The organism is Enterobacter cloacae complex sp. IR5418 (assembly GCF_049238105.1).
In the GTDB taxonomy this organism is placed as follows: Bacteria; Pseudomonadota; Gammaproteobacteria; order Enterobacterales; family Enterobacteriaceae; genus Enterobacter; species Enterobacter hormaechei.
In genome coordinates this window covers 1-97148 of record NZ_JBMKHS010000017.1, presented here as the reverse complement: position 1 = coordinate 97148, position 97148 = coordinate 1, and the positions used below count along the sequence as shown (strand labels likewise).

Below are 97148 nucleotides of genomic sequence, written 5' to 3'. Positions count from 1 at the left end.
GAAAACACAACCCGCTACGGGGGAGACTTACCCGAAATCTGATTTATTCAACAAAGCCTATTTAACAGCGAATCGTTTCAGCGAAAAAAACGTCATTTCGCGGATGCGTCATTGTCATTTCACTGTCATTGTTCGGGGGTAAAAAAGAGGGAAATGGGCAAAGCAGAGGGCATCATGAACGATCCTATGTTTGTCGAAACGCTGATTATCGCCTCGTCGTTTTTTATCATCGCGATTATTTTGATTGCTTCCGTGCTGCTGCTGGAAAACGGCTGACCGTGAGCCAGCCGCTGTATTTATTGTTTACGGAACGGCACCAGTTCAGGACGGGCGATACGCAGATAGTCCTGGGTATCCATAATCACCGACTTTTCCAGCAGGCCGGCGTTAAACGCGATCTCGTCGAAACGCTCAAACAGCAGCGGATCGGCGACCAGCGTCAGATCCGGATGAAAGCTGAAGGGAGGAATGGCGCCAAAAACGCAGCCGGTAAGGGCATCCACTTCAGCCGGGCTGGCGAGAGAGGCCTTTAGCGCACCGAAATGGCTCGCCAGCAGGCTCAGATCGGCCTGCCGATCAGCGGCGAGAATTGCCAGAACATGTTTCTTAACGCCGTTGCCTTTTATCTTGCAGACCAGCGCTTTTGCACCCTGTCGGAGATCGGTCCCGCGAATTTCACTGACCGCTTCGCATTTCCCAACGGCCTCATGCGCCACCACGCGAAAGCGCGCCCCTTGCTCGGTTAATAAGCTGATTAGCTGCTGATGGGTCGTCGTCCCGGTCACGTCATCAGACATAACGATTTCACCTGTGATTTGCCAATACGTAGCCTGCTACATTAGCACGGGACGGGGAGGGCTAAAAGAAAACAGCCAGCGGGCGCGCTGGCTGTTGGGTTATGCGTTGCTGGTGGACGACTGTTTCTGGAACAGTTCCCGGAAGACCGGATAGATGTCATCCTGGTCGCGAATGTGCTGCATCGCAAAGTTATCGAACATCGCTTGCAGATGCTCATACTCACGCCACAGCGTCTGGTGGGCGCGACGGGTAATTTCAATGTAACTGTAATAACGCACCACCGGCAGGATCTTCTTCGCCAGAATTTCATGACACAGCGGCGAGTCATCCGCCCAGTTATCGCCATCCGATGCCTGCGCGGCGTAGATATTCCACTGCGCCGGATCGTAGCGCTCCTTCACCACCTCATCCATCAGCTTGAGAGCGCTCGACACGATGGTGCCACCGGTCTCCTGCGAGTAGAAGAACTCATGTTCATCCACCTCTTTTGCCTGAGTGTGATGGCGAATGTAGACCACCTCCACGTTCTTATATGTTCTGCTCAGGAACAGATAGAGCAGAATATAAAAACGCTTAGCCATATCCTTGGTGGCCTGATCCATTGAGCCTGACACGTCCATCAGGCAGAACATCACCGCCTGGCTGGAAGGCTCCGGACGTTTTTCGTAGTTCTTGTAGCGCAGGTCGAAGGTGTCGATAAACGGCACCCGGTCGATCTTCGCCCGCAGTTCGGCAATCTCTTTACGCAGGCGCTCCTCTTCCAGCAGTTGCGCTGGTTCGGTGTTTTCCACCACTTTCAGGCTGGTTTCCAGCTCGCGCAGTTCGCGCCGCTTACCTGCCGTCATTGCCGTGCGTCGCGCCAGCGAATTTTGCAGAGAACGCACCACGCTGATGTTGGCGGGCACCCCGTTAGCGGTATAGCCCGCGCGATGGGTTTTGTATTCATTGAGCTGGCGGTGCTGATTCTTTCTCAGATTCGGCAGGGCCAGATCCTCAAACAGCAGGTCGAGATATTCGTCTTTTGAGATCTGGAAGACGAACTCATCCTGGCCTTCTCCGTCCTGGCTGGCCTGCCCCTGACCGCTGCCAGAACCGCCGCCTCCGCCTTGTGGCCGCTCGATTCTGTCATTCTGGACGAAGTGGTCATTACCTGGGTGCACGCGATGGCGAAGGCCGCCACGCCCCTGATGAAACATCGGTTCGCTGATGTCATCGTTGGGGATGGAGACGGATTCGCCGCTATCGACGTCGGTCACCGAGCGTTTGTTGATGGCCTCGGAGATCGACTGTTTAATTTGCGCTTTATAACGGCGCAAGAAGCGCTGGCGATTCACCGTGCTCTTGTTTTTGCCGTTAAGACGCCGGTCAATAAACCAGGTCATATATCCCCCGTACTGCATTTGCCAACTTGCGTTTTTGTTGGCCCGGCAGGCGCAGGCGCTACCGGGCACTTGTTTTAAGACGATTTACGCACGCGCAGATACCATTCACAGAGCAGGCGGACCTGTTTGCGGGTATAGCCCTTCTCCATCATACGGTCGACAAAATCGTCGTGCTTTTTCTGCTCGTCGGTTGAGGTTTTGGCGTTGAACGAGATGACCGGCAACAGCTCTTCGGTGTTAGAGAACATTTTCTTCTCTATAACCGTGCGCAGTTTTTCGTAGCTGGTCCAGTTCGGATTGCGGCCATTGTTATGCGCTCTGGCGCGCAGCACGAAGTTCACAATCTCGTTTCGGAAGTCTTTCGGGTTGCTGATCCCGGCTGGCTTCTCAATTTTTTCCAGCTCCGCGTTCAGGGATTCACGGTCAAACAGCTGGCCGGTATCCGGGTCGCGGTACTCCTGATCCTGGATCCAGAAGTCAGCGTAAGTGACGTACCGGTCGAAGATGTTCTGCCCGTATTCGGAATAGGATTCCAGGTAGGCGGTCTGGATCTCTTTGCCAATGAACTCGGCGTATTTCGGGATCAGATAGCCTTTCAGGAACTCCAGATAGCGTTCAGCCTGTTCCTGAGGGAACTGCTCACGTTCAATTTGCTGTTCCAGAACATAGAACAGATGCACCGGGTTGGCGGCCACCTCCGCGTGGTCGAAGTTAAAGACGCGGGAGAGGATCTTAAACGCGAAACGCGTCGACAGACCGTTCATTCCTTCGTCGACCCCGGCGTAATCGCGGTATTCCTGATACGATTTCGCTTTCGGGTCGGTATCTTTCAGGCTTTCGCCGTCATAGACGCGCATTTTCGAGTAGATGCTGGAGTTTTCCGGCTCTTTCAGGCGCGACAGGATCGAGAAGCGCGACAGTGTTTCCAGGGTTCCCGGTGCGCAAGGCGCATGCACCAGCTCACTGTGGTTGAGCAGTTTTTCGTAAATCTTGATCTCTTCGGAGATCCGCAGGCAATAAGGCACTTTGACGATATACACACGGTCAAGGAACGCCTCATTGTTTTTGTTGTTACGGAAGGTCACCCATTCGGATTCGTTCGAGTGAGCGAGGATAATCCCGTTAAACGGCAGGGCAGAAATACCTTCCGTCCCGTTGTAGTTGCCTTCCTGGGTGGCGGTGAGCAGCGGATGCAGCACTTTGATCGGTGCTTTAAACATCTCGACAAATTCCATAATCCCCTGGTTGGCGCGGCACAGCGCACCGGAATAGCCGTAGGCATCCGGATCGTTTTGCGCGTGATGTTCCAGCTTACGGATATCAACTTTACCCACCAGCGCCGAGATATCCTGGTTGTTCTCGTCACCGGGTTCAGTTTTGGCAATGGCGATCTGCTCAAGGATAGACGGCCACACTTTCACGACGCGGAATTTAGTGATATCCCCACCAAACTCATGCAGACGTTTTGCCGCCCACGGCGACATGATCGTACCGAGATAGCGATGCGGAATGCCAAACTCTTTTTCCAGAATTTGCGCATCCTCCTGCGGGTTAAACAGGCACAGCGGGTGGTCATTGACCGGGCTGCGCTCGCCGTTGGCGCTCAGCACATAGATTGGCACGCGCTGCATCAGCGCTTTCAGCCGTTCAGCAAGGGAGGATTTACCCCCACCGACAGGCCCCAACAGGTAGAGGATCTGTTTCTTCTCTTCCAGCCCTTGAGCGGCATGCTTCAGGTAGGAGACGATCTGCTCTATGGCATCTTCCATGCCATAGAACTCCTCAAACGCCGGGTAGCGGGCGACCACCCGGTTCGAAAAGAGACGGGAAAGCCGTGGCTCCAGGGCAGTATCAACCATGTTTGGCTCACCAATAGCCATCAATAGCCGTTCTGCCGCATTGGCATAGGCACTGCGATCTTGCCGACAAATGGTAAGAAACTCCTGCAGTGTGAACTCTTCGTCCTTGGCAGCTTCGTAGCGCTGGCGATAGTGATCGAATATATTCATGGCATGCCGTCCTTTCGTTTTTTAGCACAGGATAAGAGCCGTTCGTATGAGTAGTGGAGGCTCCCGGAAGAGAATTTTTCGCACCGCACTGCCAGAGCAGCAACCTGTGTGCCAGGTCGAAGGCTATGAACCGCAGGGTGTTCAGCAAAACCTCTTCTTAAAGTAAAGCGTAGATGGCAATTGCAAAACTTGCATACGGATAAAATCTACTTTCAATGACATATCAATAACTCATCCAAAAATTTCCACTGCGGTTATAAGCGAAAAGCGGGTTTTTCATTTATAGGTCACATAAATGAAAGCGGGATGTCATCTGAAAAATGAAAAATAACGGGTTAATCAAACGGATTAGCGCGCAAAAAATTTTGGGATGTACGGGAATGGCGGTTACACTTCACCCGCTGATTATTTGACTACAGGAAAGAATGGATTGTGACCAAACTCAAACTTCTGGCATTGGGCATCCTTGCCGCTACCGCAGCGAGCACCGTACAGGCTGAGAGCCAGTGGACTGTTGGCGCGGGTGCTGGCGTGATTAACAGCCCGTACAAGCAGTATGACCGCGACGTTTATCCTGTCCCCGTTGTCACCTATGAAGGCGATAACTTCTGGTTCCGTGGATTGGGCGGCGGCTACTATCTCTGGAACGACACGGCCGATAAGCTCTCCATCATGGCCTATTACGATCCTACGCACTTTAAACCAGGCGACAGCGACAGCAATGCGCTTCGTCAGCTGGACAAACGCAGAAGCTCACTGATGGCGGGGCTTTCTTACGTCCATAATACCGAGTATGGCTTCCTGCGCACGGCGCTGGCGGGCGATACCCTGGATAACAGCAACGGCTTCATCTGGGATCTGGCGTGGCTTTATCGCTATACCAACGGTGCGGTGACGCTGACGCCGGGTATCGGTGTGCAGTACAGCAGCGAGAATTACAACGACTACTACTATGGCGTGTCTAAAGCGGAGTCTCGCCGCAGTGGTCTGAAGAGCTACAGCGCGGATGATGGCTGGGATCCGTACCTGGAACTCACCGCCTCTTATAACTTCCTCGGTGACTGGAATGTATACGGTACTGGCCGTTACATTCGTCTGAGCGATGAAGTGAAAGACAGCCCGATGGTCGACAAATCCTGGTCTGGTATCTTCTCTGTGGGTGTGACCTACAAGTTCTGACCAGAACGTGATGCATTAAAACGGGGCGCTTGCGCCCCGTTTGTTTTTTCATGATGCGGCAGAAAATATTAGCGCTTCACAATCTTGATCGTCTGGCCTAAGCGGGATGGTTTTTCTTCGCTGGTTTGTTGCGGCGCAGTCACACACGCGGTTTCCACACAGACGAAGGTCTTGTAACCGTCATCCGGGATATCCGCCATGCTGACGGAAAGGGCAGGGCCAGGGTTCCAGCCCACCACGTTGCTGTGGTGATGATGAACCACTTCAATGCCACGGTTCAGCGCGCTGTCATGGATTACGCTACAGGCTTCCGGGTGCAGGTACACGCGGTCGGTACGATCCGGGAAAGTCTGCACGCCGTCGTCCAGTCTGCCTTCTTTCGCGTTATCCACTTTGTCGATAAAGGTATCGCCAAGGCCGCTCACCTTAACGGCCTGAATGTCGCCTACGTTGAAATAGGTGTGCAGGGCGGACGTGGTTTCGAATTCGCCGTGGGCTTCGAGTTCAATTTCGCAGGTTTTACCCAGCTTGAAGCGGGCATACAACGTGAACTCGTGCGGCCACAGGGCGCGCGTTTCATCATTTGCCTGAAGTTCAAAGGTCAACACCGCGCCGTTTTCATCTTCGTTGTGGGCTTTGAGCGTCCACTGCTGATTACGGGCGAAACCGTGAGAGGGTAATCCCTGCTGCGCTGACGGGCCAAACCATGGCCAGCAGATGGGTACGCCACCACGGATCGCCGCCCCTTTTTTGAACGAGGTGGCCTCGCTCAGCCACAGGCCTTCTTCTTCGCCTTCTGGTTTCCAGGAGAGCAGGTGGGCGCCATTAAGCGCGACGGAAGCTTTAACGCGCGGGTGATCAACGACGATGATATCGGCACCGTCGATCTGACGGCGGGAGAGCACAGGGGTAAGTTGTTCGACTACCGGAAGTGCAAAAATTTTATTAATCATTAAGCAATCCTCTGTCTAAAAACAATAAAAAAGGCGACCGAAGTCGCCTTTTAGGATCAAGCACTCATCTCAACTTATTTGGAGATGTGAGCGATCAGGTCCAGTACTTTGTTAGAGTAGCCAGTTTCGTTGTCGTACCAGGAAACCAGTTTCACGAAGTTGTCGTTCAGTGCGATACCTGCTTTAGCATCGAACACGGAAGTGCATACTTCGCCGTTGAAATCGGTAGATACAACGTCGTCTTCGGTGTAACCCAGAACGCCTTTCATTGGGCCTTCGGAAGCAGCTTTGATTGCTTTCTTAATTTCTTCATAAGAAGCAGCTTTTTCCAGACGAACGGTCAGGTCAACAACGGATACGTTAGGAGTTGGAACGCGGAACGCCATACCAGTCAGTTTGCCATTCAGTTCTGGCAGTACTTTACCTACTGCTTTAGCAGCACCGGTAGATGATGGGATGATGTTCTGAGCCGCGCCACGGCCGCCACGCCAGTCTTTGTGAGACGGGCCATCAACGGTTTTCTGAGTCGCAGTGGTCGCGTGAACGGTAGTCATCAGACCTTCGATGATGCCGAAGTTGTCGTTGATAACTTTAGCCAGCGGTGCCAGGCAGTTGGTGGTGCAGGATGCGTTGGAAACGATGTCCTGGCCAGCGTAAGTTTCGAAGTTTGCACCGCGAACGAACATTGGGGTGTTGTCTTTGGAAGGACCAGTCAGAACAACTTTCTTCGCACCCGCAGTGATGTGTTTACGTGCAGTTTCGTCGGTCAGGAAGATACCGGTAGCTTCAGCTACAACGTCAACACCGATTTCGTTCCATTTCAGGTTAGCTGGGTCTTTCTCAGCAGTAACGCGGATGGTTTTGCCGTTAACAACCAGGTGGCCGTCTTTCACTTCAACGGTGCCGTCGAAACGACCGTGAGTTGAGTCGTACTTCAGCATGTACGCCATGTATTCAGCGTCCAGGAGATCGTTGATACCAACGATTTCGATGTCAGAACGTTTCTGAGCAGCACGGAAAACAATACGGCCGATACGGCCAAAACCGTTGATACCTACTTTGATAGTCATATATTCCACCAGCTATTTGTTAGTGAATAAAAGGTTGCCTGTAAAATTACAAAAACCTTACGCAGCGTCAAGCGGAATCGTGTCAATCATTGCGACAAATCAATCCTGTGACTAACGTTTGTGCGACTGACTCGCCTCACTTTCCCTTTGAGCTAGCAACCACATGGGGGCTGCGCCCGGAATTTTAAAGGCCTCGCAGGATTAAAATGTGAAATTGATCACAATTGCCTGACCGCCTTTTCGCGACACATAAGTTTAGAACAAAAGTGTACGCGCGGGTGTTAATGTTTTGTTAGAATCTGGGTTAAAAGATGTCTGTTTCAACAGCGAGATGTAAGCATATGTCGAACCAACGTAACCCCGACGATTTGAAAAAAAACCTTACAGAGATGCAGTTTTACGTGACGCAAAATCACGGCACAGAACCGCCGTTTTCCGGGCGTTTGCTGCACAACAAACGGGAAGGCGTCTACCACTGCCTGGTGTGTGATGCACCGCTGTTTAACTCCCAGACTAAGTATGATTCTGGCTGCGGTTGGCCGAGCTTTTACGAGCCTGTCAGCGACAATGCGATCCGTTACCTGACGGACTCCTCGCACGGCATGGTGCGCACCGAAATTCGCTGCGGGAACTGTGACGCCCATCTCGGGCATGTCTTCCCGGATGGCCCGCAACCGACGGGGGAGCGTTTCTGCGTCAATTCGGCTTCCATGAGCTTTACCGATGACGAAAACGGCGACCAGACCCAGGGTTGAAAAAACGATTCAGCAAATTATTCCTTTGAAAGGGAGAAATCGTGAATATTGATGACATGATTGCAGGCATGACCCCGGAGGTGTATCAGCGTCTGGTGACGGCCGTTGAACTGGGAAAATGGCCGGACGGTGTGGCGCTCACACCTGAACAAAAAGAGAACAGTTTGCAGCTGGTGATGCTGTGGCAGGCGCGTAACAATACCGACGCACAGCATATGACTATCGACACTAACGGTCAGATGGTGATGAAAAGCAAGCGTGAGCTAAAAGAAGACTTCGGCATTACGCCGAAGCCGATTGCGACTTTCAAATAAAGGTTCCATGTAAGCCGGGTAAGGCGAAGCCGCCACCCGGCACACGACACATTAGTGCGGGATCCCGAGCGACTTCGCCAGCTGTTTCGCGAGCTGGTTTTCATCGTCAGCCCCGTACTCCCAGAACATGGCACCGGCCAGACCTTTCTCCTTGATGTAATCCGCTTTGATTGCCACGGAACGCGGGTTCTCATACGAAATAGCAAACAGCGCCTTCCCGTCGGCGGATTTCACTGACAGCCACGGCACCTTCGCCTGATCGTCCCAGTGCTCGGTAAAGCGTTTCTGCGGATCGTTCAGCAATTTGCGGACGATATCGTTGTATTTCACGTAGGTGTCTTTGGTCAGATCATAGCCAAGCGATTTAAACAGGCCGATCTCCTGCGGTCCAAAATAGGGCTGTGTCACCGGATTGTTTTGCGCGTCCGGTTTGCTCCAGTCGATGCCCGGTTCAACGGCGCGCTTCGGTACGCGGCCATAAAAACCAATCCCGAGGTTCATCTGCTGCGGCTTAAGCCCGGCGGCCAGGTAGTTGTTCACCACAAAATCGACGCTGTATTTGTCCGCGGCAGCCACCGTCGGCCAGGCACTGGAGTCATACAGATTCGCGTTAAAGTACTGCGTCCCGTATGCCATGTCGTAGGTCATCAGGTTGATGTAGTCGAGCAGAGGGGCAATGGCTTTCACATCCACCCAGCTTTTCGGACTTTCCGCATTCGCGCCGACCGCGATCGTGACCAGCTTTTTCTTACCAAACGCGTCACGCATCTCTTTTAACAGCGCGGTGAAGTTATCCCTGTCGGCAGGGATGCTCTCGACCAGTCCCCACGCGCCGTTGACCGGATATTCCCAGTCCAGATCGATCCCATCCAGGCCGTATTTGTTGACGATCTCCTGCGCGGAGCGAATAAACACCGCACGGCTCTCTTTGGTTGCCGCTGCGCCAGAAAAACCACGCGCGCCCCAGCCGCCAACGGAAAGCAGGACTTTCAGGTTCGGATTTTGTTTACGCAGGGTGGGGATTAAGGCCAGGTCGGATGCCACCTTTGGTGATAACCAGATTTGATGCAGTTTTGCCGGATCCTTCAGCGCGGCGTTGGTTTCGTCTTTCTCGTTGTTATAGACCAGACCAAACGAGTAGTTGAGGTGAGTAATCTGGCGGACGTCGAGTTTATTGATATCGCCACCCGGTCCGGCGGTCACATCGCCACCGCCATTGAAGTAGCCCACGGACATCAGGGGCGCGGCGGAAGCCAGTGACGCGCAAAGCAAGGGTAATGCTGCCAGCAAGGGCAAACGTTTCATATACGATCCTCTTTGACCAAATAAAAATAACCACGCCACAGAAAAGGCGTGGCGAAAAAACAGCCTGAAGAGAATAACATTGCCGTTTCGCTTGTGATGCGAGGGAGTTCACTTTATGGGAGATCGGAGAGGGGGTTTTGCCGGGTGGCGCTGACGCTTACCCGGCCTACAAAACCAGAGAAAGTAGGCCGGGTAAGGCGAAGCCGCCACCCGGCTAAAAACGCTTAGGCCTGCGTCTCCATCCAGTCAGCCAGCGTATACAGCGTTGCGCCTTCCGCGGCCATATCCATAAATGCCTGGGCGCTGTCCTGCGGCTGAATATTCACCCCACGACAGCCGTCGGTGATGACATTCACGGAATAGCCCAACTGGAGCGCATCCAGCACGGTGAACTTCACGCAGTAATCCGTCGCCAGGCCCATCACAATCAGCTCGGTGATTTCATGGTGGCGTAACCACGCGTCCAGCGCCGTCTTCTGGCGGTGCCCGTTATCAAAAAACGCGCTATAGCTGTCGATAGCCGGATTTTCACCTTTATGGAACACCGCGTCGATGGCCTTCTGATTGAGGAGCGGATGCAGCTCAGCGCCTTCCGTCTGCTGCACGCAGTGATCCGGCCAGAAGGTTTGCGCCAGCCCGTCCAGTTCGCCCTGGCTGTAAGGCTCGACGTTGTGCTGGCTGGCAAAGCTGCCGTGGTTTGCCGGATGCCAGTCCTGACTCGCCACCACCGCTTCACCACGAGCCTTACACCACTCAATTAACGTGTTTGCCACGTCGACGGTGCTGTCGCCTTCCGCGACGGCCAGCGCACCGCCCGCACAGAAATCATTTTGCAAATCGACCAGTAACAGGGCGCGTTGCTTCATAGGAACTCCTTATTCGTCCGGCGTCAGTTCACCGCGCAGGTTTTGCATCATGGCGCGGCGAATGGAATCAATATCCAGATCCTGACTCAGTAAATAGTGAAGTTTAGTCAGCGTTGCCTCAACGGTCATATCGAAACCACTGATCACGCCTGCGTGCGCCAGGGCATTACCGGTGGCGTAGCCGCCCATGTTGACCTTACCGGACATACACTGGGTGAGGTTGACCACCACAATCCCGCGATCGCTCGCCTCCTGAAGTTCTTTCAGGAACTCACCGTTCTGCGGGGCATTACCCACCCCATAGGAGCGCAGGATCAGCGCTTTCACCGGCTGGCGCAGGAAGTTGCGCACCACGTCGGCGGAAATGCCCGGATAAATCGTCACCACGCCAATCGGCTGCGGGGTGATCGGGTGAACAATCAGCTCGCCTGCGGTATTTGGCGCGGGCGGCGTGCCCAGACGACGGATATGGATCCCCGCTTCCAGCAGCGGTTGCAGGTTAGGTGAGGCAAACGCGTCAAAGCCGTCGGCGTGTGCTTTTGTGGTACGGTTCCCGCGATACAGCCGGTTGTTGAAGAACAGCGACACTTCGTTGATCGGATAATTGGCAGCCACGTACAGGGAGTTAAGCAGGTTGATCTGCCCGTCTGAACGCAGTTCCGCCAGCGGGATCTGCGAGCCGGTCACAATCACGGGCTTGCTCAGGTTCTCCAGCATGAAGGAGAGCGCCGAGGCGGTGAACGCCATGGTGTCGGTGCCGTGCAGGATCACGAAGCCGTCGTACTGGTCGTAATGGGCTTTAATATCGTCCGCAATATGCTGCCAGTCTTCCGGCGTCATGTCGGAGGAGTCCATCAGCGGCTCATACTCGTGGATGGTGAAGTCCGGCATTTCCGGACGGTGGAATTCAGGCATCAGCGCCAGCTGGCGCTGCAAGTGACCGGAAACCGGGATATAGCCATTTTCTGAGCGCTGCATACCGATGGTACCGCCGGTATAGGCGACATAAATTGATTTCTTCTGCATGGTAATGAGTTCTTGTTCTTCAAAAGAAAAAATCCCCTCTTCACGGGAAGAGGGGACGGTTTTTAACGCACGTTCGCACAGGTCAGGCAAAACGCGTAACGGCTTTGTGGATCATTAAACGCTGCGAGCTTATCGCTCTCCGCCTTCATGGCTTTTGCCGCAGTCGCCACCGGCGCCGGCAGATAAGCCTGAAGCGCGTCCGGCAGCATGGCGCGGACGGAGCCGGACATGCTGTCCATGACCATATCGAAGAACGTCGGTTCGTCCTGATAATAGTCCACGTGCCACTGCTTGAGCTTCGCCAGTTCGGCCGCTTTCTTCACGGCGTCATCGAAGTCACCCAGGCTGTCCACCAGACCGTTGCTCTTCGCATCCTGACCGGTCCAGACGTGGCCCTGAGCGATCTGGTCAATCTGATCGGGCGTCTTTTTACGGGAGTCCGCAACCAGCGTGATGAAACGTTTATAGCCACTCTCAATGCTGAGCTGCATCATCTCTGACACCTCAGGCGGCAGGGATTTGGTGACAGACACATCCGCCAGCGGCGAGGTGGAAACGCCGTCGGTGTGGACGCCGAGATAATCCAGGCTGTTCTCGACGGTGTTGATCACCCCGAAGATGCCAATCGAACCGGTGAGCGTGCTTGGGTTAGCCACAATGTAGTTGGTTGGCGTTGAGATCCAGTAACCCCCGGAAGCCGCCATGCCGCCCATCGAGACCACGACCGGCTTGCCCGCGGCGCGTGCGGCGGCCAGTTCAGCACGGATCACTTCAGAGGCGCTAACGCTGCCGCCAGGGCTGTTCACCCGCAGGACAATCGCTTTCACTTTCGGATCGAGGCGCGCATCGCGGATCTGCGATGCGGTGGTGTCCCCGCCGACGTTCCCCGGGGTCTCCTCGCCGTCCATAATGGCGCCGTTAGCAAACACCACGGCGATGCTGTCACCGCTGTCGTCCGGCTTTTTCGCGGCGTAGTCATACATGCTGATAGCGCTGTAGTTTTTGTCCTCTTTACTCCAGCCGAACTGTTTGGTCAGCGCTTTTTCAATTTCAGCGCTGGAACCCAGCTGATCGACCAGTTTGTTATCAAGCGCGTATTTCGCCGTATCGCCGTCCACCTTGCGCAGGCCGTCCAGCACGCCGCGCGCGCCCGGGAAGACCTGCTCCGCGGTAATCTGACGGTTAGCGGCAATGGTGCCGAGGTAGTTCTGCCACAGCTCGCCAATCCAGCGGCTGTCCGCTTCACGGGCGGCCGGGGACATATCATCGCGGATAAACGGCTCCACGGCGGATTTATAGGTCCCGACGCGGAAGACGTGCGTGGTGACTTTCAGCTTGTCGAGCAGCGATTTGTAGTACAGACCGTTAGTGGCGAAGCCATGCAGATCGACCGCGCCCTGCGGCGAAAGCCAGATTTTATTGGCAAAGCTCGCCAGATAATATTGCCCCTGGGTGTAGCTGTCGCCAACGGCAATCACCGGCTTACCGCTGTCGCGGAATTCGCGCAGCGCTTTACCGATGTACTGCATTGACGGCTGATCGGCGCCAGCAAAGTCTTTCAGATCCAGCACGATACCGGTAATGTTACGATCGTCTTTGGCCTGACGGATGGTCTCGACGATATCAAACAGGGAGTTTTCCTGGAGTCGGTCTGACGTTGCGCCAAACAGCTGGCGGCCAATCACGCCCAGACGGTTGCTGGTAGACGGCTTATCAACAATCACCCCGGTGATATCGAGTAACAGTGCGCCGCGCGTCGAATGCTGCGACTGGTTTGCGTTGCTGATATGCATCCAGATACCTGCGCATACCAGTACCAGGAAGATGAAGAAGATATTCATCACCAGGTTGCGGACGAAGTTGAGCAGTCGCCACGTCCATTTAAAGAAACCGGCAAAGATTCGCCAAAGGGTTCGCATGTATTCTCCCTAACCAGAAAAGGACTGTTTCCGTCGCCACGGGACGGTAATGTGCGGTTATCGTAATGACCCAACCGCCACTTGTCAGCAGGAATCGCCTGCCACGCTGTAACAAATTCTGCTGTCGTGTTAATTTTGTGAGTAAATTTCATGAAAGGAGTTAACCAATGGACGCACTTGAACTGCTTGTTAACCGTCGTAGCGCTTCCCGTCTGGCCGAACCGGCACCCGTCGGTGAGCAGCTGGAAAACATTCTGCGTGCCGGAATGCGTGCGCCGGACCATGGCACATTGCAGCCGTGGCACTTCTTTATTATTGAAGGCGAAGGGCGCGACCGCTTCAGCCAGCTGCTGGAGCAGGGGGCGGTTGCCGCAGGCCAGGATGAAAAGGGGATTGATAAAGCCCGCAGCGCGCCGTTCCGGGCGCCGATGATCATCGCGGTAGTCGCAAAATGCCAGGCTGACCATAAAGTGCCGGTCTGGGAGCAGGAGATGTCTGCCGGTTGCGCGGTAATGGCAATGCAGATGGCCGCCGTCGCGCAGGGCTTTAACGGCATCTGGCGTACCGGGCCGCTGACTGAGAGCGCCGCCGTGCGGGAAGGCTTCTCCTGTGGTGAGCACGATAAAATTGTCGGCTTCCTCTATCTCGGTACCCCGCAGCTTAAAGCCTCCAGCACCATTAGCGTGCCGGACACCACCCCTTTCGTCAGCCGTTTTTAATCCCACGCGCTAAACTGTCTGGATTCTGAGCATCCGCCGCAGAATTCAGACAGTCATACTTACCTCTTTATGGAATGAGCGCTACCATAGCGCGATTGAGATGACAGGAGACGTCCATGAGCGAGCAAACCATTCGTTTAACGCAATACAGCCACGGAGCCGGTTGCGGTTGTAAAATTTCCCCGAAAGTGCTGGAGACCATTCTGCACAGTGAACAGGCGAAGTTTGTCGACCCGAACCTGCTTGTCGGTAACGAAACGCGTGACGATGCAGCGGTTTATGACTTAGGTAACGGCACCAGCATTATCAGCACCACTGACTTCTTTATGCCGATTGTCGACAACCCGTTCGACTTCGGGCGCATTGCGGCCACCAACGCCATCAGCGATATCTTTGCGATGGGCGGCAAACCCATTATGGCGATCGCCATTCTGGGCTGGCCTGTCAACACCCTCCCGCCGGAAATCGCCCGCGACGTGATCGAAGGCGGACGCTTTGCCTGCCAGCAGGCGGGGATTGCCCTGGCCGGGGGGCACTCTATTGATGCGCCGGAGCCGATCTTCGGCCTGGCCGTCACCGGCGTGGTGCCGACTGAACGCGTGAAGCGCAACAGCACGGCGCAGGCGGGTTGCAAACTGTTCCTCACCAAACCGCTGGGCATTGGCGTACTGACCACCGCTGAGAAGAAATCCCTGCTGAAACCTGAGCATATCGGTCTGGCAACGGAAGTGATGTGTCAGATGAACCTCGCCGGGGCGGCTTTCGCCAGTATTGACGGCGTGAAGGCCATGACCGACGTGACCGGTTTTGGTCTGCTGGGCCACCTCTCTGAAGTCTGTCAGGGCGCGGGCGTACAGGCGCAGGTCTGGTATCAGGACGTGCCGAAGCTGCCGGGCGTGGAAGAGTACATTGCGCTGGGCGCGGTGCCGGGCGGAACGCAGCGCAACTTCGCCAGCTATGGTCACCTGATGGGCGAAATGCCGGAAGCGTGGCGCAACCTGCTGTGCGATCCGCAAACCTCCGGCGGCCTGCTGCTGGCGGTGACGCCGGAAGCAGAGGCTGACGTACAGGCGACGGCTGCCGAGTTTGGCATCACCCTCACGGCCATTGGTGAGCTGGTGACCGCCCGCGGTGGCCGCCCGATGATTGAGATCCGTTAACTCGATGCGGTTGTTTATTGCCGAAAAGCCGAGTCTGGCGCGCGCCATCGCCGATGTGCTGCCCAAGCCGCATCGCAAAGGCGACGGCTTTATCGAATGCGGTAACGGGCAGGTGGTCACCTGGTGTATCGGTCACCTGCTTGAACAGGCGCAGCCGGATGTCTACGACAGCCGTTATGCCCGCTGGAATCTTAACGATCTGCCGATTGTGCCGGAAAAGTGGCGTCTGCAACCGCGTCCTTCCGTCACCAAACAGCTCAACGTTATTAAGCGCTTCCTGCATGAGGCGACGGAAGTGGTCCACGCGGGTGACCCGGACAGGGAAGGGCAACTGCTGGTCGATGAAGTGCTGGACTACCTGGAGCTGGCGCCGGAAAAGCGCCAGCAGGTGCAGCGCTGCCTGATCAACGACCTCAACCCGCAGGCGGTGGAGCGGGCCATTTCGCGCCTGCGCGCCAACAGCGAATTTATTCCCCTGTGTGTCTCCGCGCTGGCGCGTGCCCGCGCGGACTGGCTGTACGGGATCAACATGACCCGCGCCTACACCATTCTCGGGCGTAATGCGGGCTATCAGGGCGTGCTCTCCGTGGGCCGCGTCCAGACACCTGTGCTGGGGCTGGTGGTGCGTCGCGACGAAGAGATCGAAAATTTCGTTGCCAAAGACTTCTTCGAAGTCAAAGCGCATATCGTCACCCCGAAAGACGAACGCTTTACCGCCGTCTGGCAGCCGAGCGATGCCTGTGAATCATATCAGGACGAAGAGGGACGGCTGCTGCATCGTCCGCTGGCGGAGCACGTGGTCAACCGTATTACCGGTCAGCCCGCGATTGTCACCAGCTATAACGATAAACGGGAATCAGAACCCGCGCCGCTGCCGTTTTCTCTTTCCGCACTCCAGATTGAGGCGGCAAAAAAGTTTGGCTTGAGCGCGCAGAACGTGCTCGATATCTGCCAGAAGCTCTATGAAACCCACAAGCTGATCACCTACCCGCGTTCGGACAGCCGCTATCTGCCGGAAGAACACTTCGCCGGGCGCCACTCGGTGATGAATGCCATTGGCGTCCATGCGCCGGATCTGTTGCCACAATCAGCGGTAAACCCGGATACCCATAACCGCTGCTGGGACGATAAAAAAGTCGATGCCCACCACGCGATAATCCCGACGGCGCGCACCAGCAACGTCAACCTGACCGACAACGAAGCGAAGGTCTATAACCTGATCGCGCGACAGTATCTGATGCAGTTCTGCCCGGACGCGGTGTTCCGCAAGTGCGTGATTGAACTGGAAATTGCCAAAGGCAAATTTATCGCCAAAGCGCGTTTCCTCGCTGAAGCGGGCTGGCGCACGCTGCTCGGCAACAAAGAGCGCGACGAGGAGAATGACGGCACGCCGCTGCCGGTGGTGGCGAAAGATGACGAACTACTGTGTGAAAAAGGTGAAGTGGTTGAACGTCAGACCCAGCCGCCGCGCCATTTCACCGACGCGACGCTGCTGTCGGCCATGACCGGTATCGCCCGCTTTGTGCAGGATAAAGATCTGAAGAAGATCCTGCGCGCCACCGACGGTCTGGGTACGGAAGCAACCCGCGCGGGGATTATCGAGCTGCTCTTTAAGCGTGGCTTCCTGGAGAAAAAGGGGCGCTACATCCACTCAACAGAGCCGGGCCGGGCGCTCATCCACTCCCTCCCTGAACTGGCGGCAAGGCCGGACATGACGGCGCACTGGGAGTCGGTGCTGACGCAGATCAGCGAAAAGCAGTGCCGTTACCAGGACTTTATGCAGCCGCTGGTAGGGACGCTTTATCAGCTGATTGACCAGGCGCGCAGTACGCCGGTGCAGCGATTCCGGGGCATGGTCGCCCCGGGCGGCGGGGCGAAAAAGCCGTTCAAAAAGAAGAAAAGCGCAGCATAATTTTCTCAGGCCGGGTAAGGCGTAGCCGCCACCCGGCAAGAAAGGTGGCGTTTACTCGTTCAGCGCGCCATAGATCTGATCGACAATCCATCCGTATGTCGCCGCAGGCAACGTTCCGCTGACGAAAACATTCGGATTCATTTTGGGGTCAGCGACGGGCGAGTGCGGTCGGTTGCCCAGAATGACAATCGCCATATGTTTTACGGGATCGATGGCGGTGAGGGTGCCTGTCCAGCCCGTATGACCGTACGTCTGCGGGCCAGCCAGCACGCCAAAGGTCGTCGTCATGGATGAATTACCGTTAACCCGCCAGCCCAGACCAAAGGTGGCATCTGCCGCCGAGCGACGGGTAAACGCATCTACCGTTTTCTGATCAAATAACGTGACGTTGCCATAATGTCCCCCGTTAAGCATGGTCTGCATCAGAACGGCAATATCCTGCGTATTTGAGAACAGACCCGCGTGACCTGACACGCCCCCCATGGAGTACCAGGCTTTTTCATCATGTACCTCTCCCCAGAGGGTGTTGGTACGAATATGAGGAAAACTGATTACACCATCGCGGGTGTTACCGTTAAGTTCGGTGGCGGCAATTTGTGGTTGCTTAAAGCCTTTTAACAGAGGGTTAAACACCTGGTGCTTCAGGCCGAGCGGCTGGTAAATCTGTTTCTCAACATACACATCAAGCGGCATTGCGGTAACGGACTCAATGATAAATCCGAGGATCATGTAATCGACATCGCTGTAGACATGTTTTGAACCTGGCGGATAATCCAGCGGCGTTCGCTTAATCATCTCCAGCGTGGTCTGTTTATCCTGAGAATAGAGGCTGCCGGCAACGCGCTTGTTGGGATATTGCGGATCGGCCGGGAAGCCAGCGGTATGATGCAAAATATCAATAATACGCAGGGCATCTTTCCCCTTAATTTTGTCGGTAGGGTTATCCGCAAACCCCGGGATATATTTCGCGACAAGATCGGTCACGTTTATTTTGCCTTCGTAAACCAGTTTCTGTAGCGCAAAGTTGGTTGCATACATTTTGGTATTGGAAGCCAAATCGTACAGCGTGTCCGTGGTGGCCATGACAGGATGGCTGGCTAAATGCGACCCCTCATATTTTTTGGCGTAACCCCAGGCCTTCTGAAAAACAATATGATTGTCTTTTACCACTAACACATCCATACCCGGGTATCCGGCATCCACTTGCTGCTGGATCCAACGGTCAAGCTTGTTTAACTTTTCCGCATTAAAGCCCACGTCTTCCGGCGGTGCATCGGTTAATACCGGATAATCGGCCGCAAACGCCGATACAGATAACGCAATTAGAGAAGCACAAATCACACCTGGTTTCATCATCGTTCCCTCAATGTAAGCCCACATTCTTGCCTGCAAAGCAGACGACAATCATAAACCCGAACGGTCATGAAAAAAGTATGCCTGCGTCGCAAGAGGGCCGTTGGTTTGAATTAGTCGCTGCTGGCGATCGTCCCGGCCACCATCATCACGTTTGCCGGGGGTTGCCGGTGCTGGATCTGCTTCGCCATAAAACGCATGTACGGATCCATATGACTGAATATGGCTTTATAGCCTGCGCAAAGATGGTTGTGCCACCGCTGCCCGCTTTTATGGATACGGTGCTTCGGGCACCCTCCGTGGCAGGCGAAGCGCCAGTCGCAGCGCATGCACTCTGCGGATACCGCTGCTTTCGCTAAACCAAACTTCCGCTGCTTTTTGCCGTTCGCCATTTTTACCAGGCTGTCTCTGCGCAGATTGCCCAGGCGGTGTTCAGGGTAAACATAGTGATCGCAACTGTAGACGTCACCGTTTTGTTCAACGACAAGCCCAGAACCGCATGAAGAGCGCATCACGCATAAAGAGGGCGTTTCCCCCAGCCATGCGGCAAGGGCGCTGTCAAACAGCTGGACATAAACCTGCCCCACATCGTGGCGTACCCACAGGTCGAACACGCCGTTAATAAATTTTCCCCATTGCTCGCCGGATACTGACCATTCGGTGACGGAGCCTCCGGCAAGTGACTGAGGATAAAGTAGTTCACCGTATTTTTCCGCCAGCGGTCGTTGCTCAACGGCAGGGATAAATTGAACAAACTTTGCCCCCAACTCTCGGGTGAGAAAACGATAGATCTCCTGCGGATGTTCGGCCGTGACGTTGTTTACGACGGTCAGCACATTCACGTCGACATTGTGTTGTTGCAGTAGCGACATGGCGCGGACAACCTTGTCAAACACTGAGCCCTGGCTGCGGGTTTTGCGGTAACGATCGTGTAACCAGGCGGGGCCATCAATCGACAGTCCCACCAGAAAATGGTTTGTGGCCAGGAACGATGCCCACGCTTCATCAATGAGCACTCCATTGGTCTGAATGCTGTTGGTGATGCGTTTTCCGGCGGCATACTGACGCTGTAACCCCAGCGCCCGCTCATAAAAAGCAATGCCTGCCAGCGTTGGTTCTCCGCCTTGCCAGGTGAATTTCACCTCCGGCCCTGGGTTCGCCGAAATGTACTGCCGGATAAAAGCCTCCAGCGTTGCGTCATCCATGTGTCGCGATGGCTGACGGGGCTGAAGCGTCCCATGCTCTTTTTCCAGATAAAAACAGTAGTCGCAGGCGATGTTGCACTGATAGCTCACCGACTTTGCCATCAGATGAAAGGGACGGTTCATACAGGCTCCTTAGCCTTCCCGAAAAAAGGTGATGCTGTTCACTTTTCTCTCACCGGGTTTTGACTTTAGAAAAAAAACGATCGAAATATAGATTTCATATAAACACGAATAACATGAAACATAAACTTCATTACGCCAATATCAGGGGCTTTTATGAGCAAATTGTTTGCGGGCGCACAAAATCTGGGTAAGTCGTTCATGCTACCTATTGCCGTTCTGCCCGCCGCCGGGCTGTTGTTGGGCTTTGGCGGCGTCTTTACCAATCCGGTGACCCTTTCGACCTATCCGATGCTGGATAACCCGTTTTTTCAGACCGTATTTACCGTGATGAAACTGTGCGGCAGCGTAGTGTTCGATAACCTTTCGCTACTGTTTGCGGTGGGTATCGCGGTTGGCATGGCGCGCAGCGACAAAGGGACAGCCGGGCTGGCGGCGGTGCTCTGCTACATTGTCATGAACAAGGCCATTAACGCCTCGCTGCTCCTTTCAGGCACGCTGGCGTCGGATAATCTGGCCGCGGCAGGACAAGCGAACGTGCTGGGGATCGTCAGCCTGCAAACCGGCGTGATGGGCGGCATTATGAGTGGCCTGCTGGCATATTGGGTGCAAAAACGCTTCGGTAAAACGGCGTTACCGGATCTGCTGGCCTTTTTTAGCGGCTCGCGTCTTGTGCCCATCGTTAGCTCGTTCTTCGCCATCTTTCTCGGTGTCGCGCTATTTTTTGTCTGGCCGCATATTCAGGCTGGTATCAGTCACCTGGGTGGGGTGGTGGAAAAAACGGGCTACGTGGGAACGTTGTTCTACGGCATGATCCTTAAATGTTTGATTCCGCTCGGCCTGCATCACCTTTTTTATCTGCCGTTCTGGCTGACCAGCGTTGGCGGCGAGATGGTGGTTAACGGTCAGGTGGTCCAGGGAACGCAGAAAATCTTCTTCGCTCAGCTTGCCGATCCTACGGTGTCCGAATACTACATTGGCGTGTCGCGGTTTATGGCGGGCCGCTTTGCCGACTTCATGTTTGGTCTGCCGGGCGCGGCGCTGGCCATCTACCACACCTCGCGTCCGGAAAATCGCCAAAAGGTCGCCAGTCTGATGCTTTCCGCTGCACTGACCGCATTTGTTACCGGCATCACCGAGCCGCTGGAGTTTGCGTTTATGTTTTGTGCGCCACTGCTTTACGGGGTTCATATCGTGCTAACGGGCGTGGCATTTATGTTAACTCACATCCTGCAAATCACTGTCGGGCAGACTTTTTCCGGTGGGCTTATCGATTTCATGTTGTTTGGTGTACTTCAGGGCAACGCCAAAACTAACTGGCTGCTGATGCTGCCGCTCGGCGCGGTGATGTTCTGTCTGTACTACTTCTCTTTCCGCTTCCTGATCCAGTGGCGACAGTTGAAGACCCCCGGTCGTGAGAAGGAAGAGGATGCCGTGGATATTGCTATGGCGGGCAATGAACGTGCCACCGGTATCGTGCATGCGTTGGGTGGGCGCGACAATATCGTCGACGTGGACTGTTGTGCCACCCGCCTGCGCGTAACCGTGAAGAATGCGCAAGATGTCGCGATTGCCGATTTTAAACGGCTCGGCAGCCGCGGTGCGTTTATTCGTGGGGAAGGGGTGCAGATAGTGTACGGGCCCCATGTCACCCTGATTAAGAACGAAGTCGAAGAATTTATCGGTTCATAAAAAGAGACGTCTTATGAAAGCAGTCATGTTGATGTTCGACACGCTAACCCGCAACCACCTTGCTCCCTATGGCGGCGACGCGATTACCCCCAATTTTACCCGGCTTGCGCGGGAGTCTGCGCAGTTCGATCGCTTTTACGTGGGTAGCATGCCCTGCATGCCCGCCCGACGGGAGCTGCATACTGGTCGCTATAACTTTTTGCATCGCAGCTGGGGGCCAATGGAGCCTTACGACTTCTCAACCTTTCAGGCTTTGCGTGAGGCGGGGATCCATACGCATCTGGTGACCGACCACAAACACTACTGGCGAGACGGCGGAGCCACATACCATACCCGCTACACCACCTTTGAGTTCATTCGCGGACAGGAGGGGGACCGCTGGAAAGGTCAGGTCGAAAAACCGGCCATTCACTGGCAGGGACAGGAGGATGAAGAAACCCTGCGCAGGCGCAGCGGACGAATGACGCAGGATCTGATCAACCGCGCAGCGATGCCGGAGCAGGAAGATCACTATACGCATCGTACCATTCAGGCGGGCATGGACTTCCTTGAAACCAATCAGCACCAGGATAACTGGTTTTTGCAGATCGAATGTTTCGATCCCCATGAGCCGTTCTTTGTACCGGAAAAATACCTCGCGCAGTACGGCTGCACTGCCGATGAATTTGACGGCTGGGTACCGTATTACTGCGGCGCACCGGGCGGGCAGAATGACGAAAAGGTTCGGAAGTTTTACCAGGCGTTGGTGACCATGTGCGATGACTACCTTGGCCAGGTGATGGATAAACTGAAGGCGCTCAACCTGTGGGATGATACGCTCTTTATCGTCTGCACCGATCACGGTTTCCTGCTCGGCGAGCACCAGTGGTGGGGCAAAAATATTATGCCGGTCTATAACGAAATCGCGAATACGCCATTTTTCATCCGCGATCCACGTAGCCGCGAATACGGCGTGAGGCGGCAGGCGCTGGCGCAGACTATCGATATTCCCGCTACGCTGCTCGACTATTTTCATCTGCCGCGCCCGGCGACGATGACCGGCCAGCCGCTGGGTAAAGCCGTGGCGCATGACAGGCCGGTGCGTGACTACGCCCTGTTCGGCTATTTTGGCGGCCACATCAATATTACCGACGGTAATTGGGTCTATATGCGCTGTCCTCGGGAAGAGGGTAAAGACAGTCTGTACGAATACACCTTAATGCCAACCCGAATCGACAGCATGTTTAACGTCAGCGAACTGCAAAATATTACGCTCCATCCGGGTTTCGATTTTACTCAAGGGGCGCAGGTGATGCAGATCCCGGCGACCTTCGGTTATCTCAACCCGTGGCGCTTCGGCGATAAGCTGTTTGATCTGCACGTCGATCCGGGACAAATGGTTTCGCTTGCGGATAGCGAAAAAACGCTGCATTACGCACAGGCAATGCGCGCGATGATGCAGGCGCATGATGCACCCTCAGAGTTATATGCCCGTTTCGAACTGGACACCATTAGCGCAACGCGCGAGGCGGCTTTCGCCGGGCGCTGGTCACGGCTGAATGTCCTGGCCGGGTGCGAACACCATGGCGTGGAAGAAGCGCTGCGTTTTCTCCTCCGTGCCGGGAAGGCGGATGGGATTGCCCACCACGATTTACTGGCGCACTTCCCGGCGGGAAAAACACTCCGCGAGGCCGATATTTTTACCCTGATCGACGCGTTTTTTAGTGGCGATCGGCATCGGGCATTGGTTTACCAGACCCGATTGTTGTTACGGACAGAATAACGGCATGTGGACACTTGAAAACCAACGTTACACGGCAACGGTGCAGGCCACAGGCGGTGAGCTGGTCAGTCTTTGGCATAAACAAACGCGTACTGAGCGGCTATGGCAACCGCAGGCGGCGGTCTGGAACCATACGGCCACGCCGTTATTTCCGGTGGTCGGGAGACTCATACACGACGGGCTGTGGCTGGACGGCGAATTCTGGCCGCTCCCGGCACATGGTTTTCTGCGCGAGCAAACGTTCTATTGCGTGGAGCAGACGTCGGATACGCTGACGCTGGAAGCCTGCTCCACGGCGCAGACGCTGAAACAATGGCCGCGCCGTTGGCGGGTGCGGCAGACACTCTCTCTCGACGGCGGTGGACTGACTTTTCGACAGACGGTCTTTAATGACGACAGCCGAACGTTGCCTTACTCGGCTGGCTGGCATCCTGGTTTTGCCCTGGCCATTGCCTCCCGCCCCGGCTGGTGGGTGGAATTTAGCGCTGCGGTAAGCGGACCGTTCTTTACCTGCGATCGCACGCTAAATACTGGCGGACAACAGCGGGATACCACACGCTTTGCGCTAGCGAGGGCATGCTTCGCTGCGGGGGCTGTCTATTTCGGCGAATGTCAGCACCGGGTGATCCACGTTCGCGCCCCCGACGGTACGCTCGCCTTAACGCTGGAGACGGGCGAACAGCCCTGGCTGGCCCTGTGGGGCGTGCCGGGGGCCGATTTACTCTGCATTGAGCCGTTAGCGGGCACCACCGATGCCCCGGATGCCGACGGACAGACGAGGAATAAACGCGGTATGCGGCATCTGACCGCGGGAGAAAGCCAGACTTTTACGGTCCGGTTGCGCTTTACGGTGGACGCATGAGCGGGGGATTGCCAGAATACGGGCAGTCTTTATCGCAAAAGGAGCGAAACGTCGCCATGAGCGTGAATCGGGAAAACGTGCGGGTCTATATCAGCAATATTTTGGGTGGCTTAAGTGAGACCGATCGCCGTATCGCCGGGTTTATTCTGGAGCAACCGGCTCAGGTGGCACAGATGCCAGTAAGTCGGCTGGCGGAGGCGATTCAGGTCAGTGAGGCAACGATCGTGCGTTTTTGCAAAAGGATTGGCTATGGCGGCCTGCTCGATCTCAAGGCGGCGCTGAAGCGTGAACTGCTTGAGGAGAGTGAGCAGCCGTTGCCTGTCTCGCCGGACATTTTCCTGGATGATTCACGAAATGAGGTGGCGCAGAAAATTGCGCTAACGCTGGAGACGACAGTCAAAGAAACCATCGGTCTGCTGGATATGAAGGTCGTGCATCCGGTCGTTGATCGTTTTCTGACGGCCAGCCGGGTGTTGTTTGTGGGTTTCGGCGCATCCGGTCTGTCAGCCATGGAAGCCCGGGACAAAATGAACCGCCAGGGCATTGACTCAGAGGCTTACACCGATCGTTTTACGATGACCCTGAAGCTCGCCAATCTTAAGCCGGAAGATCTGGTCGTAGCCTTTTCACACTCGGGCGAAACGCCAGAGGTGGTCAACGCTTTCCGGCTGGCGCGTAAGGCCGGGGCGCATTGCCTGGCGATCACCCATAACCTCCAGTCGCCGCTGACGGAGCTTGCCGATAACTGGCTGCTAACCTGCGGCAGCGCAGGGCCGTTTCAGGGGGATTCTATCGCCACACGACTTTCTCAGCTTTTTATTATCGAATTCCTTTGCACCGAAATCACCCGGCATAATCTGCGCGACAGTGCGTCAACCGGCCTTTCCATAAAAGAACTGTTGATTAAGGAAAGAATCAAACGTGAGTCTTCAGGAGAATAATTCGTCTTTTCCTCCACGCCCGCGCGGTAAATGGTGGCTGGCGGGCAAAACGCCAGACTACCGTTTTACGCTGGCGAATGAGCGCACCTTCCTGGCGTGGATCCGCACCGCGCTGGCGCTGATGGCGGGGGCGGTAGGAATAGAACAATTTTCACCACAGCTTTCCTCCGTAGGGTTGCGCATGCTCCTTTCCGCGCTGCTGCTGAGCGTCGCATCCGCGCTGGGGATCATTGCCTGGCGGCGCTGGCGTCACAATGAATATGCGATGCGTCTGGGAAGCGATCTCCCCTATACGCGCGTGTTGCTTCTGCTGGGTGGCTTTATCCTGTTGTCAGGATTGCTGCTTGCGGTATTGCTGTGGCAGGGGGTGCCGTGAACCGCGATTCAGGTTTCCAGCCAGAGCGAACGCTGTTGGCGTGGCGTCGTACCGGATGGGCGACGCTGGTTCCGGCGCTGCTCTGTCTGCGTCACTGGCTACGCTTCGGTGAACCGCTGCATATGGTGAGTGCTGTCGTGTTGCTGGCTGTGGGGCTGGGGATGTTATGCGGCATAATGCGCAGACACAGCGTTGTTTCACTGCTGGTTACCGGAAGTGGCGCGCTACTGCTGGCCGGAATAGTGGTACGTTTATAGCCCGGCGAAACATATCGCCGGGCGAATCGCGGTTAAATCACACCCTGCCCGATCATCGCATCTGCCACCTTCACGAACCCGGCGATATTCGCCCCGCGCACGTAGTTGGTCTGAGACGCCTCGCCGCCGTACTCCACGCAGGCGTGATGAATATCGAGCATGATGTGGTGCAGACGGGCATCCACTTTCTCTGCCTTCCAGCCCATTCTCGCGGCATTTTGCGCCATTTCCAGACCGGATGTTGCCACGCCGCCAGCATTGGCCGCTTTGCCTGGTGCAAACAGCACGCCTGCTTCCAGGAACAGATCGGTCGCTTCAATGGTGGTGGGCATATTTGCCCCTTCCGCTACCGCTTTCACGCCATTGCTAATCAGCGTCCGGGCAGCGTCCACGTCCAGTTCGTTTTGCGTCGCGCACGGCAGGGCGATATCCACCGGAACGCCCCACGGCTGTTTACCTTCCAGATAGGTCAGGCCAAATTCACGGGCATAATCCGCGACCCGACCGTCACGGCTGGCTTTGATTTCGCACAGACGCGCCAGTTTTTCAGCCGTAAAGCCAGCTTCATCCACCACGGTACCGCTGGAGTCGGAGGCGGTCACCACGCGCGCACCAAACGCCATCGCTTTTTCGATCGCGTACTGCGCCACGTTGCCGGAGCCGGAGACCGCCACGCGCATCCCCTCAAAGCTCAGCCCGTGACGCTTGAGCATCGCTTCGGTGAAATAGACCAGACCGTAACCCGTCGCTTCCGGGCGAATCAGGCTGCCGCCAAACGACAGGCCTTTGCCGGTAAAGACGCAGGCGCTGTTGTTGGAGAGTTTTTTCATCATCCCGGCCATAAAGCCCACTTCACGCCCACCCACGCCGATATCCCCGGCAGGAACGTCGGTGTCCGGCCCAAGGTGGCGATAAAGCTCAGTGACCAGCGCCTGGCAGAAGCGCATCACTTCGCCTTCGCTTTTGCCTTTCGGATCGAAATCACTCCCGCCTTTACCGCCGCCCATTGGCAGGGTAGTGAGCGCATTTTTAAAGGTCTGCTCGAAGCCGAGGAATTTCAGAATCGACAGGTTTACTGACGGATGGAAGCGCATCCCGCCCTTAAACGGCCCGATGGCGGAGTTAAACTGCACGCGCCACGCGCGGTTGACCTGCACCTGATTGCGATCGTCCACCCATGCCACGCGGAACTGGATGACGCGCTCCGGCTCCACCAGACGTTCAAGCAGTGCCATCTGACGGTAACGCGGATTTTCCTCAAGGAAGGGCCACAGGGTGGTCATGACTTCACGAACGGCCTGGGCAAACTCGCTTTGGTGCGGGTCGCGCTGCTGAACATGGGCAAGAAAGCTTTCCAGAGAGCGTGTCTGATCCATAGATATAAGAACCTCTTATAATAATGTATGCGTGTGGCGTAGATGTTTTGTGTCGTTTTTTTGACTATACCACCCGTACCGCTTTGAGAGGCAAGCAGAAATTTATGCCGAAAGGGAAATTAATGACAGGGCGCACGTCATAACCAAAAGCGATGACGAGATAAATTAAAGATCCCGTCCGAATCGACCGTTATAGATATAAACGATGCAAAGGAAATAAAGTCTATGAACCGTTACGCAATGGCCGCGTTATGTCTGATGTTATCCGCCGGGGCGCTGGCTGACCGCATCCGCCCGGATGTCGAGGTGAACGTGCCGCCAGAGGTCTTTAGCGCCGGTGGCCAGCGCGCTCAGCCGTGTAATCAGTGCTGTATCTATCAGGATCAAAACTATTCAGAAGGGGCGGTGGTCAGGGCGGATGGCGTGCTGTTGCAGTGCCAGCGTGATGAGCGCACCCTCAGTACGAACCCGCTGGTCTGGCGTCGCGTAAAAGAATAAACGCGTCCAGCAACGGTATATCCGCCGGGGCTAAATCATACGTGAACGCCTCTTCTGGCGTGCACCATACCAGCGCCGAGTGATAATGCGCCTTCAGCTCACCGCTAAACTCAGGCACATGCCAGGCGTGGAGGTGAATCAGCCGCTGCGACACCTCCCGCTGGTGGCTTGCCACATACTGCGCGGGCACGGCCTCAATGCCGAGTTCTTCACGCAGTTCGCGGATCAGCGCTTCCGGCTGGGTCTCACCGGCTTCAACCTTACCGCCCGCAAATTCCCACATTCCTGGCTGATCGGCATGTTCGGGACGCTGCGCCAGTAAAATCTTGCCCTCTTTTTCAAGGATGGCCGCAACCACATCGAGTGTTTTCAGCATGTTCGTCAATAATTAATAGCGAAAACCGACATATTATCGTGCCCTTTCCAAGAGTCCAGTCATCAGGAGAATCAGGTGAAAGAGACATCCGCCTGGGTTGCGCCCATGAAAACCCTTCCCGTCAGTCTTAGCCCCATCGCCGCCATGCAGAAAAAACACTTTGGCGCGGTGCTTAACCCCACCCGCTGGTGGGGGCGTATGCCGCGTCTTTTCTGGCTGGTGGCGCTTTTTGTCGGCTATCTTGAGCGGCGCAAGGCGCGTTTGACGCCGGTTTTGCGTTCGCTGCTGATGACGCGGGTCTCGCAGATCTGTCACTGTGCATTTTGTATCGATGCCAACAGCCTGCGTCTGGCGGAGCGGAGTGGGGCGCTGGATAAAGTGCAGGCCGTTAGCGACTGGCAACATTCCACCCTGTTCAGCGAGGAGGAGCGGGCGGCGCTGGCCTTTGCCGAAGCGGTCACCGCCACGCCGCCGCAGGTGGAATGAAAATATCAAAAGCCAGCTGAAGCGCCACTTTACGGAAGAGACCATCACCGAAATGACGGCCCTGATTGCCTTTCAGAATCTTTCCGCCCGCTTTAACGCCGCGCTGGATATCCCGGAGCAGGGGCTGTGCGCCACGTTTAAAGGTAAACCGCATGCTGGATAAACATCTGCACCCCCGGCTGAAGCCCGGGTTAAATCAGCTGGCCGCCGCGCTGGATAAACCCTTTATCACGCCCGATGGATTAACGCTCGGTGGGTTTGCGATTGGCGTGCTGGCGTTACCGTTTCTGGCGCTGGGCTGGTATCCGGCGGCGCTGGTCGCCATTGTGCTGAACCGGTTGCTGGACGGGCTGGACGGTGCGCTGGCGCGTCGCCGTGGCATGACGGATGCGGGAGGGTTCCTTGATATCGCCCTCGACTTTCTGTTCTACGCCCTGGTGCCGTTTGGCTTTGCGCTTGCTGCACCGGCTGACAATGCGATAGCCGCCGCCTGGCTGCTGTTCGCGTTTATGGGGACGGGCAGCAGCTTTCTGGCCTTTGCCGCGCTGGCGGGGAAGCATGATATCGACAACCCCGGCTATGCGCACAAGTCGCTTTATTACATTGGAGGATTAACGGAAGGAACGGAGACGATCGCGCTGTTTGTGCTGTGCTGCCTGTTTCCGGCGCATTTCGCGCTGTTCGCCTGGGCGTTTGGCGCGCTGTGCTGGCTGACCACCACAACGCGCATCTGGAGCGGTTATATCACGCTGAAGTCACTCCCCCGCTAGCGTGTGCTCTCCGGTCCGCGCTCGCCGGTGGAGACCGGGTTGTGCGGGTGACTGCTCCATTCGTACCAGCCGCCGTCGTAGACGGCAACGTTCTGCCAGCCCATGGCGCGGGCGTACATAAAGGCTTCAGACGCCCGCCAGCCGGTACCACAGTAAAAGGCAACGTGCTGCTCCGGCAGGACATTCCACGTTTCCCACATGGCAGCGATGTCGTCGGCGCTGCGCATGGTGCCGTCCGGATTGTGGAAATCTTCCATGTGAGTCGCGTCGCTGCCCGCATGGCCCCAGCGCGCCCCGGCAATTTCACCTTTTGGCTTGATATAGCTGTAGCCGCTGGTTTCACCGATAAACTCTGGCCAGGAACGAATACTCACCAGCGACGCATCCTGACGGTGCAGCATTCCCCGGGCCTGCTCCATATCCACCATCAGCTGTGGTTGTCCCGGGATCGGCGCGCCAAAATCAGGGGCTGGCTTCACGTTTGCAGGCGTACCGCGTTCAACGGGGAGGTTTGCGTCGGACCACGCCTTCCAGCCGCCATCAAGAATTCGCACATCCTTCACGCCCGCGTAGAGCATGATCTGCGCCACGCGCGCGGCGGCATACACGTCGCGACCGTACAGAATGACGGTGGTATCGTGGCGGATCCCGTGCTTCACCAGCATCGCTTTCAGCTTTTCGTCAGAGACCTTATTCCACAGTGGTTCACTTTCCACGTCGTTGGTGTCGATGTAGCCCGCGCCGGGAATGTGGCTCAGGAGATAAAGCTTCGGCGCACCCCAGCCCGCCTCGATCACCTTCCACTCCCCGGCTGGTGCGGCGGTAACCGGTTTGCCCTGCTGCAACTGGCGGATCCACTGCGGATAAACCAGCTGTTCGAAATGCGCCAGACGTTGCAGACGGTCGGATTGTTGCAGGGCATCGCTCAGGGTGGAAACGTGGGTAAAGCCCGCTTTCTCCAGCCGCGTTTTGACGGTCTGGTTGTCAGCATCGTTGCCATAGAGTGCAACCGGCATGTCGGGTGTCAGCCGATGCTGTTTTGCCCAGCCGCTGAGCTGTTCATCGCTCATTGCCCCAAGCCAGCGGGCAGAGAGATTAAGCGCGGCGGGTTCATGCCCGGAGGTTCCGCTCAGGGTCTGCGGCCAGCCGTTATAAAACGCACTGATGCGCGTATCAATTACCGCGCCGTTTTGCGCCTGGAGCTGGGCCAGCGTGAGGGAGTGGGGCATATCAGCCGCCATGGAGGAGAGTGAGGCGAGGCCGCAGATCAGGGCCAGCGCGGTCAGTTGAGAAACACGTTTCATCGAAAAACCTGACGTCATTAAAAGAGGATGGCATTGTCGTCTCTCCTGAAGCCAAAAACATTGCGTTAGCACATTATTGCCAGCGAGAAATCTCAATCACCTCCCCGCCGGGCGGAATATCTTCCTCATCATGCGTGACCAGTACCACCGGAATATTACGCTCACGGATAGTCTCGAAAACCCAGGCCCGAAATGAGGTACGCAGCGCTTTATCAAGGCGGCTAAACGGCTCGTCGAGGAGTAATGCCTGCGGCTGGGCGAGGAGGGCGCGCAACAGGCTCACCCGGGCGCGCTCGCCGCCGGAAAGGGTCGCCGGATCGCTGGCGTAGTGGTTTGCCAGCCCGGCAGTTTCGAGTGCCTGCTCTGCCGCGTCGCGCCGCGCGCGCCCGGTAAGGTGCGATGGCAGCGCCAGCATCAGGTTTTGCCCCACGCTGAAGGCGTCAAACAGCAGGGCATCCTGAAACAGAATGCCGATCCCGCGCGTTTCCACGGGGAGCCTGTCGCAGCGACGATCGTTCAGCCACAGCTCGCCGTGCGCCTTAAAATCAGCGGATAACGCCCCCACCATCCAGGCAAACAGGGTCGATTTCCCACTCCCGGAAGGACCCATCAGCGTGACAATCTCCCCCGCCGGGACGCGGAAGTTGACCTCACGTAAGAGCGGCGCAATGGTGAGATTTTTCACGTTCAGCATTACCGTAATCCTTGTCTGTGACGGCCCATGAGCCGGGAGAGCAGCGCGGCGAGGGCAAATACGCTGCTGGTCAACAGCAACAGACCCAGCGCCCGGCTGGCGAGGATCGGAATGCTGCCGCCGCTGCTGAGGGCGACCGCCTCCGTCGTCAGGGTGGTGAAACGTCCCGCCCCCAGCCAGAGGGTGGGCATGTACTGGGCCATGCTCACGGAAAAGCCGGTGGCAAAGGCCAGCAGGACCGGACGAATCATCAGCGGGCATTTCACCAGCCAGAATATTTTCGCCTGTCGCCAGCCCAGCGTTCTGGCGGTGAGGATAAGCCGGGGATCGAGCCTGCGCCAGGCCGGTTGCAACACCAGGAGCATCCACGGGAGAACCCAGAGCATATGGCTCCAGAGCACCGCAGCGTACTGGCCATCGATGCCCAGCCACAGCGCCACGGCATACTGCCCGGAGACGAGGGGGAGCGCCGGAAGGGCAAGCGGCAGCCAGATCCACACCGCGCCGCGCTGGGGACCCCACTCAAGCCAGAGCATGAGGATGGCCAGCGCTGTCAGGCTGGACAGCAGTCCCAGTGAAAGGCTGTCGCTGACGGGGCCGATGTCGTTCCGGCGTGCCAGCATCAGCAGAACCAGCGAACAGAGCAGGCCGCACAGCGGCAGTAACCCGCCCAGCGTCCGTGCGGGCAACGCGGTATTCGAAGCGCGACGAACCCCGGCGATGTCAGGCCGGGCGCGCCGCCATGCCGTCCAGAGGCCGTATCCCACCGCGGCAAGCGCGACCAGCAGCAGGAGCAACACCAGACACAGCAATGTTCCCTTTATTTGCTGCTGCGCGTCGCCCTGGGTGAGCCACTGCCAGGCCAGCACCGCCAGCGTAGGCGGGTTGCCCGGCCCGAGCACGATCGCCACATCCACCACGGAAAGCGACCAGGCGAGCACCGCCAGCATCACGGCGCCCAGCGCGGGGGCGATTGCCGGGAGGATGAGCCAGCAGAGCGCCTGCATTCGTCCGTAGCCGAAGGTATGCAGGACGATTTTCTGCTGTGCGAGGCGCTTTTCAGGCAGCGCGGCGTAGATCGCCCACAAAACGAACGCGCTCTCTTTGACCGCAAGCGTCAGGCCAAGCCCGATACCGTAACGGTCAAGCTGCGGCGAGCAGACTGTACAGATCCGGTAAAACTGTCCCCCTTCCGCAAAGAGCAGCAGCGCGCTGGTGGCGAAGGCGACATGCGGCACCGCTAACAGCCACGGCAGACGGGTGCTCAGGCGCTGCCAGCCTTCACCCGGCCAGAGAAGCGCAAGCAGGCTCAGGGCGATAAACAGTGAGCCAAGCGTCGCGATGAGCGTTGACACCAGCGTGGCGGCCAGCGCCTGCGGCAGCTGTGGGTCGGCAAACAGCGACGCCCAGTTGACGAGAGAAAACGCCGGGGCCAGCAGCATGCCGCTGGCGGGAAGCAGTGGCAGATAGATGACCACCATTGCCGCCCATACCAGGCCGCTTAGCGGGTACCGTAGCGGCGAAGCCATTCCTGCTCCAGAGCGTTAACCCAGGCGGCGTGCGGTTCGGGCAGCACATCTGGTGTGCCTGAGGGGGTAAAGGCGCGCAGCTGTTTTGCCGCTTTCGCGGGCAGTTTTGCACCATCCAGCACGCTCGGGTCACCCCAGACGGCAGGATCGGCTTTGCGGATCTGCGCCTGCGGTGACAGCAGGAAATTCGCCACCACCTTCGCGCCTGCGCTCGCGCGGGTATTTGCCGGGATAGCGACAAAATGGACGTTGCCGATCATGCCTTTGAGAAAGCCGAAACTGTAGCTGTCGGCAGGCAGTTCACCGTTCGCCACCTTTTGCATCGCATGGGCGGGGTTAAAGGTGAGCGACAGGTTCAGGCTGCCGCTGGCCAGCAGTGTATCCATGCGCGCAGGCGACGGAGGAAAATCGTTCCCTTCGCGCCACAGCAGGGGATGCAGGGTATCAAGATAGTCCCACAGCGGCGCGGTGACCTGTGCAAAGGTACTGTCCGGCGCTTTTTTTAACGCCTCCGGATGGGCGGTCAGCGCCAGCAGCAGCTGCTCAAGAAACGCGGTGCCGGTAAAATCCGGTGGTCGCGGATAGCTCACTTTGCCAGGGTGCTGTTGAGCGTAAACCAGCAGCGCATGGGGATCTGCCGGTGGTGTCGGCATGCTCGTTTTCCGGGCGATAAAGGTTAACTGCGCGCCACCCCACGGGGATTCCGCCCCATCGGTCGGGATGGCAAAATCTTCCGTTACCGGTTTACGGGTATCGACGTAATGCCAGTTGGGCAGGGTTTGCGCCCAGCCGGTGAGCAGCAGGTTGGCCTCTTTCAGCGTGCGAAAGTTTTCCCCGTTCACCCAGAGCAGATCCACCGATCCGTTACTGCTACGTCCTGCGGCCTTCTCCGTCTGGATCCGCTTCACCGCGTCGGCGGCATCGGCCAGGTGTACGATCTTCAGGTTAATGGCGTAGTGCGTTTTCATTTCGCCGCTTACCCAGTCGAGGTAGCGGTTAACGGCCTCATCGCCGCCCCAGGCGTTAAACCAGACGGTCTGCCCGTTGGCCTGTTGCTGAAGGGATTGCCAGCTCTCTGCGGCGAAGGCAGACGTGGCCAGCAGCAGACTCGTCAGAACGCGCAAAAACGCACCCGGCGCATAATGCCTCACTTTTTAATCGAAGGGATGTTACGGGAAAACAGCCAGCGAGTGGCCAGTGGCAATAACCCTAATAGTGTAAAGGCGAACAGCACTCCCGGCGACAGAATATCGCGCAGCGAGGTGAGTTTCCCCAGTTCGCGTCCGGCGTTCAGATAGATGACGGTAGCGGGTAGCATCGCAAGCTGGCTGACCCACCAGTAGTGACGCACCCTGAGACGGGTTAGCCCCATCAGCAGATTGACCAGAAAGAACGGGAACAACGGCATCAGGCGCAGGGCAAAAAGGTAGCGCGCGCCGTCGCGATCCATTCCCGCATCGATCGTATTCATCTGTGCAGCAAAGCGCCGTTGCACCCAGTCGCGCAGCAGGTAACGGCTGACGAGCATGGCAAGCGTGGCGCCGAGCGTCGAGGCAAATGACACCAGCAGTGTCGCCTCCCACAGGCTGAAAAGCGCTCCGCCGAGCAGCGTCAGAAGCGCGGCCCCGGGTATCGACAGCGCGGAGACCAGAACGTAAACCACAAAATAGAGCAGCGCACTCTGAAGGGGAGCCTGTTCGACCCGGGCAAGCAACATCCGCTGGTGGATTTTTAACGTGTCGAGGGAAAGCGTGCCCGGTGGAAGCAAAACAACGATCAAAACAAATGCGCCCAGAAGGGCGCACAGGAAACTGATTTTTTTAATATTCACTGACGATTACAGCTTGAACGTTGCCCATACCGGCGCATGGTCGGACGGTTTTTCCATGCTGCGGATGTCATAGTCAATCCCGGTTTCGATGCAGCGTTCGGCCAGCGGGGCACTTGCCAGCAGCAGGTCGATACGCAGGCCCCGGTTGTCATCGAAGCCTTTAGAGCGGTAGTCAAACCATGAGAAGCGATCCTGCGTCTCGGGGTTCGCCGTGCGGAAGGTATCCACCAGCCCCCAACCCAGCAGGCGCTCCATCCACTCGCGCTCCTCCGGCAGGAAAGAGCATTTGCCGGTGCGCAGCCAGCGCTTGCGGTTCTCTTCGCCGATACCGATATCCAGATCTGTCGGGCTGATGTTCATGTCACCCATGATCAGCACCGGATTATCCTTTTTGAGTTCGGTTGTCAGGTAGTTTTGCAGATCCTGATAAAACTTCGCTTTGGCCGGGAATTTGGTTTCATGATCGCGGCTTTCACCCTGCGGGAAATAGCCGTTAATGACGGTCACATTGCCGAGTGCGGAAGGAATTTCTGCCATGATGATGCGGCGCTGCGCCTCTTCATCGTCACCCGGGAAGCCACGACGCACCGACACCGGGGTATCTTTGGTCAGCAGCGCAACGCCGTAGTGGCCTTTCTGACCGTGGTAAAAGACGTTATAGCCCAGCTTCGCTACCTCTTCGAGCGGGAACATATCGTCGTGAACTTTTGTCTCCTGCAAGCCGATCACATCGGGCTGATGTTGCTCAACAATCGCTTCAAGCTGGTGAGGGCGGGCACGCAGGCCGTTGATATTAAAAGAGACAAATTTCATAGTCGCTGCCAATGCAAGGTGAATAGTGCAAGGATGGTAGCAGAATTTACGTCGTCTGTTATCCGCTTCGCCCAATTACTGCGACAGATAATGCCAACGGTGCAAAATTTGCACCATTTCGACGCGCGTTGCCCTCCAGCAGGGCTTAAAGGGCCGATAAATTTCGCGAGCGATCACAATTCCAGAATTATATTTGGCCTCTGCATACTCTTTCTTGTTTTCATGCGGCAAAGCGCCGCTTGTCGTAAAAATATTCACTATTTATGCATTAACAGTGAATAACTCCATATTGTAACTCATTGATATTCTGTTACCCCAACCCGTTTATGCATTTTTATCGCTGGCTGGCACGAACACTGCAATCTACATTCACAGTGCAAACACTCAATTATTTAACATTTAAACAACCTTTTATTTACCGGGTGAGGTCGCTATGTCTCTGTCAGTTACGCGTGAAAATTTCGATGAATGGATGATGCCGGTATACGCTCCGGCGGCTTTTATTCCGGTACGTGGGGAAGGCTCTCGCCTGTGGGATCAGCAGGGCAAAGAGTACATCGACTTTGCGGGTGGGATTGCGGTGAATGCGCTGGGACATGCGAACCCGGCGCTGCGGCAGGCGCTGAATGACCAGGCGGCGAAATTCTGGCATACCGGCAACGGGTATACCAACGAACCGGCGCTGCGTCTGGCGAAGAAGCTGATTGACGCCACTTTCGCAGAAAAAGTCTTTTTCTGTAACTCCGGCGCGGAAGCCAACGAAGCGGCGCTGAAGCTGGCGCGCAAATATGCACATGATAAATTCGGCGCGCATAAGAGCGGCATCGTCGCCTTTAAAAATGCCTTCCATGGCCGCACGCTGTTTACCGTCAGTGCGGGGGGGCAGCCCTCCTATTCACAGGATTTTGCGCCGCTGCCGCCGGATATCCGTCACGCGGTGTATAACGATTTACACTCTGCCAGAGAGCTGATTGACGACACCACCTGTGCGGTGATCGTGGAGCCGATGCAGGGTGAAGGTGGCGTCATGCCCGCCGACAACGCGTTCCTGCAAGGGCTGCGCGAGCTATGCGATCGGCATAATGCGGTCCTGATTTTTGACGAAGTCCAGACCGGCGTAGGCCGTACGGGTGAGCTGTATGCCTACATGCACTATGGCGTGACCCCGGATGTGCTTTCAACAGCCAAAGCGCTCGGCGGCGGTTTCCCGGTGGGAGCGATGCTGACCACCGAAAAATTCGCCAGCGTGATGACCGTGGGCACCCATGGCACCACTTACGGCGGTAACCCGCTGGCAACCGCTGTCGCCGGACAGGTGCTGGATATTATTAACACCCCTGAGGTGCTGAACGGCGTGAAGCAGCGTCACCAGTGGTTCGTTGAACGCCTCACGGCCATTAACAGCAAAACCGGCCTGTTCAAAGAGATCCGCGGTCTGGGGCTGTTGATTGGCTGTGAACTTGCCCCTGAGTTTGTTGGCAAAGCGAAGCTGATTTCACAGGAAGCGGCGAAACAGGGCGTGATGGTGCTGATTGCGGGTGCTAACGTGGTGCGGTTTGCCCCTGCGCTGATCGTCAGCGAGGAAGAGGTCAGAACCGGGTTAGATCGTTTTGCGCTGGCCTGCGAACAGGTGAAGGCCGGGGTGTCATCATGATGGTCATCCGTCCCGTTGCGCACGGCGATCTCGCCGGGCTTATGCAGCTTGCCGGTAAGACAGGGGGCGGGCTGACCTCGCTGCCTGCCGATGAAAAAACGCTGTCGGCGCGCATTGAGCGCGCCCTGCAAACCTGGCAGGGGACGTTGCCAAAGAGCGAACAGGGCTATGTGTTCGTGCTGGAAGATACCGACACGGGAACCGTGGCGGGGATTTGCGCTATCGAGGTGGCCGTCGGGCTTAACGATCCGTGGTACAACTACCGCGTCGGCACGATGGTCCACGCCTCGAAAGAGCTGAACGTTTACAACGCGCTGCCGACGCTCTTCCTCTGTAATGACCATACCGGCGCCAGCGAACTCTGCACCCTGTTCCTCGATCCGGACTGGCGCAAAGAGGGGAATGGTTATCTGCTCTCCAAATCGCGCTTTATGTTTATGGCCGCCTTTCGCGACCGCTTCAACGAAAAAGTGGTCGCCGAGATGCGCGGCGTGATTGATGAGACGGGCTACTCGCCGTTCTGGGAGAGTCTGGGCGAACGCTTCTTCTCCATGGAATTCAGCCGGGCGGATTACCTGTGCGGTACCGGGCAGAAGGCGTTTATCGCCGAGCTGATGCCGAAGCATCCGATTTATACCCATTTCTTAACCCCGGAAGCGCAGGCGGTGATCGGCGAAGTTCACCCGCAAACCGCCCCGGCCCGGGCGGTGCTTGAGAAAGAGGGATTTCGCTACCGTAACTACGTCGACATCTTCGACGGCGGACCGACGCTGGAATGCGACATTGACCGCGTGCGCGCCATCCGTAAAAGCCGCCTGGTTGAGGTTTCCGAAGGCCAGCCTGCGCCGGGCGAGTGGCCAGCCTGCCTGGTCTCGAACGAGAATTACACCAACTTCCGCGCCATGCTGGTGCGAACCAACCCAACCTGCGAGCGTCTGGTGCTGACGGCTGCGCAACTGGATGCCCTGAAATGTAACGCTGGCGACACGGTTCGCCTGGTGCGACTCTGCCCTGAGGAGAAAACAGCATGACTTTATGGATTAACGGCGACTGGGTAACGGGCGAAGGTGACGCGCGGACAAAAACCAATCCGGTCGGCCAGGAAGTGCTCTGGTCGGGGAACGACGCCAGCGCCGGGCAGGTGGAGCGGGCCTGCCAGGCTGCACGCCGCGCGTTTCCGGCATGGGCGAAACGGCCATTCTCCGAGCGCCAGGCGCTGGTTGAGAAATTTGCTGCGTTGCTGGAGGCCAATAAAGCCGAGCTGACCCGCATTATTGCCTGCGAAACCAGCAAGCCGCGCTGGGAGGCGACAACCGAAGTCACGGCGATGATCAACAAAATCGCGATATCGGTGAAGGCATACCATACCCGCACCGGTGAGCAGCATACCGAGATGCCCGACGGCGCCGCCACGCTGCGCCACCGTCCGCACGGGGTGCTGGCGGTGTTTGGCCCGTATAACTTCCCCGGACATCTGCCGAACGGGCACATTGTGCCTGCGCTGCTGGCGGGGAATACCGTCATCTTCAAGCCGAGTGAGTTAACCCCCTTAACCGGCGAAGCAGTGGTCAAACTCTGGGAGCAGGCGGGGCTGCCGCCGGGTGTGCTGAATCTGGTGCAGGGCGGGCGTGAAACCGGTCAGGCGCTGAGTGCGCTGAGCGACATTGACGGCCTGCTGTTCACCGGAAGTGCCGGTACGGGCTATCAGCTGCATCGCCAGCTGGCGGGACAGCCGGAAAAAATTCTGGCACTCGAGATGGGCGGTAACAACCCGCTGATTGTGGAAGATCCGGATAATATCGATGCCGCGGTCCATCTGACCATTCAGTCGGCGTTCATTACCGCCGGACAGCGCTGCACCTGCGCCCGCCGCCTGCTGGTTAAGCGCGGCGCGCAGGGGGATGCGTTCCTGAAGCGTCTGGTGGAGGTAAGTGCGCGTCTGGTTCCCGCGAAATGGGATGCCGAGCCGCAGCCGTTTATCGGCGGGCTGATCTCCGGGCAGGCGGCGCTGAACGTGCTGACAGCCTGGCAGGGGCACGTGGCGCGCGGGGCGAAAACCCTGCTGGAGCCGAAACAGGTAATGCCGGGCACGTCGCTGCTGACGCCGGGGATTATTGAGATGAGTGCGACGAGCAACGTGCCGGATGAAGAGGTCTTTGGCCCGCTGCTGTGCGTCTGGCGCTATGACGATTTTGAGTCGGCGATCGCGATGGCCAACAACACCCGCTACGGCCTGTCGAGCGGCCTGATATCGCCGCATCGCGAGAAATTCGAACAGCTGCTGCTGGAAGCGCGCGCCGGGATCGTGAACTGGAACAAACCGCTGACCGGCGCGGCGAGCACCGCGCCGTTTGGTGGCGTAGGGGCGTCGGGCAACCATCGCGCCAGCGCCTGGTATGCCGCCGATTATTGCGCGTGGCCGATGGCAAGCCTGGAAACCCCGGCGCTGACGCTGCCGGAGACGCTGAATCCGGGGCTGGACTTTACAGAGGGTGACGCCCATGAAAGCGCGTGAAGTTAACTTTGACGGGCTGGTGGGGCTGACGCACCACTATGCCGGGCTGTCGTTCGGCAATGAAGCCTCGACGAAGCACCGTTTCCAGGTCTCGAACCCGAAGCTGGCGGCGAAGCAGGGGCTATTAAAAATGAAGGCGCTGTCCGATGCCGGTTTCCCGCAGGCGGTGATCCCGCCGCAGGAGCGCCCGAACGTGGCCGTGCTGCGCCAGCTGGGTTTCAGTGGCACGGATGAACAGGTGGTGGAAAAAGCAGGCACGCAGACGCCACACCTGCTTTCCGCGGCCAGTTCAGCCTCCTCGATGTGGGTCGCGAACGCCGCCACCGTCGCGCCGTCGGCAGATACGCTGGATGGCAAAGTGCATCTGACCGTCGCTAACCTGAACAACAAATTCCACCGCGCCAGCGAAGCGGAAACCACCGGACACGTGCTGCGCGCCATTTTTAATCATGACGCGCATTTCGAGGTGCATTCGGCGCTGCCGCAGGTCGCGATGTTTGGCGACGAAGGGGCGGCCAACCACAATCGTCTGGGCGGCGACTATGGTGAGCCGGGTTTACAGCTGTTTGTTTACGGGCGGGAAGAGGGCGGTCATGCCGCGCCGGTTCGTTATCCGGCGAGACAAACCTTAGCCGCAAGCCAGGCGGTTGCACGGCTTAACCAGGTTAATCCTTCTCAGGTCATTTTTGCCCAGCAAAATCCGCAGGTGATCGACCAGGGCGTGTTTCATAACGACGTGATTGCCGTTTCCAACCGTCAGGTGCTGTTCTGCCACGAGCAGGCGTTTGCCCATCAGGAAAAGTTGCTGGCCACGCTGCGTGAGCGGGTGCCGGGCTTTATGCCAGTTCAGGTCCCCACGCAGGCGGTGAGCGTGCAGGATGCGGTCGAAACGTATCTGTTCAACAGCCAGCTGCTGAGCCGGGAGGACGGCAGCATGATGCTGGTACTGCCGCAGGAGTCCAGGGAGCATCAGGGCGTCTGGCGCTATCTCAGTGAACTGGTGCAGGCGGATAACCCGATTGATGAACTGCGTGTGTTTGATCTGCGGGAAAGTATGGCCAACGGTGGGGGGCCTGCCTGTTTACGCCTGCGCGTGGTGTTAACGCCGGAGGAAATGCAGGCCGTGAATCCGGCGGTGATGATAAACGACACGCTGTTCAACACCCTTAACGACTGGGTGGATCGCTATTATCGTGACCGTCTGGTTCAGGCCGATCTGGTTGATCCGCAGTTGCTGCGCGAAGGCCGCGAGGCGCTGGATGCTTTATCGACCATCCTGCAACTGGGATCGGTTTATCCGTTCCAGCGCTAAGGAGACGATATGGAAAACTTACTGGCGCTGACGCTGGCTGAAGAGACACCGGCGCGGCACGAGGGGGAAGGCCCCTCGTTCCACTGGCGATGGCGAGGGCCGGGCGTGCTTGAACTGACGCCGACGGGGGAATATAACCTGTCGCTGCTGCTTTCTTCCGGCATTCACGGAAACGAAACCGCGCCCGTGGAGATTGTCGATCTTCTGCTGCGCGCGCTGTATCGCGCAGAGATCACGCTGCACTGCCGTCTGCTGGTGGTACTGGGAAATCCGCCTGCGCTGGCGCAAAACAAACGGTATCTGGTGAGCGACATCAACCGCATGTTTGGTGGTCGCTGGGCGGACTTTCCACAGAGTGATGAAACGACACGCGCGCAATGGCTGGAGAAGGTGGTCACGGCGTTTTTTGCCGGGGCGGGGGAAACGCGCTGGCACCTCGATCTGCATACGGCCATTCGCGCCTCGTACCACGTGCGTTTTGGCGTTTTACCGCAGCGTCACCAGCCTTGGGATGACGCGTTTCTGACCTGGCTTGGCGACGCGGGGCTGGAGGCGCTGGTCTTCCACCAGACGCCAGGCGGCACGTTTACCCACTTCACCTGCGAGCATTTTGGCGCGCTCTCCTGCACCCTGGAGCTGGGAAAAGCGCTACCGTTCGGGCAGAACGACCTTACGCGTTTTGCCCCTACGCATCAGGCGCTTCGGGCGTTGCTTGCTGGGGTTGCCCCGGAACCCACCCGGGAGCCCGTCGTGCGCTATCGGGTTGTACAGCAGATCACGCGCCGCAGTGAGGCTTTCCAGCTTCATATGGCGCCCCATACGCTGAACTTTACGCCGTTTCGTCAGGGCGTTCTGCTGGCGGAAGATGGTGAGACGCGCTATGCGGTAGAGAAATCCACGGAATATGTTTTATTCCCTAATCCGTCGGTCGCGTTTGGTTTGCGGGCCGGGTTGATGCTGGAAAAAATGTCGTGATCGCCTCCCCTCGCGTAGACCGGAGGGGAAATCAAGAATAAATTTCTTCACGTTTAAAGCGCTCTGGTAATGTTTGCGGAATATTCCTGGAGAATTGCTTTATTATTAAACGGTACTTCGCTATACTCCTCCATAATTTCTTTAAAATCATCCTGTTGAATATTTTTGTTTCATCTCTCCACGCTTTTTCCTTAATTTCTCCACAATTGGCGAAAAGTTGTTTTTTACACTTTCATTGTTTTACTGTTGCTCTGACTAATTGACGATAAACCCCGTAAAGTTAATCTCGTCAACCGGCATAGCGCCGAAGAATAACTGAAAGTAAGGAAAGACATTATGCGTAAATTAACTGCACTGTTTGTTGCCTCTACCCTGGCTCTGGGCGCTACCAGCATGGCGTTCGCCGCAGATACCGCGACCACTACCGCCGCGCCGACTGAAGGCAAAATGATGATGCATCATAAAGGCAAGCCGGGTATGCACCATGAGATGATGATGTTTAAAGATCTGAACCTCACCGATGCGCAGAAACAGCAGATCCGCGACATCATGAAAAGCCAGCGTGACCAGATGAAACGTCCTCCGCTGGAAGAGCGCCGCGCAATGCATGACATCATTGCCAGCGACAGCTTCGAGAAAGCAAAAGCGGAAGCGCAGATCGACAAAATGGCCGAGCAGCACAAAGCGCGCATGCTGGCCCACATGGAAACTCAGAACATGATTTACAACATTCTGACGCCGGAACAGAAAAAGCAATTTAATGCCAATTTTGAGAAGCGTCTGACAGAACGTGCAGCGCCGGAAGGTAAAATGCCTGCACCAACCGAATAATCGGTTCACTCTCTTAAGACCGCCGGGCTCCTGTCTACAAAAGCGAAAACGCTGTGGACAGGACCGGCGGTTTTTCTTTTGTCCCATGCCTAAGGTCTGGCCTGACTGCTGCCGATAATACGTCTGTGAAAATGCCCTGGCGCACGGTGCGTCCTTCAGGAGTGGTCATGGAATTCTTTGATATCCGTAAAATGCCGGTCAGTCTCTGGCGTAACGGCGCAGGTGAGACGCGTGAGATTTGCTGTGTCCCTCCTGCGACGCGGGATTTTTTTTGGCGGGCCAGTATTGCCTCCATTGCCAGTAACGGCGAATTTTCCGCGTTCCCGGGCGTTGACCGGGTGATTACGCTGCTGGAGGGCGGCGAGGTGACCCTGGATGCGGGCAGGGCGTTTTGCCATACCCTGAAGCATCATCAGCCTTACCGTTTTGCGGGCGATCTGGCGGTGAAGGCCGTGCTCACAGAGGGGCAGATGTCGATGGACTTCAACATCATGACCCGACGGGATCGCTGCCAGGCAAAGGTGCGCGTTGCTACCCGGACGTTTACCACCTTCGCGTCACGCGGTGGAGTGGCGTTCGTATTAAGCGGCGCCTGGCAACTGGGAGACAAATTACTGACCGCCGATCAGGGCGCCAGCTGGGAAGAGGGCAGCCATACCCTCCGTTTACTGGAATCGAAAGGCAGTCTGCTGTTCAGCGAAATTACCTGGCTGCCGGGTCATTGAGTACAATGATCTCATATTTTCCGGTTAACAGTGGCTTACAGAGAATTTTATAACCATCCTGATCGAACCCGGCGGGGGTGCGTAGCAGAGCGGTTGCGTCATCCAGGCTTTCGACGGCGCCAAGCCAGAGCCAGTTGCGAATGATGTGATAGTGCGTCATCGCATCGCGGGTTTCTTTCAGCGCCACCGCGCCTTCCCACGGCCAGCAGTTAACGCTAATTGAGGCCAGGCCAGCCATAAACCGGGCATGATGTTCCTCAACGCTCTCCTTTCCGCAGCACGCCCCGGCGCAGCGTTTCAGCGCGGAGCGGAAACAGGCGCGACCGCGGGTGGTGGATTCCAGCCCTAACAGGCCGTAACAAAGCTGTAATTCATCAGCCAGGGATTGCAGGGTTTGCAGTGCGGCACGTTTGTTGGCAAACAGCCCGTAAAGATTCGGTTCATGCGAAAAATCTACTTCCCGGGCATACACGACCTGCGGTTTTCCCGCGTTAACCTGCAAGGAGCACAGCTGGCGGTTGCGGCGCAGGCGTTTGTTAAACAGCGGCTGCTGTTCCTTGATGAGCCTGGCTTCGAGCAGAAGCGCGCCCAGTTCACCTGCCGTCTCGACCCAGGTGATCCGCCGGGACTGCCTGAGCATTGAGGCTTCGTCCGGCGTACGCAGGTGCGACATCACCCGGCTGCGGATATTCACGCTTTTGCCGATATAGAGCGGCATGGTGTCGCTGTCACCGTGGAAGAAATAGACGCCAGGCTGTTTAGGCAGTGCCTCAAGCCAGGGGCGAAGATGCTCGGGATATTCGTAGATAGCCGCCGCTTCAAACTCAAGACGCGGGGCGGATTGACGCCTGCTCACATACTGCTCCATATACTGTTCAGGCATACAGTGTAGCAGATGTTCGGTGGTTAAAAAAGAGCCGGGTGGCGGCTACGCCTTACCCGGCCTGCAAAACTGCGTTACCGTTTTGCTTTTACTTTTTCCAGAAATCGTCAAACACCGTAATGGGCGGACGGCGCTTGTGCTCGGTTTTCAGATACCAGCCTTCGATAATTTTTGCGGTCCCTTCGTCGAGCGTTTTGCCTTCCAGATAATCATCGATGTTGTCATACGTGACCCCCAGCGCCGCTTCATCCGGCAGGGAAGGACGATCGTCCTCCAGATCTGCCGTTGGCGCCTTCTTATACAGGTGCTCCGGGCAGCCCAGCGCCGCCAGCAGCTGCTTGCCCTGACGCTTGTTCAGGCGGAAGAGGGGATTGATGTCCGTACCGCCATCGCCGTATTTGGTGAAGAAGCCGGTGATGGCTTCCGCGGCGTGGTCGGTTCCCACGACAACCCCTTTGGTCATCCCTGCGATACTGTACTGCGCTTTCATGCGCTCACGGGCTTTCTCATTGCCACGAACAAAATCGCTCAGTTCAATTCCGGCTTCACGCAGGGCCTGCTCGCTTGCCAGTACCGAGCCTTTGATGTTCACAGTAAGAACACGGTCCGGCTGAATAAAGGCAATAGCATCCTGACAGTCCTGCTCGTCGGCCTGCACGCCATACGGCAGACGTACGGCGATAAATTGCAGTGCGGTGTCCCCGGTCTCGTCACGCAGCTCGGAGACAGCCATCTGGCTCAGTTTACCGGCCAGAGTAGAATCCTGACCGCCGCTGATACCCAGCACCAGCGTCTTCAGGAAAGGGTGTGCAGACAGGTAAGCTTTCAAAAAATCAACGCTACGACGGATCTCTTCACTGGCATCAATCGCAGGTTTCGCGCCCAGCGCCTGAATAATTTCTTGTTGCAGAGCCATTACGCCCTCCCTATGCAGAACCAAACAGAAAGTGTGATCTGTTAAAACTAACCCTTTGTCGGGAAAACGACAAGGATCACAGTTTTGAGTGTACTGTTTTACAGCGATTTAGCAGCTTATCGTTGTTTTATTAGAATTTTCCGAAATTCGTCTAGCGTAACTCGCAAAGTTGAACAATAGTAATTTTTATCCCATGCTTAGTTAACACGCTGATAAACAAGAGGACGGAATATGAACAAGAACGTAGCAGGAATTTTAAGCGCAGCGGCGGTACTGACTATGCTGGCAGGGTGTACAGCTTACGATCGCACCAAAGATCAGTTCACACAGCCAGTGGTTAAAGACGTCAAAAAAGGCATGACGCGTTCCCAGGTTGCTGCCATTGCCGGTAAACCTTCTTCTGAAGTCACTATGATCCACGCACGTGGCACCTGCCAGACCTATATTCTGGGTCAACGTGATGGTAAGGCAGAAACCTACTTTGTCGCCCTGGATGATACGGGTCACGTGATCAATTCGGGTTACCAGACCTGTGCCGAATACGACACCGACCCACAGGCACCTAAGGCGCAGTAAGCGTGCTTGCCTGAGAGTGTTAACAAACCGGCCTGAAGGCCGGTTTTTTTATGCATACGTAAATCTTATTTCTTGGCGCGAATTATTTGCCTGAAATGTGAAGGTAGTCAACAAGCCAGGTCAATGAGAGACAATTTCAGTCTATCCAGAATTATCCCCTCCCTGTACCATTGCGTATACTCACTTCAACGACAAACAATGTTCAGCACACTGCCCGTCAGCCAGGATAGCGAGTCGAGTGTTAGCGCGACGGCGGGTAGACAAACAAGAGGGAAGTTATCATGGAAAAGAAACATATCTATCTGTTCTGCTCTGCGGGTATGTCCACTTCGCTGCTGGTTTCCAAAATGCGCGCGCAGGCCGAAAAATATGAAGTCCCTGTGGTGATTGAGGCGTTTCCGGAAACGCTGGCGGGCGAAAAGGGCCAGGCGGCAGATGTTATTTTGCTGGGGCCGCAAATCGCTTATATGTTGCCCGAAATTCAACGTTTACTCCCTGGTAAGCCGGTTGAAGTGATCGATTCCGTTTTGTACGGCAAGATTGATGGTTTAGGTGTATTAAAAGCTGCTGTTGCGGCGATTAAAAAAGCTGCTAATTAATTTTTTATTTTTCCCGTCAAAGAGTTATTTCACACACAATACGCCGTAACGGTCGTTGCGGCATTTAAGGGTATTTTCCTATGAGTAAAGTCATCGCTTCACTTGAAAAGGTACTCCTTCCTTTTGCTGTTAAAATAGGAAAGCAGCCTCACGTTAATGCCATTAAGAACGGCTTTATTAAATTAATGCCATTGACATTAGCCGGGGCAATGTTCGTTTTAATTAACAACGTTTTTCTGAGCTTTGGAGAAGGTTCCTTTTTTTATTCATTAGGAATTAGGTTAGATGCTTCCACTATTGAAACCCTTAATGGTTTAAAAGCCATTGGCGGCAACGTCTACAACGGTACGTTGGGTATTATGTCGCTAATGGCGCCTTTCTTTATCGGGATGGCGCTGGCGGAAGAGCGTAAAGTGGATCCGCTGGCGGCTGGCTTGCTCTCCATTGCCGCGTTCATGACCGTCACTCCGTACAGCGTCGGCGACGCTTACGCCGTTGGCGCCAACTGGCTGGGTGGGGCAAACATCATTTCCGGTATTATCATCGGGCTGGTGGTGGCCGAAATGTTCACCTTCGTTATCCGCCGTAACTGGGTTATCCGCTTGCCGGATAGCGTTCCGGCCTCCGTTTCTCGTTCATTTTCCGCGTTGATTCCGGGCTTCATTATTCTCTCCATCATGGGGATTATTGCCTGGGCGCTCTCTCACTGGGGTACTAACTTCCATCAGATCATTATGGACTCTATCTCCACGCCGCTGGCGTCGATGGGTAGCGTGGTCGGTTGGGCATATGTCATCTTTACCTCCCTGCTGTGGTTCTTCGGCGTGCATGGTTCACTGGCACTGGCGGCGCTGGACAGCGGTATTATGACCCCGTGGGCACTGGAAAACGTCGCGCTTTACCAGCAGTACGGCTCCGTCGATGCGGCGCTGGCGGCCGGTAAAACCTTCCATGTGTGGGCGAAGCCGATGCTTGACTCCTATATCTTCCTGGGGGGTACCGGGGCGACGCTGGGTCTGATCATCGCGGTCTTTATTGTCTCTCGCCGCGCCGACCATCGTCAGGTTGCGAAGCTGGCTCTGCCGTCAGGCATCTTCCAGATTAACGAGCCGATTCTGTTTGGTCTGCCCATTATCATGAACCCGGTGATGTTCATTCCCTTCATCCTGGTTCAGCCGCTGCTGGCCGCGATTACGCTGACGGCGTACTACCTGGGCATTATCCCGCCGGTGACCAACATTGCACCGTGGACAATGCCAGCCGGTCTGGGCGCGTTCTTCAACACCAACGGTAGCGTGGCCGCCTTCCTGCTGGCGATATTCAACCTCGGGATTGCCACCCTGCTCTACATGCCATTCGTGGCGATTGCGAACAAGGCCGCAACGGTTATCGATGAAGAAGAGAGCGAAGAGGATATCGCCCTCGCACTGAAATTCTAAAATTGCACGGCGCGGGGCAACCCGCGCCAGCGTAAAGGAGCTTAAAGATGTTAGATTTAGAGAATATCGTTGCCGAAGAAACCGCAGAGAACGATCTGGAAGAGGTGGTGATGGGTCTCATCATCAATTCCGGGCAGGCACGCAGCCTGGCGTATGCGGCGCTTAAGCAGGCTAAGCAGGGCGATTTCGTAGCCGCAAAAACCATGATGGAGCAGTCCCGTACGGCATTAAACGAAGCGCATCTGGTGCAGACGAAGCTCATCGAAAGCGACCAGGGCGAAGGGAAGATGAAAGTGAGCCTGGTGCTGGTCCATGCCCAGGATCACCTGATGACCTCCATGCTGGCGCGCGAGCTGGTGGCGGAACTCATCGAGCTTCACGAGAAGATGCAATAAGTCAGCTGAAGTAGCAGGAGGTCAGCACGATGGAAATTAAAACCGCACATGAGCAGCAGCTGTTTAATGGCAAGAATTTTCACGTGGTGATTTACAACAAAACGGAGAGCGCCAGTGGTCTGCACCAGCATGACTACTACGAGTTCACGATTGTTCTGACCGGCCGCTACTATCAGGAGATCAACGGTAAGCGCGTCCTGCTTGAGCGCGGCGATTTCGTCTTTTTGCCGATGGGATCGTATCACCAGAGCTTTTATGAGTTTGGTGCGACGCGCATTCTGAACGTAGGGGTGAGCAGGCGTTTCTTTGAAAAACACTATCTGACACTGGTTCCGTTCTGCTTTGTGGCATCACAGGTGTATCGCGTCAAAAATGAGTTTATGACCTGGATTGAAACGGTTATCGCTTCGCTGAATTTCCGCGACAATGAATTTGATGAATTTATTGAAACCGTGACCTTCTACGTCATGAATCGCCTCCGCCATCACCGTGAAGAACAGCAGGTGGTGGATGATATTCCTCAGTGGCTGCGCAGTACCGTGGAGCTGATGCACGACAAGGGACAGTTCAGCGAGAATGCGCTGGAAAATATGGTGGCGCTGTCGGGTAAATCGCAGGAATATTTAACGCGCGCCACGCAGCGTTATTATCGTAAAACGCCTGTGCAAATTATTAATGAAATCCGCATTAACTTTGCCAAAAAACAGCTGGAAATTACGAACTACTCTGTCACCGATATCGCTTACGAATCGGGATACAGCAGCCCCAGTCTGTTTATTAAAACCTTTAAAAAGTTGACTTCATTCACACCGAACAGTTACCGCAAAAATTTAACGGTAATTAATTAACTTTCGGCGGTTTATCCGCCACGAACAGTGACGTAATGGCTTGCCCAAATAGCGGGAAGAGTACGCTATACCTTGCAGGCGATTAACCTGATACGCTAAGGGAGATATTATGCAACAGAAATTAAAAGTCGTAACCATTGGTGGCGGCAGCAGCTATACCCCGGAATTACTTGAAGGTTTCCTGAAACGTTATCATGAATTACCGGTCAGCGAATTATGGCTGGTGGATGTTGAAGAAGGGCAGGAGAAGCTGGATATTATTTTTGAACTGTGCAAACGCATGGTTGAAAAAGCGGGCGTGCCTTTAACCGTCCATAAAACGCTGGATCGCCGCCTGGCGCTGAAAGATGCAGACTTCGTGACCACCCAGCTGCGCGTCGGCCAGCTGAAAGCGCGTGAGCTGGATGAGCGTATTCCGCTGAGCCACGGTTATCTGGGCCAGGAAACCAACGGGGCCGGTGGCCTGTTTAAAGGTCTGCGTACCATTCCGGTTATTTTTGACATCATTAAGGACGTGGAGGAGATCTGCCCGAACGCGTGGGTGATTAACTTTACCAACCCGGCCGGAATGGTCACCGAGGCCGTTTATCGTCACACCGGTTTCAAACGCTTCATCGGCGTCTGCAATATTCCGATTGGCATGAAGATGTTCATCCGCGATGTGCTGGAACTGACCGATAACGATGAGCTGTCCATTGACCTGTTCGGCCTGAATCACATGGTCTTTATCAAAGATGTGATGGTGAACGGGCAATCGCGCTTTGCAGAACTGCTCGACGGCGTCGCCTCTGGTCGACTGACTGCGGCCTCGGTGAAAAACATCTTCGATCTGCCGTTCAGCGAAGGGCTGATCCGCTCCCTGAATCTGCTGCCGTGCTCGTATCTGCTCTACTACTTCAAGCAGAAAGAGATGCTGGCGATTGAAATGGGCGAATACTACAAAGGCGGCGCGCGCGCTCAGGTTGTGCAGAAAGTAGAGAAGCAGCTTTTTGAGTTGTATAAAGATCCGAACCTGAACGTCAAACCGAAAGAGCTGGAGCAGCGTGGCGGGGCATACTATTCGGATGCCGCGTGTGAAGTGATCAACGCCATTTACAATGACAAGCAGGCCGAGCACTATGTGAACGTTCCGCATCATGGGCACATCGACAATATCCCGGCAGACTGGGCCGTTGAGATGACCTGCATCCTTGGGCGCGACGGCGCAAAACCGCATCCCCGCATTACCCACTTCGACGATAAAGTGATGGGCCTTATTCACACCATCAAAGGCTTTGAAGTGGCGGCAAGCAATGCGGCCCTGAGCGGAGAACTGAATGACGTGCTGCTGGCGCTTAACCTCAGTCCGCTGGTGCATTCTGACCGTGATGCTGAAAAACTCGCGAGTGAGATGATCCTGGCGCATGAAAAATGGCTGCCAAACTTTGCGGCAACGGTTGAGAAACTGAAGCACACGCACCGTTAAGAGGAGGCGCGATGGAAAACCTGCTGATCGTCAATGCCGATGATTTTGGCCTGTCAAAAGGGCAGAACTACGGCATTATTGAAGCCTGTCGCCGGGGCGTGGTCACCTCTACTACAGCGCTCATCAACGGCGAGGCGGTGGAACATGCGGCGCAGCTAAGTCGTGAGGTGCCCGAACTGGGCGTGGGTATGCACTTTGTGCTGACGCTTGGGTTGCCCCTTTCACCGATGCCGGGCCTGACGCGCGAGGGGCAACTGGGGAAATGGATTTGGGAAATGGCGGAGCAGGACGCTCTGCCGCTCGATGAGATTGCCCGTGAGCTGGATTGCCAGTTTAACCGCTTTGTGGATCTGTTTGGCCGCGAGCCAACCCATATTGACAGCCATCATCATGTGCATATGATCCCGGCGATTTTCCCGATTGTGGCAGAGTTTGCGCAACGTAAAGGCGTGGCGATGCGCGTGGATCGGGACGTGCACGGGTTGCCGGACGTGGCGGTGACGTCTACGGAGGGCTTCAGCAGTGCCTTTTACGGCGATGAGATCGACGAAGCGCTGTTCCTGAAGGTGCTGGATGAGTCCGCCGCAAAAGGGGAGCGCTCGCTTGAAGTGATGGCGCACCCGGCGTTTGTCGATAACATTGTACGTAAGAGCGCCTACTGCTGGCCGCGTCTGGCGGAACTGGACGTGCTGACGTCGGCGTCGCTGAAATACGCGATTGCCGAGCGTGGGTATCGTCTGGGAACGTTCAGGGATCTTTGAGACAAAGCCCGGTGGCGAGGTAAAAGCAAAACGGTAACCTTTTGGTTACCGTTTTTTATTGGTTTCTCCCTCTCCTGTGGGAGAGGGCCGGGGTGAGGGCTACAGGCCGCCCAACCGGGTATGGTTGTTTACGCCGGTATCTGGTCGATCTTACTGCTGCGCGACCACACGCGGTGGGCGGCGAGCAGGTCAAACAACCGGGTCATAAACGCATCGTCAACATTATCACCTTCGACAATACCTTCTTCCCCTTGATCCGGTACCTTCAGCAGAGATTTAAACTTCCGCGCATCGCCTGCCAGGGCGATTGGCTTCAGGTGCTTATAGGCTTCCAGCAGATAATAGGCGGCATCGCCATTGCCGAGCAGACTCTCCACGTCGCCGCACGGCATAATCACCGCATCAACGGTCAACGACGGTGCCCCGGCGAAGGTCGCGGCAATCGGCAGGACGGAGCCATCGTCGGCCGTCACTTCGCCCATACGTGAGTAAAGCAGTTTGGCATGCACGCCCTGGGTTTTGAGCGCCTTCATGATCCCCAGCACGTCGCTGGCGCGGGGTTTATCGTTCAGCAGGATAGCCACCACGCGGCCTTTAATTGACCCGCCAGGTACAGCATACAGGCTCAGGGAAGGATCCTTCTTCAGCCCGTTCACGTCTTTTGGCGGTGCGGCATGGCATTGCTCGTCAGTCAGCGTGATGCCGAGATTATTCGCCACGCCCTGCGCGAGCTGAATATCAATGTGCGCCAGATGGTCGACCACGCGCTCACGAATATAGGTTCGCACCACTTTGCTCAGTTCAAAGCTGAAACCGCCGATAATGTGCTGCTGTTCAATCGGGGTCTGGCTGTTCCAGAACAGGCGAGGATGAGCGTAATACTCACCAAACGACGGGCTGCGCTCACGAATTTTTGTTCCATCCACGCGCTCCTGATACGACTCGAATCCGCCACGTTTTGGCCCCGGTGGAGTTTCACGCGGCCAGTTATCGTTAATGGAGTTCGGTTCGTAGTTTGCCGGGTTGGTATCGATATCCTGGCGATGCATTCCGTCACGCTGGAAGTTATGGTACGGGCAGGTCGGACGGTTGATTGGGATCTCGTGGAAGTTGGGACCACCGAGACGGCTGATTTGCGTATCGGTGTAAGAGAACAGACGGCCCTGGAGCAGCGGATCGTTGGTGAAATCCAGCCCCGGCACAATATGGCCCGGGTGGAACGCAGCCTGCTCATTCTCTGCGAAGAAGTTATCCGGGTTGCGATTAAGCACCATTTTGCCCACCAGCTGAACCGGCACCAGCTCTTCCGGAATAAGCTTGGTTGGATCGAGCAGGTCGAAGTCGAATTTGAACTCATCCTCTTCCGGGATCAGCTGCAACCCCAGTTCGTATTCCGGGTAATCACCGGCTTCAATGGATTCCCACAGTTCGCGGCGGTGGAAGTCCGGATCGCGCCCGGTGAGCTTCTGCGCTTCATCCCACACCAGGGACGCTTTCCCCGCGACCGGTTTCCAGTGGAAACGCACGAACGTTGCCTTGCCTTCGGCATTGATCAGACGGAAGGTGTGGATCCCAAACCCTTCCATGGTGCGATAGCTGCGTGGTATCCCCCGGTCAGACATCGCCCACATCACGTTGTGCAGGGTTTCCGGTTGCAGCGAGACGTAGTCCCAGAAGGTGTCATGCGCACTTTGTCCCTGCGGTATGGCCCAGTGTGGCTCTGGTTTTACCGCATGGACAAAGTCAGGAAACTTATGCGCATCCTGAATGAAGAACACCGGAGTGTTATTCCCGACCAGGTCGAAAATACCCTCCTCGGTATAGAATTTGGTGGCGAAGCCGCGGATATCACGCACCGTGTCAGCCGAGCCAGCGCCGCCCTGTACGGTAGAGAAGCGTACAAATACCGGCGTGATTTTGTTCGGGTCGGAAAGGAAATCCGCTTTCGTGATCTCTTTCTGGCTCTTGTACGGCTGGAAATAGCCGTGCGCCGCTGAGCCGCGCGCGTGAACGATACGTTCAGGGATACGCTCATGGTCGAAATGGGTGATTTTTTCCCGCAGGATGAAATCTTCCAGCAGCGTCGGGCCGCGCGTTCCGGCGCGCAGGGAGTTCTGGTCGTCGGCGATACGCACGCCCTGATTGGTGGTCAGCGCATAACCTTCACCCCCTTTGCGATGCGGGTCGAGAGATTTTAACTTCTCGTTATCCGCATCGGGTGACTTCATGCTGCCCGGCGCAGTCGGTTGCTCGCCCGGCGCCGAAGGGCCAGGGGAGAGTTTATGAGAACCATCCGCAGGGGCGAGTGAGTCCATTCCCGGTTGAGATTCTTCGGTGCCATGAATGGGGGCTTGATGTGGTTTATCGTTGTTCGACATTGCACGCTTCTCCTTAGTTCGTTCCTGAAAAACCTATTAAGGATAGAACAATGTGATGAATTAGCAGGCGAACTAAGCGTTTTCAGATAAGTGATTAGCGAAAGGAGCCATCTGCCACACGTCAGGCGCGACGGGTGGGGGGAGAATCGGCTATGATAGAAATTTCCTGCTTTAAGAATTTGTTTTAGTGAACCCGTCGCTTATGAAACCTCTTCGTCAACAAAACCGCCAGGTTATTAGCTATGTGCCCCGCGTTGAACCCGCGCCGCCTGACCATGCCCTGAAAGTGGATGGTTTTCGCGATGTCTGGATGTTACGGGGTAAATACGTTGCCTTCGTGCTGATTGGCGAGCACTTCCGTCGCTCCCCTGCGTTTTCGGTGCCAGAATCGGCGCAGCGATGGGCAGTGCAGACCCGTCAGGATGAAGAGGTTGAAGAATAACAGCCATAAAAAAACCGCCCGCAGGCGGTTTTTTTCTTTCAGCAGTGATTAACGATGTGCCAGTTCGGCATCTTCTTCACTCTCGAGAATCGTTTTGTCGGTCTGCTTCAGCCACTGGCTGGTCAGGGTGCCAGCCGTCATTGAGCCGCTCACGTTCAGCGCGGTACGACCCATATCGATCAGCGGTTCAACAGAGATCAGCAGGGCAACCAGCGTCACCGGCAGTCCCAGCGCAGGGAGAACGATCAGCGCAGCGAAGGTCGCGCCGCCGCCCACGCCCGCCACACCGGCGGAGCTAATGGTCACGATACCGACCAGCGTCGCAATCCAGACCGGATCCAGCGGGTTGATACCCACGGTTGGGGCAACCATCACGGCCAGCATCGCTGGGTAGAGGCCCGCACAGCCGTTCTGCCCGATGGTCGCGCCGAAGGAGGCCGAGAAGCTGGCGATAGACTCCGGTACGCCCAGACGACGGGTCTGCGCTTCCACGTTCAGCGGGATAGAGGCCGCGCTGGAACGGCTGGTGAAGGCGAAGGTCAGCACTGGCCAGACTTTGCGGAAATATTTCAGCGGGCTAACGCCGTTCACGCCCAGCAGGATACCGTGCACAACAAACATAATGCCCAGCCCCAGGTACGAAGCAATCACGAAGCTGCCAAGCTTGATAATGTCTTGCAGGTTCGATCCTGCAACGACTTTGGTCATCAGCGCCAGAACACCGTACGGCGTCAGTTGCATGACCAGACGCACCAGCTTCATCACCCAGCTTTGCAGGGTATCGATGGCAATGAGTACGCGCTCGCCTTTCGGCGCATCGTCCTTCAGCAGCTTCAGTGCAGCCACGCCCAGGAACGCCGCGAAAATCACCACGCTAATAATGGAGGTTGGGCTTGCACCGGTCAGGTCAGCGAACGGATTCTTCGGAATGAAGGAGAGCACCATCTGCGGCACGGTCAGATCGGCCACTTTACCCACGTAATTGGTCTCAATCGCCGTCAGACGCGCGGTTTCAGCGCTACCCTGCACCAGACCTTCAGCGGTCAGGCCAAACAGATTGGTCACCAGCACACCCACCAGCGCGGCAATCAGCGTGGTAAAGAGCAGGGTACCAATGGTCAGGAAACTGATTTTACCCAGTTGAGAAGCATTATGCAGACGGGCTACGGCGCTCAGAATAGAGGCGAACACCAGCGGCATAACGATCATTTGCAGCAGCTGTACATAGCCGTTACCGACAATGTTGAACCACTGAATGGAATCTTTCAGTACCGGGCTATCGGAGCCGTAAATGGCGTGTAAGGCCAGGCCAAACACCACGCCCATGACCAGACCGACCAGTACCTTTTTCGCCAGGCTCCACTGTTTGTGGCGAGCCTGGGCGAGAAGCAATAGCAATACGACGAACACGACAATGTTCGCGATGAGTGGAAAATTCATCCCCGTTCTCCTGATTTATTATACGGCCGGTTTTTACCGAACCTGTTGGCGCAAGGTTATCAGAAGTGTGATGTCGCGCTTATATCCATATGGAATGGTTTATGACAAAAGTGATTATATTGTCGGTTTAATGTTCAATCTGGTGATTAATAAAACGATTGAACTGAAATTGCAGCGAGTTGATCATCTGCGATGACCAGCGCACTGCACCATTTTCGGGCAATGTCTGTGGCATCCAGATGGCATACGCAAACAGCGCCATGCACAGAACGCGCTCCAGCTGGTTGCCTTTTTGCGGTACAAGGATCGGAAGGCGGAAACGCCAGCGGCAAGGCCAGAGCAGCGGTACACCCGCTGGCGTCAGCATATCGGCGAGGATATGGCTTAAGTAGCCGAGCACCATGCCCTGAATGGCATCCGCCGGGACGATCCAGCTCTCCGGAACCTTCAAATAGAAGAGTGTAAGCAGGCCAAACACGGCCAGCAGGCTGTGGGTGAACCCGCGATGACCAAAGGCTCTGGCGATGGGTTTTGAAATCCACTTCAGCCGCTGACCAAGGAATGATTTGGGATGATCAATGTCCGGCAGCAGGCAGGTCAGCACGGCAGAAGGGACAATATGCCACCAGTCCCCCTGTGCCAGCACAGGGGTCAGTTCAGCGTTTTTGGCAAACACTGCACAAGCAAGTGAAAAAAGCAGGTGGCCTTCCGCCGTCATGATAAAAATAAAACCCGGTAAACTGTCGATTCATACAGTATAGGGTTTTTATACAGTGTGCGAAAGAGGTGACGGTGTAACTCTTTGTCACAAACGCGCGGCTAGCGGGCCAGCCAGCCACCGTCTACGGCGAGGGTATGGCCGTTAACGTAATCGGACGCTGACGAGGCCAGAAACACCACCGGACCCTGCAAATCTTCCGGCAGTCCCCAGCGGCCCGCCGGAATACGGTCAAGGATTGCCTGGCTACGTTGCTCATCATCGCGAAGTTGCCGGGTGTTATTTGTCGCCATATAGCCCGGCGCAATAGCGTTCACGTTAATCCCCCACGCTGCCCATTCGTTCGCCAGCAGGCGGGTGAGGCCCAGCACGCCGCTTTTGGAGGCCGTGTAAGAGGGCACCCGGATGCCGCCCTGGAAGGAGAGCATGGAGGCAATGTTAATGATCTTGCCGCCCTGACCCTGCGCAATAAACTGTCTGGCCACTGCCTGGGAGAGGAAAAAGACCGATTTCAGATTGAGATCGATGACCTCGTCCCAGTCCTTCTCGTTAAATTCCAGCGCATCGGCACGGCGGATAGTGCCAGCATTGTTAACCAGAATATCGATGCGTCCCATCTCAGCGACTGCGGTATCCACCACGCTCTGAATGCTCGCCTGCTTGCCAAGATCGGCGCGGATCGCAATAAAGCGACGTCCCAGTGCCGTCACGCGCGCTGCCGTTTCGTCAGGAACTTTGCGGTTAACTCCCACGATATCGCAGCCTGCCTGGGCGAGGGCAATGGCCATGCCTTGCCCCAGACCGGTATCGCACCCGGTTACGATCGCCACTTTTCCTGCCAGAGTAAAAGCATCCAGTATCATACGTGCCTCAGAAGTCAGATTATTGTCATTCTGCACGTAAGGATAGGAGTCTGGAATGAGAAAAGCAAATAAAGTAAAACGATGTTTTGATTTTGTGATGCAGGCAGCCGAAGCTGCCTGAAGGAGCATTACTCCCCGCGCAAATGGCGGGCAGTCAATTCTTCAAGAGACGTCAGCCTGACATCCGCGAGGGCAAAACGGGGATCGTGTCGGCCTTCTTCAGCCGGTACAACGATAGAGCGCATACGTGCAGCTTTAGACGCCACCATGCCGTTAACTGAATCTTCCAGCGCCACGCAGGTAAGCGGATCCAGTCCCAGTTTTGCGGCGCAATCCATATACACCTGCGGATGCGGTTTGCTGTAAGGAAGCTTTTCGGCCGAGGCCAGCGCGTCGAAGCTGTCGCGCAGCCCGAACATCGTCAGCACTTTTTCCAGCATATGCAGCGGTGAGGCGGAGGCCAGCCCCACTTTTAGCCCTTGCGCCTTGCACAGGGCGATAGCGTCATGTACGCCCGGTAACAGAGGCTTATACTCTTCTACGAGGGAGATAGCGCGGTTGATAATACGCGCCGTGACTTCGTCGCGATCCGGGCCAACCCATGGCTGGTGGGTATACCAAAGATCAACCACCATATCGATGCGCAGCCCCAGGGTATCGGGAAGCTCGTTACGGCGACTGATATCGACGCCAAGGCTGGCCATCACGTCCAGTTCAGCCCGATCCCACAGGGGTTCGGAATCAATCAGCAATCCATCCATGTCAAAAATAGCGGCAAGAATCTGGCGCGGTGTCGACATTACAACATCTCCTTATCTTGGGGGGTAAGACGAACGGTGCTAAGCACAAGCAATTTAGCATATTGTATTCAAAGATCGGGCGAAAATGACCGACAGCAGGTAGACTTAGGCACAAATAACGCGTCTTTATGAAGAGGAACGAATGACGTATCAACAGGCTGGACGCATCGCGGTCTTAAAACGTATTGCTGGTTGGGTTATTTTCATTCCCGCCCTGATTTCAACGCTGATCTCCGTACTCAAATTTATGTACGATCACAGCGAAAAACAGCCGGGCATTAATGCCGTCATGCTTGATTTTGCCCACGTCATGATTGAAATGATGCGGTTCAACACCCCGTTCCTGAACGTCTTCTGGTTCAACTCGCCCACGCCGGATTTTCACAACCAGCTTAATATCGGATTCTGGATAATCTATGCGTTAATATTCATCGCGATGGCGTTGCAGGCCTCCGGCGCGCGCATGAGCCGCCAGACCCGCTTTTTACGCGAAGGGGTGGAAGATCAACTGATACTTGAGAAGGCGAAAGGCCCGGACGGGATGAGCCGCGAGCAGATTGAATCGCGCATTGTCGTTCCGCGTCATACCATTTTTGTGCAGTTTTTCCCGCTCTACGTCCTGCCGATCGTTATCATTGTGGCCGGGTATTTCTTCTTTACGCTGCTGGGCTTCCTGTAAATGCTAAAGGGGGCGTGATGTTGCCCCCTCCCGCTATGCCGCCAGAATACGATCCAGCGCCCGCTGGGCATTGACCAGATGGTTCCCGCCAAACAAAATAGCCCGGTTTAGCAAGGTGTACAGCTGATAAACCGGCTGTCGTTCAAGGAAATCCAGGGGAAGTGGCGAGACAGACTGATAGCCATCATAAATTTGCGGCGGCTGTTCAGGGTGCAACGGCAGCATCGCGAGGTCACACTCTCTGTCGCCCCAGTAGCAGGCCGGGTCAAATATATAGGGGCCATCAGGCCCGAGCGCACAGTTATTCGACCATAAATCACCGTGCAGAAGGGACGCCTGAGGCTGATGTGAAGCCAGACGCTGCTGAACGTGTTCAACAATCGCATCGATGTTGCCGAACGCTAATCCCTTTTCAGCGGCCAGCTCCAGCTGCCAGCCGATGCGCTGCTCAGCGAAAAATGTCGACCACCGGCGCTGCCACGCGTTTGGCTGCGGCGTGGTGGAGAGGTCATTGTCGAAATCGAGCCCGAACTGAGGTTGATCGCTCCACTGGTGCAAACGGGCAATCTGTTGCCCGAGAATAAAGGCATTATGGGCGTCCAGAGGACGCGCCGGAAGATAGTTCATCACCAGAAAGCTATAGTCACGATCGCTGCCGACGGCTAAAACCTGCGGCACGGTGACGGTTTTACTGCGCGATAACAGCTCAAGCTGATCGGCTTCGGCAGTAAAAATGGGGAGCAATTCGCGTTCATCACACTTAACGAAAAGGTCGCGCCCGGCGTAACGTAAATGCCATGCGGCATGGATCTCTCCGCCTGGCAGTTCGTTACGCAGTTCAATTTCACCTTCACCCAGTTGCTCACTTAAAAGATGACTGATAGCCTGCCACATGATGTCTCTCCCATGTTGTCTGCCAGATCATAAAGTTAGCGCAGAACGCCCATAAAAAAACAGGAACTAACGCACAACTGAGCGGTTTAATTTTGTACAGGGCACTTATTGTTCTTTTTTATGCCAGTTTTCCCAGCTATCCACGTCAATTTCCGTCGCTTTGTCAGTCACGCTTTCCACCAGGCTACTGGCCAGCGCCTTCACCTCTTCCTGACTTAGCGGGCTTATCAGGCCAAACGCCAGCGAGCCGAGGTCATGAATATTGCCTTCATCGTCCGTCAGCGTAAGTTGAAAATTTGCCCGCGTGAACGCATTGTTGAGTTCATTCAGTTCGGTCAGCGATGCTTCATGAATATTGACCGTTACGACGTAGCGGGTGATATCACCACTGCTCATATTTCACCTCGTTGTTATCCTGAAAGTTTTCTTAGCATAGTCGATGAGCCATATTTGGCGACTTCCCCCTCCACAGGAAGGGGAAATACGTTCAGCTTCTCGCCAGGTAATCGACAATTTTCTGCGTATCCGCAAGCGAACACAGACGCGTTCCCTGATTGATGGTGGCTGCACTCCCTGCCGCGACGCCATAGCGTGCCATCTCCAGAAGCGAAGCGCCCTGCGCCAGCTTCAGCACCATCGCGCCAACCATACTGTCACCTGCACCCACGGTGCTCTGGCTTTTCATCGGTGGAGGGACGACCTGCACACAGCCCGTCTTGTCGACGGCCAGCGCACCCTGAGGACCAAGAGAGACCACAACGCGATGCGCTTTGCCGGTACGTACCAGCTCTTCTGCGGCAGTACGCACGTCATCAGGCTGGTTAAGTTCGCGATTAACCAGCGCACTAAGCTCTTTCTGGTTAGGTTTGACGAGTTCAAGTTGGCCGGGTTCTAACGCCGCTTTCAGAGCGTCGCCTGAGCTATCGACAATGCAGCGAATGCCGCGCTGGAGCACCGCCTGAACCAGCCCCGTCAGCTTTTCTGTTTTGACGCCCGGCGGCAGGCTACCGCTGATCACCAGCAATGACCCGCTTTCAATGGTCAGCACTTTCTCTTTCAGTTGACGAAACTCATCATCGCTCAGCTTCGCTCCCGGCATAACAAAACGATACTGTTCGCCGCTGGATTCAACATGGACATGCAGGTTTTGTCGGGTCCAGTCTTTGGCGTCTACGGTGTCCACGGCAACTTGTTCATCTGCCAGCAACGCAACCAGATGCTCTCCCGTAGCACCGCCAGCAGGGAAAATGGCGGTGGCTTTTCCGCCGAGATGGGTAACGGCGCGCGCCACGTTAATGCCGCCGCCGCCCGGCTCAAACACCGGGGCGCTACAGCGTAGCTTACCTTCCGGGTAGATTTGCGGCGTCATCGTCGCGGAGTCGAGGGAAGGGGAGAGCGTCAGCGTATAAATTGAAGCCATCATAACCTCCTTTTAGCATGGGTTCTTTTAAGCCTGGCACCGTTTGGCAGGAAGGCAACGTAAATAACAGTATGATTTTAAAATGAATGCTGACAAATAACCTTCTTGGGGCATATAAAATAAAACGCGTTTTGAGATCGTTCTTATTCAAAAAATGAAAGAAGAAATTATTGCTATGTTATTTGCGGCTTTTTATAATTTGTTACCTTTCTATGGTCGCCTTGTCATTGATCCGCAAGAAAGTTTCCGAGACCGTGACGGTCTCTTTTTATGTTGTACGGACTCCTTAAATAAAATGAAGCTTTTGAAGACAGTACCCGCAGCACTGATGCTGGCGGGTGGCGTATTTGTGTCAATGAATGCAACCGCCGATGATACCGTTTTTACTGTCATGGACGATCCCTCCACTGCCAAAAAACCCTTTGAAGGTAACCTGAATGCGGGATACCTGGCGCAATCCGGTAACACGAAAAGCTCCTCCCTGACCGCAGACAGCACCCTGACCTGGTACGGCAACACAACGGCCTGGTCGCTATGGGGAAATGCCAGCAACACGTCTGCTAACGATGAACGCTCATCGGAGAAATACGCAGCAGGCGGACGTAGCCGTTATAACATGACCGATTATGATTACCTGTTCGGGCAGGCGAGTTGGCTGACTGACCGCTACAACGGTTATCGCCAGCGTGATGTCGTGACGGCGGGTTATGGTCGTCAGTTCCTGAACGGACCCGTGCACAGCCTGCGTTTTGAATTCGGTCCGGGTGTCCGTTACGACGAGTACACCAATGGCGAGGATGAAACCCAGCCGCTGGGTTATGCCTCGGGCACTTACGCATGGCAGATGACGGACAATGCAAAATTCACCCAGGGTGTGTCGGTGTTTGGTGCTGAAGATACCACCCTGAACTCTGAAAGCGCGTTGAACGTGGCCATCAACGAACACTTTGGACTCAAGGTGGCGTACAACGTAACCTGGAACTCGTCACCGCCTGATTCTGCGCCGGAACATACCGATCGCAGAACCACGATTTCATTAGGCTATAAAATGTAGTTTCGTTGGGCCGGGACTATTCCCGGCCCGTTTTTTATTTTCTGAAACTGTGCTTATTTATATTAAACGGCGTTTTAAAATAATGGGTTTGGTTTCATCTTCATAATTTCTCCATAATTAGCCGCGCAGCGCTTATTCAGTTTATTTGACACGAATTGATAAATAATTTGACTAGGCAAAAGTGTGATCCAGATCTACACTTACGGCACAGGCAAAAACAAGCCTCAGGCATTTCTGCATTAATTAAGTATGAGAATAAAATTATGAAAAAAATCAAAACTGCTACAGCAGCGATGGTGCTTTCCGCACTTTCATTTGGCGTATTTGCTGCTGATAATATGGCGCCACCTGCCAGTGACGTTAACGGCCAAATCGGGATCGCTAAAGCCTCTGATGTTGAAGCGGGTTCCAACATTGCCCCAGGCTCGCAGTCTACCGGCCAGTCAATGAATGATGCCTTTGATGTGCACAAGCTGGTGGCGGGTGAGTGGTCCTGATAATTCAACGGCCACGTTGTGATGGAATATAAATGCTGTTACAACCTGTCGAAAACCGGATTATGATGTACCGGTTTTTGCCTCTAAATTAACGTAAAGATAATTAAAATTTATTCAGCAAATACGTCACGCTTTCGCTGACAATATTAGCCCCATATCATAGCGGCCCAGCGCAGCAGCAACATCGCGCCGCAAATAGCAATTAACACCACGACCATTTTCCAGTGCTTAACGGCAAATTTTTTTGTTGGCATAACCTAATCCTTGTCAGTAGATACCCTTAGTCTACCAAAGCTTGCGCCAGAAAGCGCTCAACCGGAACGTCAGGTTATGCCAGAACACCGGTTCGGCTTAAAACCAATGGAATCTGTCGGCCAGAATCAATATCAGACCGGCAGCGGAAAGTAGATTTAATATCACAACGGTTCTGCTGGATACATTCATGTGATACCCCTTAGATGTTTAGGACCTGTTCAAGAATAGCTCAGCACTGTTGGAATGCGAGCGTCTGGTCGCGACAATTCATGTTCCCATTCGCAAGGATGAGAGGTTCAAAACGGTCGCAGAAGGTGCATTCGCCCTGGTAATAGTGTTACCATTACATCGCTTGCCGTAAACCCGCACTATTCTGAAATCGGCAGGTGCATGATGACGAACCAATTTGACGATTGTTGGTCAGATGGTTTCGTAATCTACTGTTTAATCACGATTATTTTCTTTGCATATGCTCTTATGTGTGGGGCATCACTGCAAATAAGGATATAAAATGCCTGTAATTACTCTTCCTGATGGCAGCCAACGCCATTTCGACCACGCTGTTAGCCCAATGGATGTTGCCCTGGATATCGGTCCTGGACTTGCAAAAGCAACCATTGCAGGCCGCGTAAACGGTGAGCTGGTAGACGCGTCCGATCTGATTGAAAGCGATGCAACGCTTGCGATCATCACCGCGAAAGACGAAGAAGGTCTGGAGATCATTCGTCACTCCTGCGCGCACCTGTTGGGTCATGCTATCAAGCAGCTGTGGCCAAACACCAAAATGGCGATCGGCCCGGTTATCGACAACGGTTTCTACTACGACGTTGACCTTGACCACACCCTGACCCAGGAAGATATCGACGCGCTCGAAAAACGTATGCATGAGCTCGCCGAAACTAACTATGATGTCATCAAGAAAAAAGTCAGCTGGCACGAAGCGCGTGAGACCTTCGTGAAGCGCGGCGAGAGCTACAAAGTCTCGATTCTGGATGAAAACATCGCTCATGATGACAAGCCTGGCTTGTACCATCACGAAGAATACGTCGACATGTGCCGTGGACCGCACGTGCCGAATATGCGCTTCTGTCATCACTTCAAACTGATGAAAATCGCAGGCGCTTACTGGCGTGGCGACAGCAACAACAAAATGTTGCAGCGTATCTATGGTACCGCGTGGGCCGATAAGAAAGCCCTGAACGCGTACCTGCAACGCCTGGAAGAGGCGGCTAAGCGTGACCACCGTAAAATCGGTAAGCAGCTTGACCTGTATCATATGCAGGAAGAAGCGCCGGGGATGGTGTTCTGGCATAACGACGGCTGGACAATCTTCCGTGAACTGGAAACTTTTGTGCGCTCCAAGCTGAAAGAGTACCAGTATCAGGAAGTGAAAGGCCCGTTCATGATGGACCGTGTGCTGTGGGAAAAAACCGGCCACTGGGACAACTACAAAGATGCGATGTTCACCACCTCGTCTGAGAACCGTGAATACTGCATCAAGCCAATGAACTGCCCGGGTCATGTTCAGATCTTCAACCAGGGTCTGAAATCCTACCGCGATCTGCCGCTGCGTATGGCGGAGTTCGGTAGCTGCCACCGTAACGAACCATCAGGTGCGCTGCACGGTCTGATGCGTGTTCGTGGCTTTACCCAAGATGATGCGCATATCTTCTGTACTGAAGATCAGGTTCGTGATGAAGTTAACGCCTGTATTCGTATGGTCTACGATATGTACAGTACCTTTGGCTTCGAGAAGATCGTGGTCAAACTCTCAACGCGTCCGGAGAAACGTATCGGCAGCGATGAGACATGGGATCGGGCAGAAGCGGATCTCGCCGTGGCGCTGGAAGAGAACGGGATTCCGTTCGAATATCAGCTGGGCGAGGGCGCATTCTACGGTCCGAAAATTGAATTTACCCTGTATGACTGCCTCGATCGCGCATGGCAGTGCGGAACGGTACAGCTGGACTTCTCCCTGCCGCAGCGTTTAAGCGCCTCTTATGTTGGCGAAGACAACGAGCGTCAGGTACCGGTTATGATTCACCGTGCGATTCTCGGTTCCCTGGAGCGCTTCATTGGCATCCTGACCGAAGAGTTCGCGGGCTTCTTCCCAACCTGGCTTGCGCCAGTGCAGGTAGTCGTGATGAACATTACCGATTCTCAGGCGGATTACGTTAAAGAATTGACGCAGAAACTACAAAATGCGGGCATTCGCGTAAAAGCAGACTTGAGAAATGAGAAGATTGGCTTTAAAATCCGCGAGCACACTTTACGTCGTGTCCCGTATATGTTGGTCTGTGGTGATAAAGAGGTGGAAGCAGGCAAAGTTGCCGTTCGCACCCGCCGTGGTAAAGACCTGGGGAGCCTGGACGTAAGTGAAGTGATTGAGAAGCTGCAACAAGAGATTCGCAGCCGCAGTCTTCAACAACTGGAGGAATAAGGTATTAAAGGCGGAAAACGAGTTCAAACGGCACGTCCGAATCGTATCAATGGCGAGATTCGCGCCCAGGAAGTTCGCTTAACAGGTCTGGAAGGCGAGCAGCTGGGGATTGTGAGTCTGAGAGAAGCGATCGAAAAGGCTGAAGAAGCTGGAGTAGATTTAGTTGAAATCAGCCCTAACGCCGAACCGCCAGTTTGTCGTATCATGGACTACGGCAAGTTCCTTTATGAAAAGAGTAAGTCTTCTAAGGAACAGAAGAAGAAGCAAAAAGTTATCCAGGTTAAGGAAATCAAATTCCGTCCTGGTACCGACGATGGCGATTATCAGGTAAAACTCCGCAGCCTGATTCGCTTTCTGGAAGATGGCGATAAGGCCAAGATCACGCTGCGTTTCCGCGGTCGTGAGATGGCCCACCAACAGATTGGTATGGAAGTGCTTAACCGCGTCCGTGACGATCTGAGTGAACTGGCAGTAGTCGAATCCTTCCCTACGAAGATCGAAGGCCGCCAGATGATCATGGTGCTCGCTCCTAAGAAGAAACAGTAAGGCCTTCAAGCAGCAAAATCTGTGGAGCCTTCGGGCCCCATAGGTTTTGTTCGCCTATGTTTCGTTTATTTAACAATGCGAAGTGGAAGTTATTAAAATGCCAAAAATTAAGACCGTACGCGGTGCTGCTAAGCGCTTCAAAAAAACCGGTAAAGGTGGTTTTAAGCACAAGCACGCTAACCTGCGTCACATTCTGACTAAGAAAGCTACCAAGCGTAAACGTCACCTGCGTCCAAAAGCCATGGTTTCTAAAGGCGATCTGGGCCTGGTCATCGCGTGCCTGCCGTACGCATAAGTCGTTAACGTTTAACTTTTTTAACTTAGAATAGATACAGGAGAGCACACATGGCTCGCGTAAAACGTGGTGTAATTGCACGTGCACGTCACAAGAAAATTTTGAAACAAGCTAAAGGCTACTACGGTGCGCGTTCACGCGTATACCGCGTTGCCTTCCAGGCTGTTATCAAAGCAGGTCAGTACGCTTACCGTGACCGTCGTCAGCGTAAGCGTCAGTTCCGTCAACTGTGGATTGCGCGTATCAACGCAGCAGCACGTCAGAACGGTATTTCTTACAGCAAATTCATCAACGGCCTGAAAAAAGCCTCTGTTGAAATCGACCGTAAGATCCTGGCTGACATCGCAGTATTCGACAAAGTAGCGTTCACCGCTCTGGTCGAAAAAGCGAAAGCAGCACTGGCATAAGCCAGTTGAGAGAGGGGGCTTTGCCTCCTCTTTTCATTTAACACCATCAGAAGATTGACATTTATCCGTCCAGGCTTTTCAATAAGGTCTTAACGGTTTTTACCCTACAAGGTAACGCAAGCATGAATGCTGCTATTTTCCGCTTCTTCTTTTACTTTAGCACCTGACTTCAGGAGGCTAGCGCGTGAAAGATGAAACGAAAAACAGCGCCAGATAAGCCTCCCGATGGAGGCTTTTTTTGTGCCTGAATTTGAGAGAATACGTCCAACAATTCGGTGTCTGCACCGACATAATGAGGAAAACCATGTCACATCTCGCAGAGCTGGTTGCCAGTGCAACGGCCGCCATTAACCAGGCCTCAGATGTTGCCGCGTTAGACAATGTCCGCGTCGAATATCTGGGCAAGAAAGGGCACCTGACCCTTCAGATGACAACCCTGCGTGAACTGCCAGCAGAGGAGCGCCCGGCAGCCGGTGCAGTGATTAACGAAGCCAAAGAGCAGGTACAGCAGGCGCTGAACGCGCGTAAAGCCGAGCTGGAAAGCGCAGTACTGAATGCGCGTCTGGCGGCAGAAACGATTGACGTTTCTCTGCCGGGGCGTCGTATTGAAAACGGCGGTCTGCATCCGGTTACCCGTACTATCGATCGTATTGAAAGTTTCTTCGGTGAGCTCGGCTTTACCGTGGCGACTGGCCCGGAAATTGAAGATGACTACCACAACTTCGATGCCCTGAATATTCCTGGCCATCATCCGGCACGTGCTGACCACGACACTTTCTGGTTCGACGCCACCCGTCTGCTGCGTACTCAGACTTCCGGCGTTCAGATCCGTACCATGAAGGATCAGGCTCCGCCGATCCGTATCATCGCGCCGGGTCGCGTATACCGTAACGATTACGATCAGACCCACACCCCAATGTTCCACCAGATGGAAGGTTTGATTGTTGATAAAAACATCAGCTTCACCAACCTGAAAGGCACGCTGCACGATTTCCTGAATAACTTCTTTGAGGAAGATTTGCAGGTTCGTTTCCGTCCGTCCTACTTCCCGTTCACCGAGCCGTCTGCGGAAGTTGACGTGATGGGTAAAAACGGCAAATGGCTGGAAGTGCTAGGCTGCGGCATGGTGCATCCAAACGTACTGCGCAACGTGGGTATCGATCCGGAAGTGTACTCTGGCTTCGCGTTCGGTATGGGCATGGAGCGTCTGACCATGCTGCGCTACGGCGTAACCGATTTACGTGCGTTCTTCGAAAACGATCTGCGTTTCCTCAAACAGTTTAAATAAGGGCAGGACAGAACAATGAAATTCAGTGAACTGTGGTTACGCGAATGGGTTAACACCACGCTGGACAGCGAAGCGCTTTCCAACCAGATCACCATGGCGGGCCTGGAAGTTGATGGCGTGGATCCTGTTTCTGGCGCCTTCACCGGCGTTGTGGTGGGTGAAGTGGTGGAGTGCGGTCAGCACCCTAACGCTGACAAACTGCGCGTAACAAAAGTCAACGTGGGCGGTGACCGTCTGCTGGATATCGTCTGCGGTGCGCCAAACTGCCGTCAGGGCCTGAAAGTGGCTGTGGCGACCGTCGGTGCGGTACTGCCGGGCGATTTCAAAATCAAAGCGGCCAAACTGCGCGGCGAGCCGTCTGAAGGCATGCTGTGCTCCTTCTCCGAGCTGGGTATTTCCGACGATCACTCCGGCATTATTGAACTGCCGCAGGATGCACCTATCGGTACCGATATTCGTGAATACCTGAAGCTTGATGACAACACTATCGAAATCAGCGTCACGCCAAACCGTGCTGACTGCTTAGGCATCATCGGTGTGGCCCGCGACGTTGCCGTGCTGAACCAGACCGAACTGAACGTGCCGGAGATTGCTCCGGTTGAGGCGACCATCAGTGACGTGTTGCCGATTCAGGTCGACGCGCCTGAGGCCTGCCCACGCTACCTCGGTCGTGTGGTGAAAGGCATCAACGTTAAAGCGCCAACCCCGCTGTGGATGAAAGAGAAGCTGCGTCGTTGCGGTATCCGTTCTATCGACGCAGTGGTTGACGTCACCAACTACGTTCTGCTGGAGCTGGGCCAGCCAATGCACGCTTTCGATAAAGATCGTATCGAAGGCGGTATTGTGGTGCGCATGGCGAAAGAGGGCGAAACCCTGGTGCTGCTGGACGGCAGCGAAGCGAAACTGAGCGCCGACACCCTGGTGATTGCCGATCACAACAAAGCGCTGGCGATGGGCGGTATCTTCGGCGGCGAACACTCTGGCGTCAACGACGAGACGCAAAACGTCCTGCTGGAATGCGCGTTCTTCAGCCCGCTCTCCATCACCGGTCGCGCACGCCGTCACGGCCTGCACACTGACGCCTCTCACCGCTACGAGCGTGGTGTGGATCCTGCGCTGCAATACAAAGCGATGGAGCGTGCGACTCGTCTGCTGATCGACATCTGCGGCGGCGAAGCGGGTCCGGTTATCGATGTGACCAGCGAAGCGACGCTGCCGAAGCGTGCAACCATTACCCTGCGCCGCAGCAAGCTGGATCGTCTGATTGGTCACCACGTTGCCGATGCGCAGGTGACTGACATTCTGACGCGTCTGGGCTGTGAAGTGACTGAAGGCCAGGACGAGTGGAAAGCCGTTGCGCCATCCTGGCGTTTCGATATGGAGATCGAAGAAGATCTGGTGGAAGAAGTGGCCCGCGTTTACGGCTACAACAACATCCCTGACGAGCCGGTACAGGCGGGTCTGGTGATGGGTAGCCATCGCGAAGCCGATCTGTCTCTGAAGCGTGTGAAAACCATGCTGAACGACAAAGGCTACCAGGAAGTGATCACCTACAGCTTCGTTGATCCTAAGCTGCAACAGTTGATCCACCCGGGTCAGGAAGCGCTGATCCTGCCAAGCCCGATTTCCAGCGAGATGTCAGCAATGCGTCTGTCCCTGTGGACGGGACTGCTGGGCACTATCGTTTATAACCAGAACCGTCAGCAAAACCGCGTACGTATTTTCGAAAGCGGTTTGCGCTTTGTACCGGATACTCAGGCGAATTTAGGCATCCGTCAGGATCTCATGCTGGCTGGCGCCATCAGCGGTAACCGCTATGAAGAGCACTGGGACCTGGCAAAAGGGACGGTTGATTTCTACGATATGAAGGGCGATCTGGAAGCGATTCTCGATCTGACCGGTAAATTATCCGAAATTGAATTCCGCGCAGAAGCGATTCCAGCCCTGCATCCGGGCCAGAGTGCGGCGATTTATTTAGACGGCAAACGCGTTGGTTTCATTGGGGTTGTTCACCCGGAGCTGGAACGTAAGCTGGATCTGAATGGCCGTACCATCGTATTCGAGCTGGAGTGGAACCCGGTTGCAGACCGCGTCATTCCTCAGGCGCAGGACGTCTCACGCTTCCCGGCAAACCGCCGTGATATCGCGGTTGCGGTCGCTGAAAATGTGCCCGCAGCAGATATTTTGGCCGAATGTAAGAAAGTTGGCGTAAATCAGGTAGTTGGCGTAAACTTATTTGACGTGTACCGCGGCAAGGGCGTAGCAGAAGGTTTCAAGAGCCTCGCTATTAGCCTTATCCTTCAGGATACCAGCCGTACACTCGAAGAAGAGGAGATTGCCGCTACCGTCGCCAAATGTGTAGAGGCATTAAAAGAGCGATTCCAGGCATCATTGAGGGATTGAACCTATGGCGCTTACAAAAGCTGAAATGTCAGAATATCTGTTTGATAAGCTTGGGCTTAGCAAACGGGATGCCAAAGAGCTGGTAGAGCTGTTTTTCGAAGAGATCCGTCGTGCTCTGGAAAATGGTGAGCAGGTAAAACTCTCCGGCTTTGGCAATTTTGATTTGCGAGACAAAAACCAACGTCCGGGCCGTAACCCGAAGACGGGGGAAGATATTCCCATTACAGCCCGCCGCGTGGTGACCTTCAGACCCGGACAGAAGTTAAAAAGCCGTGTCGAAAACGCAACGCCCAAAGCAGAGTAATATGAACTAACTAAAAAGGCCGCTCACGCGGCCTTTTTTCTTTGCGCTAGTTGCTAAACCCGCCGTAAAATCAATGATATCTCAACCGGATAACCTATCGTCTATGCTTGATTTTGCCCGTCGCCAGCACCGCTCCGATCTCCAACGCCTGTGTCTGCTCGGGGTGCTGTTGATTGTCGCCACCACGGTCAGCCTGTGTGCGGGCGAGCGGTGGCTCGGGCCGGAAAGTTGGTCTACGCCTGAAGGACAGCTGTTTGTCTGGCAGATCCGCCTGCCGCGGACGCTGGCTGTTCTTTTAGTCGGCGCTGCGCTGGCGCTGTGCGGCACCATCATGCAGGCATTGTTTGAAAACCCACTGGCGGAACCCGGGCTTCTCGGGGTGTCGAATGGCGCAGGCGTCGGGCTTATCGCCGCCGTGATGCTGGGGGGAGGCGAACTCTCCGCCTGGGGGATTAGCCTCAGCGCCATTCTTGGCGCGCTGTTGATCACCCTTATCCTCCTGCGCTTTGCGCGTCGCCACTTATCCACCAGTCGGCTGCTGCTTGCCGGGGTAGCGTTGGGGATCATCTGTAGTGCACTCATGACCTGGGCCGTCTACTTCTCCACCTCATTTGATTTGCGCCAGTTAATGTACTGGATGATGGGGGGATTTGGGGGCGTTGACTGGCGTCAGGGGTGGCTGATGATGCTCCTGATCCCGATCATTCTGTGGACGGCGTTCCAGGCGCAGCCGCTCAATATTCTCGCGCTGGGCGAAACGTCTGCTCGCCAGCTCGGAATGCCGATTGGATTCTGGCGTAACGTGCTGGTTATCGCTATTGGCTGGATGGTGGGTGTAAGCGTGGCGCTGGCGGGGGCGATTGGCTTTATTGGGCTGGTGATCCCGCATATGCTGCGCCTGTGCGGCATTACGGATCACCGAACCCTGCTCCCGGCCTCGGCGGTTGCCGGGGCGGCAACGCTGCTGATTGCCGATATCATCGCCCGACTCGCCCTGACGGCCGCTGAGTTACCCATAGGTGTGGTGACCGCAACGCTGGGCGCGCCGGTCTTTATCTGGCTACTATTAAAAGCTGGACGTTAATTACTATACCCTAAATAATTCGAGTTGCAGCCAACGCATCTGCAACTCGAAGTATGACGGGTATACCTGTAAGTCAACCTGAGGGAATGCTATGCAGTCTGATATTCTGAATACCGAAGTGACGACCATTGACGGCGAGAAAACCACGCTGGAAGGCTACAAGGGCAAAGTGCTGCTCATCGTGAACGTGGCGTCGAAATGTGGCCTGACGCCGCAGTATGAACAGCTGGAAAACATTCATAAGGCCTGGGAAAAAGACGGCTTTACCGTCCTCGGCTTCCCGTGCAACCAGTTCCTGGGCCAGGAGCCGGGCAGCGAAGCGGAGATTAAGACCTTTTGCAGCACAACCTATGGCGTGACGTTCCCGATGTTCAGCAAAATTGACGTGAACGGGGAAGACCGTCATCCGCTGTACGCCAAACTGGTGGCCGCGGCGCCGACCGCCGTTGCGCCTGAAGAGAGTGGTTTCTATGAGCGAATGGCGAGTAAAGGCCGCGCGCCGCTCTATCCGGACGATATTCTGTGGAACTTCGAAAAATTCCTGATTGGCCGTGACGGTCAGGTCGTGCAGCGTTTTTCGCCGGACATGACGCCTGAAGATCCTATCGTGATGGAATCTATCAAGCTGGCGCTGGCGAAATAATGACGCTGCTGATGCAGCTCACAGACGTTGCCGGGAAGGGACGTCTTGAGCCTGTCACCGCCGCGGTCAACGCCGGTGAAATCCTTCACCTGGTTGGGCCAAACGGCGCCGGAAAGAGCACACTGCTGGCGCGCATGGCGGGGCTGACCACCGGGGAAGGGGAGATTACCTTTCTCGGGCAATCGCTCGTCGACTGGCTACCCGCTACGCTCGCCTCCCGTCGAAGCTACCTGGTTCAGCAGCAGGTCCCGCCCTTTGCGATGCCCGTCTGGCACTACCTGACGCTGCATCTGCCTGATAAAAATCAGACGGGATTGCTTACTGAGGTTGCTGCGGCGCTCGGGTTAGACGATAAGCTTACCCGACAGGCGAGCCAGCTTTCCGGCGGCGAGTGGCAGCGCGTACGCCTGGCCGCCGTCATCCTTCAGATCCATCCGTCCGGAAATCCTCACGGGCGGTTGCTGCTGCTGGACGAGCCGATGAGCGGGCTGGACGTTGCCCAGCAGGCCGCGCTGGATACCCTGCTCAGCGCGCTCTGTCGCAAGGGCATAACCGTTGTGATGAGCAGCCATGATTTAAACCATACGTTGCGTCACGCGCATAGGGTGTGGTTGCTGGCGCGTGGCAAGCTGATTGCCAGCGGCACGCGTGATAGCGTGCTGACGGCCGCCAATCTTGCGAGTGCTTACCACATGTCGTTCCGGAGGCTGGATATTGAAGGCCACAAGATGCTTATTTCCACGGCGCAGGAATAACCTTTCTTGCACAGCTGCATAGATGCAGGCTAAATTACCGAAAGAACAAAAAAAGCAGAGGATTCGTCTGAAATGCGATTCTGGTTTCTCCTTGTTGCGGCGCTCTTTCTTGCAGGATGCAGCAGCCATCGTGCACCTCCGCCCAACCCACGGCTTTCTGATTCCATTACGGTCATTGCCAGCCTGAACGATCAGCTCAGTAACTGGCGCGGCACCCCCTATCGCTACGGCGGCATGAGCCGGGGCGGGGTGGATTGTTCAGGGTTCGTGCTGATGACCTTCCGCGATAAATTTGACCTCCAGCTTCCGCGTGAAACGCGAATGCAGGCGGAAATCGGCACTGAAATCGATAAAGACGATCTCCTGCCGGGCGATCTGGTTTTCTTTAAAACAGGTTCTGGCGAAAGCGGCCTTCATGTGGGTATTTATGACACCGATAATCAGTTCATTCATGCCTCGACCAGCCGTGGCGTGATGCGCTCCTCTCTCGATAATGTTTACTGGCGGAAAAACTTCTGGCAGGCCAGACGTATTTAACCGCTGCATAAAGATGCAGTGCGCAGGGCCTGGCGGCGAAAATAGACGTCAGGCTTTTCTCATCGGTTGATTAAAGTAAAATTTTCGCCCAATTATTTATGTCGGCATGTGCCTGTTTTATCTAAAACTGGCTATTATTCAATAACCAGGATAAGATTATTTTAGATTCAGGGAAAAATCTGAAAATTAATACGGAAAGAATGAAATTAATCTTATTAAAATCAAGACAGTGGAATTGTGCCTGCAATTGCTTCAGGATGTTCTCTCTCATCTTTAATGCAGGACAAGCGCGATGATTATTACGCTAGATAATGCTTACCAGTCTGAACTTTTACTGCTTCCGGCGCGTGATAGTGCAGGTTTGCTTAAAGGTTTAGAGATTTTGGTTAACTTTACTGGCGTGGGTGCGGACGTACGGATCCCGACTGAACTGGTTATCCCACATCTTTCTCGGGAAGATGAATTAGTGCTGTTTAAGGAAAAACTGCAATTACTCGATACCTGTAAGCTATTTTTTATTCAGCATCAGTTAATTGCATGGATCAATATTACACCTGCAATTATTGAGTTTTTATTAACTAATGAGAACGCTGTTTCAATCCTTGAGCGTTATCCGTTTCTTGAGTTTACTGTTAATGAGAACTATCCAGGTTTAAATAACGGGAAAGACGATCCCGACCTGGCAAGAATGGCGATCCAATTCCCCTTAGTGCTGGCTAACTTTGGTGCAGGGGCTGCGTCCCTCAAACCGGTTTATGACGGTCTGTTCAAACGAGTGATCCTGGATAAAAACTTTATCCAGCAGCGCGTTCCGGCACTCTCGTTTGAGCCTTTTATGCGCGCTATTCTCTGGCAGATCGCGCCGCATTGTCAGTCGGTCATGGTTTCGGGCATTGACGATCATGGCATCTTACAACGCGTACTGCCCTTCAACTTTGGTGCAATGCAGGGAAGCCTGTGGCCTGCCGTTCCGGCAGAGCGGGTTACGACCCTCGTTCAGCAATAACCCCTTTCTTCGCCCGTGTTTACGTCCAGGGAAACCCTCTACACTTAAAGCAGGAGGACTTATGACCCTGTCTTTTACTGCCCACTGGCACGATGAATTACCCGGCTTTTACACCGCGCTTAAGCCAACGCCTTTACAGAACGCGCGTCTTATCTGGCATAACGAAGCGTTAGCGGATTCGCTTGGCATCCCTGCGACCCTTTTTCAGCCAGAAAAAGGCGCTGGCGTCTGGGGCGGTGAAACGCTGCTTCCGGGCATGAAGCCTCTGGCTCAGGTCTACAGCGGACATCAGTTTGGCGTCTGGGCGGGACAGCTCGGCGATGGTCGCGGCATTCTGCTGGGTGAACAGGTTCTGCCGAATGGCGAAACGCTCGACTGGCACCTGAAAGGAGCAGGACTGACCCCGTACTCACGCATGGGGGATGGCCGCGCGGTGCTGCGTTCAACCCTCCGTGAAAGCCTGGCTTCCGAGGCGATGCATGCTCTGGGGATCCCCACCTCACGCGCGCTCTCGATAGTCACCAGCGACACGCCGGTGGCCCGCGAGACGATGGAGCGAGGGGCAATGCTGATCCGCGTGGCGGAAAGCCATCTGCGTTTCGGCCATTTTGAACACTTCTACTATCGCCGCGAGCCGGATAAGGTCCGCCAGCTTGCCGATTACGCCCTTCGCCGTCACTGGCCACACCTGCAAAACGAACCGGACCGCTATGTTCTCTGGTTCCGCGATATTGTCGCGCGCACCGCCTCAATGATTGCCCGCTGGCAGGCCGTCGGCTTTGCCCACGGCGTGATGAATACCGACAACATGTCCCTGCTGGGGCTGACGTTTGACTATGGTCCCTACGGCTTCCTTGATGACTATCAGCCGGGTTACATCTGTAACCATTCGGACTATCAGGGACGTTACCGTTTCGACAACCAGCCCGCGGTGGGGCTGTGGAACCTTCAGCGGCTTGCGCAAAGCCTGTCGCCGTTTATCGACGTCGATGCCCTGAACGATGCGCTGGACAGCTATCAGGAAGTATTGCTGCGGGAATACGGTGTGTTAATGCGCAACAAGCTGGGGCTGATGACGCAGGAAAAAGGCGATAACGAACTGCTGAATGGGCTGTTTGCCATCATGGCGCGTGAAGGCAGCGACTATACCCGAACTTTCCGTATGCTGAGCCAGACCGCGCAGCAGAGCGCCGCCTCACCGCTGCGTGACGAATTCATTGACCGACAGGCGTTTGATGACTGGTTTGCCGCTTACCGGGCGCGTTTGCAGCAGGAACAGATTGATGATGATATCCGCCAGACGCAGATGAAGGCGGTTAACCCGGCGATGGTGTTGCGCAACTGGCTGGCGCAGCGGGCCATTGAGCAGGCAGAGCAGGGGGACTATACCGAGCTGCATCGGCTGCACATCGCCCTGCGCACGCCGTTTGCCGACCGGGAGGATGACTATGTCAGCCGTCCGCCGGACTGGGGCAAGCGGCTGGAAGTAAGCTGCTCAAGCTAAGGGGCGAGAAAAACCTGCGGCGCAGCGTGCGCCGGATGTTTGCCGACGTGCACCTGCGCACCGTACCAGTGCGCCAGCGCGTCGGCCTGCAAAACCGTCTCCGGCATGCCCTGAGAAACTATTGCGCCGTTGTGTAACAGCAGGATCCGGTCCGACCATAACGCGGCGAGATTGAGATCGTGTAGTACCACGCAGACGTGAAGATGGCCCTGACGGGTCAGCGATTTCAACAGGCGCAGCAGATGCTGCTGGTGATAGAGATCCAGCGCAGAAGTGGGTTCGTCGAGAAACAGCCAGCCGCGCGGCGTGCCGTCACGCCACAGCTGTGCCAGCGCGCGGGCAAGCTGGACGCGCTGCTGCTCGCCGCCCGAGAGGGCATGCCAGGACCTGCCAGCCAGCGGCAGACAACCGGTCAGGTGCATCACCTCACGCACAATCGACGGTTCAGGTTGACGCGTCCAGGGCGCACGCCCCATTCCAACGATCTCCTCCACCAGCCAGTCAAATCCAGGCTGAGAATGCTGACGCATCACCGCCCGATAGCGGGACAGCGTCTCCGGATGCCATTCACTCAACGCTTTCCCCGCCAGCGAACAGCCGCCGCTGTCCGGTTTCAGGTAGCCGGTCAGCAGACGCAGCAGCGTGGATTTCCCCGCGCCGTTGGGGCCGATCAGCGTGACCAGCTCTCCCTGCGACAGTGACAGCGAGACGTTATCTGTCAGCGTGCGGCCAGACCGGGTAAAAATAAGATTTTCAGCCGTATAACGTTTAGCCATGCTGTTCTCCACGACGAAAGATGAGCCATAAGAACCAGGGGGCACCAAGGATACTGGTGAGCAGGCCGACCGGCATTTCTGCCGGGGCGACCAGGGTGCGCGCTACCGTATCCGCCACCAGCAGCAGTAAAGCACCCGCGAGTACCGTGCCGGGGAGGGTTGCCCGGTGATCGGCGCCCAGCCACATGCGCACCAGGTGCGGCACCACGAGGCCGACAAAGCCAATCACGCCGCTGACGGCGACAGCCGCAGCGACCAGCAGGGCACTGCATAACAGTAATATTCGCTGTACAAGGGCAACGTCCACGCCAAGGTAATGCGCTTCCTCTTCACCCAGTTGCAGTAAATTTAACGCGCTGGCACAACGCCAGATCGCCAGAACGGCAGGCACCATCAGCGAGGTCACGGCTAACAGCGTTGACCACTGCGCCTGACCGAGACTTCCCATTCCCCAGAGTGAAAGCTGACGAAGCTGGGTGTCATTGCTGACCCAAGAAAGCACACCCACTGCCGCACCGCACAGGGCATTGATGGCGATACCCACCAGCAACAGACGTGACAGAGAGGTGTCACGCTGTTTGCTGAGCAGGAAGATCACGCCTGTGGCTGCCAGCGCCCCAAGAAACGCCGCCAGCATAGGGGCGTAAAGCATTACCAGCGCGGGCAGCGAGAGCGGAAGCACCACCCACAGGGCGACGGCCAGCGCCGCACCGCTGCTGATCCCGAGCAGGCCCGGGTCGGCCAGCGGATTGCGGAACAGCCCCTGCATGACGCAGCCGGCGAGCGCCAGCGACCCGCCAATCACCAGCGCCAGCAGCACGCGGGGCAAACGGATGGTGAGCCAGATCTGGCGTAGCGTCTCATCGCTGCCGCTCCACAGCACGTTCACCGGCAGGCGTAACGCCCCAAAACCGGTAGCCATGAACGTCATAAGGATAAGCAACCCCGCCAGAAGCCATAACGATAGCGTGATGCGCCGGGACATCAGGGCAGTTGCTCCGCTCTGGCACGTAGCTGTTGTATGGCTTTCGGCGTGCGGACGCTGAAGCCCAGCAGGGCCATGTCATCAATAGCCAGCACCTGTTTGCGTCGTCCCGCAGGGGTTTGCGCCAGACCGGGCAGTTTCCACAGATTTTCTTCGCCGCCCAGCGCGTTAAGGCTGTCCTGCGAAATCACCACCAGATCCGGCTGGCTGGCCATCACGCCCTCCTGGGAAAGCGGCTGATAGCGGGTAAAGCCCTGCATGGCGTTCTGCAACCCGGCGGCACGTATTGCCGCATCCGCGCCGGTCTGTTGCCCGGCCGCCATTGCGGTCATTCCGCCGTGGCTGAGGATAAACAGCACCCGCTTGTTGAGCGTTGATGAGGGCAGTGCCGCCAGCGCCTGACGCAGCGAGTTGCGCAGGGTTTCCCCTTGAGCCTCATGATGCGTCGCCTGGGCTATCACCCGCACTTTTTCGTCAATCGCGCGCAGGTCAGGCGTGCCGGGGACGGTAACCACCCTGACGTGGCTCTGCTCAACCTGTTTCAGCGCCAGAGAAGGCTGCGCCTGGTCGCTTGCCAGCACCAGCGTCGGGCGCACGGACAATATGCCCTCCGCGTTGAGCTGGCGGAGATACCCGACGTCAGGCAGCGCGTCTGTCGCCTGCGGCCACCGGCTGGTACTGTCGCGCGCAACCAGAGAAGACTCCGCGCCGAGGGCGTAGACGATCTCCGTCACGTCGCCGCCGAGGGCGACGATTCTCTCCGGCGCGGCGACGGCGACCAGCGGCAGTGCGCAGAGCAGGGCAAACCAGTTTTTCATGCGGCCAGCCCTTCTGGCGTCAGGGCATCAATCTGCCGACGCCACTGGCTCTGCTCCGGCTCGCCTTCGGTACGCTGGCCGTAGAGCTGGGCGATTTGGGTGCCATCCGCAGCAAACAGCTCCAGGCTGGTAACGTGTCCGTCCGCCGTTGGCTTACGCGTTACCCACGTCTCCGCGATAGTCTCCTCCAGCAGATGCAGGGTAAAGGTGGCGTTGAAGATGTTCAGCCAGCCCTTCATGGGCGTCAGTTTTTCCACCACACCGGTGAAGATCTGCACGCAGCCGCGGTTGCCGACGAAGATCATGATTTCGTTTCCATCCTGTCGTGCCGTCTCCAGCAGCTGTGCCAGCGCGCTGTTATCCACCTTACAGGCCAGATCGTCACTCACCAGACGAAACGCCTGCTGGCGGCTCAGGTTATGGCGCTTCAATAAGCTGAAGAACTGATGTACGTCGGTCATGGCGCGCCACTCTTTCTCTACCGTGCCTCCATCGGTAACGTCGGAATGCGCAGGGGCATCGACAGCCTTCAGCGCCAGAGCGGGGTTATCGGCTATGATAAAACGGGTCAACACGTCGCCCCAGGCGGCGACGTCAGTGCGATCCGTGGTGTAGACCTTCAGTACCGCGTCGCCCTGATGATCGAAGAACTGAATGCTCTGACGTTCGCCGCGGGAGGTCGTTTCACTCATGTGAAACGCGCTCGCCCACTGGTTGAGGAATAAACGCAAATCCAGCGCGCGCGGATTCAGCACCAGCCCGGCATGGCCGCCGAGGTGCTGGTGAGTAAACGCCCCGACCTGTTCGTGAACGGCGTAGTCGTTACGGCAGATGCATTTGGTTTTCCCCACGGACTCCAGCGCTGCCAGAATCTCGCGGATTTCACCGCGCAGCCGCCAGGCGTCGTGGCCAACGCGCGCAAATGCCAGCTCTGCTTCGCTGATGTGCATTAATCCGGCGATATCCCGGGCGTACTTACCCGGATGTTGCTCTCTAAGCTCAAGCCAGCGTGTGTAGTGACCCATAATCTTATCCTTCTGAATCGTTGCCCCGAAGGGCATTACCATTGATAACTGACGAAGATCTTGCCGTTGCGGCCATCCTGCGGGATGCCCTGCGGTGACCAGTAGGCTTTGTCGAAGGCGTTCCCCAGCACGAGGGTGGTGGTGATGCCTTTGAACTGCTGCTGGCCTTTATAGCTGACGTAGAAATCATTCACTGCGTAGCCAGGCTGCTCGCTGTAGCTGCTGCTGATGTGCGTTGAACGTTCGACGAAGGTGCCGATCCAGCCCACGGAGAAGCCGCTTTGCGCCACCGGGATATCCAGCTTGCTGGTGACGGTGTCCGGGTTAATGCTGGAGATATATTCGCCCGTGTCGGTATCTTTTCCGCGCGTGCGGTTGTAGGCGACGTCGAGGTTGAACAGGCTGGTCGCGTAGGTTGCCATCATGTCCCAGCCCCAGATTTTGGCGTTCGGTACGTTATAGGACATGGTAGTCGCCGCCGCAAAATCCACGGTGGTGGAGATGTAATCTTTCGCGTTGGTGTCGAAATAGCTGGCTTTGAACTCCAGCGCGTCGTTGGCGAGCAGCAGATCGTCAAAACGCAGCCCAAAACCGAACTCCTGGGTTTCGTTAGTTTCCGGGCGCAGGTTCGGGTTCGGCACCCAGTAGTTGGTGTAGAAGCTGCCGATAGAGAAGTGCTTCGCGTCGTTATACATCTCGCCCATCGTTGGCGCGCGGAAGGCCTGAGCGTAAGAGCCGAACAGCATCAGCCAGTCGGTCGGACTCACGGTTAACCCGGCGCGTGATGACCATTTATCCGCATCCACGTCGTCATAGCCGTCGCTGCTGCCGCGATAGTTGTCGTAACGCGTCCCGCCGAGAAGCGTTACCGGCAGGTCGCGCAGGGTGATCTCATCCTGCAACCAGCCAGAGCTGAAGTCGATTTTCGCGTCCGGGAAGCCGGTGGTCGCGCCGCCAGGGTGTTGCTCCTGACGATAGTATTCCCCGCCGTAGGTCAGCAGGTGCGAGGCGAAGGCGTCGCTGAACAGGCGGGTACGGTTTTCCACTTTGCCGCCTTTGGTGGTCTGTTTACGGAACTCGCCGCTGGCGTCGATGTTCTGGGCGTTGATCCGCGCTTCGGACCAGTAAATTTTCGCATCGGCGTTCAGCCAGTCGTTTCCGGCTGGCGCAATGCGGTAGCCAAGCTGGGCATCGCGCTGAATGGTGGAACGATCGGTTATCGGGTTACTGCTGCTGGCATCCGTGGCCTGCGGGTTTTTCGGCTCCTGCGCGTCGTTGTTGTACTAGCGCAGGGAGCCGCTCAGCGTCTGTGCCGGATCGATTTTCCAGCTGCCTTTCGCCAGCATATTGTTGATGGATTCGTCGTTTGGTGCCCTCGCGCCGTCGCTCTGGCGAATATCGCCGCGATCGCGGCTGGACCAGGAGACCAGACCGTCCAGGGTATCGGTGCGGCCATAGGCGCTGGCACCCATTCCGATGCTGTGATCGCCCGTTGCGCCGGTAGCAAAGACGCGATAGCCGCTGTTTTTACCCGCGTCCAGCAGATCGCTGGCGTCGACGGTGTCATACGAAATTACGCCGCCCAGCGCGCCGCTGCCGTACAGCAAGGCGGAAGGACCACGTACTACTTCAATACGTTTGATCAGCGCCGGATCGAGGAACGTGCTGTTCAGGTGTCCGGTATCGGTACCCTGGCGTACGCCATCCACCAGCACCAGTACGCCACGGCGGTCATAGCCCCGAAGGTTAACGTCCTGGCCGTTGGTGCGCCCGGTGCCGTCCAGCGTCAGACCGGGCACCTTGCGCAGCAGGTCGGCGGCGGAGCTGGTGGTCTGGTTTTCCGGCGCGGTGGCGTCAATCACGCTCACCATCATGGGGGCTTCAAAGGCGCTGCGGGCATTGCCGGTGGCGGTGACGGTGATCTCGTCTGCGGCGGCAAACGTAACGCCCGGCAGGGTGCTGACAATCGCCAGCGCCAGAAGAGACGGACGTAAAGACGCGGATTGCAGGTGTGGCATAGCAACTCTCCATAAGAAGTGAAAAGCGCTGGCTGCCTGGGGATCACCTGGGTGGCTGGCGAATGTTTTTGTGGTTTATTTAGTCAGGATCAGTTTTCCGGCATTGGTCTGGCGCAGCAGGTAGTGCTGCCCGTCATGCACGATAATCACCCGTCCCTCGTCACCCAACAGGCTTTTGCTGTCGATTCGGCGATCGGTGGGAGCAGGGGACGGCGCTGTGTGTGTTTTTGTTGGCGTTGCCGCGCTGTTATCGGTCGGTGACATAATGTTTATAAATAACAATCAATGTAACAATGATAATCATTATCAATAAACTGCAAATTCACGGCAAGCGTTTTTGTGAAAATTGTGTGACGGGATCAAATTTGTGCAATGAAACGCCCGGTGGCGGCTACGCCTTACCGGGCCTACAACGGCACGGATCGTAGGTCGGGTAAGCGCAGCGCCACCCGACAATAACATCAGAAGCGAGAATCAACCGCCGCAGCCAGCATCTCCAGCAGCAGCTCGCTGTCTTCCCAGCTCAGGCACGGGTCGGTGATTGACTGCCCGTAGACCATTTGCTGTCCGGCGACGATCTTCTGAGTACCTTCTTTAATAAAACTCTCCGCCATAATTCCGGCAATGGCGGTCGAGCCGCTGCGGATCTGCTGGCAAACTTCTTCACAGACGTCCAGCTGGCGGCGGTGCTGTTTCTGGCAGTTGCCGTGGCTGAAATCCACCACCAGATGCTCCGGCAGGTCAAATTCCGCCAGCGTTTCGCAGGCAGCGGCAATATCGTCTGCATGGTAATTCGGTTTTTTACCGCCACGCATAATGATATGCCCGAACGGGTTGCCGCTGGTCTGGTAGATGGTCATCTGGCCGTTTTTATCCGGCGAGAGGAACATATGGCTGGCACGTGACGCCCGGATGGCATCGACGGCAATTCGGGTATTGCCGTCCGTTCCGTTTTTGAAACCCACCGGGCAGGAGAGCGCCGATGCCATTTCTCGGTGGATCTGGCTTTCGGTGGTACGCGCCCCTATCGCGCCCCAGCTAATGAGGTCGGCAATAAATTGTCCGGTCACCATATCCAGAAATTCGGTGGCGGTAGGCACACCCAGCTCGTTAACCTGTAACAGCAGCTTACGCGCCAGGGCAATACCGTGATTCACCCGGTAGCTGCCGTTCAGGTCGGGATCGGAGATCAATCCTTTCCAGCCCACCACGGTACGCGGCTTTTCAAAGTAGGTCCGCATCACGATCTCAAGGCGATCCTGATATTTTTCACGCAGCGTCTGAAGGCGTTTCGCATAATCCATCGCCGCCTCGAGGTCGTGGATGGAGCAGGGGCCAATCACCACCAGAAGCCGTTTGTCTTCACCATTGAGAATTTTTTCGATGCGGCGACGGGAGGCCGTCACATGGTCCGCCACATCGGCGGAAACGGGATGCAGCCGGGCCAGTTCAGCCGGTGTGACCAGGCTATCAATGCGCGCGGTGCGCAGTTCGTCGGTTTTGTTCATGGAATGTCTCAGAAATTTTTTGCTTCATCGGCAGACTACCGGGAAGTGATGGGCATCACCTTAAACCAATCCCTGCTGATTTCAAGTTCGGGGCACGTCGCCCCGAGGATGGCATGATAATAACTGAAACTGGATTAATGTACTAGCATATTAGTACATGCGGCGATTCAGCCCCATGATATCGAGGATCTTGGTGGCAATTTCTTCTACTGAATAGTTGGTACTGTTCAGCCAGGGGATCTGGTTTTTTCGATACAGCGCTTCGACTTCAGAGACTTCCATACGGCACTGGCGCATGGAGGCGTAGCGGCTGTTCTCGCGACGTTCTTCGCGGATTGCCGCCAGTCGCTCCGGGTTGATGGTCAGCCCAAACAGCTTATGCTGGAGCGGCTTGAGCGCGGCGGGCAGCACCAGGTTATCCATATCATCGGCAATAAAGGGGTAGTTGGCGGCGCGAATGCCAAACTGCATCGCAAGGTAAAGGCTGGTGGGGGTTTTACCGCAGCGCGAGACGCCGAGCAAAATCACCTGCGCCTGGTCCAGATTGCGCAGCGAGATCCCGTCGTCGTGCGCCAGGGTGTAGTCAATGGCGGCAATACGCGCATCGTATTTGGTCAGGTTGCCCGGGTTCAGCCCGTGGGTACGGTGGGCGATGGGCGTCGGGTCCAGCTTCAGCTCGCCTTGCAGCGGCGCGACCAGCGCCTGCACGATGTCCTGACAGAAGCCCTCGCTTTGCAGAATGATGTTGCGGATCTCGGGGATCACAATGGAATAGAACACCAGGGGACGAACGCCGGTCTGCTGGTAAATGGCGTCGATCTGGTCCTTGACCGCTTTGGCCCGGCTCTCATTTTCCACGAACGGCAGCGTGATGCTATTTATCGACACGGGAAACTGCGACATCACCGCGTGTCCCAGCACCTCGGCGGTAATCGCCGTCCCATCAGAAATATAAAAAACGTGGCGATCGACAGCATTATCCATTTTATCCACCCTGAATAGCGTACGTAATTGCCTGAAAGCATAAATTAAAAAAGTTAATTTCACAGCAAAGAACTTATCTGAATTTAAAATGAAATGGTGTTTTTGATTTTCCTGAAAAGTGGATTTCATTTTTCGAATAGCGGCTTTATTTCTATGGTTTTTGCCGGAATCTATAGGAATCATCGGGTTAGCGAGTGCGGGGAAACTGTCCGAAAAGTTGAAAATTTAAATTGCTTACACGATTCACCGTTTTTTTAGCGGAAATAAATATGCCAGTATAAATACGTAGTCAGGTGTTTCTTACTCCGATCAAATATCACAAAAGGATTGTTTCGATGTCCAACAATGGCTCGTCACCGCTGGTGCTTTGGTATAACCAACTCGGCATGAATGATGTAGACAGAGTTGGGGGCAAAAATGCCTCCCTGGGTGAAATGATTACAAATCTGTCTGGTATGGGTGTCTCCGTACCTAACGGGTTTGCCACAACCGCCGATGCGTTTAACCTGTTTTTAGACCAGAGCGGTGTAAACCAGCGCATTTACGACCTGCTGGATAAAACGGATATTGATGATGTCACCGAGCTTGCCAAAGCCGGCGCGCAAATCCGCCAGTGGATCATCGACACACCTTTCCAGCCGGAACTGGAAAAAGCCATTCACGACGCCTACAACCAGCTCTCCGCTGACGACGCGCAGGCCTCTTTTGCCGTGCGCTCCTCCGCTACCGCGGAAGATATGCCGGATGCCTCTTTCGCCGGACAGCAGGAAACCTTCCTCAACGTCCAGGGTTATGAGGCGGTACTGGTGGCGGTGAAGCATGTGTTTGCTTCCCTGTTCAACGACCGCGCCATCTCCTATCGCGTTCATCAGGGCTATGATCATCGCGGCGTCGCGCTCTCCGCGGGCGTGCAGCGTATGGTGCGCTCCGACGTGGGTTCCTCCGGCGTGATGTTCTCCATTGATACCGAATCCGGTTTCGACCAGGTGGTGTTTATCACCTCCGCGTGGGGGCTGGGCGAGATGGTGGTACAGGGGGCGGTGAACCCTGACGAATTCTACGTACACAAGCCTACGCTGGCGGCAAATCGCCCGGCGGTGGTGCGCCGCACCATGGGCTCGAAAAAAATCCGCATGATCTATGCCCCGACCCAGGAGCATGGTAAGCAGGTCACCATTGAGGATGTTCCGCAGGAGCAGCGTGACCGTTTCTCCCTGACCGACGCCGAAGTGGAAGAACTGGCGAAGCAGGCGGTGCAGATCGAAAAACACTATGGTCGTCCGATGGACATCGAGTGGGCGAAAGACGGACACACCGGCAAGCTGTTTATCGTGCAGGCGCGTCCGGAAACCGTCCGTTCACGCGGTCAGGTCATGGAGCGCTACACCCTGCACGCGCAGGGCAAAATTGTCGCGGAAGGCCGCGCAATTGGTCACCGCATCGGTGCCGGTCCGGTGAAAGTGATCCACGACATCAGCGAGATGAACCGCATTCAGCCCGGCGACGTGCTGGTCACCGACATGACCGACCCGGACTGGGAACCGATCATGAAGAAAGCGGCTGCCATCGTCACCAACCGCGGTGGCCGTACCTGTCACGCGGCTATTATCGCCCGTGAGCTGGGGATCCCGGCGGTCGTCGGCTGCGGCGACGCGACCGAACGCATGAAGGACGACCAGAACGTGACGGTCTCCTGTGCCGAAGGCGATACCGGTTATGTGTATGCCGATATCCTCGACTTCAGCGTGAAAAGCTCCAGCGTGGATACCATGCCGGACCTGCCGCTGAAGATCATGATGAACGTCGGTAACCCGGACCGCGCGTTTGACTTCGCCTGCCTGCCGAACGAAGGCGTGGGTCTGGCGCGTCTGGAATTTATTATTAACCGTATGATCGGGGTGCACCCGCGTGCGCTGCTGGAGTTCGACGACCAGGACGCAAAACTGCAAAACGAAATCCGCGAGATGATGAAGGGTTACGACTCGCCGAAAGAGTTCTATGTCGGACGCCTGACGGAAGGGATCGCCACGCTCGGCGCGGCCTTCTACCCGAAACGCGTGATCGTGCGTCTGTCGGACTTTAAGTCCAACGAATACGCCAACCTGGTGGGCGGCGAACGTTACGAGCCGGAAGAAGAGAACCCGATGCTGGGCTTCCGTGGCGCCGGACGTTACGTGTCGGAAAGCTTCCGCGACTGCTTCGCGCTGGAGTGCGAGGCGGTAAAACGCGTGCGCAACGACATGGGGCTGACCAACGTGGAAATCATGATCCCGTTCGTCCGTACCGTGGATCAGGCGAAAGCGGTGGTGGATGAGCTGGCGCGCCAGGGACTGAAGCGTGGCGAGAACGGGCTGAAGATCATCATGATGTGTGAAATTCCGTCCAACGCCCTGCTGGCCGAGCAGTTCCTGGAACATTTCGACGGTTTCTCCATTGGTTCGAACGACATGACGCAGCTGGCGCTCGGTCTGGACCGCGACTCCGGCGTGGTCTCTGAGCTGTTCGATGAGCGTAACGAGGCGGTGAAAGCGCTGCTCTCCATGGCCATCCGCGCGGCGAAGAAACAGGGTAAATATGTCGGGATTTGCGGTCAGGGTCCTTCTGACCATGAAGACTTTGCGGCCTGGCTGATGGACGAGGGCATTGATAGCCTCTCCCTGAACCCGGACACCGTGGTGCAAACCTGGCTGAGCCTGGCAGAGCTGAACAAGTAAAACCTGCATAACCTGAAAAAGGCGAGGATATCTGTCCTCGCCTTTTTTATTTTCCTGCGAATATGCTCACCATCACAAATAAAGCAAAAAACCAAATATCATAATTTATCTGTTAATTTAGACAATTGTTAGCGGGCAAAGCGTTGCTAATACTTGAGCCTTACCGCGTACCGCCTTCGGGCTGATGCGCGACTGGTTGAAATACGTTTTAACCTGATAAAAAGGCAAATAACAATGACAATCTCCTCTGTATTACGTACCAAAGATAAAATAGGTTATGGCCTGGGTGATATGGCCAGCGCGCTGGTCTGGCAAACGGCAACGTTATTTCTCGCTTATTTCTATACGGACGTATTCGGTTTACCGGCGGCCATTATGGGCACCATGTTTTTAGTGGTGCGCGTGGTCGATGCGTTTGTCGACCCATGCATTGGCGCGCTGGTGGATCGTACTCAGACGCGCCACGGTCGTTTTCGTCCCTGGCTGCTCTGGTTTGCCATTCCGTTTGGCGTGAGCTGCCTCATCACCTTCTACGTACCGGATGCCGGGGCGACGGCAAAAATTGTTTATGCCTGCGTGACCTATGCCATCCTGAGCCTGATCTACTCCGCGATTAACGTCCCTTACTGCGCCATGCCCGGCGCGCTGACGCTCGACCCACGCGAGCGCCACTCGCTGCAATCCTGGCGCTTTGGCCTGTCGTTTATCGGCGGGTTGATTGTCACGGTCATCGCGCTGCCGCTGGTCTCTTTATTAGGCCAGGGCAATGTGCAGAAAGGCTATTTCTATGCCATGAGCCTGATGGGGCTGCTGGGAATTGTGTTATTCTTCTGCTGCTTCTTTATGACCCGCGAGCGTTACTCTCCGCGCAATGACACCTCCGGCTCAATGCTGACGGATTTAAAACTGCTGGCTGGCAACAGCCAGTGGCGAATTGTTTTTCTGTTTAATATTTTACTGTTAACCGCCGTCGTAACGCGTGGCTCTGCGACCATGTATTACGTTAACTATGTTCTGTTACGTCCGGAACTGGTCTTTGCCTTTATTGTTTCCGGCATGGTGGCATCCTTAAGCGGCGCATTATTATCTGAACGCCTGCTGGGGAAATTTGACCGCGTTCGCGCATATCAGTGGACTATTATTTCCTTCGTTATTTTTGGCGCGCTGATTTTCTTCATTCCCCCTTCGCAGGTGTGGCTGATATTCGGTCTGAATATTGTGTTTAGTTTTATTCAGAACCTGACCACGCCCCTGCAATGGACCATGTTCTCCGATGTGGTGGACTACGAAGAACACCGGAGCGGCCGCCGTCTGGACGGGCTGGTCTTTTCTACCGCCCTGTTTGCCATCAAGTTTGGGCTGGCGCTGGGTGGGGCGGTGGTCGGCTGGGTGCTTGGCATGGTGGATTACGCGCCCGGACAGGCAAACCAGGCGCCTCACGTCCTCGCAACCATCAACGCCCTGTTTACCCTGATCCCCTGCGTGCTGTTCCTCTGCATGGTGGCACTCCTTGCCATCTACAAACTTAACAGCCGGCTTGTAGACACTATCGCCCGGGAGCTGGCCAGCAAACGCGATATTCGAAACGATGCGGGGCAGCTCAGCCCGGCAACCCAATCCGCAATACAGGAGTAAAACATGATGGCTATCTATAAGGACGCGGGACGTCCCGTACATGAGCGTGTCGCCGATTTACTGGCGCGTATGAGTCCTGAAGAGAAATTTGCTCAGATGCACGCGTACTGGCTGATCCTCGACGAAAATGGCAACCATCGCGAGCGCAGCGATTTGAGCGATGAATTCGCCGGTGTGAGCGAACAGGCGTCCCTCAGCGAACGGCTGAAGCTGGGTGTCGGGCAGATCACCCGACCGCTCGGCACGCACATTGTTGATGCAAAAACCGGCGTGCGAGCCGCCAACCGTCTGCAACGCATGATGATGGAGGAGACCCGGCTCGGCATTCCGGCGCTGTTTCATGAGGAGTGTCTGGTGGGATTGCTGTGCAAAGACGCAACGCTGTTCCCGTCGTCGCTGAACTATGGTTCCACCTGGGATCCGGCGCTGGTACAGCGCGCAGCGGAGCAGATCGGCAAAGAGGCTCGATCCGTCGGGTGTCAACAGGGGCTGGCCCCGGTGCTGGACGTTTCCCGCGACGTGCGCTGGGGGCGTACGGAAGAGACCTTCGGGGAAGATCCGTGGCTGGTGGGGGTGATGGCCACCGCCTACGTCAAAGGCTTGCAGGGTGATAAGCGCGATCTGCTGGCGACCCTGAAACACTACGTCGGCCACTCCTTCAGCGAAGGGGCGCGCAACCATGCGCCGGTCCATCTCGGTTTCAGCGAGCTAAACGATACCTTCCTGCTGCCGTTTGAAATGGCGGTGAAGCTGGCCCACGCCGGTTCAGTGATGCCCGCCTATCACGACATTGATAACCAGCCAGGGCACAGCGACCACTTCCTGCTCACCACCGTACTGCGTGAACAGTGGGGCTTCGACGGTATTATCGTGGCGGATTACGGCGGCGTCAGCCTGCTGCACCAGCACCACGGGGTTTCTCACGATCCCGCGGAATCAGCGGCGCTGGCGTTTAACGCCGGGCTGGACGTGGAATTGCCAAAAGATGACTGCGCGCGTCATCTGGCGGAAGCGGTAGAGCGTGGGCTTATTTCGATGGCGAAAGTGGATGAGATTGTGGCGCGTGTGCTGAGTGAAAAATTCCGCCTCGGGCTGTTTGAAAAACCGTACGCCGACGAAGACAGTATTGATTTGCAGAATGAGGCGACCCGGCAGGTAACGCGCGAGGTGGCAGCAAAATCGATAACGCTGCTGGAAAACAACGGCATTTTGCCCCTCAACGGGAAACCTCGTGTAGCGGTAGTGGGACCGACGGCAGACGATCCGCTGGCGCTGCTGAGCGGCTACAGCTTCCCGGTGCACCTGATCATCAGCGATATGGTTGAAGAGACCTCGCAGGTGACTACTCCGCGCGCGGCGCTGGAACAGTATCTTGGTGCATCGCAGATACGTTACGCCAAAGGGTGTCACATTATCGAAAAACGGATGGCGGGCGCGCCAGTCTTTCCTGGCGACAGCGGTGGTAAACCGATGCAGCAGTCGCCGGTTTCACAACGCACGGATCTGATCCCCGACGCCGTGAGCGCGGCGCAAGCGAGTGACGTGGTGGTGGCCTGCGTCGGTGACCTCGCCGGACTATTCCAGAGCGGCACCGTGGGGGAAGGATCGGATACCGATTCGCTGGATCTGCCGGGCGTGCAGCAACAGCTGCTGGAGGCGCTGGTGGCAACCGGTAAGCCGGTGATTGTCGTCATGACCGGCGGGCGACCTTATAACCTTCAGGGGCTGGAAGATAAGGTGGCCGCGCTGATGTTGGCCTGGGCGCCGGGGCAGGAAGGAGGCTGGGCGATTGCCGATGTCTTAACCGGTCGCGCGGAGCCGCAGGGCAGGCTGGTCGTGAGCGTACCGAAAAGCGCCGGGGCGATGCCGTACTACTACAACCACAAGCTGAAAAGCGGCGGCACGCCGTTTGCGTTCCATTTCGGCGCACTTTACCCGTTCGGTTACGGTCTCGGCTGGACGCAGTTTAGCTGGGGCGCGGCCCGCCTGGCTGAAAGTCGCGTCCCGGTCGGCGGAGAGGTGGTGTTAAACGTCGATATCACCAACACCGGGGAGCGCAGTGGCAGTGAAGTGGTGCAGGTGTATGTGCGCGATAAGGTCGCCACGCAGGTGCGGCCGCTTCAGGAGCTGAAAGCGTTCCAGCGCGTTACGCTTTCACCGGGAGAAACCGCCACGCTGACCTTTACCCTGCCGGTAGAGATGTTCAATTTCACGCGCCGGGACGGGAAGCGAATCGTCGAGCCAGGGGAATTTGAGCTACAGGTTGGCGCGTCCTCGGCGGATATTCGCGATGCAGTAACGGTACAGGTAACCGGAGAGACGCGGGTACTGGCGGGGGATTGGCGAATGCTCAGTCGCTGTGACATGACCCGGGCGTAAAAAGGATAAAAAAAAGCCCATCGTGGGAGATGGGCAAAGACTACACACAGCAATTCGTTGTTTCACTCAGGGGATTTCCATGCTTATAAATCAAGGTGTTGATTTATAACCGTGTGTTAATAGTAGGCATGCCAGGATTTTGAGTCGATCGGATTCGTCTCAATAGTTAAAGGGAGGTAAAGATTTCTTGAACAGAATGACGGTTTTAGGCAGGAAAAGGCGGGTCTGACCAGTGAGCAGAGAATAAATAGTTTAGCAACGTTTAAGTATTCCTGCCCAGAATGTAGGCCGGGTAAGCGTTAGCGCCACCCGGCATACGTTCTTACTGCGCGTTCTTATCTTCCAGCTCTTCAAGTTCGCTTAAGATGACGTCCGGATCGGTTCCCGGCGGCGGCACTTCATGCACCCAGGCGGAGAAGAGTCGCCAGGTTACCGCAAGCAGCACCGGACCGATGAACAGACCAATCATGCCGAAGGCAATTAATCCCCCGATCACCCCGGACAGGATTAATATCAGCGGCAGGTCAGCGCCCATGCGAATGAGCAGCGGGCGAATCACGTTATCCATGGTGCCCACCACGCAACTCCAGACCAGCAGCACCGTGCCCCAGGTCGTATCCCCCGTCCAGTAAAGCCAGATGATGCAGGGAACCAGCACCAGCAGCGGACCGAGCTGTGCCAGACAGGTCATTAGCATGATGACGGTGAAAATGGTGGCATACGGCACACCGGAAATCGCCAGCCCGATTCCGCCAAGCACCGCCTGCACCAGCGCTGTGACCACCACGCCGAGCGCCACCGCGCGGACGGCCTGGGCTGCCAGCAGCACGGCGGCGTCGCCGCGTTTACCTGCCAGGCGGGTGGCGAAATGACGTATCCCCAGCGCAACCTGCTCGCCGCGCCAGTAAAGCAGGGCGCTGAAGACCAGCATCAACGCACAGTGCATCATGAAGCGACCGATGTGCGCAGCCTGCCCCACAAACCAGGTGGTGGTTGTCCCGATGTACGGTCGCACTTTGGCCATCAGGGCGCTACCGCCCATCTCCAGCAGGCTATGCCAGCCGCTGTACAGTTTGGCGCCCACAACCGGAATGCTGTTCAGCCACGCGAGATCCGGCAGCGTCATGTCACCGCTGGTGACCGCGCGAATAACCGGGCCGCTGCTGTCAACCAGGCTGTTAACCAGCAGTGCAATGGGAATGATGAACAGCAGGAACAACAGCAGCGTCATCACCAGCACGGCCAGACCGCGGCGACCAAACAGCAGCTTCTGCAAACGTAAGAGTAAAGGCCAGGTCGCGACGACGACGGTCGCGGCCCAGGCAAATCCGAGCACGAAAGGGCGAACAATCCACAGACACGCAATAATCATAATGGCTAAGAACAGCACCGATAGCAGTATCTGCGCGACATCCCTGGGCTGACGAAGGTTGACCATAAACAAAACTTTCCTTAAATGAACACCAGCAAGGCTGATGGGAATATAAACCGCTTCTCTCTAATCATTAGTGATTTCAGCGATTTTTGACAGGCGGATTTTGCCCGTAATTCTACGAAGCACATAAGAAAAAAATGTGATAAAACTTTCCAGACACAACGCAAACGATTTCACACTATTCTCATTAGGGTCGACAGCAATGATCCCACAGATTTCTCAGGCACCGGGCGTCGTTCAGCTGGTGCTTAATTTTTTGCAGGCACTGGAGCAACAGGGTTTTACAGGTGATACCGCCACCGATTATGCCGACAGGCTGACGATGGCGACCGATAACAGTATTTACCAGCTTCTTCCCGATGCCGTCGTTTTCCCGCGCTCTACCGCCGATGTAGCGCTCATCGCCCGCCTGGCGTCGCAGGACCGTTTCAGCTCTCTGGTCTTTACCCCGCGCGGCGGCGGGACAGGCACCAATGGGCAGGCGCTGAACCAGGGCATCATCATTGATATGTCCCGCTATATGAACCGCATCATTGAGATCAACCCGGAAGAGGGGTGGGTACGTGTGGAAGCGGGGGTCATCAAAGATCAGCTGAATCAGTTTTTAAAACCTTACGGCTATTTTTTTGCGCCGGAGCTTTCCACCAGTAACCGCGCGACCCTTGGCGGGATGATCAACACCGATGCCTCGGGGCAAGGCTCATTGGTCTATGGCAAAACCTCCGATCACGTCATGGGTGTGCGGGCGGTGCTGCTGGGGGGCGATATTCTCGATACCCAACCGATGCCGGTCGAACTGGCTGAAACGCTGGCAAAAGAGAGCACCACCAGCGGACGGATTTACCGTACCGTGCTGGAGCGCTGCCGCGAAAATCGCGAACTGATCCTCGACAAATTCCCGAAGCTTAACCGCTTCCTGACGGGCTACGATCTGCGTCATGTCTTTAATGACGATCTGAGCCAGTTCGATCTTACCCGCGTGCTGACCGGGTCAGAAGGGACGCTGGCCTTCATCACCGAAGCGCGGCTGGATATCACCCGGTTGCCAAAGGTGCGCCGTCTGGTGAACGTCAAATACAACTCCTTTGACTCCGCTTTGCGTAATGCACCGTTTATGGTGGAGGCGCGGGCGCTGTCGGTGGAAACCGTCGATTCAAAAGTCCTGAACCTGGCCCGGGAAGATATCGTCTGGCATTCGGTGAGCGAACTGATTACCGACGTGCCGGATAAAGAGATGCTCGGCCTGAACATCGTCGAGTTCGCCGGGGATGACGCAGAGCTTATTGAAAGCCAGGTGAGCACGCTCTGCCAGCGTCTGGACGAGCTGATTGCGCAGGGGGAAGGCGGCGTCATTGGCTGGCAGTTGTGTAACGATCTCTCTGGCATCGAGCGAATCTACGCGATGCGTAAAAAGGCGGTGGGGCTGCTCGGCAACGCGAAAGGGGCGGCGAAGCCGATTCCGTTTGCGGAGGATACCTGCGTGCCGCCGGAACATCTGGCGGATTATATAGTGGAGTTTCGCGCGCTGCTGGACAGCCATGGTCTGAGCTATGGCATGTTCGGGCACGTCGACGCGGGTGTGCTGCACGTGCGCCCGGCGCTGGACATGTGCGATCCGCAGCAGGAGATCCTGATGAAGGAGATCTCCGACGAGGTCGTGGCCCTCACGGCCAAATACGGCGGCTTGCTATGGGGCGAGCACGGCAAAGGGTTCCGCGCCGAGTACAGCCCGGCATTCTTTGGTGAACAACTCTACGCCGAACTGCGTAAGGTGAAAGCCGCATTTGACCCCGATAACCGCCTCAACCCGGGAAAAATCTGCCCGCCGGAGGGCGTTGATGCGCCGATGTTGCAGGTGGACGCCGTTAAGCGCGGCACCTATGACCGACAAATTCCGATTGCGGTACGCGCGTCCTGGCGCGGCGCGATGGAGTGTAACGGCAACGGGCTGTGCTTCAACTTCGACGTGAAAAGCCCGATGTGTCCGTCGATGAAAATCACCAGCAACCGTATCCACTCCCCGAAAGGGCGTGCGACGCTGGTGCGTGAATGGCTGCGCCTGCTGGCCGATCGCGGCATTGACCCGCTCAAGCTGGAACAGGAACTGCCGGAAAAACGCGCCAGCCTGCGCAGGCTTATCGAACGCACTCGCAACAGCTGGCATGCGAATAAAGGTGAATACGATTTTTCTCATGAAGTGAAAGAGGCGATGTCCGGCTGCCTGGCGTGCAAGGCGTGTTCAACCCAGTGCCCGATTAAAATTGACGTACCGGAATTCCGTTCCCGCTTCCTCCAGCTCTATCACACGCGTTATCTGCGCCCCCTGCGCGATCATCTGGTGGCGACGGTGGAGAGTTACGCGCCGCTGATGGCCCGTGCGCCAAAAACCTTTAACTTCTTTATCAATCAGCCGCTGGTGCGCAAACTGTCTGAAAAACATATCGGCATGGTGGATTTGCCGCTGCTGTCGACGCCATCGCTCCAGCGTCGGCTGGTGGGGCACCGCTCGGCGAACATGACCCTGGAACAACTGGAAGCATTAAGCCCTGAGCAGAAAGCGAAGGTGGTGCTGGTGGTGCAGGATCCGTTTACCAGCTATTACGATGCGCAGGTGGTGGCTGATTTTGTCCGGCTGGCCGAGAAAATCGGCTACCAGCCGGTGGTGCTGCCGTTCTCCCCGAACGGCAAGGCGCAGCACATTAAAGGCTTCCTGACCCGCTTTGCGAAAACTGCGCAGAAAACGTCAGATTTCCTGAATCGCGTGGCGCAGCTCGGCATGCCGATGGTGGGCGTCGATCCGGCGCTGGTGCTCTGCTACCGCGATGAATACAGGCAGACGCTCGGCGATAAGCGCGGTGATTTTCAGGTCTTACTGGTGCACGAATGGCTGCCTGCGGTGCTGACGCAAACGGCCCCTCAGGAGGTCAGCGGAGAATCCTGGTATCTGTTTGGGCACTGTACCGAAGTGACGGCGCTGCCGACGGCGCCTGCCCAGTGGGCTTCTATCTTCGCCCGGTTTGGCGCGAAGCTGGAAAGCGTCAACGTGGGCTGCTGCGGCATGGCCGGAACCTACGGCCATGAAGCCAAAAACCACGCCAACTCGCTTGGCATCTATGAACTGTCATGGCATCAGGCGATGCAGCGCCTGCCACGCAACCGCTGTCTGGCGACGGGCTACTCCTGCCGCAGCCAGGTGAAACGGGTGGAAGGTAACGGCGTTCGCCATCCATTGCAGGCTTTACTGGAGATTATGGGATGATCTGGAAACGAGCGGTCACGCTGGAGGCATTAAATGCCATGGGCGCGGAGAACATGGTCGGTTTGCTGGACATCCAGTTCACGCGCATTGGCGACGACGAACTGGAAGCAACGATGCCAGTAGACCGCCGCACTCATCAACCGTTTGGCCTGTTGCACGGCGGCGCGTCCGTCGTGCTGGCGGAAACGCTGGGGTCGGTGGCAGGCTACCTCTGTACGGAAGGAGAGCAGAAGGTGGTGGGGCTGGAGGTCAATGCCAACCACATCCGCTCTGTTCGCAGCGGACACGTGCGCGGCATCTGCCGCGCACTGCATGCCGGAAGCCGTCATCAGGTGTGGCAGATAGAGATTCTGGACGAACAGGATCGCCTGTGTTGTTCATCCAGGCTGACGACGGCCGTTGTGTAAAGTTTCCGGATGCCTTGCTTTTGGTCAAAAAATAGCCGCCTGATTGTGGTATACTGGTCACGTTTTGAACATAAGCGAGGACATCATGGATACTGAAATAACCCCAACACAGCTGGCAATTGAATATTTACGTCGCGATAAAAGCAATCTGTCTCCCGCGCAGTACCTGAAAAAGCTGAAACAGCTTGAGCTGGAATTTACGGATTTGCTGGCGCTCTCTTCAAACGAACTGAAAGAAGAGATCTACTTTGCCTGGCGGTTGGGCGTTCACGTCCATTAAGCAGTGAAGAAAAGGCCGCAAACGCGGCCTTTTTTGTGTCTGACAGTCAGTATCTGGCAGGCAGTTTGTTAATTTTAATGAGCCGGCCTTCTTCCATTTCGATGAACCCGCCCGTTTTCAGGTCAGCCAGTATGCGCATTACGCCGCTGCGGGAAAGCTGGGTTTTATCCCTGATATACCTTTCCGCCGTCACGCTACGTCGGTAGCTGTCATCTTCCTGCATCAGCAACACGAGCTGCTGGCGAATCATTTCGTATGCGGTTGGCGCGCCTTTCGGCATCACGTTGTGATAGAGGCGGTTGTAAACAAACATCAGATGATTAGAAAGCAGCCCCCACAGCGCGTTCTCTTTGATAATTTCAGCCACCCGATCGGTCGTGAGCACACCGATCAGGCAAGGCGTCACCGTTCGGAGGTAGTCGGTAAAATAGATGTCCGTCAGGTTAGCGAGGCCAAACAGGGCGGGACTGCGCGCCGTCGAAAGCATCATATCGTCGCTTCTTCTGTATATAGCGACCGTGCCCTCAAGAATTAAATAACACATGCTCTGCCCGTTAACCTGGAGATGAAGTTGCTCGCCGGGATCGGTTTTATGCGTGGCGCAGTGCGGCTGTAAATGAGAAATCAGTTCCTGAGCATAGGGAGAGCCGCGATGCGATGGTTTATCAGAAGACATAGCGTTAACCTGGAAAGAGATAGTACTCTCTATAGACTTTGTTGAATAAATCGAACTTTTGCTGAGTTGAAGGATCAGATCACGCATCTTC

93 protein-coding genes, 1 other RNA gene, 2 pseudogenes and 1 other annotated feature are annotated in these 97148 nt (G+C 55.9%); of the genes and pseudogenes, 54 read left to right on the top strand and 42 right to left on the bottom strand.

Annotated elements, in window-relative coordinates; translation table 11 throughout:
- Positions 1–174: 174 nt before the first annotated feature.
- Positions 175–276, top strand: coding sequence for a small membrane protein YoaI (yoaI, locus tag ACOTX7_RS14625; RefSeq protein ID WP_226865195.1), 102 nt, complete (start codon positions 175–177; stop codon positions 274–276).
- A 20-nt stretch (positions 277–296) separates the two neighbouring features.
- On the opposite strand, the gene ACOTX7_RS14620 is transcribed toward yoaI, so the two are convergent.
- From ACOTX7_RS14620 to yeaG, 3 genes are all read right to left on the bottom strand, one after another.
- On the bottom strand, positions 297–797 hold the full coding sequence (locus tag ACOTX7_RS14620) for a YbaK/prolyl-tRNA synthetase associated domain-containing protein (protein ID WP_221255822.1): 501 nt from the start codon (positions 795–797) through the stop codon (positions 297–299).
- Between the two features lie 99 nt (positions 798–896).
- On the bottom strand, positions 897–2180 hold the full coding sequence (locus ACOTX7_RS14615) for a YeaH/YhbH family protein (protein ID WP_017384692.1): 1284 nt from the start codon (positions 2178–2180) through the stop codon (positions 897–899).
- Between the two features lie 74 nt (positions 2181–2254).
- The gene (gene yeaG, locus ACOTX7_RS14610) at positions 2255–4189 is read right to left on the bottom strand and encodes a protein kinase YeaG (RefSeq protein WP_006809140.1); all 1935 of its coding nucleotides are present in this window, start codon (positions 4187–4189) and stop codon (positions 2255–2257) included.
- Positions 4190–4621: 432 nt separating this feature from the next.
- Between yeaG and ACOTX7_RS14605 the strand changes: the two genes are divergently transcribed.
- The gene (locus ACOTX7_RS14605; protein ID WP_017384691.1) at positions 4622–5368 is read left to right on the top strand and encodes a MipA/OmpV family protein; all 747 of its coding nucleotides are present in this window, start codon (positions 4622–4624) and stop codon (positions 5366–5368) included.
- Positions 5369–5436: 68 nt separating this feature from the next.
- Here ACOTX7_RS14605 and ACOTX7_RS14600 read toward each other — a convergent pair whose 3' ends face one another.
- Together ACOTX7_RS14600 and gapA are read right to left on the bottom strand one after the other, a co-directional pair.
- Entirely contained in the window at positions 5437–6321 is an 885-nt protein-coding gene (locus ACOTX7_RS14600) for a D-hexose-6-phosphate mutarotase (RefSeq protein ID WP_047353924.1), read from the bottom strand.
- 74 nt (positions 6322–6395) lie between these two features.
- Positions 6396–7391 (bottom strand): glyceraldehyde-3-phosphate dehydrogenase, encoded by a 996-nt coding sequence (gene gapA, locus ACOTX7_RS14595; RefSeq protein WP_006809136.1) that lies wholly within the window; start codon positions 7389–7391, stop codon positions 6396–6398.
- A 341-nt stretch (positions 7392–7732) separates the two neighbouring features.
- On the opposite strand from gapA, the gene msrB reads away from it, so the two are divergent.
- Positions 7733–8146: a peptide-methionine (R)-S-oxide reductase MsrB gene (gene msrB / locus ACOTX7_RS14590; RefSeq protein WP_221255835.1), complete on the top strand. Its 414-nt coding sequence runs from the start codon at positions 7733–7735 to the stop codon at positions 8144–8146.
- A 41-nt stretch (positions 8147–8187) separates the two neighbouring features.
- Entirely contained in the window at positions 8188–8460 is a 273-nt protein-coding gene (locus ACOTX7_RS14585; protein ID WP_006809134.1) for a YeaC family protein, read from the top strand.
- Positions 8461–8511: 51 nt separating this feature from the next.
- Here the strand turns inward: ACOTX7_RS14585 and ACOTX7_RS14580 are convergent, their stop codons facing one another.
- The 4 genes from ACOTX7_RS14580 to sppA form a co-directional block, all read right to left on the bottom strand.
- Positions 8512–9765 (bottom strand): glycoside hydrolase family 18 protein, encoded by a 1254-nt coding sequence (locus ACOTX7_RS14580; protein WP_214591492.1) that lies wholly within the window; start codon positions 9763–9765, stop codon positions 8512–8514.
- A gap of 224 nt (positions 9766–9989) precedes the next feature.
- Positions 9990–10631 carry a bifunctional nicotinamidase/pyrazinamidase gene (pncA, locus tag ACOTX7_RS14575; RefSeq protein WP_006809130.1) on the bottom strand — a complete coding sequence of 214 codons (642 nt, stop codon included), beginning with the start codon at positions 10629–10631 and terminating at the stop codon, positions 9990–9992.
- A 9-nt stretch (positions 10632–10640) separates the two neighbouring features.
- Positions 10641–11657: an asparaginase gene (ansA, locus tag ACOTX7_RS14570; protein ID WP_032673734.1), complete on the bottom strand. Its 1017-nt coding sequence runs from the start codon at positions 11655–11657 to the stop codon at positions 10641–10643.
- A gap of 62 nt (positions 11658–11719) precedes the next feature.
- Positions 11720–13576, bottom strand: a complete 1857-nt coding sequence (gene sppA, locus ACOTX7_RS14565; RefSeq protein ID WP_421626103.1) for a signal peptide peptidase SppA — start codon at positions 13574–13576, stop codon at positions 11720–11722.
- A gap of 167 nt (positions 13577–13743) precedes the next feature.
- On the opposite strand from sppA, the gene ACOTX7_RS14560 reads away from it, so the two are divergent.
- The 3 genes from ACOTX7_RS14560 (at position 13744) to ACOTX7_RS14550 (ending at position 17367) form a co-directional block, all read left to right on the top strand.
- Positions 13744–14295 carry an NAD(P)H nitroreductase gene (locus ACOTX7_RS14560; RefSeq protein WP_205924047.1) on the top strand — a complete coding sequence of 184 codons (552 nt, stop codon included), beginning with the start codon at positions 13744–13746 and terminating at the stop codon, positions 14293–14295.
- Between the two features lie 116 nt (positions 14296–14411).
- Positions 14412–15455 (top strand): selenide, water dikinase SelD, encoded by a 1044-nt coding sequence (selD, locus tag ACOTX7_RS14555; protein ID WP_006809126.1) that lies wholly within the window; start codon positions 14412–14414, stop codon positions 15453–15455.
- 4 nt (positions 15456–15459) lie between these two features.
- A complete protein-coding gene (locus tag ACOTX7_RS14550) occupies positions 15460–17367 on the top strand; it encodes a DNA topoisomerase III (protein ID WP_221255836.1) in 1908 nt (635 codons plus the stop codon).
- A gap of 51 nt (positions 17368–17418) precedes the next feature.
- On the opposite strand, the gene pbp4b is transcribed toward ACOTX7_RS14550, so the two are convergent.
- Both pbp4b and ACOTX7_RS14540 read right to left on the bottom strand, forming a co-directional pair.
- The gene (gene pbp4b / locus ACOTX7_RS14545) at positions 17419–18720 is read right to left on the bottom strand and encodes a penicillin binding protein PBP4B (RefSeq protein WP_221813544.1); all 1302 of its coding nucleotides are present in this window, start codon (positions 18718–18720) and stop codon (positions 17419–17421) included.
- A gap of 113 nt (positions 18721–18833) precedes the next feature.
- Positions 18834–20048 carry an anaerobic sulfatase maturase gene (locus ACOTX7_RS14540; RefSeq protein ID WP_221813531.1) on the bottom strand — a complete coding sequence of 405 codons (1215 nt, stop codon included), beginning with the start codon at positions 20046–20048 and terminating at the stop codon, positions 18834–18836.
- A gap of 153 nt (positions 20049–20201) precedes the next feature.
- On the opposite strand from ACOTX7_RS14540, the gene ACOTX7_RS14535 reads away from it, so the two are divergent.
- Genes ACOTX7_RS14535 through ACOTX7_RS14510 form a run of 6 tightly spaced genes read left to right on the top strand, consistent with a single transcriptional unit; the run spans position 20202 to position 25935 of the window.
- Positions 20202–21737, top strand: a complete 1536-nt coding sequence (locus ACOTX7_RS14535; protein WP_421626102.1) for a PTS transporter subunit EIIC — start codon at positions 20202–20204, stop codon at positions 21735–21737.
- A 13-nt stretch (positions 21738–21750) separates the two neighbouring features.
- Positions 21751–23499: a sulfatase gene (locus tag ACOTX7_RS14530; protein WP_221813527.1), complete on the top strand. Its 1749-nt coding sequence runs from the start codon at positions 21751–21753 to the stop codon at positions 23497–23499.
- Between the two features lie 4 nt (positions 23500–23503).
- A complete protein-coding gene (locus tag ACOTX7_RS14525; protein WP_221813525.1) occupies positions 23504–24361 on the top strand; it encodes an aldose epimerase in 858 nt (285 codons plus the stop codon).
- A 56-nt stretch (positions 24362–24417) separates the two neighbouring features.
- Positions 24418–25302: a MurR/RpiR family transcriptional regulator gene (locus ACOTX7_RS14520; RefSeq protein ID WP_032653253.1), complete on the top strand. Its 885-nt coding sequence runs from the start codon at positions 24418–24420 to the stop codon at positions 25300–25302.
- Complete coding sequence (locus tag ACOTX7_RS14515) at positions 25283–25678, top strand: YidH family protein (RefSeq protein ID WP_006809118.1); 396 nt, start codon at positions 25283–25285, stop codon at positions 25676–25678. Before ACOTX7_RS14520 ends, ACOTX7_RS14515 begins: the two co-directional genes overlap by 20 nt.
- Positions 25675–25935, top strand: a complete 261-nt coding sequence (locus ACOTX7_RS14510; protein ID WP_006809117.1) for a DUF202 domain-containing protein — start codon at positions 25675–25677, stop codon at positions 25933–25935. The genes ACOTX7_RS14515 and ACOTX7_RS14510 overlap by 4 nt, the downstream gene beginning before the upstream one ends.
- Before the next feature lie 32 nt (positions 25936–25967).
- Here the strand turns inward: ACOTX7_RS14510 and gdhA are convergent, their stop codons facing one another.
- A complete protein-coding gene (gene gdhA, locus ACOTX7_RS14505; protein WP_006809116.1) occupies positions 25968–27311 on the bottom strand; it encodes an NADP-specific glutamate dehydrogenase in 1344 nt (447 codons plus the stop codon).
- Positions 27312–27536: 225 nt separating this feature from the next.
- On the opposite strand from gdhA, the gene ACOTX7_RS14500 reads away from it, so the two are divergent.
- The gene (locus ACOTX7_RS14500; RefSeq protein WP_006809115.1) at positions 27537–27809 is read left to right on the top strand and encodes a YnjH family protein; all 273 of its coding nucleotides are present in this window, start codon (positions 27537–27539) and stop codon (positions 27807–27809) included.
- Here ACOTX7_RS14500 and ACOTX7_RS14495 read toward each other — a convergent pair.
- A complete protein-coding gene (locus ACOTX7_RS14495; protein WP_006809114.1) occupies positions 27769–28185 on the bottom strand; it encodes a pyrimidine (deoxy)nucleoside triphosphate diphosphatase in 417 nt (138 codons plus the stop codon). The two genes, ACOTX7_RS14500 and ACOTX7_RS14495, sit on opposite strands and share 41 nt — an antisense overlap.
- Before the next feature lie 75 nt (positions 28186–28260).
- Between ACOTX7_RS14495 and ACOTX7_RS14490 the strand changes: the two are divergent.
- Both ACOTX7_RS14490 and ACOTX7_RS14485 read left to right on the top strand, forming a co-directional pair.
- A pseudogene (locus ACOTX7_RS14490) lies at positions 28261–28834 on the top strand (carboxymuconolactone decarboxylase family protein).
- Positions 28824–29441 carry a CDP-alcohol phosphatidyltransferase family protein gene (locus ACOTX7_RS14485; protein ID WP_221255838.1) on the top strand — a complete coding sequence of 206 codons (618 nt, stop codon included), beginning with the start codon at positions 28824–28826 and terminating at the stop codon, positions 29439–29441. The pseudogene ACOTX7_RS14490 and the gene ACOTX7_RS14485 overlap by 11 nt, the downstream one beginning before the upstream one ends.
- On the opposite strand, the gene ACOTX7_RS14480 is transcribed toward ACOTX7_RS14485, so the two are convergent.
- The 6 genes from ACOTX7_RS14480 to xthA all read right to left on the bottom strand — a co-directional run bounded on the left by ACOTX7_RS14480 (position 29438) and on the right by xthA (position 35612).
- Complete coding sequence (locus ACOTX7_RS14480) at positions 29438–30745, bottom strand: sulfurtransferase (RefSeq protein WP_221255839.1); 1308 nt, start codon at positions 30743–30745, stop codon at positions 29438–29440. The two genes, ACOTX7_RS14485 and ACOTX7_RS14480, sit on opposite strands and share 4 nt — an antisense overlap.
- Positions 30746–30818: 73 nt before the next feature.
- Complete coding sequence (locus ACOTX7_RS14475; protein WP_205921052.1) at positions 30819–31439, bottom strand: ATP-binding cassette domain-containing protein; 621 nt, start codon at positions 31437–31439, stop codon at positions 30819–30821.
- Positions 31439–32968 carry an ABC transporter permease subunit gene (locus tag ACOTX7_RS14470; protein WP_221255840.1) on the bottom strand — a complete coding sequence of 510 codons (1530 nt, stop codon included), beginning with the start codon at positions 32966–32968 and terminating at the stop codon, positions 31439–31441. The genes ACOTX7_RS14475 and ACOTX7_RS14470 overlap by 1 nt, the downstream gene beginning before the upstream one ends.
- Positions 32941–34119, bottom strand: coding sequence for an ABC transporter substrate-binding protein (locus ACOTX7_RS14465; protein ID WP_407045032.1), 1179 nt, complete (start codon positions 34117–34119; stop codon positions 32941–32943). Before ACOTX7_RS14465 ends, ACOTX7_RS14470 begins: the two co-directional genes overlap by 28 nt.
- Entirely contained in the window at positions 34116–34799 is a 684-nt protein-coding gene (locus ACOTX7_RS14460; RefSeq protein WP_006809107.1) for a TVP38/TMEM64 family protein, read from the bottom strand. Before ACOTX7_RS14460 ends, ACOTX7_RS14465 begins: the two co-directional genes overlap by 4 nt.
- A gap of 6 nt (positions 34800–34805) precedes the next feature.
- The gene (gene xthA, locus ACOTX7_RS14455; protein ID WP_006809106.1) at positions 34806–35612 is read right to left on the bottom strand and encodes an exodeoxyribonuclease III; all 807 of its coding nucleotides are present in this window, start codon (positions 35610–35612) and stop codon (positions 34806–34808) included.
- Positions 35613–36045: 433 nt separating this feature from the next.
- On the opposite strand from xthA, the gene astC reads away from it, so the two are divergent.
- The 7 genes from astC (at position 36046) to ves (ending at position 43624) form a co-directional block, all read left to right on the top strand.
- The gene (gene astC / locus ACOTX7_RS14450) at positions 36046–37266 is read left to right on the top strand and encodes a succinylornithine/acetylornithine transaminase (protein ID WP_221255842.1); all 1221 of its coding nucleotides are present in this window, start codon (positions 36046–36048) and stop codon (positions 37264–37266) included.
- Positions 37263–38297, top strand: coding sequence for an arginine N-succinyltransferase (gene astA, locus ACOTX7_RS14445; protein WP_015570755.1), 1035 nt, complete (start codon positions 37263–37265; stop codon positions 38295–38297). The genes astC and astA overlap by 4 nt, the downstream gene beginning before the upstream one ends.
- Positions 38294–39781 (top strand): succinylglutamate-semialdehyde dehydrogenase, encoded by a 1488-nt coding sequence (gene astD, locus ACOTX7_RS14440; protein ID WP_221813519.1) that lies wholly within the window; start codon positions 38294–38296, stop codon positions 39779–39781. The genes astA and astD overlap by 4 nt, the downstream gene beginning before the upstream one ends.
- Positions 39768–41093, top strand: coding sequence for an N-succinylarginine dihydrolase (gene astB / locus ACOTX7_RS14435; protein ID WP_221255844.1), 1326 nt, complete (start codon positions 39768–39770; stop codon positions 41091–41093). Before astD ends, astB begins: the two co-directional genes overlap by 14 nt.
- Before the next feature lie 9 nt (positions 41094–41102).
- The gene (gene astE, locus ACOTX7_RS14430) at positions 41103–42068 is read left to right on the top strand and encodes a succinylglutamate desuccinylase (RefSeq protein ID WP_000429330.1); all 966 of its coding nucleotides are present in this window, start codon (positions 41103–41105) and stop codon (positions 42066–42068) included.
- A gap of 336 nt (positions 42069–42404) precedes the next feature.
- Positions 42405–42899 (top strand): ATP-independent periplasmic protein-refolding chaperone Spy, encoded by a 495-nt coding sequence (spy, locus tag ACOTX7_RS14425; RefSeq protein ID WP_221255845.1) that lies wholly within the window; start codon positions 42405–42407, stop codon positions 42897–42899.
- 167 nt (positions 42900–43066) lie between these two features.
- Positions 43067–43624: an environmental stress-induced protein Ves gene (gene ves, locus ACOTX7_RS14420; protein ID WP_006809098.1), complete on the top strand. Its 558-nt coding sequence runs from the start codon at positions 43067–43069 to the stop codon at positions 43622–43624.
- Here the strand turns inward: ves and cho are convergent.
- Positions 43602–44480: an excinuclease Cho gene (cho, locus tag ACOTX7_RS14415; protein WP_197347164.1), complete on the bottom strand. Its 879-nt coding sequence runs from the start codon at positions 44478–44480 to the stop codon at positions 43602–43604. The genes ves and cho overlap by 23 nt on opposite strands.
- A gap of 115 nt (positions 44481–44595) precedes the next feature.
- Positions 44596–45423, bottom strand: a complete 828-nt coding sequence (nadE, locus tag ACOTX7_RS14410; RefSeq protein WP_006809096.1) for an ammonia-dependent NAD(+) synthetase — start codon at positions 45421–45423, stop codon at positions 44596–44598.
- 231 nt (positions 45424–45654) lie between these two features.
- Between nadE and osmE the strand changes: the two genes are divergently transcribed.
- The 7 genes from osmE (at position 45655) to chbG (ending at position 51506) form a co-directional block, all read left to right on the top strand.
- Complete coding sequence (osmE, locus tag ACOTX7_RS14405) at positions 45655–45999, top strand: osmotically-inducible lipoprotein OsmE (RefSeq protein ID WP_003857836.1); 345 nt, start codon at positions 45655–45657, stop codon at positions 45997–45999.
- Positions 46000–46280: 281 nt separating this feature from the next.
- A complete protein-coding gene (gene chbB, locus ACOTX7_RS14400) occupies positions 46281–46598 on the top strand; it encodes a PTS N,N'-diacetylchitobiose transporter subunit IIB (protein ID WP_047354050.1) in 318 nt (105 codons plus the stop codon).
- A gap of 80 nt (positions 46599–46678) precedes the next feature.
- On the top strand, positions 46679–48037 hold the full coding sequence (gene chbC / locus ACOTX7_RS14395) for a PTS N,N'-diacetylchitobiose transporter subunit IIC (protein ID WP_006809094.1): 1359 nt from the start codon (positions 46679–46681) through the stop codon (positions 48035–48037).
- A 47-nt stretch (positions 48038–48084) separates the two neighbouring features.
- Entirely contained in the window at positions 48085–48432 is a 348-nt protein-coding gene (gene chbA, locus ACOTX7_RS14390; RefSeq protein ID WP_006809093.1) for a PTS N,N'-diacetylchitobiose transporter subunit IIA, read from the top strand.
- A gap of 29 nt (positions 48433–48461) precedes the next feature.
- The gene (gene chbR / locus ACOTX7_RS14385) at positions 48462–49280 is read left to right on the top strand and encodes a transcriptional regulator ChbR (protein WP_006809092.1); all 819 of its coding nucleotides are present in this window, start codon (positions 48462–48464) and stop codon (positions 49278–49280) included.
- 109 nt (positions 49281–49389) lie between these two features.
- A complete protein-coding gene (locus ACOTX7_RS14380; protein ID WP_221255846.1) occupies positions 49390–50745 on the top strand; it encodes a 6-phospho-beta-glucosidase in 1356 nt (451 codons plus the stop codon).
- A gap of 11 nt (positions 50746–50756) precedes the next feature.
- Positions 50757–51506: a chitin disaccharide deacetylase gene (chbG, locus tag ACOTX7_RS14375; protein ID WP_221255847.1), complete on the top strand. Its 750-nt coding sequence runs from the start codon at positions 50757–50759 to the stop codon at positions 51504–51506.
- Between the two features lie 128 nt (positions 51507–51634).
- Here chbG and katE read toward each other — a convergent pair whose 3' ends face one another.
- Positions 51635–53884 carry a catalase HPII gene (gene katE / locus ACOTX7_RS14370; RefSeq protein ID WP_221255848.1) on the bottom strand — a complete coding sequence of 750 codons (2250 nt, stop codon included), beginning with the start codon at positions 53882–53884 and terminating at the stop codon, positions 51635–51637.
- 187 nt (positions 53885–54071) lie between these two features.
- Here katE and cedA point away from each other — a divergent pair, with 187 nt between their 5' ends.
- The gene (gene cedA, locus ACOTX7_RS14365) at positions 54072–54326 is read left to right on the top strand and encodes a cell division activator CedA (RefSeq protein WP_071850030.1); all 255 of its coding nucleotides are present in this window, start codon (positions 54072–54074) and stop codon (positions 54324–54326) included.
- Between the two features lie 48 nt (positions 54327–54374).
- On the opposite strand, the gene tcyP is transcribed toward cedA, so the two are convergent.
- The 4 genes from tcyP to hxpB form a co-directional block, all read right to left on the bottom strand.
- Positions 54375–55766, bottom strand: a complete 1392-nt coding sequence (gene tcyP, locus ACOTX7_RS14360; protein WP_006809087.1) for a cystine/sulfocysteine:cation symporter — start codon at positions 55764–55766, stop codon at positions 54375–54377.
- A 127-nt stretch (positions 55767–55893) separates the two neighbouring features.
- A complete protein-coding gene (locus ACOTX7_RS14355; RefSeq protein ID WP_006809086.1) occupies positions 55894–56484 on the bottom strand; it encodes a metal-dependent hydrolase in 591 nt (196 codons plus the stop codon).
- Between the two features lie 101 nt (positions 56485–56585).
- Positions 56586–57347 (bottom strand): 2-dehydro-3-deoxy-D-gluconate 5-dehydrogenase KduD, encoded by a 762-nt coding sequence (gene kduD, locus ACOTX7_RS14350; RefSeq protein ID WP_221255849.1) that lies wholly within the window; start codon positions 57345–57347, stop codon positions 56586–56588.
- Positions 57348–57475: 128 nt separating this feature from the next.
- Positions 57476–58147 (bottom strand): hexitol phosphatase HxpB, encoded by a 672-nt coding sequence (gene hxpB / locus ACOTX7_RS14345; protein WP_214591514.1) that lies wholly within the window; start codon positions 58145–58147, stop codon positions 57476–57478.
- A 142-nt stretch (positions 58148–58289) separates the two neighbouring features.
- On the opposite strand from hxpB, the gene ACOTX7_RS14340 reads away from it, so the two are divergent.
- A complete protein-coding gene (locus ACOTX7_RS14340; RefSeq protein ID WP_006809083.1) occupies positions 58290–58826 on the top strand; it encodes a YniB family protein in 537 nt (178 codons plus the stop codon).
- Positions 58827–58859: 33 nt separating this feature from the next.
- On the opposite strand, the gene ACOTX7_RS14335 is transcribed toward ACOTX7_RS14340, so the two are convergent.
- From ACOTX7_RS14335 to pfkB, 3 genes are all read right to left on the bottom strand, one after another.
- On the bottom strand, positions 58860–59720 hold the full coding sequence (locus tag ACOTX7_RS14335) for a fructosamine kinase family protein (protein ID WP_006809082.1): 861 nt from the start codon (positions 59718–59720) through the stop codon (positions 58860–58862).
- Between the two features lie 105 nt (positions 59721–59825).
- On the bottom strand, positions 59826–60116 hold the full coding sequence (gene ghoS / locus ACOTX7_RS14330; RefSeq protein WP_006809081.1) for a type V toxin-antitoxin system endoribonuclease antitoxin GhoS: 291 nt from the start codon (positions 60114–60116) through the stop codon (positions 59826–59828).
- Between the two features lie 91 nt (positions 60117–60207).
- Positions 60208–61140 carry a 6-phosphofructokinase II gene (gene pfkB, locus ACOTX7_RS14325; protein ID WP_221257233.1) on the bottom strand — a complete coding sequence of 311 codons (933 nt, stop codon included), beginning with the start codon at positions 61138–61140 and terminating at the stop codon, positions 60208–60210.
- Between the two features lie 295 nt (positions 61141–61435).
- On the opposite strand from pfkB, the gene ACOTX7_RS14320 reads away from it, so the two are divergent.
- A complete protein-coding gene (locus tag ACOTX7_RS14320) occupies positions 61436–62194 on the top strand; it encodes a DUF481 domain-containing protein (RefSeq protein WP_205924026.1) in 759 nt (252 codons plus the stop codon).
- A 263-nt stretch (positions 62195–62457) separates the two neighbouring features.
- Positions 62458–62691, top strand: a complete 234-nt coding sequence (locus ACOTX7_RS14315; RefSeq protein WP_006809078.1) for a hypothetical protein — start codon at positions 62458–62460, stop codon at positions 62689–62691.
- A 146-nt stretch (positions 62692–62837) separates the two neighbouring features.
- On the opposite strand, the gene yniD is transcribed toward ACOTX7_RS14315, so the two are convergent.
- Both yniD and yncL read right to left on the bottom strand, forming a co-directional pair.
- Positions 62838–62945 (bottom strand): small membrane protein YniD, encoded by a 108-nt coding sequence (yniD, locus tag ACOTX7_RS14310; protein WP_023324498.1) that lies wholly within the window; start codon positions 62943–62945, stop codon positions 62838–62840.
- A 97-nt stretch (positions 62946–63042) separates the two neighbouring features.
- Positions 63043–63135 carry a stress response membrane protein YncL gene (gene yncL / locus ACOTX7_RS14305; RefSeq protein WP_071850029.1) on the bottom strand — a complete coding sequence of 31 codons (93 nt, stop codon included), beginning with the start codon at positions 63133–63135 and terminating at the stop codon, positions 63043–63045.
- Positions 63136–63457: 322 nt separating this feature from the next.
- Between yncL and thrS the strand changes: the two genes are divergently transcribed.
- From thrS to selO, 14 genes are all read left to right on the top strand, one after another.
- Complete coding sequence (gene thrS / locus ACOTX7_RS14300; protein WP_006809077.1) at positions 63458–65386, top strand: threonine--tRNA ligase; 1929 nt, start codon at positions 63458–63460, stop codon at positions 65384–65386.
- Positions 65387–65389: 3 nt separating this feature from the next.
- The gene (gene infC / locus ACOTX7_RS14295) at positions 65390–65932 is read left to right on the top strand and encodes a translation initiation factor IF-3 (protein ID WP_023616141.1); all 543 of its coding nucleotides are present in this window, start codon (positions 65390–65392) and stop codon (positions 65930–65932) included.
- Positions 65933–66029: 97 nt separating this feature from the next.
- Positions 66030–66227, top strand: coding sequence for a 50S ribosomal protein L35 (gene rpmI / locus ACOTX7_RS14290; RefSeq protein ID WP_001124225.1), 198 nt, complete (start codon positions 66030–66032; stop codon positions 66225–66227).
- A 50-nt stretch (positions 66228–66277) separates the two neighbouring features.
- The gene (gene rplT / locus ACOTX7_RS14285; RefSeq protein ID WP_000124850.1) at positions 66278–66634 is read left to right on the top strand and encodes a 50S ribosomal protein L20; all 357 of its coding nucleotides are present in this window, start codon (positions 66278–66280) and stop codon (positions 66632–66634) included.
- A gap of 117 nt (positions 66635–66751) precedes the next feature.
- Positions 66752–66876, top strand: a sequence feature (Phe leader region).
- Positions 66757–66801 carry a pheST operon leader peptide PheM gene (gene pheM / locus ACOTX7_RS14280; RefSeq protein ID WP_001386830.1) on the top strand — a complete coding sequence of 15 codons (45 nt, stop codon included), beginning with the start codon at positions 66757–66759 and terminating at the stop codon, positions 66799–66801. Its footprint overlaps the feature before it by 45 nt.
- A gap of 62 nt (positions 66877–66938) precedes the next feature.
- On the top strand, positions 66939–67922 hold the full coding sequence (gene pheS / locus ACOTX7_RS14275) for a phenylalanine--tRNA ligase subunit alpha (protein ID WP_029740434.1): 984 nt from the start codon (positions 66939–66941) through the stop codon (positions 67920–67922).
- A 15-nt stretch (positions 67923–67937) separates the two neighbouring features.
- Positions 67938–70325 (top strand): phenylalanine--tRNA ligase subunit beta, encoded by a 2388-nt coding sequence (pheT, locus tag ACOTX7_RS14270; protein WP_221255850.1) that lies wholly within the window; start codon positions 67938–67940, stop codon positions 70323–70325.
- A 4-nt stretch (positions 70326–70329) separates the two neighbouring features.
- Complete coding sequence (ihfA, locus tag ACOTX7_RS14265; protein WP_003857805.1) at positions 70330–70629, top strand: integration host factor subunit alpha; 300 nt, start codon at positions 70330–70332, stop codon at positions 70627–70629.
- Between the two features lie 103 nt (positions 70630–70732).
- Positions 70733–71713, top strand: coding sequence for a vitamin B12 ABC transporter permease BtuC (btuC, locus tag ACOTX7_RS14260; RefSeq protein ID WP_221255851.1), 981 nt, complete (start codon positions 70733–70735; stop codon positions 71711–71713).
- Between the two features lie 91 nt (positions 71714–71804).
- Positions 71805–72356 (top strand): glutathione peroxidase, encoded by a 552-nt coding sequence (locus tag ACOTX7_RS14255; RefSeq protein WP_221255852.1) that lies wholly within the window; start codon positions 71805–71807, stop codon positions 72354–72356.
- On the top strand, positions 72356–73111 hold the full coding sequence (gene btuD / locus ACOTX7_RS14250; protein WP_047354039.1) for a vitamin B12 ABC transporter ATP-binding protein BtuD: 756 nt from the start codon (positions 72356–72358) through the stop codon (positions 73109–73111). Before ACOTX7_RS14255 ends, btuD begins: the two co-directional genes overlap by 1 nt.
- A gap of 72 nt (positions 73112–73183) precedes the next feature.
- A complete protein-coding gene (locus ACOTX7_RS14245) occupies positions 73184–73648 on the top strand; it encodes an NlpC/P60 family protein (protein WP_006809071.1) in 465 nt (154 codons plus the stop codon).
- A 292-nt stretch (positions 73649–73940) separates the two neighbouring features.
- On the top strand, positions 73941–74654 hold the full coding sequence (locus tag ACOTX7_RS14240; RefSeq protein ID WP_221255853.1) for an EAL domain-containing protein: 714 nt from the start codon (positions 73941–73943) through the stop codon (positions 74652–74654).
- A 61-nt stretch (positions 74655–74715) separates the two neighbouring features.
- Positions 74716–76158, top strand: coding sequence for a protein adenylyltransferase SelO (selO, locus tag ACOTX7_RS14235; RefSeq protein WP_221255854.1), 1443 nt, complete (start codon positions 74716–74718; stop codon positions 76156–76158).
- Here the strand turns inward: selO and ACOTX7_RS14230 are convergent.
- The 8 genes and pseudogenes from ACOTX7_RS14230 to ppsR form a co-directional block, all read right to left on the bottom strand.
- On the bottom strand, positions 76155–76934 hold the full coding sequence (locus ACOTX7_RS14230) for a heme ABC transporter ATP-binding protein (RefSeq protein WP_221255855.1): 780 nt from the start codon (positions 76932–76934) through the stop codon (positions 76155–76157). The two genes, selO and ACOTX7_RS14230, sit on opposite strands and share 4 nt — an antisense overlap.
- A complete protein-coding gene (locus ACOTX7_RS14225; RefSeq protein ID WP_213826662.1) occupies positions 76927–77919 on the bottom strand; it encodes a FecCD family ABC transporter permease in 993 nt (330 codons plus the stop codon). The genes ACOTX7_RS14230 and ACOTX7_RS14225 overlap by 8 nt, the downstream gene beginning before the upstream one ends.
- Positions 77919–78737: a heme/hemin ABC transporter substrate-binding protein gene (locus ACOTX7_RS14220; protein WP_221255856.1), complete on the bottom strand. Its 819-nt coding sequence runs from the start codon at positions 78735–78737 to the stop codon at positions 77919–77921. The genes ACOTX7_RS14225 and ACOTX7_RS14220 overlap by 1 nt, the downstream gene beginning before the upstream one ends.
- Entirely contained in the window at positions 78734–79762 is a 1029-nt protein-coding gene (gene chuS, locus ACOTX7_RS14215) for a hemin-degrading factor (RefSeq protein WP_221255857.1), read from the bottom strand. Before chuS ends, ACOTX7_RS14220 begins: the two co-directional genes overlap by 4 nt.
- Positions 79763–79797: 35 nt before the next feature.
- Positions 79798–81780, bottom strand: a pseudogene (locus ACOTX7_RS14210) (TonB-dependent hemoglobin/transferrin/lactoferrin family receptor).
- A gap of 75 nt (positions 81781–81855) precedes the next feature.
- The gene (gene hemP, locus ACOTX7_RS14205; protein ID WP_047354032.1) at positions 81856–82044 is read right to left on the bottom strand and encodes a hemin uptake protein HemP; all 189 of its coding nucleotides are present in this window, start codon (positions 82042–82044) and stop codon (positions 81856–81858) included.
- A gap of 197 nt (positions 82045–82241) precedes the next feature.
- Positions 82242–83288, bottom strand: coding sequence for a 3-deoxy-7-phosphoheptulonate synthase (gene aroH / locus ACOTX7_RS14200; RefSeq protein WP_221813517.1), 1047 nt, complete (start codon positions 83286–83288; stop codon positions 82242–82244).
- 150 nt (positions 83289–83438) lie between these two features.
- Positions 83439–84272 (bottom strand): posphoenolpyruvate synthetase regulatory kinase/phosphorylase PpsR, encoded by an 834-nt coding sequence (ppsR, locus tag ACOTX7_RS14195; protein WP_032673514.1) that lies wholly within the window; start codon positions 84270–84272, stop codon positions 83439–83441.
- A gap of 335 nt (positions 84273–84607) precedes the next feature.
- Between ppsR and ppsA the strand changes: the two genes are divergently transcribed.
- From ppsA to ACOTX7_RS14180, 3 genes are all read left to right on the top strand, one after another.
- Entirely contained in the window at positions 84608–86986 is a 2379-nt protein-coding gene (gene ppsA, locus ACOTX7_RS14190) for a phosphoenolpyruvate synthase (RefSeq protein WP_006809058.1), read from the top strand.
- Between the two features lie 234 nt (positions 86987–87220).
- Positions 87221–88621, top strand: coding sequence for an MFS transporter (locus ACOTX7_RS14185; RefSeq protein WP_006809057.1), 1401 nt, complete (start codon positions 87221–87223; stop codon positions 88619–88621).
- Between the two features lie 3 nt (positions 88622–88624).
- Complete coding sequence (locus ACOTX7_RS14180; RefSeq protein WP_221255859.1) at positions 88625–91000, top strand: glycoside hydrolase family 3 N-terminal domain-containing protein; 2376 nt, start codon at positions 88625–88627, stop codon at positions 90998–91000.
- A 5-nt stretch (positions 91001–91005) separates the two neighbouring features.
- Here ACOTX7_RS14180 and rprA read toward each other — a convergent pair.
- Positions 91006–91113: antisense sRNA RprA (gene rprA / locus ACOTX7_RS14175), an RNA gene on the bottom strand.
- Between the two features lie 209 nt (positions 91114–91322).
- A complete protein-coding gene (gene ydiK, locus ACOTX7_RS14170) occupies positions 91323–92438 on the bottom strand; it encodes an AI-2E family transporter YdiK (RefSeq protein WP_006809055.1) in 1116 nt (371 codons plus the stop codon).
- Between the two features lie 199 nt (positions 92439–92637).
- Between ydiK and ydiJ the strand changes: the two genes are divergently transcribed.
- From ydiJ to ACOTX7_RS14155, 3 genes are all read left to right on the top strand, one after another.
- Positions 92638–95694 carry a D-2-hydroxyglutarate dehydrogenase YdiJ gene (gene ydiJ, locus ACOTX7_RS14165; RefSeq protein ID WP_221813515.1) on the top strand — a complete coding sequence of 1019 codons (3057 nt, stop codon included), beginning with the start codon at positions 92638–92640 and terminating at the stop codon, positions 95692–95694.
- Positions 95691–96101 (top strand): 1,4-dihydroxy-2-naphthoyl-CoA hydrolase, encoded by a 411-nt coding sequence (menI, locus tag ACOTX7_RS14160; protein ID WP_047354020.1) that lies wholly within the window; start codon positions 95691–95693, stop codon positions 96099–96101. Before ydiJ ends, menI begins: the two co-directional genes overlap by 4 nt.
- Before the next feature lie 85 nt (positions 96102–96186).
- Positions 96187–96381: a YdiH family protein gene (locus ACOTX7_RS14155; protein WP_003857766.1), complete on the top strand. Its 195-nt coding sequence runs from the start codon at positions 96187–96189 to the stop codon at positions 96379–96381.
- A gap of 46 nt (positions 96382–96427) precedes the next feature.
- On the opposite strand, the gene ACOTX7_RS14150 is transcribed toward ACOTX7_RS14155, so the two are convergent.
- Entirely contained in the window at positions 96428–97057 is a 630-nt protein-coding gene (locus tag ACOTX7_RS14150) for a helix-turn-helix domain-containing protein (protein ID WP_221257234.1), read from the bottom strand.
- Positions 97058–97148 lie beyond the last annotated feature (91 nt).

Coding starts and splice junctions, on each gene's coding strand:
- ACOTX7_RS14475 (WP_205921052.1), bottom strand. CDS start 31,439: ATGCTGAACGTGAAAAATCTCACCATTGCGCCGCTCTTACGTGAGGTC.
- osmE (WP_003857836.1), top strand. CDS start 45,655: ATGAACAAGAACGTAGCAGGAATTTTAAGCGCAGCGGCGGTACTGACT.
- ACOTX7_RS14495 (WP_006809114.1), bottom strand. CDS start 28,185: ATGCTGAAAACACTCGATGTGGTTGCGGCCATCCTTGAAAAAGAGGGC.
- ACOTX7_RS14480 (WP_221255839.1), bottom strand. CDS start 30,745: ATGAAACGTGTTTCTCAACTGACCGCGCTGGCCCTGATCTGCGGCCTC.
- ACOTX7_RS14540 (WP_221813531.1), bottom strand. CDS start 20,048: ATGAACCGTCCCTTTCATCTGATGGCAAAGTCGGTGAGCTATCAGTGC.
- ACOTX7_RS14255 (WP_221255852.1), top strand. CDS start 71,805: ATGCAGTCTGATATTCTGAATACCGAAGTGACGACCATTGACGGCGAG.
- ACOTX7_RS14500 (WP_006809115.1), top strand. CDS start 27,537: ATGAACCGTTACGCAATGGCCGCGTTATGTCTGATGTTATCCGCCGGG.
- astC (WP_221255842.1), top strand. CDS start 36,046: ATGTCTCTGTCAGTTACGCGTGAAAATTTCGATGAATGGATGATGCCG.
- rpmI (WP_001124225.1), top strand. CDS start 66,030: ATGCCAAAAATTAAGACCGTACGCGGTGCTGCTAAGCGCTTCAAAAAA.
- pheS (WP_029740434.1), top strand. CDS start 66,939: ATGTCACATCTCGCAGAGCTGGTTGCCAGTGCAACGGCCGCCATTAAC.
- astE (WP_000429330.1), top strand. CDS start 41,103: ATGGAAAACTTACTGGCGCTGACGCTGGCTGAAGAGACACCGGCGCGG.
- katE (WP_221255848.1), bottom strand. CDS start 53,884: ATGTCGAACAACGATAAACCACATCAAGCCCCCATTCATGGCACCGAA.
- ACOTX7_RS14380 (WP_221255846.1), top strand. CDS start 49,390: ATGCAACAGAAATTAAAAGTCGTAACCATTGGTGGCGGCAGCAGCTAT.
- yeaG (WP_006809140.1), bottom strand. CDS start 4,189: ATGAATATATTCGATCACTATCGCCAGCGCTACGAAGCTGCCAAGGAC.
- chbC (WP_006809094.1), top strand. CDS start 46,679: ATGAGTAAAGTCATCGCTTCACTTGAAAAGGTACTCCTTCCTTTTGCT.
- chbG (WP_221255847.1), top strand. CDS start 50,757: ATGGAAAACCTGCTGATCGTCAATGCCGATGATTTTGGCCTGTCAAAA.
- btuD (WP_047354039.1), top strand. CDS start 72,356: ATGACGCTGCTGATGCAGCTCACAGACGTTGCCGGGAAGGGACGTCTT.
- ACOTX7_RS14550 (WP_221255836.1), top strand. CDS start 15,460: ATGCGGTTGTTTATTGCCGAAAAGCCGAGTCTGGCGCGCGCCATCGCC.
- ydiJ (WP_221813515.1), top strand. CDS start 92,638: ATGATCCCACAGATTTCTCAGGCACCGGGCGTCGTTCAGCTGGTGCTT.
- ACOTX7_RS14220 (WP_221255856.1), bottom strand. CDS start 78,737: ATGAAAAACTGGTTTGCCCTGCTCTGCGCACTGCCGCTGGTCGCCGTC.
- btuC (WP_221255851.1), top strand. CDS start 70,733: ATGCTTGATTTTGCCCGTCGCCAGCACCGCTCCGATCTCCAACGCCTG.
- spy (WP_221255845.1), top strand. CDS start 42,405: ATGCGTAAATTAACTGCACTGTTTGTTGCCTCTACCCTGGCTCTGGGC.
- chbA (WP_006809093.1), top strand. CDS start 48,085: ATGTTAGATTTAGAGAATATCGTTGCCGAAGAAACCGCAGAGAACGAT.
- gapA (WP_006809136.1), bottom strand. CDS start 7,391: ATGACTATCAAAGTAGGTATCAACGGTTTTGGCCGTATCGGCCGTATT.
- selD (WP_006809126.1), top strand. CDS start 14,412: ATGAGCGAGCAAACCATTCGTTTAACGCAATACAGCCACGGAGCCGGT.
- yoaI (WP_226865195.1), top strand. CDS start 175: ATGAACGATCCTATGTTTGTCGAAACGCTGATTATCGCCTCGTCGTTT.
- pbp4b (WP_221813544.1), bottom strand. CDS start 18,720: ATGAAACCAGGTGTGATTTGTGCTTCTCTAATTGCGTTATCTGTATCG.
- hxpB (WP_214591514.1), bottom strand. CDS start 58,147: ATGTCGACACCGCGCCAGATTCTTGCCGCTATTTTTGACATGGATGGA.
- ACOTX7_RS14180 (WP_221255859.1), top strand. CDS start 88,625: ATGATGGCTATCTATAAGGACGCGGGACGTCCCGTACATGAGCGTGTC.
- ACOTX7_RS14615 (WP_017384692.1), bottom strand. CDS start 2,180: ATGACCTGGTTTATTGACCGGCGTCTTAACGGCAAAAACAAGAGCACG.
- chbB (WP_047354050.1), top strand. CDS start 46,281: ATGGAAAAGAAACATATCTATCTGTTCTGCTCTGCGGGTATGTCCACT.
- thrS (WP_006809077.1), top strand. CDS start 63,458: ATGCCTGTAATTACTCTTCCTGATGGCAGCCAACGCCATTTCGACCAC.
- chuS (WP_221255857.1), bottom strand. CDS start 79,762: ATGGGTCACTACACACGCTGGCTTGAGCTTAGAGAGCAACATCCGGGT.
- kduD (WP_221255849.1), bottom strand. CDS start 57,347: ATGATACTGGATGCTTTTACTCTGGCAGGAAAAGTGGCGATCGTAACC.
- astB (WP_221255844.1), top strand. CDS start 39,768: ATGAAAGCGCGTGAAGTTAACTTTGACGGGCTGGTGGGGCTGACGCAC.
- pncA (WP_006809130.1), bottom strand. CDS start 10,631: ATGAAGCAACGCGCCCTGTTACTGGTCGATTTGCAAAATGATTTCTGT.
- yniD (WP_023324498.1), bottom strand. CDS start 62,945: ATGCCAACAAAAAAATTTGCCGTTAAGCACTGGAAAATGGTCGTGGTG.
- sppA (WP_421626103.1), bottom strand. CDS start 13,576: ATGCGAACCCTTTGGCGAATCTTTGCCGGTTTCTTTAAATGGACGTGG.
- ppsR (WP_032673514.1), bottom strand. CDS start 84,272: ATGGATAATGCTGTCGATCGCCACGTTTTTTATATTTCTGATGGGACG.
- ACOTX7_RS14245 (WP_006809071.1), top strand. CDS start 73,184: ATGCGATTCTGGTTTCTCCTTGTTGCGGCGCTCTTTCTTGCAGGATGC.
- ACOTX7_RS14320 (WP_205924026.1), top strand. CDS start 61,436: ATGAAGCTTTTGAAGACAGTACCCGCAGCACTGATGCTGGCGGGTGGC.
- aroH (WP_221813517.1), bottom strand. CDS start 83,288: ATGAACAAAACCGACGAACTGCGCACCGCGCGCATTGATAGCCTGGTC.
- nadE (WP_006809096.1), bottom strand. CDS start 45,423: ATGGCTCTGCAACAAGAAATTATTCAGGCGCTGGGCGCGAAACCTGCG.
- ACOTX7_RS14535 (WP_421626102.1), top strand. CDS start 20,202: ATGAGCAAATTGTTTGCGGGCGCACAAAATCTGGGTAAGTCGTTCATG.
- ACOTX7_RS14225 (WP_213826662.1), bottom strand. CDS start 77,919: ATGTCCCGGCGCATCACGCTATCGTTATGGCTTCTGGCGGGGTTGCTT.
- ydiK (WP_006809055.1), bottom strand. CDS start 92,438: ATGGTCAACCTTCGTCAGCCCAGGGATGTCGCGCAGATACTGCTATCG.
- yncL (WP_071850029.1), bottom strand. CDS start 63,135: ATGAATGTATCCAGCAGAACCGTTGTGATATTAAATCTACTTTCCGCT.
- gdhA (WP_006809116.1), bottom strand. CDS start 27,311: ATGGATCAGACACGCTCTCTGGAAAGCTTTCTTGCCCATGTTCAGCAG.
- ACOTX7_RS14355 (WP_006809086.1), bottom strand. CDS start 56,484: ATGACGGCGGAAGGCCACCTGCTTTTTTCACTTGCTTGTGCAGTGTTT.
- ACOTX7_RS14185 (WP_006809057.1), top strand. CDS start 87,221: ATGACAATCTCCTCTGTATTACGTACCAAAGATAAAATAGGTTATGGC.
- astD (WP_221813519.1), top strand. CDS start 38,294: ATGACTTTATGGATTAACGGCGACTGGGTAACGGGCGAAGGTGACGCG.
- ACOTX7_RS14485 (WP_221255838.1), top strand. CDS start 28,824: ATGCTGGATAAACATCTGCACCCCCGGCTGAAGCCCGGGTTAAATCAG.
- pheT (WP_221255850.1), top strand. CDS start 67,938: ATGAAATTCAGTGAACTGTGGTTACGCGAATGGGTTAACACCACGCTG.
- ihfA (WP_003857805.1), top strand. CDS start 70,330: ATGGCGCTTACAAAAGCTGAAATGTCAGAATATCTGTTTGATAAGCTT.
- ACOTX7_RS14530 (WP_221813527.1), top strand. CDS start 21,751: ATGAAAGCAGTCATGTTGATGTTCGACACGCTAACCCGCAACCACCTT.
- ACOTX7_RS14580 (WP_214591492.1), bottom strand. CDS start 9,765: ATGAAACGTTTGCCCTTGCTGGCAGCATTACCCTTGCTTTGCGCGTCA.
- ACOTX7_RS14525 (WP_221813525.1), top strand. CDS start 23,504: ATGTGGACACTTGAAAACCAACGTTACACGGCAACGGTGCAGGCCACA.
- ppsA (WP_006809058.1), top strand. CDS start 84,608: ATGTCCAACAATGGCTCGTCACCGCTGGTGCTTTGGTATAACCAACTC.
- ACOTX7_RS14315 (WP_006809078.1), top strand. CDS start 62,458: ATGAAAAAAATCAAAACTGCTACAGCAGCGATGGTGCTTTCCGCACTT.
- tcyP (WP_006809087.1), bottom strand. CDS start 55,766: ATGAATTTTCCACTCATCGCGAACATTGTCGTGTTCGTCGTATTGCTA.
- astA (WP_015570755.1), top strand. CDS start 37,263: ATGATGGTCATCCGTCCCGTTGCGCACGGCGATCTCGCCGGGCTTATG.
- pfkB (WP_221257233.1), bottom strand. CDS start 61,140: ATGGCTTCAATTTATACGCTGACGCTCTCCCCTTCCCTCGACTCCGCG.
- ACOTX7_RS14470 (WP_221255840.1), bottom strand. CDS start 32,968: ATGGCTTCGCCGCTACGGTACCCGCTAAGCGGCCTGGTATGGGCGGCA.
- msrB (WP_221255835.1), top strand. CDS start 7,733: ATGTCGAACCAACGTAACCCCGACGATTTGAAAAAAAACCTTACAGAG.
- ghoS (WP_006809081.1), bottom strand. CDS start 60,116: ATGAGCAGTGGTGATATCACCCGCTACGTCGTAACGGTCAATATTCAT.
- ACOTX7_RS14335 (WP_006809082.1), bottom strand. CDS start 59,720: ATGTGGCAGGCTATCAGTCATCTTTTAAGTGAGCAACTGGGTGAAGGT.
- ACOTX7_RS14230 (WP_221255855.1), bottom strand. CDS start 76,934: ATGGCTAAACGTTATACGGCTGAAAATCTTATTTTTACCCGGTCTGGC.
- ACOTX7_RS14150 (WP_221257234.1), bottom strand. CDS start 97,057: ATGTCTTCTGATAAACCATCGCATCGCGGCTCTCCCTATGCTCAGGAA.
- ACOTX7_RS14520 (WP_032653253.1), top strand. CDS start 24,418: ATGAGCGTGAATCGGGAAAACGTGCGGGTCTATATCAGCAATATTTTG.
- ACOTX7_RS14560 (WP_205924047.1), top strand. CDS start 13,744: ATGGACGCACTTGAACTGCTTGTTAACCGTCGTAGCGCTTCCCGTCTG.
- ACOTX7_RS14620 (WP_221255822.1), bottom strand. CDS start 797: ATGTCTGATGACGTGACCGGGACGACGACCCATCAGCAGCTAATCAGC.
- ACOTX7_RS14340 (WP_006809083.1), top strand. CDS start 58,290: ATGACGTATCAACAGGCTGGACGCATCGCGGTCTTAAAACGTATTGCT.
- rplT (WP_000124850.1), top strand. CDS start 66,278: ATGGCTCGCGTAAAACGTGGTGTAATTGCACGTGCACGTCACAAGAAA.
- selO (WP_221255854.1), top strand. CDS start 74,716: ATGACCCTGTCTTTTACTGCCCACTGGCACGATGAATTACCCGGCTTT.
- ves (WP_006809098.1), top strand. CDS start 43,067: ATGGAATTCTTTGATATCCGTAAAATGCCGGTCAGTCTCTGGCGTAAC.
- menI (WP_047354020.1), top strand. CDS start 95,691: ATGATCTGGAAACGAGCGGTCACGCTGGAGGCATTAAATGCCATGGGC.
- hemP (WP_047354032.1), bottom strand. CDS start 82,044: ATGTCACCGACCGATAACAGCGCGGCAACGCCAACAAAAACACACACA.
- xthA (WP_006809106.1), bottom strand. CDS start 35,612: ATGAAATTTGTCTCTTTTAATATCAACGGCCTGCGTGCCCGCCCTCAC.
- ACOTX7_RS14155 (WP_003857766.1), top strand. CDS start 96,187: ATGGATACTGAAATAACCCCAACACAGCTGGCAATTGAATATTTACGT.
- chbR (WP_006809092.1), top strand. CDS start 48,462: ATGGAAATTAAAACCGCACATGAGCAGCAGCTGTTTAATGGCAAGAAT.
- ansA (WP_032673734.1), bottom strand. CDS start 11,657: ATGCAGAAGAAATCAATTTATGTCGCCTATACCGGCGGTACCATCGGT.
- ACOTX7_RS14600 (WP_047353924.1), bottom strand. CDS start 6,321: ATGATTAATAAAATTTTTGCACTTCCGGTAGTCGAACAACTTACCCCT.
- ACOTX7_RS14240 (WP_221255853.1), top strand. CDS start 73,941: ATGATTATTACGCTAGATAATGCTTACCAGTCTGAACTTTTACTGCTT.